The sequence below is a fragment of the Streptomyces brevispora genome (assembly GCF_007829885.1).
GTDB lineage: Bacteria > Actinomycetota > Actinomycetes > Streptomycetales > Streptomycetaceae > Streptomyces > Streptomyces brevispora.
Map to the genome: position 1 here is coordinate 908350 of NZ_VIWW01000001.1, position 114208 is coordinate 1022557.

At 71.3% G+C, this 114208-nt stretch carries 105 protein-coding genes, 3 pseudogenes and 1 riboswitch (2 of these 109 running past the window's edge); of the genes and pseudogenes, 38 read left to right on the forward strand and 70 right to left on the reverse strand.

What is annotated here, in order from left to right; translation table 11 throughout:
• From FHX80_RS04250 to FHX80_RS04260, 3 genes are all read left to right on the forward strand, one after another.
• Window positions 1-235, forward strand: partial view of a glycoside hydrolase family 35 protein gene (locus FHX80_RS04250; protein ID WP_145762904.1) — the end only. The gene continues 1580 nt to the left of window position 1, outside the view; 235 of the gene's 1815 nt are visible here — the last part of the coding sequence; its start codon lies off the left edge, out of view; it ends in the stop codon at window positions 233-235.
• Window positions 236-303: 68 nt separating this feature from the next.
• Window positions 304-1212: a hypothetical protein gene (locus tag FHX80_RS04255; RefSeq protein WP_145762906.1), complete on the forward strand. Its 909-nt coding sequence runs from the start codon at window positions 304-306 to the stop codon at window positions 1210-1212.
• A 51-nt stretch (window positions 1213-1263) separates the two neighbouring features.
• Window positions 1264-2244, forward strand: a complete 981-nt coding sequence (locus FHX80_RS04260) for an ankyrin repeat domain-containing protein (protein WP_244318129.1) — start codon at window positions 1264-1266, stop codon at window positions 2242-2244.
• Window positions 2245-2378: 134 nt separating this feature from the next.
• On the opposite strand, the gene FHX80_RS04265 is transcribed toward FHX80_RS04260, so the two are convergent.
• From FHX80_RS04265 to FHX80_RS04285, 5 genes are all read right to left on the reverse strand, one after another.
• Complete coding sequence (locus tag FHX80_RS04265) at window positions 2379-4001, reverse strand: DEAD/DEAH box helicase (RefSeq protein ID WP_145762908.1); 1623 nt, start codon at window positions 3999-4001, stop codon at window positions 2379-2381.
• Between the two features lie 241 nt (window positions 4002-4242).
• Complete coding sequence (locus FHX80_RS04270) at window positions 4243-4446, reverse strand: cold-shock protein (RefSeq protein ID WP_015607926.1); 204 nt, start codon at window positions 4444-4446, stop codon at window positions 4243-4245.
• 292 nt (window positions 4447-4738) lie between these two features.
• Window positions 4739-5350 (reverse strand): TetR/AcrR family transcriptional regulator, encoded by a 612-nt coding sequence (locus FHX80_RS04275; protein WP_145762912.1) that lies wholly within the window; start codon window positions 5348-5350, stop codon window positions 4739-4741.
• Window positions 5351-5418: 68 nt separating this feature from the next.
• Window positions 5419-5925: a pyridoxamine 5'-phosphate oxidase family protein gene (locus FHX80_RS04280; protein ID WP_145762915.1), complete on the reverse strand. Its 507-nt coding sequence runs from the start codon at window positions 5923-5925 to the stop codon at window positions 5419-5421.
• Window positions 5926-6067: 142 nt separating this feature from the next.
• Window positions 6068-6679 (reverse strand): HutD/Ves family protein, encoded by a 612-nt coding sequence (locus FHX80_RS04285; RefSeq protein ID WP_145762917.1) that lies wholly within the window; start codon window positions 6677-6679, stop codon window positions 6068-6070.
• A 135-nt stretch (window positions 6680-6814) separates the two neighbouring features.
• Between FHX80_RS04285 and FHX80_RS04290 the strand changes: the two genes are divergently transcribed.
• Window positions 6815-7738 (forward strand): rhomboid family intramembrane serine protease, encoded by a 924-nt coding sequence (locus FHX80_RS04290; RefSeq protein ID WP_145762919.1) that lies wholly within the window; start codon window positions 6815-6817, stop codon window positions 7736-7738.
• Window positions 7739-7857: 119 nt separating this feature from the next.
• Here FHX80_RS04290 and FHX80_RS04295 read toward each other — a convergent pair whose 3' ends face one another.
• From FHX80_RS04295 to FHX80_RS04305, 3 genes are all read right to left on the reverse strand, one after another.
• A complete protein-coding gene (locus FHX80_RS04295) occupies window positions 7858-9318 on the reverse strand; it encodes a glutamate synthase subunit beta (protein ID WP_145762921.1) in 1461 nt (486 codons plus the stop codon).
• Window positions 9311-13879, reverse strand: coding sequence for a glutamate synthase large subunit (gene gltB, locus FHX80_RS04300; protein WP_145762923.1), 4569 nt, complete (start codon window positions 13877-13879; stop codon window positions 9311-9313). The genes FHX80_RS04295 and gltB overlap by 8 nt, the downstream gene beginning before the upstream one ends.
• 435 nt (window positions 13880-14314) lie before the next feature.
• Window positions 14315-15049 carry a VIT1/CCC1 transporter family protein gene (locus FHX80_RS04305; RefSeq protein WP_145762925.1) on the reverse strand — a complete coding sequence of 245 codons (735 nt, stop codon included), beginning with the start codon at window positions 15047-15049 and terminating at the stop codon, window positions 14315-14317.
• Between the two features lie 264 nt (window positions 15050-15313).
• Here FHX80_RS04305 and FHX80_RS04310 point away from each other — a divergent pair.
• The 7 genes and pseudogenes from FHX80_RS04310 to FHX80_RS04345 form a co-directional block, all read left to right on the forward strand.
• Window positions 15314-16441: pseudogene (locus FHX80_RS04310) on the forward strand (ADP-ribosylglycohydrolase family protein); the annotation flags it as partial.
• 383 nt (window positions 16442-16824) lie between these two features.
• Window positions 16825-18135 carry an ADP-ribosylglycohydrolase family protein gene (locus tag FHX80_RS04320; protein WP_244318131.1) on the forward strand — a complete coding sequence of 437 codons (1311 nt, stop codon included), beginning with the start codon at window positions 16825-16827 and terminating at the stop codon, window positions 18133-18135.
• On the forward strand, window positions 18062-19264 hold the full coding sequence (locus FHX80_RS04325; protein WP_145762927.1) for an ADP-ribosylglycohydrolase family protein: 1203 nt from the start codon (window positions 18062-18064) through the stop codon (window positions 19262-19264). The genes FHX80_RS04320 and FHX80_RS04325 overlap by 74 nt, the downstream gene beginning before the upstream one ends.
• On the forward strand, window positions 19261-20643 hold the full coding sequence (locus FHX80_RS04330; protein WP_145762929.1) for an ADP-ribosylglycohydrolase family protein: 1383 nt from the start codon (window positions 19261-19263) through the stop codon (window positions 20641-20643). The genes FHX80_RS04325 and FHX80_RS04330 overlap by 4 nt, the downstream gene beginning before the upstream one ends.
• Window positions 20640-21524: a ribokinase gene (gene rbsK / locus FHX80_RS04335; protein WP_145762931.1), complete on the forward strand. Its 885-nt coding sequence runs from the start codon at window positions 20640-20642 to the stop codon at window positions 21522-21524. The genes FHX80_RS04330 and rbsK overlap by 4 nt, the downstream gene beginning before the upstream one ends.
• Window positions 21521-22720, forward strand: coding sequence for a CaiB/BaiF CoA transferase family protein (locus FHX80_RS04340; protein ID WP_145762933.1), 1200 nt, complete (start codon window positions 21521-21523; stop codon window positions 22718-22720). The genes rbsK and FHX80_RS04340 overlap by 4 nt, the downstream gene beginning before the upstream one ends.
• A complete protein-coding gene (locus FHX80_RS04345) occupies window positions 22717-23544 on the forward strand; it encodes an HpcH/HpaI aldolase/citrate lyase family protein (protein ID WP_145762934.1) in 828 nt (275 codons plus the stop codon). The genes FHX80_RS04340 and FHX80_RS04345 overlap by 4 nt, the downstream gene beginning before the upstream one ends.
• 163 nt (window positions 23545-23707) lie before the next feature.
• On the opposite strand, the gene lgt is transcribed toward FHX80_RS04345, so the two are convergent.
• The 11 genes from lgt to hisI all read right to left on the reverse strand — a co-directional run bounded on the left by lgt (window position 23708) and on the right by hisI (window position 32819).
• Window positions 23708-24760 (reverse strand): prolipoprotein diacylglyceryl transferase, encoded by a 1053-nt coding sequence (gene lgt / locus FHX80_RS04350; RefSeq protein WP_145762936.1) that lies wholly within the window; start codon window positions 24758-24760, stop codon window positions 23708-23710.
• A gap of 98 nt (window positions 24761-24858) precedes the next feature.
• Window positions 24859-25686, reverse strand: coding sequence for a DsbA family protein (locus tag FHX80_RS04355; RefSeq protein ID WP_145762938.1), 828 nt, complete (start codon window positions 25684-25686; stop codon window positions 24859-24861).
• 75 nt (window positions 25687-25761) lie between these two features.
• A complete protein-coding gene (trpA, locus tag FHX80_RS04360) occupies window positions 25762-26592 on the reverse strand; it encodes a tryptophan synthase subunit alpha (protein ID WP_145762940.1) in 831 nt (276 codons plus the stop codon).
• The gene (trpB, locus tag FHX80_RS04365) at window positions 26589-27827 is read right to left on the reverse strand and encodes a tryptophan synthase subunit beta (protein ID WP_145762941.1); all 1239 of its coding nucleotides are present in this window, start codon (window positions 27825-27827) and stop codon (window positions 26589-26591) included. Before trpB ends, trpA begins: the two co-directional genes overlap by 4 nt.
• 146 nt (window positions 27828-27973) lie before the next feature.
• Window positions 27974-28189, reverse strand: a complete 216-nt coding sequence (gene trpM / locus FHX80_RS35450; RefSeq protein ID WP_145762942.1) for a tryptophan biosynthesis modulator TrpM — start codon at window positions 28187-28189, stop codon at window positions 27974-27976.
• 8 nt (window positions 28190-28197) lie between these two features.
• On the reverse strand, window positions 28198-29007 hold the full coding sequence (trpC, locus tag FHX80_RS04375) for an indole-3-glycerol phosphate synthase TrpC (protein ID WP_145762944.1): 810 nt from the start codon (window positions 29005-29007) through the stop codon (window positions 28198-28200).
• A 115-nt stretch (window positions 29008-29122) separates the two neighbouring features.
• Window positions 29123-29734 (reverse strand): DUF2752 domain-containing protein, encoded by a 612-nt coding sequence (locus tag FHX80_RS36690; protein ID WP_244318133.1) that lies wholly within the window; start codon window positions 29732-29734, stop codon window positions 29123-29125.
• An 80-nt stretch (window positions 29735-29814) separates the two neighbouring features.
• Complete coding sequence (locus FHX80_RS04385; protein WP_145767068.1) at window positions 29815-30063, reverse strand: HGxxPAAW family protein; 249 nt, start codon at window positions 30061-30063, stop codon at window positions 29815-29817.
• 117 nt (window positions 30064-30180) lie between these two features.
• A complete protein-coding gene (locus tag FHX80_RS04390; protein WP_145762946.1) occupies window positions 30181-30840 on the reverse strand; it encodes a TIGR02234 family membrane protein in 660 nt (219 codons plus the stop codon).
• Between the two features lie 96 nt (window positions 30841-30936).
• Window positions 30937-32424 carry an anthranilate synthase component I gene (locus FHX80_RS04395; protein ID WP_145762948.1) on the reverse strand — a complete coding sequence of 496 codons (1488 nt, stop codon included), beginning with the start codon at window positions 32422-32424 and terminating at the stop codon, window positions 30937-30939.
• Window positions 32425-32435: 11 nt separating this feature from the next.
• Complete coding sequence (gene hisI / locus FHX80_RS04400; protein WP_145762950.1) at window positions 32436-32819, reverse strand: phosphoribosyl-AMP cyclohydrolase; 384 nt, start codon at window positions 32817-32819, stop codon at window positions 32436-32438.
• Between the two features lie 84 nt (window positions 32820-32903).
• Here hisI and FHX80_RS04405 point away from each other — a divergent pair, with 84 nt between their 5' ends.
• Window positions 32904-33536 carry a TIGR03085 family metal-binding protein gene (locus tag FHX80_RS04405; protein ID WP_145762952.1) on the forward strand — a complete coding sequence of 211 codons (633 nt, stop codon included), beginning with the start codon at window positions 32904-32906 and terminating at the stop codon, window positions 33534-33536.
• Window positions 33537-33555: 19 nt separating this feature from the next.
• On the opposite strand, the gene FHX80_RS04410 is transcribed toward FHX80_RS04405, so the two are convergent.
• The 10 genes from FHX80_RS04410 to hisD all read right to left on the reverse strand — a co-directional run bounded on the left by FHX80_RS04410 (window position 33556) and on the right by hisD (window position 41385).
• Entirely contained in the window at window positions 33556-34803 is a 1248-nt protein-coding gene (locus tag FHX80_RS04410; protein ID WP_145762954.1) for an MFS transporter, read from the reverse strand.
• 25 nt (window positions 34804-34828) lie between these two features.
• Window positions 34829-35416 (reverse strand): ArsR/SmtB family transcription factor, encoded by a 588-nt coding sequence (locus FHX80_RS04415; protein WP_145762956.1) that lies wholly within the window; start codon window positions 35414-35416, stop codon window positions 34829-34831.
• A gap of 134 nt (window positions 35417-35550) precedes the next feature.
• On the reverse strand, window positions 35551-36306 hold the full coding sequence (hisF, locus tag FHX80_RS04420) for an imidazole glycerol phosphate synthase subunit HisF (RefSeq protein ID WP_145762958.1): 756 nt from the start codon (window positions 36304-36306) through the stop codon (window positions 35551-35553).
• Entirely contained in the window at window positions 36303-36728 is a 426-nt protein-coding gene (locus FHX80_RS04425) for a RidA family protein (RefSeq protein WP_145762960.1), read from the reverse strand. The genes hisF and FHX80_RS04425 overlap by 4 nt, the downstream gene beginning before the upstream one ends.
• Window positions 36725-37450 carry a bifunctional 1-(5-phosphoribosyl)-5-((5-phosphoribosylamino)methylideneamino)imidazole-4-carboxamide isomerase/phosphoribosylanthranilate isomerase PriA gene (priA, locus tag FHX80_RS04430; protein ID WP_145762961.1) on the reverse strand — a complete coding sequence of 242 codons (726 nt, stop codon included), beginning with the start codon at window positions 37448-37450 and terminating at the stop codon, window positions 36725-36727. Before priA ends, FHX80_RS04425 begins: the two co-directional genes overlap by 4 nt.
• Window positions 37450-38091, reverse strand: coding sequence for an imidazole glycerol phosphate synthase subunit HisH (hisH, locus tag FHX80_RS04435; protein WP_145762963.1), 642 nt, complete (start codon window positions 38089-38091; stop codon window positions 37450-37452). The genes priA and hisH overlap by 1 nt, the downstream gene beginning before the upstream one ends.
• Before the next feature lie 9 nt (window positions 38092-38100).
• On the reverse strand, window positions 38101-38268 hold the full coding sequence (locus FHX80_RS34595; RefSeq protein ID WP_167523357.1) for a hypothetical protein: 168 nt from the start codon (window positions 38266-38268) through the stop codon (window positions 38101-38103).
• The gene (gene hisB / locus FHX80_RS04440; RefSeq protein WP_145762965.1) at window positions 38265-38867 is read right to left on the reverse strand and encodes an imidazoleglycerol-phosphate dehydratase HisB; all 603 of its coding nucleotides are present in this window, start codon (window positions 38865-38867) and stop codon (window positions 38265-38267) included. Before hisB ends, FHX80_RS34595 begins: the two co-directional genes overlap by 4 nt.
• Complete coding sequence (locus FHX80_RS04445) at window positions 38864-40033, reverse strand: histidinol-phosphate transaminase (protein ID WP_145767069.1); 1170 nt, start codon at window positions 40031-40033, stop codon at window positions 38864-38866. The genes hisB and FHX80_RS04445 overlap by 4 nt, the downstream gene beginning before the upstream one ends.
• A gap of 29 nt (window positions 40034-40062) precedes the next feature.
• Window positions 40063-41385 (reverse strand): histidinol dehydrogenase, encoded by a 1323-nt coding sequence (gene hisD / locus FHX80_RS04450; protein WP_145762967.1) that lies wholly within the window; start codon window positions 41383-41385, stop codon window positions 40063-40065.
• Between the two features lie 146 nt (window positions 41386-41531).
• Between hisD and FHX80_RS04455 the strand changes: the two genes are divergently transcribed.
• The 4 genes from FHX80_RS04455 to ybaK all read left to right on the forward strand — a co-directional run bounded on the left by FHX80_RS04455 (window position 41532) and on the right by ybaK (window position 45691).
• On the forward strand, window positions 41532-43133 hold the full coding sequence (locus FHX80_RS04455) for an oxidoreductase (RefSeq protein WP_145762969.1): 1602 nt from the start codon (window positions 41532-41534) through the stop codon (window positions 43131-43133).
• A gap of 245 nt (window positions 43134-43378) precedes the next feature.
• Window positions 43379-44416 (forward strand): hypothetical protein, encoded by a 1038-nt coding sequence (locus FHX80_RS04460; RefSeq protein WP_145762970.1) that lies wholly within the window; start codon window positions 43379-43381, stop codon window positions 44414-44416.
• A 5-nt stretch (window positions 44417-44421) separates the two neighbouring features.
• On the forward strand, window positions 44422-45165 hold the full coding sequence (locus FHX80_RS04465) for an LON peptidase substrate-binding domain-containing protein (protein WP_145762972.1): 744 nt from the start codon (window positions 44422-44424) through the stop codon (window positions 45163-45165).
• A 22-nt stretch (window positions 45166-45187) separates the two neighbouring features.
• Window positions 45188-45691, forward strand: a complete 504-nt coding sequence (gene ybaK / locus FHX80_RS04470; protein WP_145762975.1) for a Cys-tRNA(Pro) deacylase — start codon at window positions 45188-45190, stop codon at window positions 45689-45691.
• A 156-nt stretch (window positions 45692-45847) separates the two neighbouring features.
• Here the strand turns inward: ybaK and FHX80_RS04475 are convergent, their stop codons facing one another.
• From FHX80_RS04475 to FHX80_RS04490, 4 genes are all read right to left on the reverse strand, one after another.
• Window positions 45848-46654 carry an ABC transporter permease gene (locus tag FHX80_RS04475; RefSeq protein ID WP_145762977.1) on the reverse strand — a complete coding sequence of 269 codons (807 nt, stop codon included), beginning with the start codon at window positions 46652-46654 and terminating at the stop codon, window positions 45848-45850.
• 34 nt (window positions 46655-46688) lie between these two features.
• Window positions 46689-47549, reverse strand: a complete 861-nt coding sequence (locus FHX80_RS04480) for an ABC transporter permease (protein ID WP_145762978.1) — start codon at window positions 47547-47549, stop codon at window positions 46689-46691.
• Between the two features lie 85 nt (window positions 47550-47634).
• Window positions 47635-48609: an ABC transporter ATP-binding protein gene (locus FHX80_RS04485; protein WP_145767070.1), complete on the reverse strand. Its 975-nt coding sequence runs from the start codon at window positions 48607-48609 to the stop codon at window positions 47635-47637.
• A 154-nt stretch (window positions 48610-48763) separates the two neighbouring features.
• A complete protein-coding gene (locus FHX80_RS04490) occupies window positions 48764-50083 on the reverse strand; it encodes an NYN domain-containing protein (protein ID WP_145762980.1) in 1320 nt (439 codons plus the stop codon).
• A 278-nt stretch (window positions 50084-50361) separates the two neighbouring features.
• Here FHX80_RS04490 and FHX80_RS04495 point away from each other — a divergent pair, with 278 nt between their 5' ends.
• The gene (locus FHX80_RS04495; protein ID WP_145762982.1) at window positions 50362-50541 is read left to right on the forward strand and encodes a hypothetical protein; all 180 of its coding nucleotides are present in this window, start codon (window positions 50362-50364) and stop codon (window positions 50539-50541) included.
• 126 nt (window positions 50542-50667) lie between these two features.
• Here the strand turns inward: FHX80_RS04495 and dnaE are convergent, their stop codons facing one another.
• Window positions 50668-54204 (reverse strand): DNA polymerase III subunit alpha, encoded by a 3537-nt coding sequence (gene dnaE, locus FHX80_RS04500; protein ID WP_145762984.1) that lies wholly within the window; start codon window positions 54202-54204, stop codon window positions 50668-50670.
• 181 nt (window positions 54205-54385) lie between these two features.
• Here dnaE and FHX80_RS04505 point away from each other — a divergent pair, with 181 nt between their 5' ends.
• The 4 genes from FHX80_RS04505 to FHX80_RS04520 all read left to right on the forward strand — a co-directional run bounded on the left by FHX80_RS04505 (window position 54386) and on the right by FHX80_RS04520 (window position 58084).
• Window positions 54386-55711 carry a DUF2252 domain-containing protein gene (locus FHX80_RS04505; protein WP_145762987.1) on the forward strand — a complete coding sequence of 442 codons (1326 nt, stop codon included), beginning with the start codon at window positions 54386-54388 and terminating at the stop codon, window positions 55709-55711.
• A 190-nt stretch (window positions 55712-55901) separates the two neighbouring features.
• Window positions 55902-56336 (forward strand): hypothetical protein, encoded by a 435-nt coding sequence (locus FHX80_RS04510; RefSeq protein ID WP_145762988.1) that lies wholly within the window; start codon window positions 55902-55904, stop codon window positions 56334-56336.
• A gap of 156 nt (window positions 56337-56492) precedes the next feature.
• The gene (locus FHX80_RS04515; RefSeq protein WP_145762990.1) at window positions 56493-57215 is read left to right on the forward strand and encodes a hypothetical protein; all 723 of its coding nucleotides are present in this window, start codon (window positions 56493-56495) and stop codon (window positions 57213-57215) included.
• A gap of 47 nt (window positions 57216-57262) precedes the next feature.
• Window positions 57263-58084: a DsbA family protein gene (locus FHX80_RS04520; protein ID WP_145762992.1), complete on the forward strand. Its 822-nt coding sequence runs from the start codon at window positions 57263-57265 to the stop codon at window positions 58082-58084.
• A gap of 57 nt (window positions 58085-58141) precedes the next feature.
• Here FHX80_RS04520 and FHX80_RS04525 read toward each other — a convergent pair whose 3' ends face one another.
• Complete coding sequence (locus FHX80_RS04525; protein ID WP_145762994.1) at window positions 58142-58720, reverse strand: dienelactone hydrolase family protein; 579 nt, start codon at window positions 58718-58720, stop codon at window positions 58142-58144.
• A gap of 37 nt (window positions 58721-58757) precedes the next feature.
• Here FHX80_RS04525 and FHX80_RS04530 point away from each other — a divergent pair, with 37 nt between their 5' ends.
• A complete protein-coding gene (locus tag FHX80_RS04530; RefSeq protein ID WP_145767071.1) occupies window positions 58758-59879 on the forward strand; it encodes a mechanosensitive ion channel family protein in 1122 nt (373 codons plus the stop codon).
• A 24-nt stretch (window positions 59880-59903) separates the two neighbouring features.
• Here FHX80_RS04530 and FHX80_RS04535 read toward each other — a convergent pair whose 3' ends face one another.
• The 5 genes from FHX80_RS04535 to FHX80_RS04560 all read right to left on the reverse strand — a co-directional run bounded on the left by FHX80_RS04535 (window position 59904) and on the right by FHX80_RS04560 (window position 64956).
• A complete protein-coding gene (locus FHX80_RS04535; protein ID WP_145762996.1) occupies window positions 59904-61490 on the reverse strand; it encodes a Na+/H+ antiporter in 1587 nt (528 codons plus the stop codon).
• A 291-nt stretch (window positions 61491-61781) separates the two neighbouring features.
• Complete coding sequence (locus FHX80_RS04540; protein ID WP_145762998.1) at window positions 61782-62264, reverse strand: GNAT family N-acetyltransferase; 483 nt, start codon at window positions 62262-62264, stop codon at window positions 61782-61784.
• Window positions 62261-63202, reverse strand: a complete 942-nt coding sequence (locus FHX80_RS04545; RefSeq protein WP_145763000.1) for an RluA family pseudouridine synthase — start codon at window positions 63200-63202, stop codon at window positions 62261-62263. The genes FHX80_RS04540 and FHX80_RS04545 overlap by 4 nt, the downstream gene beginning before the upstream one ends.
• A gap of 191 nt (window positions 63203-63393) precedes the next feature.
• On the reverse strand, window positions 63394-64053 hold the full coding sequence (lspA, locus tag FHX80_RS04555; protein WP_145763002.1) for a signal peptidase II: 660 nt from the start codon (window positions 64051-64053) through the stop codon (window positions 63394-63396).
• A 57-nt stretch (window positions 64054-64110) separates the two neighbouring features.
• Entirely contained in the window at window positions 64111-64956 is an 846-nt protein-coding gene (locus FHX80_RS04560) for a TraR/DksA family transcriptional regulator (RefSeq protein WP_208764578.1), read from the reverse strand.
• Between the two features lie 546 nt (window positions 64957-65502).
• On the opposite strand from FHX80_RS04560, the gene ileS reads away from it, so the two are divergent.
• Window positions 65503-68649 (forward strand): isoleucine--tRNA ligase, encoded by a 3147-nt coding sequence (gene ileS, locus FHX80_RS04565; protein ID WP_145763004.1) that lies wholly within the window; start codon window positions 65503-65505, stop codon window positions 68647-68649.
• 184 nt (window positions 68650-68833) lie between these two features.
• Here the strand turns inward: ileS and FHX80_RS04570 are convergent, their stop codons facing one another.
• The 16 genes from FHX80_RS04570 to rsmH all read right to left on the reverse strand — a co-directional run bounded on the left by FHX80_RS04570 (window position 68834) and on the right by rsmH (window position 86862).
• The gene (locus FHX80_RS04570) at window positions 68834-69982 is read right to left on the reverse strand and encodes a DivIVA domain-containing protein (protein WP_145763006.1); all 1149 of its coding nucleotides are present in this window, start codon (window positions 69980-69982) and stop codon (window positions 68834-68836) included.
• 49 nt (window positions 69983-70031) lie between these two features.
• Window positions 70032-70316, reverse strand: coding sequence for a YggT family protein (locus FHX80_RS04575; protein ID WP_145763008.1), 285 nt, complete (start codon window positions 70314-70316; stop codon window positions 70032-70034).
• A 71-nt stretch (window positions 70317-70387) separates the two neighbouring features.
• A complete protein-coding gene (locus FHX80_RS04580) occupies window positions 70388-70993 on the reverse strand; it encodes a cell division protein SepF (protein WP_145763010.1) in 606 nt (201 codons plus the stop codon).
• Window positions 70994-71118: 125 nt separating this feature from the next.
• The gene (locus tag FHX80_RS04585) at window positions 71119-71838 is read right to left on the reverse strand and encodes a YggS family pyridoxal phosphate-dependent enzyme (protein ID WP_145763013.1); all 720 of its coding nucleotides are present in this window, start codon (window positions 71836-71838) and stop codon (window positions 71119-71121) included.
• 6 nt (window positions 71839-71844) lie between these two features.
• Window positions 71845-72603 (reverse strand): peptidoglycan editing factor PgeF, encoded by a 759-nt coding sequence (gene pgeF, locus FHX80_RS04590; RefSeq protein ID WP_208764579.1) that lies wholly within the window; start codon window positions 72601-72603, stop codon window positions 71845-71847.
• Complete coding sequence (gene ftsZ / locus FHX80_RS04595; protein ID WP_145763016.1) at window positions 72600-73814, reverse strand: cell division protein FtsZ; 1215 nt, start codon at window positions 73812-73814, stop codon at window positions 72600-72602. The genes pgeF and ftsZ overlap by 4 nt, the downstream gene beginning before the upstream one ends.
• A 276-nt stretch (window positions 73815-74090) precedes the next feature.
• Window positions 74091-74888, reverse strand: a complete 798-nt coding sequence (locus FHX80_RS04600) for a cell division protein FtsQ/DivIB (protein WP_145763017.1) — start codon at window positions 74886-74888, stop codon at window positions 74091-74093.
• Between the two features lie 49 nt (window positions 74889-74937).
• Entirely contained in the window at window positions 74938-76032 is a 1095-nt protein-coding gene (murG, locus tag FHX80_RS04605; RefSeq protein WP_123469986.1) for an undecaprenyldiphospho-muramoylpentapeptide beta-N-acetylglucosaminyltransferase, read from the reverse strand.
• A 6-nt stretch (window positions 76033-76038) separates the two neighbouring features.
• A complete protein-coding gene (ftsW, locus tag FHX80_RS04610; RefSeq protein WP_244318134.1) occupies window positions 76039-77481 on the reverse strand; it encodes a putative lipid II flippase FtsW in 1443 nt (480 codons plus the stop codon).
• Between the two features lie 114 nt (window positions 77482-77595).
• Window positions 77596-79038 (reverse strand): UDP-N-acetylmuramoyl-L-alanine--D-glutamate ligase, encoded by a 1443-nt coding sequence (gene murD, locus FHX80_RS04615; RefSeq protein WP_244318135.1) that lies wholly within the window; start codon window positions 79036-79038, stop codon window positions 77596-77598.
• Complete coding sequence (mraY, locus tag FHX80_RS04620) at window positions 79020-80090, reverse strand: phospho-N-acetylmuramoyl-pentapeptide-transferase (RefSeq protein ID WP_145763018.1); 1071 nt, start codon at window positions 80088-80090, stop codon at window positions 79020-79022. The genes murD and mraY overlap by 19 nt, the downstream gene beginning before the upstream one ends.
• Window positions 80087-81493, reverse strand: a complete 1407-nt coding sequence (locus FHX80_RS04625; protein WP_145763019.1) for a UDP-N-acetylmuramoyl-tripeptide--D-alanyl-D-alanine ligase — start codon at window positions 81491-81493, stop codon at window positions 80087-80089. Before FHX80_RS04625 ends, mraY begins: the two co-directional genes overlap by 4 nt.
• A 4-nt stretch (window positions 81494-81497) precedes the next feature.
• A complete protein-coding gene (locus FHX80_RS04630; RefSeq protein WP_145763020.1) occupies window positions 81498-83216 on the reverse strand; it encodes a UDP-N-acetylmuramoyl-L-alanyl-D-glutamate--2,6-diaminopimelate ligase in 1719 nt (572 codons plus the stop codon).
• A gap of 17 nt (window positions 83217-83233) precedes the next feature.
• Window positions 83234-85222 (reverse strand): peptidoglycan D,D-transpeptidase FtsI family protein, encoded by a 1989-nt coding sequence (locus tag FHX80_RS04635; protein WP_145763021.1) that lies wholly within the window; start codon window positions 85220-85222, stop codon window positions 83234-83236.
• Between the two features lie 4 nt (window positions 85223-85226).
• Window positions 85227-85793 (reverse strand): cell division protein FtsL, encoded by a 567-nt coding sequence (ftsL, locus tag FHX80_RS04640; protein WP_145767075.1) that lies wholly within the window; start codon window positions 85791-85793, stop codon window positions 85227-85229.
• 103 nt (window positions 85794-85896) lie between these two features.
• Window positions 85897-86862: a 16S rRNA (cytosine(1402)-N(4))-methyltransferase RsmH gene (gene rsmH, locus FHX80_RS04645; RefSeq protein ID WP_145763022.1), complete on the reverse strand. Its 966-nt coding sequence runs from the start codon at window positions 86860-86862 to the stop codon at window positions 85897-85899.
• 378 nt (window positions 86863-87240) lie between these two features.
• Here rsmH and FHX80_RS04650 point away from each other — a divergent pair, with 378 nt between their 5' ends.
• The 4 genes from FHX80_RS04650 to FHX80_RS04665 all read left to right on the forward strand — a co-directional run bounded on the left by FHX80_RS04650 (window position 87241) and on the right by FHX80_RS04665 (window position 92888).
• Window positions 87241-87804 carry a beta-class carbonic anhydrase gene (locus FHX80_RS04650; RefSeq protein ID WP_145763023.1) on the forward strand — a complete coding sequence of 188 codons (564 nt, stop codon included), beginning with the start codon at window positions 87241-87243 and terminating at the stop codon, window positions 87802-87804.
• Between the two features lie 242 nt (window positions 87805-88046).
• Window positions 88047-89096: an AAA family ATPase gene (locus tag FHX80_RS04655; RefSeq protein WP_145763024.1), complete on the forward strand. Its 1050-nt coding sequence runs from the start codon at window positions 88047-88049 to the stop codon at window positions 89094-89096.
• Window positions 89096-90469 carry a DUF58 domain-containing protein gene (locus FHX80_RS04660; protein ID WP_145763025.1) on the forward strand — a complete coding sequence of 458 codons (1374 nt, stop codon included), beginning with the start codon at window positions 89096-89098 and terminating at the stop codon, window positions 90467-90469. The genes FHX80_RS04655 and FHX80_RS04660 overlap by 1 nt, the downstream gene beginning before the upstream one ends.
• 10 nt (window positions 90470-90479) lie before the next feature.
• The gene (locus FHX80_RS04665; RefSeq protein WP_145763026.1) at window positions 90480-92888 is read left to right on the forward strand and encodes a transglutaminase TgpA family protein; all 2409 of its coding nucleotides are present in this window, start codon (window positions 90480-90482) and stop codon (window positions 92886-92888) included.
• Between the two features lie 229 nt (window positions 92889-93117).
• Here FHX80_RS04665 and FHX80_RS04670 read toward each other — a convergent pair whose 3' ends face one another.
• The 3 genes from FHX80_RS04670 to FHX80_RS04680 all read right to left on the reverse strand — a co-directional run bounded on the left by FHX80_RS04670 (window position 93118) and on the right by FHX80_RS04680 (window position 95191).
• The gene (locus FHX80_RS04670; RefSeq protein ID WP_145763027.1) at window positions 93118-93519 is read right to left on the reverse strand and encodes a DUF3040 domain-containing protein; all 402 of its coding nucleotides are present in this window, start codon (window positions 93517-93519) and stop codon (window positions 93118-93120) included.
• Window positions 93520-93804: 285 nt separating this feature from the next.
• Window positions 93805-94563: a methyltransferase gene (locus FHX80_RS04675; protein ID WP_145763028.1), complete on the reverse strand. Its 759-nt coding sequence runs from the start codon at window positions 94561-94563 to the stop codon at window positions 93805-93807.
• Between the two features lie 103 nt (window positions 94564-94666).
• Window positions 94667-95191, reverse strand: a complete 525-nt coding sequence (locus FHX80_RS04680; protein ID WP_145763029.1) for an SAV_6107 family HEPN domain-containing protein — start codon at window positions 95189-95191, stop codon at window positions 94667-94669.
• Window positions 95192-95358: 167 nt separating this feature from the next.
• Here FHX80_RS04680 and FHX80_RS04685 point away from each other — a divergent pair, with 167 nt between their 5' ends.
• The 5 genes from FHX80_RS04685 to FHX80_RS04705 all read left to right on the forward strand — a co-directional run bounded on the left by FHX80_RS04685 (window position 95359) and on the right by FHX80_RS04705 (window position 101393).
• Window positions 95359-96159: an ATP-binding cassette domain-containing protein gene (locus tag FHX80_RS04685; RefSeq protein WP_145763030.1), complete on the forward strand. Its 801-nt coding sequence runs from the start codon at window positions 95359-95361 to the stop codon at window positions 96157-96159.
• On the forward strand, window positions 96131-98218 hold the full coding sequence (locus FHX80_RS04690) for a YhgE/Pip family protein (RefSeq protein ID WP_145763031.1): 2088 nt from the start codon (window positions 96131-96133) through the stop codon (window positions 98216-98218). The genes FHX80_RS04685 and FHX80_RS04690 overlap by 29 nt, the downstream gene beginning before the upstream one ends.
• A 29-nt stretch (window positions 98219-98247) precedes the next feature.
• A complete protein-coding gene (locus FHX80_RS04695; protein WP_145763032.1) occupies window positions 98248-98859 on the forward strand; it encodes a TetR/AcrR family transcriptional regulator in 612 nt (203 codons plus the stop codon).
• 364 nt (window positions 98860-99223) lie between these two features.
• The gene (locus FHX80_RS04700) at window positions 99224-99841 is read left to right on the forward strand and encodes a DUF4126 domain-containing protein (protein WP_145763033.1); all 618 of its coding nucleotides are present in this window, start codon (window positions 99224-99226) and stop codon (window positions 99839-99841) included.
• A 31-nt stretch (window positions 99842-99872) separates the two neighbouring features.
• On the forward strand, window positions 99873-101393 hold the full coding sequence (locus FHX80_RS04705) for a phytoene desaturase family protein (RefSeq protein WP_167523358.1): 1521 nt from the start codon (window positions 99873-99875) through the stop codon (window positions 101391-101393).
• A gap of 42 nt (window positions 101394-101435) precedes the next feature.
• On the opposite strand, the gene FHX80_RS04710 is transcribed toward FHX80_RS04705, so the two are convergent.
• The 9 genes and pseudogenes from FHX80_RS04710 to FHX80_RS04735 form a co-directional block, all read right to left on the reverse strand.
• Window positions 101436-102392: a chromosomal replication initiator protein DnaA gene (locus FHX80_RS04710; RefSeq protein WP_145763034.1), complete on the reverse strand. Its 957-nt coding sequence runs from the start codon at window positions 102390-102392 to the stop codon at window positions 101436-101438.
• Between the two features lie 50 nt (window positions 102393-102442).
• Complete coding sequence (gene metF, locus FHX80_RS04715; RefSeq protein WP_145763035.1) at window positions 102443-103360, reverse strand: methylenetetrahydrofolate reductase [NAD(P)H]; 918 nt, start codon at window positions 103358-103360, stop codon at window positions 102443-102445.
• Between the two features lie 151 nt (window positions 103361-103511).
• Window positions 103512-104165: a thiamine phosphate synthase gene (gene thiE, locus FHX80_RS04720; protein ID WP_145763036.1), complete on the reverse strand. Its 654-nt coding sequence runs from the start codon at window positions 104163-104165 to the stop codon at window positions 103512-103514.
• A gap of 123 nt (window positions 104166-104288) precedes the next feature.
• Entirely contained in the window at window positions 104289-104654 is a 366-nt protein-coding gene (locus FHX80_RS04725; protein ID WP_145763037.1) for an Rv2175c family DNA-binding protein, read from the reverse strand.
• 42 nt (window positions 104655-104696) lie between these two features.
• Window positions 104697-105383, reverse strand: a complete 687-nt coding sequence (locus tag FHX80_RS36330) for a peptide-N4-asparagine amidase (RefSeq protein WP_280118768.1) — start codon at window positions 105381-105383, stop codon at window positions 104697-104699.
• Between the two features lie 64 nt (window positions 105384-105447).
• Window positions 105448-105567: pseudogene (locus FHX80_RS36335) on the reverse strand (hypothetical protein); the annotation flags it as partial.
• A gap of 136 nt (window positions 105568-105703) precedes the next feature.
• Window positions 105704-105763: pseudogene (locus FHX80_RS36340) on the reverse strand (hypothetical protein); the annotation flags it as partial.
• Window positions 105764-105772: 9 nt separating this feature from the next.
• The gene (locus FHX80_RS35460; RefSeq protein WP_244318136.1) at window positions 105773-106084 is read right to left on the reverse strand and encodes a hypothetical protein; all 312 of its coding nucleotides are present in this window, start codon (window positions 106082-106084) and stop codon (window positions 105773-105775) included.
• A gap of 118 nt (window positions 106085-106202) precedes the next feature.
• A complete protein-coding gene (locus tag FHX80_RS04735) occupies window positions 106203-107468 on the reverse strand; it encodes an NAD(P)/FAD-dependent oxidoreductase (RefSeq protein ID WP_145763038.1) in 1266 nt (421 codons plus the stop codon).
• 133 nt (window positions 107469-107601) lie between these two features.
• Window positions 107602-107714: riboswitch (TPP riboswitch) on the forward strand.
• Here FHX80_RS04735 and thiO point away from each other — a divergent pair.
• From thiO to FHX80_RS04760, 5 genes are all read left to right on the forward strand, one after another.
• Window positions 107712-108890, forward strand: coding sequence for a glycine oxidase ThiO (thiO, locus tag FHX80_RS04740; protein ID WP_145763039.1), 1179 nt, complete (start codon window positions 107712-107714; stop codon window positions 108888-108890). Its footprint overlaps the riboswitch before it by 3 nt.
• Window positions 108887-109105 carry a sulfur carrier protein ThiS gene (gene thiS, locus FHX80_RS04745; RefSeq protein WP_167523359.1) on the forward strand — a complete coding sequence of 73 codons (219 nt, stop codon included), beginning with the start codon at window positions 108887-108889 and terminating at the stop codon, window positions 109103-109105. Before thiO ends, thiS begins: the two co-directional genes overlap by 4 nt.
• A gap of 2 nt (window positions 109106-109107) precedes the next feature.
• A complete protein-coding gene (locus FHX80_RS04750) occupies window positions 109108-109902 on the forward strand; it encodes a thiazole synthase (protein ID WP_145763040.1) in 795 nt (264 codons plus the stop codon).
• Between the two features lie 122 nt (window positions 109903-110024).
• On the forward strand, window positions 110025-111932 hold the full coding sequence (gene pknB / locus FHX80_RS04755) for a Stk1 family PASTA domain-containing Ser/Thr kinase (protein WP_145763041.1): 1908 nt from the start codon (window positions 110025-110027) through the stop codon (window positions 111930-111932).
• A gap of 6 nt (window positions 111933-111938) precedes the next feature.
• A complete protein-coding gene (locus FHX80_RS04760) occupies window positions 111939-112796 on the forward strand; it encodes a deoxyribonuclease IV (RefSeq protein WP_145763042.1) in 858 nt (285 codons plus the stop codon).
• A gap of 42 nt (window positions 112797-112838) precedes the next feature.
• Here FHX80_RS04760 and FHX80_RS04765 read toward each other — a convergent pair whose 3' ends face one another.
• The gene (locus tag FHX80_RS04765) at window positions 112839-113471 is read right to left on the reverse strand and encodes a sulfite oxidase-like oxidoreductase (protein WP_145763043.1); all 633 of its coding nucleotides are present in this window, start codon (window positions 113469-113471) and stop codon (window positions 112839-112841) included.
• A 154-nt stretch (window positions 113472-113625) separates the two neighbouring features.
• On the opposite strand from FHX80_RS04765, the gene bfr reads away from it, so the two are divergent.
• Window positions 113626-114105 carry a bacterioferritin gene (gene bfr, locus FHX80_RS04770; RefSeq protein ID WP_145763044.1) on the forward strand — a complete coding sequence of 160 codons (480 nt, stop codon included), beginning with the start codon at window positions 113626-113628 and terminating at the stop codon, window positions 114103-114105.
• A gap of 36 nt (window positions 114106-114141) precedes the next feature.
• On the opposite strand, the gene FHX80_RS04775 is transcribed toward bfr, so the two are convergent.
• Window positions 114142-114208, reverse strand: partial view of a (2Fe-2S)-binding protein gene (locus FHX80_RS04775; RefSeq protein WP_145763045.1) — the final stretch only. 242 nt of this gene lie beyond the right edge of the window; only the last 67 of its 309 coding nucleotides appear in the window; its start codon lies off the right edge, out of view — the gene reads right to left on this strand; the stop codon is at window positions 114142-114144.

Sequence of the window (114208 nt, forward strand, 5' to 3'; positions counted from 1 at the left end):
TCTTGAACTGCCGGGCTGGACGCGTGGTTTCGTCTGGGTGAACGGGTTCTGCCTGGGGCGGTACTGGTCGGCGGGGCCGCAGCGGACCCTGTATGTGCCGGGTCCGGTGTTGCGGGACGGTGTGAACGAGGTGTGGGTGCTGGAGGTGGAGGGCGCGGGTGCGCCGTACGTGGGGCTGGGGCCGGGGCCGGCGTCGCGGGCCGCTGCCGGTGTCCCGGAGGTGGCGGGCGCCTGACGCCGGGCCGCTCGGTGCCGCCCCCGCTACAGTGGGCGGAGCCAAGTGGTAGGGACGGGAGTGAGGGTGTGAGTGACGGCCCCCATGGCAGTCCGGTGGTGCACGGCTTCCCGCACCTGGCCACCGTCCGGTCGGCGATCACGGCGCTGTACCGGCGGCTGTCGTACGACGGTGTCCACCGTTTCGCGCCGAGTCTTCTCCCCGCCGATGCCGCGTTCGCCGATTCGGACGATCTGCATCTCGGTGCGCAGCGCGTGGCGCGGGCGATGGTGCAGCATCTGCGTCTGCCGGACGCCCGGATGATCGTGGCGTTCCGTGCGATGGAGCATGCGGGAAGTGTCGAACTCGCGGCCGGTCCGGAGTACTTCATCGAGCTCAACGACCGTTTCCGCACCCATCGCAGGGATATCGGTGCCGCGCTGTCGCACGAGGTCATGCATGTGCTGCTGCACCGGCTGGGTCTCGAGTTCCCGGGGACCCGCGACAACGAGATCCTGACCGACACCGCGGCGGCGTATCTGGGGGCGGGCTGGCTGCTGCTGGACGCGTTCCGGGAGGACGCGACGTCCAGTCAGAAGCTCGGCTACCTCACGCCTGAGGAGTTCGGGTACGTGCTGGCCAAGCGGGCGCTCGCGTTCGATGAGGACCCCTCGCCGTGGTTCACCAGTCCGCAGGCGTGCACGGCGTACACGAAGGGCCGGGCGCAGGCCCTGCGCGACAACGTGCAGCCGCCGTTGACGGCCGCCGGCTGGGCGGGCCGTCGCCGGTACGCCAAGGACCGGCGGTACGCGCAGGACCATCCCGGTGCGGGCGCGGCGCCGGGTCCCGAGGCCTCGTACACGTTCGAGAGCACCGGGGACGGGCTCCGGGTCGCGTTCTCGTGCCCAACCTGCCTTCAGCGCAACGGGGTTCCGGTGCGGGGCCGGGTTCGGGCCCGGTGCGCGCTGTGCCGTACGGTGCTGGACTGCACGACTTGAGGTGGCGCCGCCCGCAACGGGCTGTGGTGCGAAACGTATTACAGTCGAAATGTGACGGAAGATCCGATGTCGGAGGCGGCGGGCGGGCTGAGCCTGTTCGATGCGTTGTACGAGGGCGATGATGCCGTCGTACGGCTGCTCCGGGCCGGTGTGCCCGCCGAGTCGTCCGACGAGAACGGTGCGAGCGCGCTCTACCTGGCGGCGGTCTCGGACCGGCCGGGTGTGGTGCGGGTGCTGCTCGCGGCGGGCGCGGATCCCGACCGGGCCTGCGGGCCCGAGTCGGGCGATCTGCCGATCTGCGGGGCGGCGTGCGGCGGTCACACCGAGGTGGTCGAGGCGCTGCTGGCTGCCGGGGCCCGGCCGGACCTGCCCGAGCAGTTCGGGTTCACGGCGCTGCGCTGGGCGGTGGGGCTGGGCCATGCGCAAACCGCGCGGACGCTGCTCGCCCATGGCGCGGACCCCTGTCTGCCGGGCCCCGAGGGCGAGTCGCCACTGGTCCTGGCCACCCGGCGGGGTTCGCTGGAGACGGTACGGGCGCTGCTGCGGCACGGTGCGGGAGCGCCGCGGGGGGCGCTGGAGGAGGCGCTCGCCGAGGCGCTGCGCGTGCTGGACGTGGACCTGGAGCAGGAGATGCGCGGCGGTCTGCGGGATGCCTACGGGGACACGGACGCGCACCAGGTCTCGGTGCGGCGTGACGTGGCCGACGGCGGGGAGACGCTGACGGTCGAACTGGTGCGGGACGGGGAGCCCTTCGCGGGACAGGACCGGCAGACGGGGCACGGCGCGATCGCCACGCTCCTGGAGACCGAGCTGGGGCTCCTGGCCCCGTTCGAGGAGTTGGCGCGGCGTGCGTTGCGGTCCGGGAGCCCGGAGCTGGACAACTGGCACGCGTCGGCGGAGGCGCTGCGCGAGCGCGGCGACGAGGAGACGCGGCAGGCGGCGGCCGCGTGGTGTGTGAGCGGTGACCCGTCGCGGCGGGCGTTCGGCGCGGACGTACTGGCGAGGCTGGGGGCACCCGTGCCGCGCCTTTGACCGGCCCCGGTCTGCGGTATCGGGCCCGTCCGGCGCACGGACAGGCCCGTCCGGCGTTCGGGAACGGGAGTGTCACCCGGGCGCACCCGGCTGACGCTCCGTCCTCGAACACCGGACGGGCCGAGAACGACCTGCTACGCCGCGCGACGACCACGCGCGGGCGCGCCGCCGCGGCCTGAACCGCCCGAGCCGCCGGAGCGACCCGCGCCGGCACCCCGGCCGGAGCCGCCCGCGCCCTGCGCACCGGTGCCTCCGGCGCCACCCGCACCGGCGCCGCGTCGGCCGCGCCCACGCGTGCCCGAGCGGAAGCCGCCACCGGCGCCCGCGCCGGACCCGGTGCCGCCGCCGGACCGCGTACGCGGCTTCGGCTGGGTCGGCTGCGGGACCTCGATCACGATGGCGACACCGGACGGCTCGCGCGCCCCGGTGATCCGGGTGAGCTCCTCGTCGCTGGACTTGATCCGGGTGGTGCGCGGCGCGATGCCCGCGTCCTGCATCAGCCGGGTCATCTCCCGCTTCTCCTCGGGCAGCACCAGTGTGACGACGCTGCCGGACTCCCCGGCGCGCGCCGTGCGCCCGCCGCGGTGGAGGTAGTCCTTGTGGTCGGTGGGCGGGTCGACGTTGACGACCAGGTCGAGGTCGTCGACGTGGATGCCGCGCGCCGCGACGTTCGTCGCGACGAGCGCGGTGACCTCGCCGTTCTTGAACTGGTCCAGGGTCCGGTTGCGCTGCGGCTGCGAGCGTCCGCCGTGCAGGGCGGCAGCCCGTACACCGCTGGCGAGCAGCCGCTTGGCGAAGCGGTCGGCGGCACGCTTGGTGTCGACGAACATGATCACCCGGCCGTCACGGGCGGCGATCTTCGTGGCGACGGCCTTCTTGTCGGTCTCGTCGAGCACGTGGAGCACGTGGTGCTCCATGGTGGTGACCGCACCGGCGGACGGGTCGACCGAGTGCACGACGGGGTCGGTCAGGAACATCTTGACCAGGCGGTCGATGTTCTTGTCCAGGGTCGCGGAGAAGAGCATCCGCTGTCCGTCCGGCTCGACCTGCTTGAGCAGGGCGACGACCTGCGGCATGAAGCCCATGTCGGCCATCTGGTCGGCCTCGTCGAGGACGGTGATGGCGACCTGGTCGAGGCGGCAGTCGCCGCGCTCGATGAGGTCCTTGAGCCGGCCCGGCGTGGCGACGAGCACCTCGGCGCCGCGGCGCAGGGTGCCGGACTGCTTGCTGATCGACATCCCGCCGACGACCGTGGCCATCCGCAGGTTGACGGACGTCGCGTACGGCGTCAGTGCGTCGGTGACCTGCTGGGCGAGCTCACGGGTGGGGACGAGGACGAGGACGAGCGGCGCCTTCGGCTCGGACCGGCGTCCGGCGGTGCGTGCCAGCAGCGCGAGGCCGAAGGCGAGGGTCTTGCCGGAGCCGGTGCGGCCGCGGCCGAGGATGTCCCGGCCGGCGAGCGAGTTCGGCAGGGTGGCGCCCTGGATCGGGAACGGGTCGGTGACGCCCTGCGCGGCAAGGGTTTTCAGCAGGGCGGCGGGCATGTCCAGCTCGGCGAACGCCTCGACGGCGGGCAGTGCGGGGGTCATGGTTTCGGGCAGGGCGAACTCACCCTGCGGCGGCGTGGCCCTGCGACGGGGCGACGCCTTGCCGGATCCCTTGCCGGAACCCTGTGCGGTTGCCTTTGCCTGGGCCGTACCACGCCCCCTCGACGGGCGGTTGTGGGCGGGACGGTCCTGACGTTCGGAGCGGGTCATACGGAATTGCCCTCCTGGGGATTCCTGGGAACTACGTGGGACTGCTGGGGACTTCCGGGGCCTGCGCAGAATGCGGACTGCCGCACGCGATGCGCGGGGCCCGGGGCACCCGGGGTGCTTCGTCGCACCCGGTGCGGGGCGCTCGAACGCGCCCGGAACTTTCGTACTTCCCAGGGACAGCACAAGCCGGGACCCGCACCTTCACGGTGCGGGCCCCGGCTGCGAGGTACGCGTCCGGCAATTAGGCCGGGACGATGTTCTCCGCCTGCGGGCCCTTCTGGCCCTGCGTGACGTCGAAGGAGACCTTCTGGCCCTCCTGGAGCTCACGGAAGCCCTGGGTGGCGATGTTGGAGTAGTGGGCGAAGACGTCAGCGCCGCCGCCGTCCTGCTCGATGAAGCCGAAGCCCTTTTCCGAGTTGAACCACTTCACGGTTCCAGTAGCCATGTCATTCTCCTAAAACAGGTGCAGTGCCGGAAATCCGCACTTTACGAATTCCAAGTCGCCGCATTGAGCCCCACCCGGAGAAAGCCGGAAAACAATAAAGCGCCTGAGGAAGCATTCCCGTCAGGCGCACATAAAGTTCATGGGTACCAAAACTGCAACCGGACTACCGTAGCACGATCTGCCGACCAGCGGTGGGGCGCGCCACGCCGCCGGCCGGCTGTTGCCCGAGTGAGCCCTTGGGGCACAAGGGTCGGAGCCGTTCAAAGATCGCCGGGTCGGACCCCGGGTCGCGTCAGCCGCGAAGGGCGATCCCGTCCAGGACCATCGAGAGGTACTGGCGGGCGATCTCCTCGGGGCTGTACCGGCCGCCCGGCCGGTACCAGGAGGCGGCGACCCAGACGGTGTCGCGGACGTACCGGTAGGTGAGGCGGATGTCGAGGTCGGCGCGGAAGACCCGGTCGGCGACGCCGCGCTCCAGGGTGCCGAGCCAGACCTTCTCGAACTTCTGCTGGGAGTCGACGAGGTACTGGAACCTCGGCCGGCCCGCCAGGTGCTGGGACTCCTTCTGGTAGATGGCGACGGCGGCACGGTGCCGGTCGATCTCCCGGAAGGACTCGGTGACGAGGGCCTCGATGGTCTCCTTGGGGCCGAGCCCGGCGCCGAGCACGGTGTCGTACCCCTCCCAGAGCTCGTTCAGGAAGGTGGAGAGGATCTCGTCGACCATCGATTCCTTGGAATCGAAGTGGTAGTAGAGGCTGCCCGCGAGCATTCCGGCCGCGTCCGCGATCCCGCGGACGGTCGTGGCGTTGTATCCCTGCGCGGCGAACACCTCGGCGGCGGTGGCGAGCAGCTCGCCGCGCCGCTCGGGGGAGGGTGACGCCTGTGGCTTCTTCTTGGTAGGCACCCGGCCATTCTCCGCCCGGCCGCCTCACCCGCCCGCCTGCGGGCCACCGGGACGCCCTGCCGGGGCCGTCAGGAGGTCTCGGTCAGGGAGCCGTCGTCGTTGCCCCTGCGGAAGGAGCGCAGCGGCCGGCCGGGGCGCCAGACGCGGATGACCAGGGTGTCGCCGCCCTCGATGCCGGTGTGCACCACCTCGGTCAGCTCCAACCGGAAGAGGTGGAAGGGTTCCGGCGGCTTCACCTCGTCGATGAAGTGGGCCAGCACCGCCGGGTCGGTCACCTCGACCGCCCGTCCGGAGATCCGGACGTCCCCGTCGGCCATCTCGGCGTCGGGGCCGGGGTTGGCCTGCACGGCGAATCGGGGGTCGCGGCGCAGGTCCAGTGCCTTGCGGGAGTTCGGCATCATGCCGAGGAAGGGCTCGCCCAGCCGGAACTCCACTTCGAGGCCGGTCACCCGGGGCGACCCGTCCTTGCGGAGGGTCGCCAGGACGTGGTGCTTGTACTGCTGGAAGCGGTGGCGCACGGTGTCGGCGAAGTCCGGCTCCGCGGTTCGGAAGTCTGCCCAGGAGTTCGATGTCATGGGTTCATCGAACTCCGTAATCCCGACATCTCCTGTCCGGTTTCCTCTGCGGATGACGCGGACCACCCGTTCGGATGCCGTCCGGCGCTGCCGGTGCTGTCCGGCGCCGTCCGCTGCTGCCCGGTGCTGCCCGGGGACGCCGCTACCGGCCGCCGGGTCCGTGGCCCGTGAACGTGATCAGTGCCGCGTATCCCTGTGTCCGCAGGACGCACGGCGTCCGGCGGCTGTGCAGCAACACCGCGTCGTAGCGGCCGAGTTCGGTGTCCGTTCCGTCGATGACGGCGCCGTCCTCCAGCGCCACGGCCAGCACCGCCCCGCGTTCGGGCGCCATCAGCCTCAGGGTGCCGCGTACGACCGCCACCTCGGCCCGCGTGCGGTCCCTGCGGTACATCACGTTGAGGTTGACGACCGGGCCCGCCAGCAGCCGGCCGTCCGTCTCCAGGTCGCCCAGGAAGTCGTGGGGCCAGTACGGCTCGTCGACGATGTGGTGCTCGCCGCTCACCATGAGGTCCATCCCGGCGCCCTCCACCACGGTCAGGGTGCGGTCGACGCCGGGGAACACGGAGAACGGCCCGTCCTCGGTCACGTCCGCCAGGCTGACCCGCCAGTCGAAGGCATCGGCCGCACCGCCGGTCGCTTCCCCCGTCGCCGTGCCGGGGGAAGCGACGATCTCGCGGGTCACTCCCCCGCCGTTCTTCCAGTGCGCCGGTACACGGCCGGCCGCGCGCAGGATCCGGAACGCCTCGGAGGTCATGCGGATTCTCCAGTCTCGACGGGTTGGGGACCCGAGCGTAAGCCCGGATGTTCCCTGCTCCGGGAGGTTCGCTATCTTGATCGCCGCCGCCCCCCACCGGCCGCTCTTGCCCGTCCACCGATGAAGGAGCCGGCCATGGAGGCCGCCGTCACCACGTGCTACCGCCATCCCTCGTACGAGACGTATGTGAGCTGCACCCGCTGCGAACGCTTCATCTGTCCCGACTGCATGCGCGAGGCCGCGGTCGGCCACCACTGTGTGGAGTGCGTGAAGGAGGGGCAACGGTCGGTCCGGCAGGCGCGGACGGTCTTCGGCGGGACGGTGGCCAGGAGTGCGGTGCCGCTCGTCACCTATGTGCTGATGGGCCTGAACATCCTGGTGTACCTGGCCGAGTTGGTGCGCCCGGGGATCGTCGACCGGTTCGGGATGACGGGTGCGGGACTGACCGGTCCGGACGGCAGCCAGTACGTCTACGTTCACGGCGGCTTCCCCGGCCTCGACGTGATCGGGGTGGTGGACGGTGAGTGGTACCGGCTGCTGACCGGTGCGTTCCTGCACCTGCCGCCCAGCGGGTCCTCGTTCGGCTCGGTGCCGTTCGGGGTGCTGCACATCGCCTTCAACATGTACGCACTGTGGAACCTCGGCCGGGTCGTCGAGGAACAGCTGGGACGGGCCCGCTACCTCGCGCTCTACCTGCTGTCCGCGCTGGGCGGTTCGGTGCTGGTGTACCTGATCGCGCCGCTGGACAACACGGTGGGCGCCTCGGGGGCGATCTTCGGGCTCGCGGCCGCGTTCTACGTCATCAGCCGGCGGCTGGGCCGGGACATGCAGGCGGTGAACAGGTTCCTGGCCGGGTTCCTGCTCTGGATGGTGATCTCGGCGGGATTCACCTCGTGGCAGGGGCATCTGGGCGGGCTGCTGACCGGTGCCATCGTGACGGTGGTGTACGCGTACGCCCCGGCGGAGCGCCGTACGACGGTCCAGGCCTCGGTGTGCGTGGTGGTGTTCGCCGTGCTGATGCTGCTGGTGGCCCTCAAGACGTCGGCGCTGCTGGGCTGAGCCGGCCGGGGACCTGCCCCGGGACGCGCCACGGCGCCTGCCGAATCGTCCGGTCGGGGACGGGCAGGCGCCGCGTTCAGTTCCGTACGCCGTTGTACGGGACGTCTGGTGTGCCGTGATCAGACCATCATGGAACGGTCCGTCGGGCGGATCGGGGACGGCAGTGCGCTGGCCCCGGTCAGGAAGCGGTCCACGCCGCGTGCCGCGGAGCGGCCCTCGGCGATGGCCCACACGATGAGGGACTGGCCGCGACCCGCGTCACCGGCGACGAAGACACCGCCGACGTTGGTAGCGTAGTCGTCGTCACGAGCGATGTTGCCGCGCGCGTCGAGGTCCAGGCCGAACTGCTGGACCAGACCGTTGGCCTGGTCCGTGCCGGTGAAGCCCATGGCGAGGGTGACCAGCTGTGCCGGGATCGTCCGCTCGGTGCCGGGCTTCTGTTCCAGCTTGCCGTCCGTGAACTCTACCTCGATGAGGTGGAGCGACTGGACGTTGCCCTCCTCGTCGCCCTCGAAGTGGGTGGTGGAGACGGAGTAGATCCGATCGCCGCCCTCCTCGTGCGCGGAGGTGACCTTGTAGAGCATCGGGAAGGTCGGCCAGGGCTGGTTGGCGTTCCGGTCCTCGCCGGGCCTGGGCATGATCTCCAGCTGGGTGACGGAGAGCGCGCCCTGCCGGTGGGCGGTGCCGACGCAGTCCGCGCCGGTGTCGCCGCCGCCGATGACGACGACGTGCTTGCCCTCGGCGGTGATCGGGGAGACCGTCAGGTCGCCCTCCTGCACCTTGTTGGCGAGCGGCAGGTACTCCATCGCGAAGTGCACGCCGTTCAGCTCGCGGCCCGGGACGGGCAGATCGCGGGAGACGGTGGCACCGGCGGCGATGACGACGGCGTCGTAGCGGCGGCGCAGCTTGGCGGCGTCGACGTCCTTGCCGACCTCCACCTCGGTGCGGAACTTGGTGCCCTCCGCGCGCATCTGCTCGATGCGGCGGTTGATGTGCGACTTCTCCATCTTGAACTCGGGGATGCCGTAGCGGAGGAGGCCCCCGATGCGGTCCGCGCGCTCGTAGACGGCGACGGTGTGGCCGGCCCGGGTCAGCTGCTGGGCGGCGGCGAGTCCGGCCGGGCCGGAGCCGATGACGGCCACGGTCTTGCCGGAGAGGCGCTCGGGCGGCTGCGGGGTGACGTCGCCGCGGTCCCACGCCTGGTCGATGATGGAGACTTCGACGTTCTTGATGGTGACGGCGGGCTGGTTGATGCCGAGTACACACGCCGACTCGCACGGGGCCGGGCAGAGCCGCCCGGTGAACTCCGGGAAGTTGTTCGTGGCGTGCAGGCGCTCGGACGCGGCCGTCCAGTCCTCGCGGTAGGCGTAGTCGTTCCACTCGGGGATGAGGTTTCCGAGCGGGCAGCCCTGGTGGCAGAACGGGATGCCGCAGTCCATGCAGCGGCCGGCCTGCTTGCTGATGATCGGGAGCAGCGAGCCGGGAACGTAGACCTCGTTCCAGTCCTTGACGCGCTCGTCCACGGGGCGGGTCTGGGCGACCTCGCGGCCGGTGGTCAGGAAGCCCTTGGGGTCAGCCATTGGTCGCCGCCTCCATCATCTTCTCGGTGGTCTCCTGCTCGGAGAGACCGGCGAGCTCAGCGGCGTCCTTGGCGGCGAGCACTGCCTTGTAGGTGGACGGGATGATCTTGCTGAAGCGGGAGACACCGCCGTCGGCGCTGTCCCACTCGGCCAGCAGCTTCTCGGCGACCGTGGATCCGGTCTCCTCCTGGTGGCGGCGCACGACGTCGTGCAGCCACTGCCTGTCGGTCTCGGAGAGTTCCTCGACCGCGCCGAGGTTCCCGACGTTGACGTGGTCGCGGTCGAGGTCGATGACGTAGGCGACGCCGCCCGACATACCGGCCGCGAAGTTGCGTCCGGTCTCGCCGAGGACGACGGCGTGTCCGCCGGTCATGTACTCGCAGCCGTGGTCGCCCACGCCTTCCGAGACGACGGTGGCGCCGGAGTTGCGGACGCAGAACCGCTCACCGGTGCGGCCGCGCAGGAACAGTTCGCCGCCGGTGGCGCCGTAGGCGATGGTGTTGCCCGCGATGGTGGAGTACTCGGCGAGGTGGTCGGCGCCGCGGTCCGGGCGGACGATGACGCGGCCGCCGGAGAGGCCCTTGCCGACGTAGTCGTTGGCGTCGCCCTCCAGGCGCAGCGTCACACCGCTGGGCAGGAAGGCGCCGAAGGACTGGCCGGCGGAGCCGGTGAAGGTGATGTCGATGGTGTCCTCGGGCAGGCCCGCACCGCCGAACTTCTTCGTGACCTCGTGGCCGAGCATGGTGCCGACGGTCCGGTTGATGTTGCGGATCGCGATCTGTGCGCGGACCGGCTGGGCGGCTTCGGCGCTGTCGGCCTTCAGGGCATCGCCGGCGAGCTTGATCAGCTCGTTGTCGAGGGCCTTGGCCAGGCCGTGGTCCTGCTCGGCGATCTGGTGACGGACGGCGCCGTCGGCCAGCTCGGGGACGTGGAACAGGGGCTTCAGGTCGAGGCCCTGGGCCTTCCAGTGCGTGATCGCACGGTCGGTGTCCAGGAGCTCGGCGTGGCCGACGGCCTCTTCGATCGTGCGGAAGCCGAGCTCGGCGAGGATCTCGCGGACTTCCTGGGCGATGAACTCGAAGAAGTTGACTACGTACTCGGCCTTGCCGGAGAAGCGGTCGCGCAGGACCGGGTTCTGGGTGGCGATGCCGACCGGGCAGGTGTCGAGGTGGCAGACGCGCATCATGACGCATCCGGAGACGACGAGCGGCGCGGTCGCGAAACCGAACTCCTCGGCGCCCAGCAGTGCGGCGATGACGACGTCGCGGCCGGTCTTGAGCTGGCCGTCGGTCTGCACGACGATGCGGTCGCGCAGGCCGTTGAGCAGCAGCGTCTGCTGGGTCTCGGCGAGTCCGAGCTCCCAGGGGCCGCCCGCGTGCTTCAGCGAGGTGAGCGGGGAGGCGCCCGTTCCGCCGTCGTGGCCGGAGATGAGGACGACGTCCGCGTGTGCCTTGGAGACACCGGCGGCGACCGTGCCGACGCCGACCTCGGACACCAGCTTCACGTGGATGCGGGCCGCCGGGTTGGCGTTCTTGAGGTCGTGGATCAGCTGAGCCAGGTCCTCGATGGAGTAGATGTCGTGGTGCGGCGGCGGGGAGATCAGGCCGACACCCGGGGTGGAGTGCCGGGTCTTGGCCACCCAGGGGTAGACCTTGTGGCCGGGCAGCTGGCCGCCCTCGCCGGGCTTGGCGCCCTGCGCCATCTTGATCTGGATGTCGTCCGCGTTGACCAGGTACTCGCTGGTCACACCGAAGCGGCCGGAGGCGACCTGCTTGATGGAGGAGCGGCGCGCCGGGTCGTACAGCCGGTCGGCGTCCTCGCCGCCCTCGCCGGTGTTGGACTTGCCGCCCAGCTGGTTCATGGCGATGGCGAGGGTCTCGTGCGCCTCGCGGGAGATCGAGCCGTACGACATGGCGCCGGTGGAGAAGCGCTTGACGAGGTCGGCGACGGACTCGACCTCGTCGATGTCGATCGCCTCGCGGTCCGACTTGAAGCCGAACAGGCCGCGGAGCGTCATCAGCCGCTCGGACTGCTCGTTCACCCGGTCGGTGTACTTCTTGAAGATGTCGTACCGGCGGTTGCGGGTGGCGTGCTGGAGGCGGAAGACCGTCTCCGGGTCGAAGAGGTGCGGTTCGCCCTCGCGGCGCCACTGGTACTCGCCGCCGATCTCCAGCGCGCGGTGCGAGGCGGAGATGCCGGAGGCGGGGTAGCCCTTGGCGTGCCGGGCGGCGACCTCCTTGGCGACGACGTCGAGTCCGGCGCCGCCGATCTTGGTGGCGGTGCCGTGGAAGTACTGGGCGACGAAGTCCTGGTCGAGGCCGACGGCCTCGAAGACCTGGGCGCCGCGGTAGGAGGCGACGGTGGAGATGCCCATCTTGGACATGACCTTCAGGACGCCCTTGCCCAGCGCGTGGATGAGGTTGCGGATGGCCTGTTCGGCGTCGATGCCCTCGATGAACGTGCCGGCCCGGACCAGGTCCTCGACGGACTCCATGGCCAGGTACGGGTTGACCGCGGCGGCGCCGAAGCCGATCAGCAGCGCGACGTGGTGGACCTCGCGGACGTCACCGGCCTCGACCAGCAGGCCCACCTGGGTGCGCTGCTTGGTGCGGATGAGGTGGTGGTGGACGGCCGAGGTGAGCAGCAGCGACGGGATCGGCGCGTGCTCGGCGTCGGAGTGCCGGTCGGACAGGACGACCAGTCGGGCACCGTCCTCGATGGCGGCGTCGACCTCGGTGCAGATCTCCTCGATCCGCGCGGCCAGTGCGTCGGCCCCGCCGCCGACCCGGTAGAGACCGGAGAGCGTGGCGGCCTTCATGCCCGGCATGTCGCCGTCGGCGTTGATGTGTATGAGCTTGGCCAGCTCGTCGTTGTCGATCACCGGGAACGGCAGTGTGACGCTGCGGCACGCGGCGGCGGTGGGCTCCAGCAGGTTGCCCGCCGGGCCGAGCGTGGAGCGCAGCGAGGTGACGAGCTCCTCGCGGATGGCGTCCAGTGGCGGGTTGGTGACCTGTGCGAACAGCTGGGTGAAGTAGTCGAAGAGGAGCCGGGGGCGGGCGGACAGTGCGGCGATCGGCGAGTCCGTGCCCATGGAGCCGAGCGGTTCGCCGGCGGTGCGGGCCATCGGGGCGAGGATGACGCGGAGCTCTTCCTCGGTGTAGCCGAAGGTCTGCTGGCGGCGGGTGACGGAGGCGTGCGTGTGCACGATGTGCTCCCGGTCGGGGAGGTCCTCCAGCTCGATCTCGCCGGTCTCCAGCCACTCCTGGTAGGGCTGCTCGGCGGCGAGGGACGCCTTGATCTCGTCGTCCTCGATGATGCGGTGCTCGGCGGTGTCGACGAGGAACATCTTGCCGGGCTGCAGGCGGCCCTTGCGGACGACCTTGGCGGGGTCGATGTCCAGGACGCCGACCTCGGAGGAGAGGACGACGAGTCCGTCGTCGGTGACCCAGTAGCGGCCGGGGCGCAGACCGTTGCGGTCGAGGACCGCGCCGACCTGGACGCCGTCGGTGAAGGTGACGCAGGCCGGGCCGTCCCAGGGCTCCATCAGCGTGGCGTGGTACTGGTAGAACGCGCGCCGGGCCGGGTCCATGGAGTCGTGGTTCTCCCACGCCTCCGGGACCATCATCAGCACCGAGTGGGGCAGCGAGCGGCCGCCGAGGTGGAGCAGCTCCAGGACCTCGTCGAAGGAGGCCGAGTCGGAGGCGTCCGGGGTGCAGACGGGGAAGATCCGGTCCAGCTGCTCCGTGCCGAAGAGGCTGGAGGCCAGCTGGGACTCGCGGGCCTTCATCCAGTTGCGGTTGCCCTTGACCGTGTTGATCTCGCCGTTGTGCGCGACGAAGCGGTACGGGTGGGCGAGCGGCCAGCTCGGGAAGGTGTTGGTGGAGAAGCGGGAGTGGACCAGCGCGACCGTGGTGGCGAACCGGCTGTCGGAGAGGTCCGGGAAGAACGGCTCCAGCTGCCCGGTGGTGAGCATCCCCTTGTAGACGACCGTGCGGGCGGAGAGCGACGGGAAGTAGACCCCGGTCTCACGCTCGGCGCGCTTGCGCAGTACGAAGGCCTTGCGGTCCAGGACGATCCCGGTGCTCTCGCCGTCCGCGACGAAGAGCTGACGGAACTCGGGCATGGTGGCGCGGGCGCCCTTGCCGAGGATGTCGGGGGTGACCGGGACGTCGCGCCAGCCGAGGACCTTCAGGCCCTCTTCGGCGGCGATCTTCTCGAGGCCGCGGACGGCTGCTGTGGAGTCGTCCGCGGGCAGGAACGCGATGCCGACGGCGTAGGCACCGGCCTCGGGGAGGTCGAAGGGGACCTCTGCGCGGAGGAAGGTGTCGGGTACCTGGAGCAGGATTCCGGCGCCGTCACCGGAGTCGGGCTCGGATCCGGTGGCGCCGCGGTGTTCGAGGTTGCGCAGTACGGTCAGCGCCTGCTCTACCAGCTCGTGACCGGCCACACCGGTCAGAGTGGCCACGAACCCGACGCCGCAGGCGTCGTGCTCGTTGCGGGGGTCGTACATCCCCTGCTGGGCGGGGCGACCGTCCATGGGCGACCAGGCGTCGGTGCGCATCGGCTCTCCCGTCGTCGTCGTGGCATATGAACAGCCGAGGGACGACTCTGGCCCTCTGCGAAATTTGGTGCAGATTCCATGATGGGACGCTTCTCAAGAAGCGGAAAGCTCGTTCCAACATACGGACACCGCGAGGGCGGTGGAGGGGGTCGCAGTCGGAGGATCGGCGCCCGGGAGACCGCAGAGAGCAGGCGTCGTTGCCTGCGGTGTCTACGCCTCATGCCCGGCGGGAGAGGAAATGAAACCGCCGGGTAACGACTACTTATGTGCAGCCCTGCATAGAGTCTCATTTTACGTCGCGTGAGCCCGTCCCGCCCAGTGGCGGGTGCCAGGACGTACGTCACACCGATGGCGCACACGTCACGGGCCTGATTCCGGACCGGGGACCGCGGTCCGGAATCAGGCCCGTAACGGGAGGTGGGGTCCCGGGGTGTGTCAGCCTCCGACGGCGACGCCGAACAGCATGCCCAGGCCGTAGGTGATCGCGGCGGCCGCGCCGCCGAGCAGCAGCTGGCGCAGTCCGCTGAACCACCAGCTGCGGGCCGTCACCCGGGCCACCACCGCACCGCAGCCGAAGAGGCCGATCAGGGCGAGCACCACGGCCGGCCACATCGCGCTCGCGCCGAGCAGATACGGCAGCAGGGGCAGCAGGGCGCCCAGCGCGAAGGCGCCGAACGAGGACACGGCCGCGACAAGCGGCGAGGGCAGATCACCCGGGTCGATGCCGAGCTCCTCGCGGGCGTGGATCTCCAGGGCCTGCTCCGGGTCGCGCGACAGCTGCCGGGCGACCTCGCGGGCGAGGCCGGGCTCGACACCGCGGGACTCGTAGAGTTCGGCGAGCTCCCGCTCCTCGTCCAGCGGGTGCTTGCGCAACTCCCGCCGCTCGACGTCGAGTTCGGCTTCCACCAGCTCACGCTGCGAGGCGACGGAGGTGTATTCGCCGGCCGCCATGGAGAAGGCGCCCGCGGCCAGACCGGCCAGTCCGGTGATCACCATCGTCCGGTGCGAGACCGCACCGCCCGCGACACCGGTCATCAGGGCGAGGTTCGAGACGAGACCGTCCATGGCACCGAACACCGCGGGCCGCAGCCAGCCACCGTTCACATCACGGTGGGTGTGGTTGTCCCGGTGCGCCTCGTGCAGTACGGCGTCGGTCTCGATGATGGACACAGCTCTCCTCTTCTCCAGCAGCGGGTCCAACCCGCTCCGCCCCCGCTCGACACCATCGAAAATACGCACGAAAAATGGCCCCCGCCAGCAAGGCAGGCCGTACTTACCACTGTCCGTGACCAGGTAGGTACGGCTTGCCTTGCTGTCCGAAGACCGTCATCCGAGTGGCCCTTTTGTTGTGATTGTCGGCCTCTGTCCTGGCTCCGCGTGGCACAGATCCCACAGGTACGAGAACTGGCTCGGTACGAGCGAAGGGTCGACGCGATGGAGCTGATCGCAGGAAATCCGGCAGCGCCGCGAACGAACGGCACGCGGGCGGCGGTCCGAGGGGCGCCGTCCCCGGGCGAAACGGCCCGGGGACGGCGCCCCTCGGCGCCGTCCCCGGGCGAAACGGCCCGGGGCGGTCCGGGTGACCGGGCCAGGGGTTCGTTGCTCGGCCTCGCGGTGGGCGACGCGCTGGGCGCCCCAGCGGAGAACATGCGGCCCTCCGAGATCCGCCGCCGGTGGGGGCGGATCGAGGGCTTCGTGAGCGACGACCCGGCGGGCACCGACGACACGGAGTACGCGATCTTCTCCGGGCTGCTGCTGGCCCGGCACGGTTCGGCGCTGACCGTCACCCATGTCGAACGGGCCTGGCGGCTGTGGATCGCCGACCTGGACGAGGGCCCGTTCCGCGGTGCCGGTTTCAGCGAGCGCGGCACGCTGGAGAACCTGCGCCGCGGTCTGGCCGCCCCGATCTCCGCCCAGCACCGGCATGCCTGGAGCGACGGTCTGGCGATGCGGGCGGCGCCGTTCGGCGTCTTCGCGGCGGGCCGGCCCGCCGAGGCGGCCCGGCTGGTCGCGGTGGACGGCCGGGTCAGCCATGAGGGCGAGGGCATCTACGGCGGCCAGGCGGTGGCGGCCGGGGTGGCGGCCGCGATGACGGGGGCCGGGGTCACCTCCGTGATCGCCGCCGCGCTCTCCGTCGTACCGATGGACTCCTGGACGGCGCGTTCGCTGCGCCGCGCGGTGACGGCCGCCCAGCGCACGTACCCCGACCGGCTCACGATGGAACGCGCGGTGCGCTCGGCCGTGGTCGTCGGCGGCTACCCGTGGACGGACCTGGCTCCCGAGGCGGTGGGCCTGGCCTTCGGGGCGTTCGCCGCGGCGCGCGGCGACTTCCGTACGGCGGTGCTGACCGCGGTCAACATGGGCCGCGACGCCGACACCACGGCCGCGGTGGCGGGCGCCCTGGCCGGGGCGCTGCACGGGGCCTCGGCCATCCCGCTCCCCTGGGCGCAGGCGATCGGCCCGGTCCGGGGCAGCTGTCTCCCGTCGATGCGCGGCTACCACGTCCTGGACATCGCGGAGCTGCTCACCCCGGCGGAGGCGGACGAACGGGGCGGGGAGGGGTACGGAGGCGAGCCGCCCGGCCCGGCCTGGCCCGGAGACGGGAAGCCGGAGCACGGCAGCGAACCGCCCGGCGCGCGTCCCGGAAGCGGGAAACCGGGGCTCGCGGGCGACCCGGACGGCCCGTGTGACCCATGCGCCCCGTGTGACCCGTGTGACCCATGCGGCCCGTGTGACCCATGCGCCCCGAACGGCCCAGACGGCCTGTGTGACCCATGCGGCCCTGGCGACCCGCTCGACCCGGACGGCCCGTGTGACCCATGCGCCCCGTGTGACCCATGCGGCCCGTGCGGCCCGTGCGACCCGTGCGACCCGCTTGGCCCGGTTTCCGGCGCCCCCGAGGACCTCGCATCGGTCCCCGTCGCGGGCCGAACGGCGGTGGGGTGATGACCACGGCGAGGGACACCTCATCCGCCGGGCACCCCGACGCGACGCGCGGGCGCGACGGCAGCACCCCGGCCGCACCGCCCCCCGGCCCGCCGGACACCGGGCGGCGGGCCCGGATCGAGGGGCTGCTGCTCGGGCTGGCCGCCGGGGACGCCGCGGGGTGGCCGGCCGCGCGGCACCGGGCGGCCCGGATGCCGGAGTGGACCCGGCGCCTCACCCGCGAGCTCGACACCTTCGCCGAGCAGAACGCGACCACCACACTGCCCGTCCCCATCGCCCTCAACCAGCCGCCCGAACCCCTGCGGCTCGGCCCGTCCGACGACGCCGAATGGGCGGCGTTCGCCGCCGGGACGGTGCTCACCTCCGCGTCGGGTCCGCTGCACGGCCTCTCCCCCGGCCGCCGGATGCGGGCCGCGGTGGACGTCGCATGGAACGCGCTGGCCGCCGAGGTCGCCGCGGCCGCCGCGCGGGCACCCGAGGTCGAGTCGGCGGTCCTGCCGCTGCGGGCCCGGATCTCGGTCCGGGCAGGGCTCGGCAATCTGGCCGCCGGGCTGCGCCCGCCCGCCACCGGGCACGACAACCCGCACTACTTCGACGACGCCGCGTGCGTACGGGCCGCCGTGCTCGCCGTCGTCCACCCCGGGGACCCCGCCGCGGCGGCCGACCTCGCCGAGTTCGACGCGCGCTACACCCAGGACGGCGACGGGGTGCACGGTGCGCGGGCGATGGCCGCCGCGATCGCCGAGGCGCTCGGCGGGGCGGACGTGGACACGGCGGTGAACGCCGCTCTGGCGCAGCTCCCCGAAGGCACCGAGATCGCCCGCAACGCCGCCCACGCGGTCAGGATCGCCCGCGACTTCGCCGGCGAGACGGCCGGTGCCTTCGCCCTCGTACCGGTGCTGGAGCATCAGATCGTCGACCACGTCTACAGCTACGGGATCGCCGCGGCCGAGACCGTCCCGGTCGCCCTCGCCCTGGCCACCGCGGCCCGCGGCCAGATCGCGCAGGCCGTACCGTCCGCGGCCTGCCTGTCCCGGGTCGCCGATTCGGCGCCCGCCCTGGCCGGTGCGCTGACGGGTGCGCTCGGTGGCATCGCCACCGTGCCCGACGGCTGGCGCGAGGCCTGCCGGACCCTGGCGGGGTGCGCGCTGCCCCGTTTCGCGGGCACGGATCTGATGGAACTCGCCGGGCTGCTGGCAGACACGGAACCAGCACCCCCGGGTGGACAATTCGGACATGACATCCACCGCGCCCACAGCGCCCACGAGATCCGCACCGCCCATGACACCGACGGCGCTCACGCTCGATGAACGGATCACGGGCGCGCTCGTCGGCGCCGCCGTCGGCGACGCGCTCGGCGGTCCGGTCGAGGGCCGGCCCCCCGAGCAGATCGTGGCACGCCACGGCGGGCGGATCACCGGTGTCGTCGGCCCCTGGGACGGCGACGACTGGCGTACCGCCCGCCCCATCGCCCCGTACCACAAGGGCGACGGGCACGTCACCGACGACACCTTGATGACCCATGCGCTGGTCCGGGTGTACGGGAAGGTACGCGGTCATCTCGACGCGTACTCCGTCGCCGACCACCTCGTACCGGAGCTGATCTCGAACCCCCGCTGGATTCCGGAGCTGGAGGCCGAGGCACTGCCGCTCCAACGGATCTTCCTGGCCGAGAAGTGGATCGTCGCCCGGCTGCACTACGGCCATGTCGACCCGCGCGAGGCGGGCTCGGGGAACATCGTCAACTGCGGGGCGGCGATGTACATGGCGCCGGTCGGCCTGGTGAACGCGGCCCATCCGCGGGCCGCTTACGCCGAGGCGCTGGACATCGCGGGCGCCCACCAGTCGTCGTACGGAAGGGAGGCGGCCGGAGTCTTCGCGGCCGCCGTCGCCGCGGCCTGCGCGCCGGGGGCGACGCCCGCATCGGTCGTCGCGACCTGCCTGTCGCTCGCCAAGGACGGCACCCGGGCCGCCATCGAGGCGGTGTGCGAAACGGCCGCGCGGTACCGGGACTTCGAGTCCGCCCTGGCCCCGCTGCGCGAGGCCGTCGCCCCCTTCGACACCGTCGGCCCCGACTACCGCGCCCCCTCGCTCGGCGCCCGCCGCCCCTCCCGGCTGCATGCCATCGAGGAACTCCCTATCGCGCTCGGCATGCTGCTCGTCGCCGACGGGGACTACCGGCGCACGGTCCTCGGCTCGGTCAACTACGGGCGGGACTGCGACTCGATCGCCACCATGAGCGGCGCCGTCGCGGGCGCGCTCCACGGCGAACGGGCGATCCCCGCCGACTGGGTGAGCACGGTCGCCGCGGCCAGCCGCCTCGATCTGCACGCCCCGGCACGGGCCCTGACGGAGGTGGCGCGCGAGGTGTTCGCACACGACACGGCCCGCCGCCGCGCCCACGAGGCCGCCTTCGCCGCGCTGACGGGCACGCCGTGAACACGACGGTGCGGGCCACCTGGGTACAGCCGGAGGACCTGGTCGGGCACGAGCTGCGGCAGGCCGCCGAGGACGGGAGGGACGCCCGGGACATCGAGCGCCGGTGGTACGAGGCCGGCGGATCGCCCGCCCCGGACCGCGCGGGCGCCTCCGAGCACCCCGCATCGCCCGGGCTGCGCGCGGTCGCCGAGCATCTGCTGGACGAACTCGCCCTGCTGGAATCGCCGTTGGCCGAAGACGAGCCGACCGGCCTCGATGCGATCCGGGCCGCCTGTCCGCAGTGGCCGGGCCCCCGCGCGGACCTGACCGCCGTGGGCCACGACCGGCTGCACGCGGCCTGGCTGGGGCGCGCCGTCGGCTGTCTGCTCGGCAAGCCGGTCGAGAAGCTGCCGCTGGAGGGCATCCGGGCCCTGGCCCGCGCCACCGGGAACTGGCCGCTCTCCACCTGGTTCACCGCCAAGGGGCTGCCCCCGGGCCTGTCGGCCACCTACCCCTGGAACCGGCGCTCCGCGGCCACCTCGCTCGCCGAGAACATCGACGGGATGCCGGAGGACGATGATCTCAACTATCCGCTGTTGACGGTGGTGCTGCTCCAGCGCTACGGCCGGTCCTTCAGCACCGCCGATGTCGGCAGGCTCTGGCTGGAGGAGCTTCCGGCGGGCCGGACGTTCACCGCCGAACGGGTCGCGTACCGCAATCTGCTCGACGGATTCGAGCCGCCGGACACCGCCCTGTACCGCAACCCGTTCCGGGAGTGGATCGGGGCCCTGATCCGGGCCGATGTGCACGGCTGGACACACCCCGGCGACCCGGCCGCTGCGGCGGAACAGGCCCACCGGGACGCGGTCCTCACGCACAGCGGGAACGGGGTGTACGGCGCGATGTTCACCGCGGCGGCGCTCGCCGAGGCGGCCGGCGGCGAGGCCGACGTCCACGGCTGTCTGGCCACCGGGCTCAGGGTCGTACCTCCGCGCTCACGGTTCGCGCAGGCCGTACGGGACGGTGTCGCGGCGGCCCGCGACGAGTCCTGCTTCGATACGGTCGTCGACCGGCTCCACGACGGGTACGGCGGGTATCACTGGGTGCATGTGCTGCCCAACGCGGCTCTGCTCGCCGCCGCTCTCACCCACGCCGACGGAGACTTCACCGGCTCCGTCTGCCGTGCGGTGTCCGGCGGCTGGGACACCGACTCGAACGGGGCGACCGCCGGTTCGCTCGCCGGTCTGCTGGCCGGGCGGCCCGAGGCGCTGCCCGACCGTTGGACCACCCCGCTGAAGAACCGTCTCGCCACGTCCGTCCCCGGTTTCGACTCGGTCGGCTTCGACACCCTCGCCGACCTGACCCACCGGCTCACCCATCAGGAGGCACTCCGCCCATGACCGGTATCGCGGTGCTCGGCAGCACCAATATGGATCTTGTGGCCTACGTCGACCGGGCCCCGGAGCGCGGACAGACCGTCACCGGACGCGAGTTCCGCACCGTCCCCGGCGGCAAGGGGGCCAACCAGGCCGTCGCCGCCGCCCGCGCCGGGGGCGACGTCGTGATGATCGGCGCGGTCGGCAACGACGAGTACGGCCACCGGCTGCGGGAGAACCTGGAGCACTCGGGCGTCGACACGGACCTGCTGCACACCGCCGAGGGGCCCAGCGGTACCGCGCACATCGTGGTCGACGCCAAGGGCTCCAACGCGATCGTGGTCATCCCCGGCGCGAACGGCGTCGTCACCGCGCTCGGTCCGGGCGAGATCGCCGCCATCGCCGCCGCCGATCTGCTGCTGCTCCAGCTGGAGCTGCCGCTGTCCGCCGTGATCGAGGCGGCGCGGGCCGGTCATGCCCAGGGCGTACGGGTGCTGCTCACCCCGTCGCCCGTGCAGCAGCTGTCCGACGAGCTTCTCGACTGCGTCGACCTGCTGATCCCCAATGAGCACGAGGCGGCCGAGCTGTCCGGGCACACCGAACCGCATGCGGCGGCGGAGGTCCTGCTCAGCCATGTGCCCGCGGTCGTCATCACCCTCGGCTCGAAGGGGTGCCTGTACGCGGCCCGGGGCAGCACGGCCGTCCACTTCCCCGCCCCCGCCGTCACCGCCGTCGACACCACCGGCGCCGGGGACACCTTCGTCGGGGCGCTCGCGGTGGCGATCGGCGAGGGCCGGCCGGTACCGCAGGCCGTCGCCTGGGCGTCGGCGGCCGCCGCGCTCTGCGTTCAGAAGCCCGGCGCCTCGACCTCCATGCCGTACCGCAGCGAAATCGACGCCGCGTGACCGGGCCGGCGGCCGCGCCCCTGACCGGGCTCCGGGTCATCGATCTCGCCACGCTCTTCGCGGGCCCCCTGTGCGCCACCATGCTCGGCGACTACGGCGCCGAGGTGATCAAGGTCGAGCATCCGCAGAAGCCCGATCCGTCCCGGGGGCACGGTCCCACCAAGGACGGCATCGGCCTGTGGTGGAAACTGCTCGGCCGCAACAAGCGCACCATGACCCTCGACCTGTCCGGGCCCGGCGGCCGCGACATCCTGCTGCGGCTCGCCGCCGACACCGATGTGATCATCGAGAACTTCCGGCCGGGCACGCTGGAGCGGTGGGGGCTGGGCTGGGAGGAGCTGCGCGCCGTCAACCCGCGGCTGGTACTGGCCCGGGTCACGGGCTTCGGCCAGTTCGGCCCGTACGCGCACCGGCCCGGCTTCGGCACGCTCGCGGAGGCGATGAGCGGATTCGCCGCGATCACCGGGGAGCCGGACGGACCGCCGACGCTGCCCCCGTTCGGGCTCGCCGACTCGATCGCGGCGATCGCCACGGCGTTCGCGGTGATGACCGCACTGGCCGGGCGGGAGCGCACCGGTGAGGGGCAGGTCGTCGACCTGGCGATCATCGAACCGATCCTGACGGTGCTCGGCCCGCAGCCGCTCTGGTACGACCAGCTCGGTTACGTCCAGCCGCGCACCGGCAACCGTTCCCGCAACAACGCCCCGCGCAACACCTACCGCACCTCGGACGGGCAGTGGGTGGCCGTCTCCACCTCCGCGCAGTCCGTCGCCGAGCGTGTGATGCGCCTGGTGGGGCGGGCGGAGCTGATCGACGAGCCGTGGTTCGGCTCCGGCACCACCCGCGCCGACCACTGCGAGGTACTCGACGAGGCGGTCGGCAACTGGATCGCCCGGCACACCCGGGACGACGCGATCTCCGCGTTCGAGAAGGCGGAGGCGGCCATCGCACCCATCCATGACATCCGCGACGTGATGGACGACCCGCAATACCGGGCGCTGGGCTCCATCACCGAGGTCGACGACCCCGAGCTGGGCTCGCTGCGGATGCAGAACGTCCTGTTCCGGCTCTCCGGGACCCCGGGGGCGATCCGCTGGGCGGGCCGGCCGCACGGGGCGGACACCGAGGAGATCCTCACCGGGCTCGGCCTGAGCGGCCCGGAGATCTCGGCGCTGCGGGCGGAGCGGGTCCTGTGACCGCGCTGACCCCCCTCACCTGGCTGTACGCCCCCGGGGACCGGCCGGACGTGGTGCGCAAGGCGTGCGAGTCGGGGGCGGACGTGGTGATCGTGGATCTGGAGGACGCGGTGGCCCCGGACCGCAAGGAGTACGCGCGGGCGGCCACCGCGGAGCTCCTCTCCGGGCCCGCGGACGCCGGCGCGGTGCCGGTCCATGTCCGGGTCCACGCCGAGGCCGATGTCCTGGCCCTGGCCGGGCTGCCGGGCCTCGCCGAGCTACGGCTGCCGAAGATCACGCATGCGGCCTCCGTCCATCACATCGCGGCGCTGGCCCCCGGGGTCGCGCTCTGTCCGCTGCTGGAGTCGGCGCTCGGCATCGAGCACGCGTACTCGGTGGCCGCCGCCCACCCACAGGTTCGCTCCATCGCCCTGGGTGAGGCGGATCTCCGGGCCGATCTGGGAGTGCGGGACGACACGGGGCTCGACTGGTCACGCAGCCGGACGGTGGTCGCGGCCCGGGCGGCCGGGCTGGCCCCGCCCGCCCAGTCGGTGTTCCCGGACGTCCGGGACCTGGGCGGCCTGTGGGCGTCCTGCGTCCATGGGCGGGGGCTGGGGTTTCTCGGCCGGGCGGCGATCCACCCCCGGCAGCTTCCGGTGATCGAGCGGGCGTTCCGGCCGACGCCGCAGGAGATCGAGGCGGCGCAGGAGATCGTCGAGGCGGCCCGGAAGGAGGCGGGTGCGCTGGCCCTGCCGGACGGCCGCTTCGTGGACGCGGCGGTGGTGGCCTCGGCCCGCCGCACGCTCGCGCTGGCCGGGCGGACGGTGGTGGCCGGCCGGCGCTGACGGGGCCGCGCTCGCGGGCGGCGGCTTTGTCCTCGATCGCCGGCCGAATCGAGCCGTCCGGCGATCGCGGACGCCCCGGCGACGGTGGTCGCGGTGCGCATCGATGAGCGAGGGGCCGCCGAATGGTTCGGCGGCCCCTCGCTCATCGTTGTGTGTGCCGGTGTCAGCCCTTGGCCGTCTCCGCCGCGCCGCTCGTCTTCGACCCCTGCGCATCGGACTCGACCCCGGCGTCACCGGAATCGTCACTGGCCACCGCGTCATTGGCCTTCGCATCACCGGGCTTCGCGTCACCGGTATCCGCGTCACCGGTATCCGCCTCGCCTGGCTTCGTCTCGCCGGACTCCGCCTCGCCGGACTCCGCGTCCTCGACGCCTCCGGCGTCCGCCGCGTCCGCCGCGTCCACCGCGTCCGGCTCGACGATCTCCTCGCGCCCCGGCCGTACCCTCGCCGAGATCACGATGTAGACCACCGCCAGCACGAACACGATCAGCGCGGTCCACACGTTCAGGCGCAGGCCCAGGATGTGGTGGGCCTCGTCGACGCGCATGTACTCGATCCACGCCCGACCGGCGCAGTAGGACGCGACGTACAGCGCGAACGCCCGCCCGTGCCCGAGCTTGAACCGGCGGTCCGCCCAGACCACGAGGACCGCCACGCCGATGCACCACAGCGACTCGTACAGGAACGTCGGATGGTAGGTGCCCGCCACCCGGTTGGGGCCCTCGCTGATCTTCAGCGCCCACGGGACGTCGGTCGCCCGGCCGTACAGCTCCTGGTTGAACCAGTTGCCCCAGCGGCCGCAGGCCTGGGCCACGGCGATGCCGGGGGCGAGCGCGTCGGCCCAGGCGGGCAGCGGGATACCGCGGCGGCGGCAGCCGATCCAGGCACCGACCGCGCCGAGCGCGATCGCACCCCAGATGCCGAGGCCGCCCTGCCAGATCTTGAAGGCGTCGACCCAGTTCTCACCGTCGCTGAAGTACAGCTGGTAGTCGGTGATGACGTGGTAGAGCCTGCCGCCGACAAGGCCGAAGGGCACGGCCCAGACGGCGATGTCGGCAACAGTGCCGGCTCTGCCCCCTCGGGCGACCCAGCGCTTGTTGCCGAACCAGACGGCGACGAAGACACCGATGATGATGCAGAACGCGTAGCCGCGAAGCGGGATCGGTCCGAGATCGATCACACCGGTCGACGGGCTGGGAATGTAGGCAAGGTCCATGACAGGGTCGACGCTACCTTGCCGGGCGGGAGGTACGGCAACCCGCCCGACAACGTCTGGGTAACGAGCCGGTCATCGATTCCCCAGGATTGCGCCGTTCAGGACCCCGTCGGTGCGGGGGTGGCCGTGCCCGGATGCTTGCCCTTGTTGGCCTCGGTGACCCACTTCTTCAGGTTGGCCACGGTGATGGGTTCGTTCCCCTTCTTGGGGAAGATCGACTCACCGTTGAGCAGCGCCGTCGGCGTGCCCTGGAAGCCGCCGTTCTGAAACGCGGTGTTCGACTTCTGGACCCAGCTGTCGTGCGTGCCGTCGTCGACACAGCTGCGGAAGGTGGGTGTGTCGAGCCCGTCGACCTTCTTGGACAGGTCGATCAGCTTGCTGTTGTCGCCGAAGGCGTCATCGGACTCCTGCGGCTGGTTGCGGTACAGGACGTCGTGGTACGCGGGGAACTTGCCCGCGTCCTGGGCGCAGGCCGCCGCGTTGGCGGCCTTGCGGGAGCCGCTGCCGCCGAGGTTGCCGTCGATCAGCGTGGCCAGGTGGTATTCGACCTTGAGCTGCCCGCTCTGCTCCAACCCATGGATCGTGTCCCGGAACGCGTTCTCGAACTGGGCGCAGACCGGGCAGCGGAAGTCCTCCCAGATCGTGAGCGTGGACGGGGCGTCGGCCGGTCCCACCTGGATGGCCAGGCTGTCCTTGCCGGTCGCGCCCGACGGCGCGACGACGGGACCCGATGCCTTGTCCTTGCTGCTCTTGCCGCCGCTGTTCGCGGCGATCACGCCGACGACGGCGGCCAGCGCCAGGACACCCACCACGGCGGTGGAGACGATCAGCGTGCGGCGGCGGCGCTCTCGCGCCTTCGTCTGCTCACGCTGCTGGATCAGCCGGTCTCGCGCGGCCCTTTTTCCCTCTTGGTTCTTCTCGCTCACACCGCAGCAACGAACCGGGGAGGCACTCTCGTGCCTCCCCGGCCCCAGGTCCACCCGTTCGGGTTACGCCCGGTGTCAGCGCTTTCGAACACCTTCGGCCAGATCGGCCGCCAGTGAGCGGACGGCCGCCAGGCCGGCCGCCTCGTCGGGAGCGTCCAGCATCCGCTTGACGAAGGCGGAGCCGACGATGACCCCGTCGGCGAAACCGGCCACCTCGGTGGCCTGCTCCGCGTTGGACACGCCGAGGCCGACGCAGACCGGGAGCCCGGTGGTGGCGCGGGTGCGCCTCACCAGTTCCTGGGCCTGTTCGCCGACCGAGACACGGGTGCCGGTGACTCCCATCAGCGAAGCGGCGTAGACGAAGCCGGAACCGGCCGCCGTGATGGTGGCGAGGCGCTCGTCCTTGCTGCTGGGCGCGACGACGAAGACGGTCGCGAGACCGTGCTTGCCGGCGTGCTCGCGCCACAGCGCGGACTCCTGGACCGGCAGGTCGGGCAGGATGCACCCGGCGCCGCCCGCCTCGGCGAGTTCGGCGGTGAAGCGCTCGACGCCGTACCGGTCGATCGGGTTCCAGTACGTCATGACCAGGATCGGGATGCCGGTCGCCTCGTACGCCTCACGGACCGTGCGCATCACGTCGGCGATCTTCACGCCGCCGCGCAGGGCGATGTCGTCGGCGGTCTGGATGACCGGGCCGTCGAGCACCGGGTCGCTGTGCGGCAGACCCACCTCGACGACGTCGGCGCCTCCGGCGGCCACCGCCTTGATGGCCGCGATGCCGCCGTCGACCGTCGGGAAGCCGGCGGGCAGGTAGGCGATCAGCGCCGCCCGGTCCTCCGACTTCGCCTTGGCCAGCGTCGCACTCAGCAGTGCCGTGTTCCCGGCGTGCCCGGTCTGCCCGCTCACTTGGCCTCCTCCGCGTCGTACAGCCCGAAGTAACGCGCCGCCGTGTCCATGTCCTTGTCCCCGCGGCCGGACAGGTTGACCAGGATCAGGCCGTCCTTGCCGAGTTCCTTGCCGACCTCCAGGGCGCCGGCCAGCGCGTGTGCGCTCTCGATGGCCGGGATGATCCCCTCGGTGCGGGAGAGCAGCAGCAGCGACTGCATGGCCGCGTCGTCGGTGACCGCGCGGTACTCGCCGCGGCCGATGTCCTTCAGGTACGCGTGCTCCGGGCCGATGCCCGGGTAGTCCAGACCGGCCGAGATCGAGTACGGCTCGGTGATCTGGCCCTCCTCGTCCTGGAGGACGTAGCTGCGCGAGCCGTGCAGGATGCCGGGCTCGCCCGCGGTCAGGGTCGCCGCGTGCTCCCCGGTCTCCACACCGTGTCCGGCGGGCTCGCAGCCGATGAGGCGGACGCCCGCATCCGGGATGAAGGCGTGGAAGAGGCCGATGGCGTTGGAGCCGCCGCCGACGCAGGCGACCGCGGCGTCCGGCAGCCGGCCGGTCCGCTCCAGGATCTGCCGCCGTGCCTCCACGCCGATGACGCGGTGGAAGTCGCGGACCATGGCGGGGAAGGGGTGCGGGCCCGCGACCGTGCCGAAGAGGTAGTGCGTGCGGTCCACGTTGGCGACCCAGTCGCGGAACGCCTCGTTGATGGCGTCCTTGAGCGTGCGGGAGCCGGACTTCACGGAGATGACCTCGGCGCCGAGCATGCGCATCCGCGCCACGTTCAGCGCCTGCCGCTCGGTGTCGATCTCACCCATGTAGATGGTGCATTCGAGGCCGAAGAGGGCGCAGGCGGTCGCGGTGGCGACGCCGTGCTGGCCGGCCCCGGTCTCCGCGATGACCCGGGTCTTGCCCATGCGCTTGGTGAGCAGCGCCTGGCCCAGCACATTGTTGATCTTGTGCGAACCGGTGTGGTTGAGGTCCTCGCGCTTGAGGAAGACCCGGGCGCCGCCGGCGTGCTCGGCGAAGCGCGGCACCTCGGTCAGGGCGCTGGGCCGGCCGGTGTAGTTGACCATGAGCTCGTTGAGCTCGGCGGCGAAGGCCGGGTCGGCCTTCGCCTTGTCGTACTCGACGGCGACCTCGTCCACGGCGGCGACGAGCGCCTCCGGGATGAACTTGCCGCCGTACGCGCCGAAGTAGCCCTCGGCGCTGGGGATCAGACCCTCGGGGTCCGGAATGAAGAAGTCAGATGACATCCGACGTGTGCTCCTCGACAGGCATGGGGTGGATGCGTGGATTCACCGTATTGCGCCGTGAGCGGAGCGCCACCGCAGCCGTGGCCGGGCGGTTCGGTCGTGCGGTTCCGCCGGGTGCGGCGGTGGGTGCGACGGCCGGGGCTCGCTTACTGCGCGGGCCCCGTGCGCCATCGCATGCCGTTGACCTGGCCGGGCTCGTCACCGATCACGTACCGCACACGCCGGCCGTGCACGCGGCGCGCGGGGGCGCGGCAGCCGCGGGGGCGGCAGCCACGCGCCAGCGGCGCGTGCGGGTCCCGGCCGGTGGCCCCGGCGGGGCGCGGGCCCGGCCGGACACGGGACACGGAACGGTCGGCGGACATGGGTGCGGTCAGCTCCGTCCGTGCCGGAGCGCCGGGTGGGCGCCCGCGGCGACCAGGTCGGCGACGGCGGCCCGCGGGTCGCGGCCGGTGACCAGGGACTCGCCGACCAGCACGGCGTCCGCGCCGGCGTTGGCGTAGGCGATGAGGTCGTGCGGGCCGCGGACGCCGGACTCGGCGACCTTGACGATGTGGTCGGGGATCTCGGGGGCGACGCGCTCGAAGGTGGAGCGGTCGACCTTGAGGTCCTTCAGGTTGCGGGCGTTGACGCCGATGATCCGCGCGCCGGCGTCCACCGCACGCTCCGCCTCCTCCTCGTCGTGCGCCTCGACCAGCGGCGTCAGGCCGATGGACTCGGCGCGCTCGATCAGGGAGACGAGGGCCTCCTGGTCGAGGGCGGCGACGATCAGCAGTGCGAGGTCGGCGCCGTAGGCCCGTGCCTCCCACAGCTGGTACGAGGTGACGATGAAGTCCTTGCGCAGGATCGGGATGTCGACCTTGGCGCGGACGGCCTCCAGGTCGGCCAGCGAACCGCCGAAGCGGCGCTCCTCGGTGAGGACCGAGATGACGGACGCGCCGCCCGCCTCGTAGTCCGCGGCGAGTGCGGCCGGGTCGGCGATGGCGGCGAGGGCCCCCTTGGAGGGGCTGGAGCGCTTTACCTCGCAGATGACGGTGACGCCCTCGCCGCGCAGGGCGGCGACTCCGTCCTTCGCCTGGGGGGCGCGCGCCGCGCGTTCCTTCAGCTCATCGAGGCTGACGCGCGCCTGCCGCTCTGCGAGGTCGGCGCGTACGCCGTTGATGATCTCGTCGAGCACACTCACGCGAGCGGCCCCCTTCCGGGACGGTGACAAGGGAACAGGATCAGCCATGTCGATGGTATCCGCAGGAGGCCGATGGGCTCGCATCCGGCCGACAGATGTCCCACTACCTGGGCATTCACGGCGCCAGCGCCGATCCGAACGGCAGGTTCCGGACGATGGTGAAAATCATGAGGACGGCTCCGATCCCCCACCAGTGGATGGGCTTCAGCACGATCCGGGTGGGCTTCCCGGCGGCCGCGCGGACCATCCAGAGAACCCAGAGCACGGCGAAGATCCCGTAGCCGATGACGGCGAGGGCGTTGGAGCCGAACGCCGCCGCGATGTCGCCGTGGGCGACGGCGTGGGCGCTGCGCAGCCCCCCGCAGCCGGGGCAGTAGATGCCCGTGAAGCGGAGCAGCGGGCAGACCGGGTAGTGGCCGGGCTCGTTGGGGTCGACGGAGCCGACGAAGGCGAAGGCGCCGAGGATGCCGGCCATGACACCGGCCGGTGCGGCGATCCGCCGCAGCCGCGAGGCGGGGACGGGTGCCGGTGGGAAGACCGGCGGGAACGGGCCCCGGTGCCCGGCGGGCGGACCGGGTGCGGGCAGCCGCCCGCCGGGCGCGCCCTGCGGGCCGGACGGCTGAGGGCCGTCGTGAGCGGGCCGGGGGCCGGGGGCCGGGGCGGTGCCGGGCGCGGGCGGGGGGCCCGGCGTCGGCGGGGCGGCGGCTGGTGATGGCGAAGCGTCCACCCGGTGATTGTCCCCGCTGATGCGGAAAGGCGCAGCCCGGTCCGGGCTGCGCCTCGCATGTGTACGTCCTGCGGACGGGGTCAGGAGGTCTGCGCCTGCCCGGCGCGGGCCCTGGCCTGGGCCAGCTCCGCCGACTCCTTCGGCATGCCGAGGCCGACGGCCTTCATCGCGAGGCCGACGATCCCACCGATGACGGTGACGGCGATACCGGCCCAGAAGCCGAGCGGGTTCGCCGCGACCGTGAAGACGCCTGCGATGCAGAAGCCGATGAAGGAGATGATGACACCGGTCCAGGCGGCCGGGGTGTGTCCGTGGCTGCTGCCCGCCATGAGTTGCTCCTCGTTGGTGTTGCGCTGTTGGTATCGCTCGGTGCCGCTGTGAGTGCCGCTGCGCTGTGAGCTCACCTCCATTGTCCCGTACGTGCGGGTAGGACGTGAGCTGGGGGGTCATGCCTCGCGCGTCGGGTCCTCACCGCGGTCGAGGGCCTTCCACAGGTCCTCGGGCCGGTCGGGGTCGAGGGCCTTGCGGGGCGCCTTGCGGGGGCGCGGGGTGCCGTCGCGCTCGTACCGCCCGGACATCGTGGGCCAGCGCCTGCCGTAGCGCAGGGCGAGCAGCCCGGCGAGCAGGATCAGCAGACCGCCGGCCGCGGTCACGTAGGGCCAGGCGGTGTGGCTGAGGGCACCGATGGTGGCGGAGCTGTCGCCGGTGGTCTGCGCGGCCTTCGCGTCGAGTGCGGCGCTGTCGGAGGCGCCGAGGAAGGCGCTCAGCGCGGCGCCGAGCCCGCTGAGGGCCAGCAGTCCCGCGACGACGATCCGGCCGCCGCTGCGGACGGCGAAGACGGCGACGAGGGCGGCCAGGCCGACGATGGCGAGGGCGGCCGGAAGACCGGTGACGTCCTGTCCGTCGGCGTTCAGCGGCAGGGTGCCGCCGCCGACCGCGGCCCGGCCCTCGGCCCAGGTCTGCCCGGAGGCGAGCAGGACGACGGTGGCGCCGGCTGCCCCGAGGAGCAGGCCGACGGCCAGGCTTCGGCGGCTTCCGGCACTGTCGGGCGCGAGGACGGCTACGGCACGGGGCTGGGGTACGGGGACAGCGCTCACGGACTCCACTATCCCCTACCGCCCCGGGCCGGGCGGCACACGGGGGGTGTGAGATGGAGCCCTCGCGACGCGGCCCCCGGGCGCACCGGCCGGCCTCGGAGCGTCTCAGGCGCCGCGGAGGCGGTTGGCCGTATGGACGGCGCGCAGCACCGCCGCGGCCTTGTTGCGGCACTCGGTGTCCTCGGCGACCGGGTCGGAGTCGGCGACGATGCCCGCCCCGGCCTGGATGTATGCCGTTCCGTCGCGCAGCAGGGCGGTGCGGATGGCGATGGCGGTGTCGGAGTCCCCGGCGAAGTCGAGGTAGCCGACGCAGCCGCCGTACAGGCCGCGGCGGGTGGGTTCGAGCTCCTCGATGATCTGCATGGCGCGCGGCTTCGGGGCGCCGGAGAGGGTGCCCGCCGGGAAGCAGGCGGTGAGGACGTCGAAGGCGGTGTGGCCCTCGGCGACGCGGCCCGTGACGGTGGACACGATGTGCATCACGTGCGAGTACCGCTCGACCGACATGAAGTCGACGACCTCGACGCTGCCGGGTTCGCAGACCCGTCCCAGGTCGTTGCGGCCGAGGTCGACGAGCATCAGGTGCTCGGCGCGTTCCTTCGGGTCGGCGAGGAGTTCCTCGGCGAGCGCCTGGTCCTCCTGCGGGGTGGCGCCGCGGTGCCGGGTCCCGGCGATCGGGTGGACCATCGCGCGGCCGTCCTCGACCTTGACGAGCGCCTCGGGGCTGGAGCCCGCGACGTCGAAGCCGTCGAACCGGAAGAGGTACATGTACGGCGAGGGGTTGGTGGCGCGCAGGACCCGGTAGACGTCCAGCGCGCTTGCCGTGCACGGGGTTTCGAAGCGCTGGGAGGGGACGACCTGGAAGGCCTCGCCGGCCCTGATGCGTTCCTTCACGTCCTCGACGGCGTCCTGGTACGCCTTGCCGCCCCACAGCGCGGTGTACGGCGGGAGCTCGGAGGGCGGCAGGACGGCCGGGGCGTTCTCGACGGGGCGGCGCAGGTCCTGCTCCATGGCGTCGAGCCGGTTCACGGCGTCGGCGTACGCCTCGTCGACGCCGGTGGCCAGGTCGTTGTGGTTGATCGCGTTGGCGATCAGCAGGACGCTGCCGGCCCAGTGGTCGAGGACGGCGAGGTCGGAGGTGAGCAGCATGGTCAGCTCGGGGAGCTGCAGGTCGTCGCCGCCGCTCTCACCGATCTTCTCCAGGCGGCGCACGATGTCGTAGCCGAGGTAGCCGACCATGCCGCCGGTGAAGGGCGGAAGTCCGGATTCCGGGCCGTGCGGGGTGTGCAGGGTCTCGATGGTGGCGCGCAGGGCCTGGAGCGGGTCGCCGTCGACGGGGACGCCGACCGGCGGGGTGCCGGCCCAGTGGGCCTGGCCGTCCCGGGTGGTGAGTGTGGCGGCGCTGCGTACCCCGATGAAGGAGTAGCGCGACCAGGTGCGGCCGTTCTCCGCGGATTCGAGGAGGAAGGTGCCGGTGCGTTCGCCCGCGAGTTTGCGGTAGAGCCCGACCGGGGTGTCGCCGTCCGCGAGGAGCCGGCGGGTGACGGGGATGACGCGCCGGTCGACGGCCAGTTTGCGGAAGGTGTCGAGATCCATGGCGGCAGACCCTACTGTCCGAGCGGGAGGACGTCGGCGTCGAAACAGGTGCGGTCGCCGGTGTGGCAGGCGGCACCCGTCTGGTCGACCCGGACGAGGACGGTGTCGGCGTCACAGTCGAGGGCGACCGACTTGACCTGCTGGATGTGACCGGAGGTGTCGCCCTTGACCCAGTACTCCTGGCGGCTGCGCGACCAGTAGGTGCAGCGGCCGGTGGTCAGGGTGCGGTGCAGGGCCTCGTCGTCCATCCAGCCGAGCATCAGCACCTCGCCGGTGTCGTACTGCTGGGCGATGGCCGGGACCAGTCCGTCGGCGCCGCGCTTGAGGCGGGCGGCGATGGCGGGGTCGAGGCCGCTGGCGGGCGGTGGGGTGCCGGGCGTGGGCGTGCTGCTCATGTGCCCATTGTGCCGTGGCCGCGGAGGCCGTCCGGGCGGGCGTCCACTGGGCGGACGCTGGACACCGGTCGTACGCTGGCGGACATGTCGACCCATGCGAAGCGCGAACGACTTCTGCTCGCCGACCTGTTGGAGGCGGCGGGCCCGGAGGCCCCGACCCTCTGCCAAGGCTGGACGGCCCGGGACCTGGCGGCCCATGTGGTGGTGCGGGAGCGCAGGCCCGACGCGGCGGCCGGGCTGGTGATCGGCCCCCTGAAGAGCCGGGGCGAGCGGATCACGAACGAATTCTCCTCGAAGCCGTACGAGGAGCTGATCCAGCTCATCCGTACGGGACCGCCGCGCATGTCCCCGTTCGGCCTGAAACAGGTGGACGAGGCCGCCAACACCGTCGAGTTCTACGTCCATACGGAGGATGTGCGCCGGGCCCAGCCCGACTGGTCGGCGCGGGAGCTGGACCCGGTCTTCGCCGACGTCCTGTGGTCGCGCATGGAGAGGGCGGCGCGGGTGCTGGGGCGGAAGGCCCCGGTGGGGCTGGTGCTGCGCCGCCCCGACGGGCAGACCGTGGTCGCGCACAAGGGCACCCCGGTGGTGACGGTGACCGGTGAGCCGGGTGAACTGCTGCTGTTCGCGTTCGGGCGGCAGGACGCGGCGCGGGTGGAGCTGGACGGTGACCAGGATGCGATCTCCCGGGTGACGACGGCGAAGCTCGGCATGTAGGTCCGGGGCGGGCCGCTGCTCAGCGCGGGAGTTCCGCGCGGCGCAGCGCGGAGAGCAGCAGGCCCGCCACCGCCCCGGCCGCGCACAGCGAGGCGCTGGCGACGAAGACCGGGCCGGTGCCCCAGAGGGCGACGGCCGCGCCGGTGGCGGGGTAGCTGAGTGGTGCGAGGGCGTGGGTGAACAGGGTCGAGACCGAGGTGACCCGGCCCAGGTAGGCGGGGTCGGTGGCGGTCTGGACGAGTGCTCCGCACAGGGCGCCGCCGAGTCCGGCGAAGAGCCCGACGAGGAGCGCGACGCCTGCGGCGAGCGGTACGGAAGGCGCGTGTGCCATGGCCGCGATGGCAACCGCGCCGACCAGCACGGTGAGACACATGACGAGGCCGGCCCTGGGGACCCGGCCGCGCACGGCGAGCACCAGGGCGGACGCGCCCGCGCCGGTGCCGAAGGCGGCGACGATCCAGCCCATCCCGGAGGCGCCCCAGCCGCGTTCCTCGCTGAGCAGGATCAGGCCGAGGTTGAGCGGTCCCACGAAGCCGAGTTCGCTGACGGCGATGACGAGCATCAACGGGCCCAGCAGCGGGTGGTGGCGGATGTGGCGCAGCCCGTCGACGAGTTCGCGCCAGGCGGTGCCGGCGGGTTCGGCCGCCTGCTCAGGTGCGGGCAGCGGGCGCATCCGCACGGCGAGCAGCAGCGGCAGCGAGACGGCGAAGAGCACACCGGCCGCGGCGAAGGCGAGGACCGGGCCGCCGACGGCGACGGCGACGCCGCCGAGCGGGGCGCCGACGACATTGGCGGTCCGGGTGGCGAGGCCGCGCATCCCCTGGACGCGGGCGAGCTGGCCGGCCGCGGTGATCCGGGGCGGCAGGGCGCCGACGGCGGGCAGGAAGAGTGCGTCGGCCGCGCCGAAGACCAGGGCGACCGCGATCAGCATCCACACGGTGGGCGAGGTGAGGAGCAGCGCCCCGGCCAGGCCGAGGATGACGAGGCAGCGGGCCGTGTCGCTCACGACCACGACGCGGCGCGGCCCGAACCGGTCGGCGAGCACTCCCCCGCCGAGCAGCAGCAGGGCCCTGGGTATGGAGCCCGCGGCCAGCACGAGTCCGGTCTGGGAGGCGCTTCCGGTGCGGGCGGCGGCCCAGGCGAGGGCCATGTAGTAGACGCTGTCGCCGATCGTGGACGCGGTGTAGGCGCCGAGCCAGCGTAAGACGTTCCTGTCGCGGTGGGCGGGGCGCTCCGGAGCCTTTTCGGGCGTGAGCGTGACGGTCACGGGGGCGTCCTCTCGGGTGGCCTGGTCAGGTGCGGAACGGGAATGCGTACAGGTGCATCGCGACGTTCTCGCGGCCTTCCGTGTCGCCGGCCTCGTCCCGGGCACGGCCCTGCTCCTCGTACCGGTCGACGATCTCGTGCACCTCGCGGCTGAGCGCGGCGAGCTCCTCTGCGGTCAGCCTGGCCAGGTACTCGGAGCTGGAGGAGGCTTTGCGCCACTCCGGGGACCAGCTCTGGTAGGTGTCGAGGAAGCGGCAGTACAGCTCGTTGCGCTGGTCGAAGGAGAGCCGGCCGACGGCGGTGTGGGTGGCGACCTTCTCGGGCGCGTCGTTGAAGTCCTCGTCGTGGAAGTTCAGCCCCTTCGAGGAGGTCTGCCACCAGCGCTCGCGGCCGTCCTTGCCCTGCCCCTCGGTCTCCTCGATCAGGCCGTGGTCGGCGAGCTTGCGCAGGTGGTAGCTGACGAGCGAGACCGCTTCGTCGACCTGCTCGGCGAGCTGGGAGGCGGTGGCCTGCCGGGCGATGTAGAGCGCCCGGTAGAGCTTCATCCGCAAGGGGTGCCCGAACGCCTTGAGCGTGCCGAGGTCGGACACCCGGCGTGATTCGTTGCTTGCCATGCCCTTCACGGTAGACAGGAAAGAAATCTTGCGCAATATCTGTTGCGCAATAAAAGTTGCACGATCCGAGCTCGTCATGGTTGCGGACATGGCGACGTCACCGACCGTTCGCGGCCGGTGACGTCTGCCCGTGCTCAGCGGACCGGGTGTCCGGCTTCCCGGAGGGCGCCCTTGACCTCGGAGATCCGCAGATCGCCGAAGTGGAAGACGGACGCGGCGAGGACCGCGTCGGCTCCCGCGCCGACGGCCGGTGCGAAGTCCGCGAGCCGGCCCGCACCGCCGGAGGCGATGACGGGGACGGTCACGTGCCGCCGGACGGCCGCGATCATCTCGGTGTCGTAGCCGTCCTTCGTGCCGTCGGCGTCCATCGAGTTGAGCAGGATCTCGCCCGCGCCGAGCTCGGCGGCCCGGTGGGCCCATTCGACGGCGTCGATGCCGGTGCCCTTGCGGCCGCCGTGCGTGGTGACCTCGAAGGTGCCGGCGGGGGTGCGCCGGGCGTCCACGGAGAGCACCAGGACCTGGCGGCCGAAGCGCTCGGCGATCTCCCGGATCAGCTCCGGCCTGGCGATGGCCGCGGTGTTGACGCCGACCTTGTCCGCACCGGCCCGCAGCAGCTTGTCGACGTCCTCGGTGGTGCGGACGCCGCCGCCGACGGTGAGCGGGATGAACACCTGCTCGGCGGTGCGGCGCACCACGTCGTACGTCGTCTCGCGGTTGCCGCTGGACGCGGTGATGTCGAGGAAGGTCAGCTCGTCGGCGCCCTCGGCGTCGTACAGCTTCGCCATCTCGACGGGGTCACCGGCGTCGCGCAGGTTCTGGAAGTTGACGCCCTTGACGACGCGGCCGTTGTCCACGTCGAGGCAGGGGATGACACGTACGGCAAGGGTCATCGCGCACCTGCCCGGTAAGCCTCGATCTCGATCTCCACGACCAGGCTCGGGTCGACGAGACCGGACACGATGACCATGGTGGCGGCCGGGCGGACGTCGTCGAACAGCTCCTTGTGGGCGCGGCCGACCTCGTCCACGTCCCGGGCGTGCGTGAGGTACATCCGGGTCCGGACGACGTCCTCGCGGCCCAGGCCCACCTGCTCGAGCGCGGCGAAGGCGACCTCGAAGGAGGTGACGGCCTGCTCGTAGGGGCCGCCGGCGGAGATCTCCCCGCCCGCCACCGAGGTGCACCCGGCCACCAGCACCAGGCCGCCCGGGAGCTCGACCGCGCGGGAGTAGCCGAACTTCTCCTCCCACGAGGCACCGGAGGAGATCCGGTTGACCGCGTTGGCGGAGGTGACGGCGTTGGCGGAGCCGGTCATACGGAGACCGCCTCCAGCGCCTCTTCGAGGGTGAACGCCTTCGCGTACAGCGCCTTGCCGACGATCGCGCCCTCGACGCCCGCCGGGACGAGCGAGGAGATGGCCCGCAGGTCGTCGAGCGAGGAGACGCCGCCGGAGGCGACGACGGGCTTGTCGGTGGCGGCGCAGACGTTCTTCAGGAGTTCCAGGTTGGGGCCCTGGAGCGTGCCGTCCTTGGCGATGTCGGTGACCACGTAGCGGGCGCAGCCCTCGGAGTCGAGGCGGGCGAGCGTCTCGTAGAGGTCGCCGCCGTCGCGGGTCCAGCCACGGCCGCGCAGCGTGGTGCCGCGCACGTCGAGGCCGACCGCGATCTGGTCGCCGTGCTCGGCGATGACCTTGGCGACCCACTCGGGGGTCTCCAGGGCGGCGGTGCCCAGGTTGACGCGGCGGCAGCCGGTGGCGAGGGCGGCGGCGAGCGAGGCGTCGTCGCGGATGCCGCCGGACAGCTCGACCTTGATGTCCATGGCGCCGGCCACTTCGGCGATGAGCGCGCGGTTGTCGCCGGTGCCGAAGGCGGCGTCCAGGTCGACCAGGTGCAGCCACTCGGCACCGGCGCGCTGCCAGGCGAGTGCGGCCTCCAGCGGGGAGCCGTAGGAGGTCTCGGAGCCGGACTCGCCGTGCACCAGGCGGACCGCCTGGCCGTCGCGGACGTCTACGGCGGGGAGCAGTTCAAGCTTCGGCATTACAGCGTCTCGATCCAGTTGGTCAGCAGCTGGGCGCCGGCGTCGCCGGACTTCTCGGGGTGGAACTGGGTGGCCCACAGCGCGCCGTTCTCCACGGCGGCCACGAACCGTTCGCCGTGCGTGGCCCAGGTGACCCTGGGGGCACGGATCTTGGCGTTGGTGACTTCGAGGGACCAGTCGTGCGCCGCGTACGAGTGCACGAAGTAGTACCGGGCCTCGGGGTCGAGTCCGGCGAACAACCGGGAGTCCTCGGGGGCCTCGACGGTGTTCCATCCCATGTGCGGGACGACGTCGGCCTTGAGCGGGCCGACGGTGCCCGGCCACTCGTCGAGTCCCGCGGTCTCCACGCCGTGCTCGATGCCGCGCTCGAAGAGGATCTGCATACCGACGCAGATGCCCATGACGGGGCGCCCGCCGGAGAGCCTGCGCCCGATGATCCATTCGCCGCGGGCCTTCTTCAGGCCCTCCATGCAGGCGGAGAACGCGCCGACGCCGGGCACCAGCAGCCCGTCGGCGTTCATCGCCGTGTCGAAGTCGCGGGTGATCTCGACATCGGCGCCGACCCGGGCGAGGGCTCGCTCGGCGGAGCGGATGTTGCCGAAGCCGTAGTCGAAGACGACGACCTTCTTCTTGGTGTCCACGCCCGGCCCCTAGTCCCAGAGTCCCTGGATCCGCATGACGCCTGCGACCAGGCACATCACGGATCCGATTCCGAGCAGCACGATGACGCCCTTGGGCATCCCCTGCTTCGAGAAGGAGTAGACCCCGCCGGCCAGGAAGAGGCCGACCAGGATCAGGACGGTGTTGAGGCCGGTCACAGCGCGCCCTTCGTGGAGGGGATGATGCCGGCCGCACGCCGGTCGTGCTCGCTGGCGTAGCGCAGGGCGCGGGCGAGCGCCTTGAACTGGCACTCCACGATGTGGTGGGCGTTGCGCCCGTACGGGACGTGGACGTGCAGGGCGATCTGCGCCTGGGCGACGAAGGACTCCAGGATGTGCCGGGTCATCGTCGTGTCGTACTCGCCGATCATCGGCGCCATGCTCTCGGGCTCGGTGTGCACCAGGTACGGGCGGCCGGAGAGGTCGACGGTGACCTGGGCGAGCGACTCGTCCAGCGGGACGGTGCAGTTGCCGAAGCGGTAGATGCCGACCTTGTCGCCGAGGGCCTGCTTGAAGGCGGCGCCGAGCGCGAGGGCGGTGTCCTCGATGGTGTGGTGCGAATCGATGTGCAGGTCGCCGTCGGTCTTGACCGTGAGGTCGAAGAGTCCGTGGCGGCCGAGCTGGTCGAGCATGTGGTCGAAGAAGCCGACCCCGGTCGCGACATCGACCTTGCCGGTGCCGTCGAGGTTGATCTCGACGAGCACGGAGGTTTCCTTGGTGGTCCGCTCCACTCTTCCTACGCGGGCCTCGCGAGTCATGCGTCGTGCTCCTTCTTGGCGATCTCATTTACAAGCGTGCGTACCGCATCGAGGAACGCGTCGTTCTCTGCCGGGGTCCCTGCGGAGACCCGCAGCCATCCCGGTACGCCGTTGTCCCGGACCAGGACGCCCCGGTCGAGGATGTGCTGCCAGGCCGTGTGGCTGTCGGCGAAGCGGCCGAACTGGACGAAGTTGGCGTCCGAGTCGGTGACGTCGAAACCGAGAGCGCGCAGCTCGGAGACGATCCGGTCGCGTTCGCTCTTGAGCTGCGCGACGTACCCGAGGAGCGTATCGGTGTGCTCCAGGGCGGCGAGCGCGGTGGCCTGGGTGACGGAGGACAGGTGGTACGGCAGCCGCACCAGCTGGACCGCGTCCACGACGGCGGGGTCCGCCGCGAGGTAGCCGAGCCGCAGTCCGGCGGCGCCGAACGCCTTCGACATGGTGCGCGAGAGCACCAGGTGGGGGCGGGCCTCGATCAGCGGGAGCAGGGAGGCGTGGTGGCTGAACTCGCCGTACGCCTCGTCGACCACGACCATCGAGGGCCGGGCGGCCTGCGCGGCCTCGTACAGCGCGAGGACGGTCTCGGCGTCCACGGCGGTGCCGGTGGGGTTGTTGGGCGAGGTGATGAAGACGACATCGGGGCGTTCCCGCGCGATGACCGCACGGGCCGCCTCCACGTCGATGGTGAAGTCATCGTTGCGCGGCCCGGAGATCCAGCCCGTTCCGGTGCCGCGGGCGATGAGGGCGTGCATCGAGTACGAGGGCTCGAAGCCGATCGCGGTACGGCCGGGGCCGCCGAAGGTCTGCAGCAGCTGCTGGAGCACCTCGTTGGAACCGTTGGCGGCCCAGACGTTGGCGCGGGTGACCTGGTGCCCGGCGGTGCGGGTGAGGTAGCGGGCGAGCTCGGTGCGGAGCTCGACGGCGTCCCGGTCGGGGTAGCGGTTGAGGTCACGGGCGGCCTCGCGGACCCGTTCGGCGATCCGGTCGACCAGTGCCTCGGGGAGCGGGTAGGGGTTCTCGTTGGTGTTCAGCCGGACCGGTACGTCGAGCTGGGGCGCCCCGTACGGGGACTGGCCGCGCAGTTCGTCCCGGATGGGGAGGTCGTCCCAGGGACGGCTGGTGGTGCCGCTGTGCGTACCGCCGGCGTTCGTGGTCCTGCCGTTCAGGGTGCTGTCGTTCGTGGTGCTGTCGTTCGTCACTGCTGCGGAACCTTCCAGCCGAACCGGGCCTTGAGCGCGGCGCCGTGGGCGGGGAGGTCCTCCGCCTCGGCGAGGGTCACGACGTGGTGGGTGACCTCGGCGAGGGCGTCGCGGGAGTAGTCGACGATGTGGATGCCGCGCAGGAAGGACTGCACGGACAGACCCGAGGAGTGGCAGGCGCAGCCGCCGGTGGGCAGTACGTGGTTGGAGCCGGCGCAGTAGTCGCCGAGCGAGACCGGGGACCAGGGGCCGACGAAGATCGCGCCGGCATTGCGGACCCGGCCGGCGACTGCGGCCGCGTCGGCGGTCTGGATCTCCAGGTGCTCGGCGGCGTACGCGTCGACGACCTTGAGGCCGTCCTCCAGGTCGTTGACCAGGACGATCGCGGACTGGCGGCCGGCCAGCGCGGGCTCGATCCGGTCGGTGACGTGCTTGGTCGCGGCGACCTGTGGCTTCAGCTCGGCCTCGGTGGCGGCGGCGAGCTCCGCGGAGTCGGTCACCAGCACCGCGGCGGCCATCGGGTCGTGCTCGGCCTGGCTGATCAGGTCGGCGGCGACGTGCACCGGGTCGGCGGTGGAGTCGGCGAGGATCGCGATCTCGGTGGGCCCGGCCTCGGCGTCGATGCCGATGCGGCCCTTGAGGAGGCGCTTGGCGGCGGCGACGTAGATGTTGCCGGGGCCGGTGACGAGGTTGACCGGCAGGCATTCGGCCGTTCCGTACGCGAACATCGCGACGGCCTGGGCGCCGCCGGCCGCGTACACCTCGTCGACGCCGAGCAGGGCGCAGGCCGCCAGGATCGTCGGGTGGGGCAGTCCGCCGAACTCCTTCTGCGGCGGGGAGCTGACGGCGATGCCCTCGACTCCCGCCTCCTGGGCAGGGACGACGTTCATCACGACGGAGGACGGGTAGACGGAGCGCCCGCCCGGCACGTACAGCCCGACGCGTTCGACCGGCACCCACTTCTCGGTGACGGTGCCGCCGGGGACGACCTGGGTGGTGCGGGTGGTGCGGCGCTGCTCGCGGTGGACGAGGCGGGCGCGGCGGATCGACTCCTCCAGGGCGGCGCGCACGGCGGGGTCGAGCTGCTCCAGCGCCGAGGTGACGGCCTTGGCCGGAACCCGGATCGAGTCGATCCGCACCCCGTCGAATTTCGCCCCCCAGTCGATCACTGCCGCCGAACCACGATGGCGTACGTCCTCGCAGATGGGCCGCACCGTCTCCAGGGCGGCTTCCACGTCGAACTCGGCACGGGGCAGCAGGTCGCGCAGGGCGCCGCCCTCGGGGAGGGCATTGCCGCGCAGATCGATTCGAGAGATCACACCGCAATTCTCTCAGACCGCCTCCGGCGCCCGGACGCCCGTATCACTGGCTGATACATGCCGTTGGTGTCACGGCTGACTATTAGCGTTCATATCGTCACTCTGAGGGAATAACGGGATCAGGGCTCCGAGTGAAAGGGGCATCGGTGACCGAACCGCACGACGGGGATTTTCCGGACGGCCTCAGCGCAGCCGAGCTGGGCATGTGGCAGTCCTTCAGGAACGGGACCACCTACGATCTGCGCGCCCGTGACGCGATGCTCAACGATCCGTTCGCCCCGCTCGCCTGGGGTCTGGAGCGCAGTGTGGACGCCCGGGTCGTCGCCCGGCTGCTGCTGAGCGGTCCGCGGGCCAGGCCCGGCCGGGTGGCCGCGCTGAAGCTCCGGGGCGTACGGATCACCGGAAAGCTGGATCTCGCGGGCGGGCGGGTGGATCCGTACGTGGAACTGACCGGCTGCCGCTTCGAGCAGGAGGTGGTGCTGCCCGAGTGCCACTTCACGACGTTGCGGATGATCGGGTGCGCGATCCCGCGGCTGGAGGCCGCCCGGCTGCGCACCGAGGGCGATCTGCATCTGCCTCGCTGCCGGGTCGAGCGGGGCATCCGCCTCACGGACGCCCAGATCGGCACGGATCTGCTGATCAACCAGATCGACATCGGCCCCGACCGGCAGGGGCGGGCGTTCATCGGCGACGGGCTCACCGTCGCCCAGGACCTGCAGGCCGAGATGATCGAGACACTGGGCGAGCTGAGTCTGCGCGGGACGAAGGTCGGCGGTTCGCTGAGCCTGCGCGGCAGCCGGCTCCGGGCCACGCAGGGGCTCCGCGCGCTGAACGCCCCGCAGCTGAGCGTGGAGCGGACGCTGTACATGAGCGAGGCGTGGGTCAGCGTGGACACCGGGAACCAGGGCAACACTCCCCCGTACGGCATCGTCTCGTCCCCGACACCGGCCCATGGCACCCGTGCGCAGGTCTTCCGGTGCCGGGGCGGGGTACGGCTGGACGACGGGCGGTTCGGTGACGCGGTCGATCTGCACAAGGCCGTCTTCGTCCTCATCGGCCACGAGGAGCTGTCGCTGCGCCGGATCGTCACCCCCGAGCTGAGGTTCAACCCGGAACGCCCGGCCCAGGGCCGGGTGGTGCTGAACGGGGCGAGGATCGTCACGCTGATCGACGTGTCGTCCAGCTGGCCGGGTCCGGGCGGCCTGGCGATGGGCGGATTCGTGTACGAGAACCTCGTCCCGTACGGGCACTTCCCGCTCTCCCGGCGCCTGGAGTGGGTGGCGGCGGCGACCCCCGAGTACGTGCCGGAGCCGTACGAACGACTGGCCACCGTGCTCCGCAACAGCGGCGAGGACGCGGATGCCCGCGAGGTGCTGCTCGCCAAGCAGCGAAGGCGCCGCGAGACGCTGCCGCCCGCCGCGAAGCTCTGGGGCTACCTCCAGGACTGGACGGTGGCGTACGGCTACCGGCCGGGGCGGGCCGCGGTGTGGATGGCGGTGCTGTGGGCGGCGGGAGCGGTGGCGTTCTCGCAGTACCAGCCGACGGCGATCAAGGTGAGCGAGCATCCGGAGTGGAACCCCGCGCTGTACGCGCTGGATCTGCTGGTGCCGGTGATCAACCTCGGCCAGGACGGCTACTGGCTGCTGAAGGGCGGCTGGCAGTGGGTGGCGGCCGCGCTGATCCTGCTGGGTTGGATACTGGCCACCACCGTCGCGGCCGGAGCCTCACGGCTGCTGCGCCGCAGCTGACCGCGAAGCGCGCTCCACGGCAGCGGACCACCCGCCCTCCGCCGCTCCGCGAACGGGCGGATCGGCGCCCGAACACGCCTCCTGCGCTCCGGGCACACCACCCGACCACTACCCCCGGAACGACAGGAACAGGCCAGATTCCTCGATTTCCTTTACTCTTTCTTGACCGTCTGCAGGACAACCCGTTCACTCGGCACCAAAGCTTCACAGCACCCCTCTGGCGCCGCCCCGACCAGCGCTTTTCAATGGTCTGCACCATGCCTTTCCTCCGTGCCCTGATCCGTACCGCGCGCATGATCCGGCACGCCCCGGAGCTGTCCACCGGGTTGCCCGCGGACCATGCGGTGATGCTCGACGCCCCCGACGAGCGGCTCTCGCCCGCGCTGGTCGCCGCCGCGCTCGGGGAGTACGAGCCGGCCGCGAAGCTGCTGGCCACCACCCGGGACGCGGCCGAGTGGGAGAGCCGGGACCGCTATCTGAACCGACTCGTCGCCTTCGCCCGGAGCCGGGACGGCTGGCTGGGCGGCTGGCTGGCCGTCACCCCGCACGACCCCGACGCACTGCTCGTCAAGGCCCAGCTCGCGCTGTCGCGCGCCTGGGACTCGCCCGCCCGCGCGGAGCAGCTGCGCGAGGTGGGACCGATGATCACGGCCGCGGCGGAGTGCGATCCGCGCGATCCGGTGCCCTGGCGCCTCGCGCTCGACCACGCCCGCGGCACCCGTGCCACGCACACCACGTTCGAGACGCTGTGGGAGCAGGCCCTCCGGCGTTCCACGCACCACTACGGCTGCCATGTCGCCGCCCTGCAGTACCTCTCCGCGGCCTGGTACGGCTCGCACCGCGAGTGCTTCGACTTCGCCGAGCGGGCCGCCGAGGACTCGCTGCCCAGCTCCCTGGTGCAGGCGCTGCCGCTGCGGGCGGCCTTCGCCGTCCTTGCCGAGGGACCGGCCGCGCGGACCACCTCGGTGCAGGAGGAACGCATCGACCGGGCGGCGGATCTCGCGATCTCGCTCTCCGAGTCCTTCGAACCCGGCGACCCGTGGCCGGCCGAGGTCCGCAATCTCCTCGCGTACGTACTGGTCGCACGGCGCCGCTGGGGCGAGGCACTGGAACAGTTCCGACAGATCGGACCCCATGCGGCCTCGTTCCCGTGGTCCTCGGTGTCCGAGGATCCGCTCGGCCGGTACCTCGACGCACGCGACAGCGCCCGGCTCAAGGTGGCGTCTGTGACGCCCTTGCGACACCGGGCCGACCGGGGACGGACCCGCGGCCATTACGCTTGACCGTTGTGACCACCGCTCGCCTGCCTCTGTTCCCGCTGAACGCGGTGCTGTTCCCCGGCCTCGTGCTGCCGCTGAACGTCTTCGAGGAGCGTTATCGCGCCATGATGCGCGAACTGCTGAAGACCGACGAGGACGAACCGCGCCGCTTCGCCGTGGTCGCCGTCCGCGGCGGCCGTGAGACCGCCCCGACGGCCGCCGGAATGCCGGACACGGTGCGCGTTCCCGTCGAGCGCGGCCCGGCGGACGGTTTCGGCCCCGACCCCGTCCAGACGTTCCACCGGGTGGGCTGTATCGCCGACGCGGCGAAGATCCGGGAGCGGTCGGACGGCAGCTTCGAGGTCCTCGCGACCGGCACCACCCGGGTCCGGCTGCTTTCGGTGGACGCGAGCGGTCCCTATCTGACGGCCGAGCTCGAAGAGCTCGAGGAGGATCCGGGCGAGGACGCGGGCGCGCTCGCCGAGGGCGTCCTGCGGGCCTTCCGCAGCTACCAGAAGCGGCTGGCGGGCGCGAGTGAGCGGTCCCTCACCACGGGCGCGGACCTGCCCGACGACCCGTCCGTCGTCTCGTACCTGGTCGCGGCCGCGGCCGTGCTGGACGTCCCCGCCAAGCAGCGGCTGCTCCAGGCCCCGGACACCGCGACCCGGCTCCGCGAGGAGCTGACGCTGCTGCGTTCCGAGACCGCCGTCATCCGGCATCTGCCGTCGCTGCCCGCGGTGGAGCTGACCCGCGCCCCGACCCACCCCAACTGAGCGACCGGAGGGCCACTCCCCCGTGGCGAAGAAGCCGAAGAAGCAGCACCAGTCCGGCGGCACCCCGGCAACGGTCGCGCTGACCGCGGCCGGCACGGTCTTCACGGTGCACGCCTACGAGCACGACCCGGCGTCGGCCTCCTACGGCGAGGAGGCGGCCGAGGCCCTGGGCGTCTCACCCGACCGGGTGTTCAAGACCCTGGTGGCCGACGTGGACGGCCGGCTGACCGTCGCGGTCGTCCCCGTCGCCGGCTCCCTGGACCTGAAGGCCCTCGCCTCGGCGGTCGGCGGCAAGCGGGCCGCCATGGCGGACCCGGCGGCCGCGGAACGGACCACGGGCTACGTCCGGGGCGGCATCTCGCCCCTGGGCCAGCGCAAGCGGCTGCCCACGGTGCTGGACGCGTCGGCGCGGGCGCACGGGACGATCTGTGTCTCGGCGGGCCGCCGCGGCCTGGAGGTCGAGCTGTCCCCCACGGATCTGGCGTCCCTGACGGGGGCGGTGTTCGCGGAGATCGGCCGCGGCTGAGGAGTACGGCCGGGAGCCGAAGCGGGGCGGCCCGGTCCGTCCTCGGCCCCCTGTGAGCCCGTCAAGCGTTTGAGGTTCGAGGTCCGGGGCAGAGCCCCGGTTTCGGGAAGCGGCGGTGAGGGGACAGCCCCGCGCAGCGGCCCAGCATCCGCCCCGCTACGACCCCGAAGGCGGAGCAGGAGGCTCGGGCGAGGGCGACGACCCCGGCGCGGCCCCGGACGACGGCCCGGCCCAGCCCGACGGCGCGGCTCCGGGCGACGGTGCGGCCCAGCCCGACGGCGCGGCCCCGGGCGACGGCGCGGGTCCGTAGACCGGCGCACCCCCAGGCGCGTGGTAGACCCCCCACTCCGGCTCCGGATCCTGTGGCCCGAACATCGCCGTCAACCCCAGATGCACGGCCATCGCCGCCAGCGACCACGCCAGCAACGCCACCTTCGCGTGCAGCTCCAGCGGCGCGTCGAAGATCACGCCCTTGCCCACCTCGCGTGCGTGGGCGACCACGTCGCTGGTCGGTCCCAGCCGGGTGCCCAGCTGCCACCCGAGCACCGACCCGAGCACTCCGCCCACCGCGAGCCCCATCACGAGGGCGACTCCGCCCCGTCGGTGGAACCAGAAGGCCAGCGCCGCGGAGACCGCGCCGAACGCCAGCGCGAGCAGTGCGAACGTGCCGTCGGCCCCGATCGCTTCCTCGCCCTCGCTGTCACTCAGGAAGACGGCCGTGTTGTCGGAGATCAGCGGCACCCGGGGTGCCAGCGACAGCCACAGCAGCCCGAGCCCGAATCCGGCGACCGTCACGACGGCGGCGACCACGGCGGCCCGGCGCAGATCCGTACGGCGATCCCCCTCCTGCGGCGACTCCGGCAGGGTCCCGAGATGGGAGCCACCGGGACCGCCCCCGTCCGGCGGCGTCTGCCACGGGTCGTGGGGCGAGGGCTGGTGCGGCGGCGTCAGAGGTGCTGTCACCGTGCCATCGTGCCAGGCGTCCCTGTGCCGCGCCTCACCGGACCGCTGCCCTGCGGTACGCCCAGGTCGCCACGGCCAGCGAGAGCACACCCACGACGGCGCAGACGGCGAGGTCGAGGGCGACGACCGCCCAGTCGGGGTGGACGTCGAAGGAGCGGGAGAGCGCCTCGACCCCGTAGGTGGAGGGCAGCAGGTCGCGCGCCCAGCCGATCGGCTCCGGCAGCCGGTCCCCGGGAAGCACGCCCAGCAGCAGAGCCGCGGACATGCCCAGCTGGCCCAGCAGTGTGGCCAGCTCCTGCCGGGGCGCGAGCAGTCCGAGCGCGGCGCCGAGTCCGGAGAGGGCCGCGCCGGAGAGCGGGATGACGGCGACGAGCACCCACAGGTGGGTCATCGGCAGCCCGAAGAGCACGCTGCCCGCCACGGCCGTGACGATCGTGCCGGGCACGGTGAAGGAGGCGTACGCCCCGGCCGCTCCGAGCACCACGGCGGCGGGCGGCACCGGCAGGGTCGCGTAGTGGTCGAGCCCCCCGTTGGCGCGCAGTTGCCCGAAGTACTGGGCCAGCAGGTTCAGCGCGACGAAGGCGACGACCAGGACGCTGGAACCGGCCACGACGGCCCGCGCCTCGGAGCCGCCGTCCACGACCCCGCGCATCAGGACCATGATTCCGACGGACTGGAAGGTGGCCACGAAGAGCAGCGGGATGCGGGCGACCCTGGCCCGGGAGAGCTGGGCCCGGTAGACCGCCGCGAGCGAGGGGAACAGCCGGGCCCGCGGCGCGAGCACCGCGGGCCCCGTGCTCCGGCCGTCGGCGGAAGCGTCCGGGCCGGACCTGCCGGACGTCTCGGTGCGTGCCGACTGCCCGGACACCGCCTCCGCGGGAACGATGCTCGTCACCTGGTGCTGCTCCTGTTCGGTCCCTGCCCGGCCGTGCGCCCGCACCGGTCCGCTCCGGCCGCGCCACTCGTCGCACGCATCGCGGTCATGACTTCACCAGCCCCTTGGTCGCGCCCCCGCCGAGCGCCAGATAGACATCCTCCAGGCTGGGCGTCGCCAGGGTGAAGTCGTCGAGCGCGGCGAAGGCCGCGCCACCGGTCACCGCGGCGACCGCCGCACGCGCCTCGTCGGGCCCGAGCCGCAGCACCCAGCGGCGTCCGGACTCCTGCGCGGACGCCCGCAGCGCCGCGACCTCGGGCACGTCCAGCGGTGCCCGCTCGCGCCACACCAGTTCCACCCTGACGTCGCCCGCGACCTGCTCCTTGAGTCCGGCCGGGGTGTCGCAGGCGATGACCTTTCCGCGGTCGATGACGGCGACCCGGTCGAGGACGGTCTCGGCCTCGATGACGTTGTGGGTGACCAGCAGCACCGTCGCGCCGCGCTCGGCCCGCCGCCGGTCCACGGCGGCCCAGACGGCGCGCCGGGCAACGGGGTCCATGCCGGTCGTCGGCTCGTCGAGGATGAGCACCGGACGCTCCCCGACCAGCGCGGCCGCGACACAGGCGAGCCGCCGCTGCCCGCCGGAGAGTTTCTTCAGGGGTCGTCCGGCGATCTCGCCGAGGCCGAGTTCGTCGAGTACCGCGTCGCGCTCGGCGCGGGCGTCCCGTACCGGCAGGCCACGCAGCCGCCCGGTGGTCTCGGCGGCGAGCGCCACCGTCAGCTCGTCGAGTGCGGTCGATTCCTGGCCGAGGTAGCCGATCAGCCGGGAGGCCCGCTCGGGGTGGCGCACGAGGTCGTGGCCGAGCATGTCGACGCTGCCGGAGTCGGGCCGCATCAGCCCGGTGAGCTGTCGTACGAGGGTGGACTTGCCGGCGCCGTTGGGGCCGAGCAGCCCGAAGATCTCGCCGCGCCGGACGTCCAGGCTGATGCCGTCGGTGGCCCGTACCTCGGGGGTGGCGGGTGTGCCGCGCCGGCCCCGGGCCGCGGGGTAGGTCTTGACCAGATCACGCACCGCGCACACGGTGCCGTTCGCCGTCTGCGCCTGTGCTGTGCCCGTACTCACGAGGTACGAGAGTACGGGGTCCGGGCACCCCCACTACGCCCGGGGCCGCACCGACCGGACAGCAACGCGCCAAACAGCGGCCGGGTCGGGCGCCCCCGGCCACGATGCGGCCTCAGTCCCCGGCCGGCGCCGTTCTCTCCTCCTGACCCACCGGCTGAGCGTGCTTCTCGGGCAGCGGCGGGGCGTGCTCCGCGGCTGCCCGTACATCGATCTCGCGCCAGAATCCCGCCCGGATCGCGTACCGGTCGTGCTCGTCGATCTGGTCGTCCTTGTGCGCGAGCAGCCCGAACCGGGCCGCGTACCGCAACAGCTCGCCGTCGATGCGGTGCGGGACGCGGGGGTACATGGTGGACAGCTTCTGCAGGTGGACGGTCTCCGGCAGCCGTTCCATCCATCGCCGGGCGAAGACCTGCCCCACCTCGAACGGGTCGCCGCCGACCGTGGTGATGTCCTCCTCCCGGTCCGCCCAGCGCTGCTCGGCGCTGGTGAGATGGGCCAGCGTCGGGAGGGACGCGGTATCCGGGGGCTCGCCGACGGGGCCGCCGCGCTCCACCCAGCCCCGGTCCGAGGACCAGCGCAGGGTGGCGCCGGCGGGCGGCGGCTGGGTGGCGGGCTGGACCGGCGGGGTGCCGGGGCCGCGCAGGGTGCCCGCGAGGTCCTTCGGGGTGGGGACGCCCCGGCCCGCGTGGTTGTTCGGGGTGGGGGCGGCGCTCTCGTCGGGCGCCGTGGACGCGTCGTCGCGGGCGGCTTCGGCCTGGGCCCGGGAGCCCCGCTCGGCGGAGGCCGCGAGGGCCGCCTCGGGCAGCGGTGCGGAGAGGATCGCGGCGATCTCGGAATTCCGCGCGGCGGGCGGCGGCGCACACGGGCCGCCGGTCTCCTTCGCCCGTACCGCACGGGTGATCCAGGCCCGGTCCAGCACGCGCCGTTCGTCGGCCTCGGCGACGAGGTCCTCGGACTGGTTGTAGTCGCCGTCGGCGGCCTGGACCGCCCAGAGGTGGACGGCGACGCCGTGCTCCTTGGCGGACATCAGTCCGGGCAGCAGATCACCGTCGCCGGTCACCAGGACCACATCGGAGCAGGCCCGGTTCCGCGCGAGCTCGGTGAGCTCGGCGTGCATCGCCGCGTCGACACCCTTCTGCGCCCAACGCCCGTCACTGCGGGTGAGGGCCCCCAGGCGCACCGTCACCCGCGACATGACGCGCAGTCTGCGGTGCTCGGGCTGCGGTACCCGGTCGGGGGCGCCGTCGAACCAGTAGATCCGCAGCAGCGGCTGTTCCGTGTCGGCCTCCGCCCGCTCCCGGAGCCCCTGGATCAGAGCCGCGTGGTCGACGGTGATGCGGGAGCGGGCGGGCTCTCCTGCAAGCAGGCTCGCGGCTGCGCCCAGCAAGTAGCCGGCGTCCACCAGGACGACGCATCGGTCCACGCGTTCCACCCTCTTCCAGGAATTCGGGATCGGGTTCAGCGGGTCCGGTCATCGGAGCGCGGCGTCGCACCGTCCGATGACCGGACCCGCTTACTCAGGGTTTCCTTCGAGTCTGCCCGACCGCGCGGGGGTTGACGGCCGGAACTCGATCATCGGCGTGGCGGATCCGGAAAACGGCGCATCATACCCCCTAGCTACGCACGGTAATGATCCAACATGCGCACTTTATCCAATTATGTGAATCTGACAGCGGTCCTGGCCCCGAGAGTCCCCATAGGAGGAACACCATGGCCAAGAACAAGAACCGCAAGCAGGGCAGCCAGCAGGAGCGCGCCACCGAGTCGGAGCGCGGTGCGCAGGAGGCGCGTTCGACGGCTTTCGAGTCGCAGAACCAGCCTCAGGCCCAGTCCCAGGGCAGCCCTGGCGATGTTGCGCGTAAGCATCAGCGGCGCTTCGGCCACAACTGACCGGACTTCTCCGGTACGGCCACAGGCCGGTAGCCGAGAGGGGCGCACCCGCTTCCGCGGGGCGCCCCTCTCGTGCGTGCGGATGTCGGGCCTCGGCGGCTGTCGGTGCCCTGGCCGGAGAGCCTCTCAGCCGGCCAGGCAGGACGGGCCGAGCAGCACCTTCAGATCGCCGAAGAGCGCCGGGTCGGGCTTCACCCGGTGCCGGTCGAGCCGGAGCACCGTGGTCTTGCGGGGGCCCTGGAGCCTGATCCTCACCTCGGTGTCGCCGCGGTGGCTGTTGAGCACCTCGCCGAGCCGGCTGACCATGGGCGGGGTGATCTTGACGGTGGGGATGGTCAGAACCACGGGGGCGTTGGTGCCGGCCGACGAGATGTCGGGGACCTGCATCTCCATCGCGACGAGCCGCGGCACGTCCTCCCGCTTGTCGAGGCGCCCCTTGACGAAGACGACGGTGTCCTCGACGAGCTGGGTGGAGACCAGCTGGTAGGTGGCGGGGAAGAACATGCACTCGATGGAGCCGGCCAGATCCTCGACGGTGGCGATGGCCCAGGCGTTGCCCTGCTTGGTCATCTTGCGCTGGAGGCCGGAGATGATGCCTCCGATGGTGACGATCGCGCCGTCGCTGTGCTCGCCGCCGGTGAGCTGGGAGATCGCGGCGTCGGACTTGTCGCTCAGCACGTGCTCGATGCCGAAGAGCGGGTGGTCGGAGACGTACAGCCCGAGCATTTCGCGCTCCTGGGCAAGCAGATAGGCCTTCTCCCATTCGATGTCGGAGAACTCCACGTCGAGCCCGAAGCTCGGCTCGCCGCTGTCCTCCTCACCGCCGCCGAAGAGGTCGAACTGTCCCTCGGCCTCCTTGCGCTTGACCTGCACCACGTTGTCGATCATGGGTTCGTGGTGGGCGACGAGCCCCTTGCGGGTGTGGCCCATCTCGTCGAACGCGCCGGCCTTGATCAGGGACTCCACGGTCCGCTTGTTGCAGACGACCGCCTCGACCTTCTCCAGGAAGTCGGGGAAGCTGCTGTACTTCCCCTTCGTCTTGCGGCACCGGATGATCGAGTCGACGACGTTCTGACCGACGTTGCGGATGGCCGTCAGCCCGAAGAGGATGACGTCGTCACCCTGTGCGGCGAAGTTCGACTCGGACTCGTTGACGTTCGGCGGGAGCACCTTGATGCCCATGCGGCGGCACTCGTTGAGGTAGACCGCCGACTTGTCCTTGTCGTCCTTGACCGAGGTCAGCAGCGCCGCCATGTACTCGGCGGGATAGTTGGCCTTCAGATATCCGGTCCAGTAGGTGACCAGGCCGTACGCGGAGGAGTGCGCCTTGTTGAAGGCGTATCCCGCGAACGGGACCAGTACGTCCCAGAGCGCCTTGATCGCGGCGTCGGAGAAGCCGTTCTTCTTGGCACCCGCCTCGAACAGGACGAAGTTCTTCGCCAGCTCGTCGGCCTTCTTCTTGCCCATGACACGGCGCAGGATGTCGGCCTCGCCGAGCGAGTACCCGGCGACGATCTGGGCGGCCTTCTGGACCTGCTCCTGGTAGACGATCAGGCCGTAGGTGAGGCCGAGGACCTCCTTGAGCGGCTCCTCCAGCTCCGGGTGGATCGGAGTGATCTCCTGGCGGGCGTTCTTGCGCTCGGCGTAGTTCGTGTGCGAGTTCATGCCCATCGGGCCCGGCCGGTACAGGGCCGAGACGGCGGAAATGTCCTCGAAGTTGTCGGGCTGCATCTGACGCAGCAGCGAACGCATCGGCCCGCCGTCGAACTGGAACACCCCGAGCGTGTCACCGCGGCAGAGCAGTTCGTACGTCTTGGGGTCGTCCAGCGGGAGCGCCAGCATCTCCAGGTCGATGTTCTTGTTGGACTTCACCATCTTGATGGCGTCGTCCATGATCGTCAGGTTGCGCAGCCCCAGGAAGTCCATCTTGAGCAGGCCGAGTGACTCGCACTGCGGGTAGTCCCACTGGGTGATGGTGACGCCGTCGGAGTGCCGCACCCACACCGGGGCGTGGTCGACGATCGGCTCGCTGGACATGATGACGCCCGCGGCGTGCACGCCCATCTGCCGGACCAGGCCCTCGACGCCCTTCGCGGTGTCGATGACCTTCTGGACGTCCGGCTCGTTCTCGTACATCCCCCGGATCTCGCCCGCCTCGCTGTAGCGCGGGTGCTTGGGGTCGGTGATGCCGTTGAGGTCGATGCCCTTGCCGAGGACGTCGGCGGGCATGGCCTTGGTGAGCCGGTCGCCCATCGCGTACGGGTAGCCGAGGACGCGGGCGGAGTCCTTGATCGCGTTCTTGGCCTTGATCTTGCCGTACGTGCCGATCATGGCGACCTTGTCGGCGCCGTACTTCTCCGTCACGTACCTGATCACCTCGACGCGCCTGCGCTCGTCGAAGTCGATGTCGACGTCGGGCATGGAGACGCGCTCGGGGTTGAGGAAGCGCTCGAAGATCAGTCCGTGCTCGATCGGGTCGAGGTCGGTGATGCCCATCGCGTACGACACGATCGACCCGGCGGCGGAGCCACGGCCGGGGCCGACCGCGATGCCGTTGTTCTTCGCCCACATGATGAAGTCCGCGACGACCAGGAAGTACCCCGGGAACCCCATCTGGATGATGATGTCCATCTCGTACTCGACCTGCTTCTGCCGGTCGTCGGGCACACCGTTCGGGAAGCGGCGGTTCATCCCGGCCCGGACCTCTTCCTGGAACCAGGTGATCTCCGTGAAGCCGTCCGGGATGTCGAACTTCGGCATCAGGTCGCGCTTCTCGAACATCCCGGTGGTGTCGATCTGCTGCGCGACCAGCAGGGTGTTGGCACAGCCCTGCTGCCAGGCGTCCGAGGAGTCGACGGCGTACATCTCGTCCGCGGTCTTCAGGTAGTAGCCGGTGCCGTCGAAGCGGAAGCGGTCCGGGTCGGAGAGGTTCTTGCCGGTCTGGATGCACAGCAGCGCGTCATGGGCGGTCGCCTCATGGGCGTAGGTGTAGTGCGAGTCGTTGGTGACGAGCGGCGGGATGTCCAGCTTCCGGCCGATTTCGAGGAGCCCGTCACGGACCCGGCGCTCGATCTCGATGCCGTGGTCCATCAGCTCCAGGAAGTACTTGCCCTCGCCGAAGATGTCCTTGTAGTCGGAGGCCGCCCGCACCGCCTCGTCGAACTGCCCGAGGCGCAGCCGCGTCTGCACCTCGCCCGAGGGGCACCCGGTGGAGGCGATCAGGCCCTCGGACCACTTGGAGATCGTCTCCCGGTCCATCCGCGGCCACTTCTGGAGCCAGCCCTCGGCGTAGGCGTCCGAGGACAGCTTGAAGAGGTTGTGCAGCCCCTTCGCGTTCGACGCCCAGATCGTCTTGTGGGTGTAACCACCCGAGCCGGAGACATCGTCGCGCTTCTGGTGCGGCTGACCCCACTGGATCTTCCGCTTGTGCTTGCGCGACTCCGGAGCGACGTACGCCTCGATCCCGATGATCGGTGTCACATTCGCCTTGACCGCCGAATGGAAGAAGTCGTACGCCCCGTGCAGGTTGCCGTGGTCGGTCATCGCGATATGGGACATGCCCATCTCGTTGCACGCCTCGAACATGTCCTTGAGCCGCGCGGCACCGTCCAGCAGGGAGTACTGGGTGTGGACGTGAAGGTGCGTGAAAGGCGGCTTGGTCACGGCGCTGTGCCTCCGGGAAAACTGGGGATGACGGCTTGGGGGGACAGCGTGGAAGTCTACGTCTCCGAGGTGACAACCGGCGGGCACTCCGGGATACGGTCGCGCGTTGGAAGAGCCGGGGCGCCCGTCCCATTTGCCGCGTACGTCGTCACGCACGCCAGGTACCAGGAGGCACCCAGAGATGTCGGAAACGCAGACCGGCGCAGCGCAGCGCGGGGAGCAGATCCTTGAGATCTTCGACACGGCGTTCGGTGAGCTGCTGGCCGCCGATCCGGCTGCCTTCCGGGTCAAGTTCCGCAAGATGGCGGGCTCGGCCTTCGCCTTCTACCGGGGCACTGCGTGCCTGTTCTACGGCGACCTGGAGCGGGAGCGGCACGGCGGCCCGTATCTCGACGAGCGCACCGGCCGGGTGTGGATCCACGGCGATCTGCACGCGGAGAATTTCGGCACGTACATGGATGCCAACGGCCGGCTGATCTTCAACGTCAACGACTTCGACGAGGCGTACGTGGGCCCCTTCACGTGGGACCTCAAGCGGTTCGCCGCCTCGGTCGCGCTGATCGGTTACGCGAAGGCGCTGGGCGACGACCAGATCACCGAGCTCGTCCAGGTCTACGCGGCGGCCTACCGCGAGCGGATCCACGCGCTGGCGACGGGCGCGAAGAACGACGAGCTGCCGCCGTTCACCCTGGACACCGCCGAGGGCCCGCTGCTCGGGGCGCTGCGCGCCGCCCGGTCGCTGACCCGGGTCTCGTTGCTGGACTCGATGACGGAGATCCGTGACTTCGAGCGCCGCTTCGCCGACGGCGGCGGTGCGATCGACCTGGACGCGGCGACGCGCTACAAGGTCCTCGCGGCGTTCGACGGATATCTGGAGACGCTGCCGGAGTCGAGTCTGACCCGGCCCGACTCCTACCGGGTCAAGGACGTCGTCGGCCGGCGCGGGATCGGTATCGGATCGGCCGGGCTGCCCTCGTACAACATCCTTCTGGAGGGCAACAGCGACGCCCTGGAGAACGATGTGGTGATCTACCTCAAGCAGGCGCAGACCCCCGCGGTCTCCCGGCACATCACGGACGCCGCCGTACGGGAGTACTTCCAGCACGAGGGGCACCGCACGGTGATCTCGCAGCGCGCCCTCCAGGCGCACGCCGACCCGTGGCTTGGCTGGACCGAGCTGGACGGGGCCGGGCAGCTGGTCGCCGAGGTGTCGCCGTACGCGGTCGATCTGGACTGGTCCGACATCGACGAGCCCGACGAGATCGCGGCGGTCGTCGCCGACCTCGGCCGGGCGACGGCGACGATGCACTCCGCGGCGGACGACGAGAGCGGCCACTCGCTGGTGCCGTTCTCCACCGAGCGGGCGATCGACGCGGCGATCGCGGCGGACGAGGAGGGCTTCGGGGACCTGCTGGTGGACTTTGCCCACAGCTACGGCGCCAGGGCGCGCGCGGACCACCAGATCTTCGTGGACCTCTTCCGCAACGGCCGGATCCCGGGGCTGTAGCAGGGCATCGGAGACCGCGACGAGCGCAAGGGGGCGGAGGTGTTTGCGGGCCCTTTGGTTGGGGCGATTTCCCGCCATGCGCAAGCCGTGAGCGGAATCCACAGCTCCGCAAAAAGTCGCTTTGCACCCGCGGCGTCCCTGGGTAGTGTCACCGTGAGTTGATCATGGCTAACTATCTAGGGGGATATCCATGAACCGCCGCATCACGCTGACCCTTGCCGCCTGTACAGCGGCAGGTGGGTCGCTGCTCGCCGCTCCCGCCCAGGCGGCCGGGCCCGACACGTCCGCACAGGCCGTGCACGCCGCACCGACCGCCGTGGTCGCCTCCAGCGACCGGGTCAAGTGCACCAGCCTGAGCAACGGGCAGCTCTGCATCTCTCTCAACACGGGCCCCTCCCGCATCGAGGTCTTCTACACCAAGAGCGGTGGCTCGACCATCAAGGCGAACCTCGGGTTCCGTTCCTCCAGCACGTCCTACAGCGCGCTGAAGACCATCAGCACCGGTGAGCGGGCCGCTGCGACCTGGAACATGAGCTACCCCTGCGGCAAGAAGTACGTGGGGCTGATCAAGGTCCAGGGCCAGGGCACCTTCGAGACCCCCGCCGCCACCCCGCCCTGCGGATAGCGGAGAGCCGTCCCGGACGCGGCAGGGCCGCGAGGTGATCCGGGACGTCTGACGGCCCCGCCGACCGTCGCCCTTACGGGACGGGCGGCGGGGCCCTCTTGTGGACCCGTACCCTTTATGGGCCGTTCACAGGCTCGCATGCGACACTCCTGGACGATGGACATATCCGGTACGCAGCTCAGGGTCGTTCGCGCGGCGCTCTTCACGGCGCTCGTCGTGACGCTGTCCGTCGCGTCCCATGTACTGCTCTCCCGGATTCCGCTGCCGCTGACCGTCGTCGCGCTGCTGGCCGTTGTGATCTTCGCCGTGGCGTACGCCCTGACCGGGCGGGAGCGCGGTTTCCGGGCCATCGCCGGGTTGCTGGTTCCGCTGGAGCTGGCCGCCGACACCGTCTTCACCACCGGCCAACACGTCTGTTACGGCGCGGCCGGCGGCCCGATCGCGGGGCCGCTGCGGTTGGTCGGAGTCGACGTGTTGTGCGGCGGCGGTGGCATCGGCACGGGTGCGGCACCGGCCGGTCACCTCGGCGATCCGCTCACCTCGGTGACCGGCGCCGGGAAGTCGGCAGCCGCGCTGCTGGCCTCTCCCGGCCCTGCGGCGCCCTGGCTGCTGCTCGCCGCCCACGTGTCGGTCGGGCTGCTCGCCGCGGCCTGGCTCCGGCGCGGCGAGTCCGCCCTGGTCGCCCTGCTGGGTGCGGCCGCCGTCCTGGCGTTCCGGCCGCTGCTGATCGCGGTGGCCGTGACCGGAGCGGCCCGCCGCTCCGTGGGCCACAAGATCCGCGCTGCGGGCCACGGCCCGCACCTGCTCGTTCACGCCCGGCTCCTCGTGCACTCCGTGGGACGGAGGGGACCGCCGCGCTCGGCTCACGCCATCGCCTGAGCACGTATGTCCCTCACACCGCACCATCACCCACGGAGAATCCCAGCATGAGCAAGCGCAACAGTCAGGCCAACAAGTCCGCTGCCCGCGAGCGGCTGCGCGTGGAGCGCGAGCGCCAGGCCAAGAAGGACCGGGCCCGCCGGCAGGTCGTCGTCGGCGTCTCGGTCGTCGCCGTCCTCGCCATCGCCGCAGGCATCGGCTACGGCGTGATGAAGCTGAACGAGCCCGACCGCTGGGACGAGGCCGGTGACGCCAAGAACGTCACCGCCCCGAAGAACACCTCGGGCAAGGACGGCACGACCGTCGTCATCGGCAAGTCGACGGCCAAGAAGACCCTGGAGCTGTACGAGGACTCCCGCTGCCCGATCTGCGCCACGTTCGAGCAGACGGTCGGCGAGACGGTCCACAAGGACATCGACGCCGGCAAGTACAAGGTCAAGTACATCGGTGCCACGTTCCTCGACGGCGCGAAGTCGGCCAACGGCGAGGGCTCGAAGAACGCGCTGAGCGCGCTGGGAGCGGCACTCGACGTGAGCCCCGAGGCCTTCCTCGACTACAAGTACGCGCTCTACTCCGCGAAGTACCACCCGGAGGAGACCGACGACAAGTTCAAGGACGACTCCTACCTGTTCAAGATCGCCGACACGGTGGACGCGCTGAAGGGCAACGCCGCCTTCCAGAAGAACGTCAAGGACGGCACGTACGACGCCTGGGCGATGAAGATGTCCGCCGCCTTCGACAAGAGCGGTGTCAAGGGCACTCCGACCCTGAAGATGGACGGCAAGGCGCTGACCGGCTCGGACGGGAAGAACGCCCCGATGTCGGTGGCGGACTTCAACAACGCGATCACGGCGGCGCTGAAGGGCTGATCCGCCCCACACGTCCGACGAGGGGCCCCGCGCACGTGCGCGGGGCCCCTCGCACGCTCACAGCGTGGCGAGGAAGCCGATCGCGACCTTCCAGGCCAGCTCCGCCGCGGCCTGGTCGAAGTCGGGCAGTTCCGCGTCGGTGAACAGATGGCCCGCGCCGGGGTAGCGGTAGATCTCGACATCGGCACCGGTCCGCTGCATCTGCAGGTACCAGGAGTTCAGCCAGTCCTGCGTCTCGAACGGGTCCGGGTCGGCGACGTGCAGCTGTACGGGCAGCTCGTCCACCGAGGCGTTCTCGGCGATGTCCGACGTGCCGTGGAAGAGCAGCAGCCCGCGGGCCTTCGCGTCGCCGAGCGCCAGCGTCTGGGCGACGGACGCGCCGAGCGAGAAGCCCGCGTAGACCAGCCCGGAGTCGGAGTAGGGCGCAGCGGCCAGCACGGCCCGCTTCAGCAGCTCCTCCTTGCCCGTCTCCTCCCTGAAGGCCTGTGCTTCCTCCACGGATTCGAAGGTGTGCCCCGCGAAGAGATCGGGCACCCGCACCTCGTGACCGGCTGCACGAAGCCGGTCGGCGGCCGCGTGCACCGCGGGGCGCAGACCGTACGTCGAGTGGAAAAGCATGATGTTCATGAGGCCCATGGTGCCAGTTACCGTCGAGAGCCTGGAGAGCGACAGGATGGAGAACCTCCTGCGTCCGCTGATCATCCTCGGCGGTTCGGCAGTGATCACACTGCTGGCCGGCTGGCTGTTGGACCTGCTGCTCAGACGGGCCGCCGGGCGGCATCACGAAACCCCGTTGTGGGGTCTGCTGCGGCGCTGCGGGATACCGTTCCAGCTCACGCTGTGCACGGCACTGCTGCGGGCCAGCTACGCGCATACCCGGCTCGACCTGATCAGGGACCACCGCACGGGCATCGGACAGACCCTGACGCTGGTGCTGATCGGCGCCTCGGCCTGGCTGGTGCTGCGGATCGCCATCGCGGTGGTCGACTCGGTGTACGCGCGCTACGCGGCGAACACCCGGGACCCGGCACGGGTGCGGCGGGTGCGGACGCAGGTGACGCTGATCCAACGGGTGGTCACCGCGATCGTGACGACGGTCGCCGTCGCCGCGATGCTGCTGACCTTCCCGGCCATGCGGGCGGTGGGCACCTCGATGCTGGCCTCCGCCGGCGTCCTCGGCATCGTCGCGGGCGTCGCCGCCCAGTCCACGCTCGGCAACCTCTTCGCGGGCCTGCAGATCGCCTTCGGCGACATGGTGCGGATCGGTGACACGGTGGTGGTGAACAGCGAGTGGGGCACGATCGAGGAGATCACACTGACCTTCCTCACGGTACGGACCTGGGACGAGCGGCGGATCACGATGCCGGTCTCGTACTTCACGAGCCAGCCCTTCGAGAACTGGTCGCGCGGCGGGGCCCAGATGACCGGTTCGGTCTTCTTCCACCTGGACCACTCGGCGCCGGTCGCCGCGATGCGCGACCAGCTGCGGGACGTCCTGGGCGAATGCGCGGCGTGGGACGGGCGGAACTGGTCGCTGGCCGTCACGGACACCACGCCCTCCACCGTCGTGGTGCGTGCGGTGGTGACGGCGAAGGACGCGGACGACATCTGGACGGTGCGCTGCGCGGTCCGGGAGCAGTTGATCGGCTGGCTGCGCGACCACCACCCGTACGCTCTGCCGCGCATCACGACGGCGCCCGCCGAGCTGCCGCCCGAGGACGAGTGGCAGCTCATCCACCACCCGCGCGGGAAGCCTGCGGACCGGGACAGGGCGCCGCGCACCGGCCGCGGCTGACCGGCTGCCCGTCCCGGGAACGGGTCAGCGCAGACTGCGTACGTCCAGCTGCCGCAGCACCCGGTCGACGACCTCGGGGTCCGTGCCGGTCTCGCTGCGCGCGGAGAGCACCGCGTGGCGGGCGGCCGACAGCATCTCGCGCTGGATGCGGCTGACCGCCTTGAACCGCTCGGCGCGCTTCGCGTACGACTCGCGCCGCTCGTCGTCGACCATGTCGGGGCTGATCCGCGCCCCCACGTCGTAGGCCAGCCGCAGGAGGCGCTCCGCGACGTCCTCGGGGAACTCCTCGACCTCCTGGATCTCCTTGAGCCGCTGCCGGGCCGCCTTCGCGGCCCGGATCGCGAGGTCCCGCTCCAGCGCGTCCTCGGCGTCGGTGTCCGCCCGGACCCGCAGCCTGCGCACCAGCCACGGCAGGGTCAGGCCCTGGAAGACCAGCGTGACCATGATCACGACGAAGGCGATGAAGACGATCTCGTCGCGGCCCGGGAACGGCTTTCCGTCGTCCGTTCTCAGCGGGATCGCGAGTGCCAGCGCGACCGACGCCACCCCGCGCATCCCGGCCCACCACATGACGATGGTCTCCCGCCAGCCGGTGGGGATCTCCTCGCTGACGTCACGGCGGGTGTGCAGCCGCTTGGCCAGCCAGGTCGCGGGCAGCAGATAGAGCAGCCGGACGCCGACGACGACCACGACGACGGCCAGTGCCCAGCCGGTCATCTTCAGTCCGCGTCCGTCGGCCGTCCCGAAGACGTTGTGCAGTTCGAGGCCGATCAGCCCGAAGGCGACACCGGTGACGAGGGTGTCGACGATCTCCCAGAAGGTACGGCCGGTGAGCCGGCCCAGGACGTCGTCGGCGTCGGCGGTGTGCTCGGCGAGGAAGATCGCCGTGGTGAGGACGGCGAGGACGCCCGAGCCCATCAGCTCCTCGGCGAGCACATAGCTGACGAACGGCACCAGCAGGGTGAGCCCGACCTGGAGCGTGGCATCGCCGAGCAGGCCCATGAGTTTGATGGTGAGCCAGCCGAGCGCGACGCCCACCGCCACGGCGACGACGGCGGAGAGGATCAGCAGTCCGAACGCCTCCGGCAGCGAGAAGGTACCGCTCACCGCGGCCGCGATCGCCACGTGGTAGAGCACGATCGCGGTCACGTCGTTGAACAGCCCCTCGCCCTCCAGGATGGAGACGAGCCTGCGGGGCAGCCCGACCGAGCCCGCGACGGCGGTCGCCGCGATCGGGTCGGGTGGTGCGACGAGCGCGCCGAGTGCGACGGCGGCGGCGATGGGCAGCCCGGGAACTATCGCGTGGGCCACCGCGGCCACGGCCGCCGTCGTCAGGAAGACCAGCGCCACGGCCAGCAGGAAGATCGGTCGTCGATTGGCGGTGAACTGCCGCCAGGAGGTGCGCTGCACGGAGGCGTAGAGCAGCGGAGGAAGCAGCGCGGGAAGGATGATGTCGGGCGGGATGTCCACGTTCGGCACGAAGCTGAGGAAGGCCATCCCGGCCCCCGCAAGGGTCATCAGCACCGGCGCGGGAAGCCCCAGCCGCTCCCCCAGCGGAACGGTGACCACTGCTCCGAGCAACAGCAGGAGCAACAAGGCCATCTGGTCCACGGGGTGCCTTCCGGAGCGCGGCGAGCCGGCCTCGATGATCGGCCGATCCGGAGTCAAAGCCTGCCACGCTGACGCACGACCCCCGCGCCCGGCTCTCTTCCACCACGCTCTCGGGACAGGCGGCATGCGGCATTCAGGGGACCCTGCTGCAGAGCTTCTGCCTCGTCCGGCCCCACGAGCTCGCCGCTTCGACCACGGCCGGTCCCGGAGACCGATCCGCCCCGAAGACCGACCGGACGCTGAGACCGGCCGGACCCGGGTAGCGATCCGGCCGGACCCGCCGGACAGGCTCTATACGTCCAGCGCGCGGCGCATCGCCCGGTGCGGGATGCCCGCGTCCGGGAACTCGGGGCCGTAGGCGACATACCCGAGCCGCTCGTAGAAGCCGAGCGCGTGCGTCTGGGCGTGCAGGTCGACGGCGGCGAGGCCGAGGTCACGGCCCGCGTCCTCGATGGCCCGCACCAGCGCCGCGCCGACGCCGAGGCCTCGGGCCTGCCTGGTCACCGCGAGCCGGCCCAGCGAGCCGACCGTGAGGTCGCCGCCGGTCTTCGCGAGCGCGCCGGGACCGTGCAGCAGCCGCCCGGTGCCGAGCGCCGTGCCGTCCACCGCGACGGCGATGACATGCACCGCGTCCGCGTCGTAGGCGTCGTACTCGATCTCCTCGGGCACGTTCTGCTCACCGACGAAGACGTCCTTGCGGACCTGGAAGCAGGCGGCGCGGTCCTGCTCCCCGGCGGCGGTGCGGGTGGTGTACGAGGGAGGTGTGCCGGTCATTCGCTCTCCGCCGCGATCCGGTCCAGTGCCTGCTGGAGGTCGTCCGGGTAGGTGCTGGAGAACTCCACCCAGCGGCCGTCGGAGGGGTGCTCGAAGCCGAGCCGGACGGCGTGCAGCCACTGCCGGGTCAGGCCCAGCCGCTTGGCCATCGTCGGGTCGGCGCCATAGGTCAGGTCGCCGACACAGGGGTGGCGGTGGGCCGACATGTGCACCCGGATCTGATGCGTACGGCCGGTCTCCAGCTTGATGTCCAGGAGGCTGGCGGCGCGGTACGCCTCGATCAGGTCGTAGTGCGTGACGGAGGGCTTGCCCTCGGCGACGACCGCCCACTTGTAGTCGTGGGTGGGGTGGCGGCCGATGGGGGCGTCGATGGTGCCGCTCATCGGGTCCGGGTGGCCCTGGACCAGCGCGTGGTACTTCTTCTCGACGATCCGGTCGCGGAACTGGGCCTTCAGCAGCGTGTAGGCCCGCTCGGACTTGGCGACGACCATCAGCCCCGAGGTGCCGACGTCGAGCCGGTGCACGATGCCCTGGCGCTCGGCGGCGCCCGAGGTGGAGATCCGGTACCCGGCGGCGGCGAGGCCGCCGATGACGGTGGTGCCGGTCCAGCCGGGGCTCGGGTGCGCGGCGACGCCGACCGGCTTCATGATCACGACGATGTCGTCGTCGTCATGGACGATCTCCATGCCCTCGACGGGCTCGGCGACGATCTGCACCGGTGCCGGAGCCTGCGGCATCTCCACTTCCAGCCAGGCGCCGCCCTGTACCCGTTCGGACTTCCCGACCACCGAACCGTCCACCTGTACCTTCCCGGCGGCGGCCAGCTCTGCGGCCTTGGTGCGGGAGAAGCCGAACATGCGGGAAATGGCGGCGTCGACACGCTCGCCTTCCAGGCCATCGGGTACGGGCAGGGTTCGGATCTCGGGATGCGTGCTCACCTGTCGAGTATGCCTTGCGTGGCCCAGGACCTGCGCCGCGGATCAGGGTCGGACGGGCCGCAGCGGCCGGTGCGGTGCGTCACCGGGCGCCGGAGCGTCCTCGTCGCGGAGCGGTGCGGACGCTTCGGCGACGCCGCGAGATGCCGTACCGGGAGCGGTGACCCCGGCCATCGGCACAGGTCCCGCAGTCGCTAGTCCTTGTGCACGGTGCCGTCGGGATCCAGGCCCTTGAAGGAGAGGATCACGATCAGGATGCCGCCGCAGACGATCGCGGAGTCGGCCAGGTTGAAGACGGCGAAGTGGGCGGGGGCGATGAAGTCCACCACCGCGCCCTCGAAGACGCCCGGCGCGCGGAAGATGCGGTCGGTGAGGTTGCCCAGCGCACCGCCGAGCAGCAGCCCGAGCGCGATGGCCCACGGCAGGCTGTAGAGCTTGCGCGCGAGCCGTGCGATCACCACGATGACGGTCGCCGCGATGATCGTGAAGATGATCGTGAAGGCCTCGCCGATACCGAACGCGGCGCCCGCGTTGCGGATCGCGTCGAGCCTGAGCCAGCTACCGAAGATCTCGATCGGTTCCTGGTGCTCCAGCTTCGCCACCACGAGCATCTTGCTGCCCAGGTCGAGCAGGTACGCGAGGACGGCGACGCAGAAGAGCAGGATGATCCGCCGCCGGCGCGTGGCCGCCGAACGGTCGACCACCGCCTCGCCGTCCCCGTCCTCGGCCGCGGTGGTGTCCGCCGCCTGCCCGTCCGGGGTCAGGGCCCCGTCGTTCCGCTCCGGCTCGGCGCCTTCGCTTCCCTCAGCCTCGGGGATGTCCGGCGTACCGATGATGCTCTCCGCCTCTGCCACGTGAGTCCCTCAACCTAGTTCCCGACTGAGGACGAGGGTACGACACACAGGTGGGGATCAGCCGCGTCGCTCCTGCTTCTGTTTGTCCTCGACGCAGAGGGTGGCCCGGGGGAAGGCCTGCATCCGTGCCTTGCCGATCGGATTGCCGCAGATCTCGCAGAGTCCGTACGTCCCGGCGTCGAGGCGGGCCAGCGCCCGCTCGGTCTGCTCCAGCATCTCCTGGGCGTTGGCGGCGAGCGACATCTCGTGTTCGCGGGTGATGTTCTTGGTGCCGGTGTCCGCCTCGTCGTCACCCGCCCCGTCGCCGGAGTCCCGCATCAGCCCGGCCAGCGCCGCGCCCGAGGCCTCCAGCTCACGGCGCAGCCGCGTGATCTCGCCGGTCAGATCGGACCGGGCGGCCGAGACCTCCTCGGGCGTCCAGGGGTCCTCTCCCGGCCGTACGGCCAGCTCCCCCGGCGTGGTCGCGGCTGCGCGGGCCGGGGGCACGGGTGCCGCACTCCGGCCGGCCGTCCGGGTCCTCGCCGCGCTCTTCTTGGCTACCACCGTGTGGGCTCCCGTCTGCTCGGCGGCCTCGGCCGCCCCCGTGGCCGCCGAGGCGGCCTTCTTCGAAGCCTTCTTGGCCGTGGACTTCCCGGCCGCGCTCTTCTTCGCCTTCGCCGGGGTCTTCCCGGCCGCCGCCTTCTCGGTCACGGCCTGCTTGGCAACCTTCCTGGCAGCCTTCTCCGTGGGCTTTCCGGCCGCGGTGGCCTCCGTGACGGCCGGCCCGTGCGCGTCCTGAGGCACGGGGCTCGTACCCGTGTCCGAGACATCACCCCGGTCTGCCTCTCCTGTCGTCTCCTCGGCCGCCGCGCCCGTGGATCTCGCTGACGCCGTCTTCTCTGCGGCGGTCTTCTTCGCCACCATGGCCGCGGCCCCTTCACGCATTGTGATCTTGCTCGCGAGTCGTGCTGGGACGATAAGTCGACCCCAGCCCCGCGGCAACGGGGCACGCCGCCGAACAGCCCCTCCCCGTGTCCGGATCACCGCGCGTCTGAATCCGTTGTGCCCAGCTCCCCGCCCGGTAATCCGCCCCCGGTCCACCGCCCGGCCGCGCCGGGAGTCCGTACGCCGTGTCTGGCCATTCGGGTCACGCCGGGGCCCGCCGTCAAACCGGTCGGCCCCCGCGCCCCGGGCCCCGTACACTGACGGCAGCGAGAGGCGTGGATGGGACGAGTAGCGTCGTACGCAGCCAGGAGCGACCCGGGGACGGTGGGAGCCCGGGGGCGAGCGCGTCGTGAAGATCACCCGGAGCCGTCGGAGGAACGCCGCGAGGCAAGTAGAACCGGCATCGCACCCTAATGAGGGGGCCACGGGCACACACCCGGGGCCAAGGAGGGTGGTACCGCGGGAGTCCAACCGGCTCTCGTCCCTCCGACGGAAGTGGAATACGTCCGCCGGAGGAAGCCGCACATGACATCGCCGCAGTACCGCCAGGTACCCGCCCAGGTCGACCTGCCCGCACTGGAGCACGCAGTGCTCGACTTCTGGCGCGAGAGCAAGGTCTTCGCCAAGAGCCTGGAGCAGTCCGAGGGCCGCCCCGAATGGGTCTTCTACGAGGGTCCGCCGACCGCCAACGGCATGCCCGGCGCCCACCACATCGAGGCCCGCGTCTTCAAGGACGTCTTCCCGCGCTTCCGCACCATGCAGGGCTACCACGTCGGCCGCAAGGCCGGCTGGGACTGTCACGGTCTGCCGGTCGAGCTCGCGGTCGAGAAGGAGCTGGGCTTCAACGGCAAGAAGGACATCGAGGCGTACGGCATCGCCGAGTTCAACGCCAGGTGCCGGGAGTCCGTGACCCGGCACACCGACGCCTTCACCGACCTCACGACCCGGATGGGCTACTGGGTCGACCTCGACGACGCGTACCGCACGATGGACCCCGAGTACGTCGAATCGGTGTGGTGGTCGCTGAAGGAGATCTTCAACAAGGACCTGCTGGTCCAGGACCACCGGGTCGCCCCCTGGTGCCCTCGCTGCGGCACCGGCCTCTCGGACCACGAGTTGGCCCAGGGGTACGAGACGGTCGTCGACCCGTCGGTCTTCGTGCGCTTCCCGCTCACCTCCGGCCCGCTGGCCGGCGAGGCCGCGCTCCTGGTCTGGACGACGACCCCCTGGACCCTGGTCTCCAACACCGCCGTCGCCGCGCACCCCGACGTCGAGTACGTCGTCGCGACGAACGGCGAGGAGAAGCTCGTCGTGGCCCGGCCGCTCGTCGAGAAGGCGCTGGGCGAGGGCTGGGAGCTCACGGGCCGGTCGTTCACCGGCCGCGAGATGGAGCGCTGGACGTACGAGCGCCCGTTCGCCCTGGTGGACTTCCCCGCGCCCGCCCACTACGTCGTCAACGCCGAGTACGTGACGACCGAGGACGGTACGGGTCTGGTCCACCAGTCCCCTGCCTTCGGCGCCGACGACCTCCTGGTCTGCAAGGCGTACGGCCTGCCGGTGGTGAACCCGGTCCGCCCCGACGGCACCTTCGAGGAGGACGTACCGCTGGTCGGCGGCGTCTTCTTCAAGAAGGCCGACGAGGCACTCACCGAGGACCTCAACGACCGCGGCCTGCTCTTCCGGCACGTCCCGTACGAGCACAGCTACCCGCACTGCTGGCGCTGCCACACCGCGCTGCTCTACTACGCCCAGCCGTCCTGGTACATCCGCACCACAGCCGTCAAGGACCGTCTCCTGGAGGAGAACCAGAAGACCAACTGGTTCCCCGAATCGGTCAAGAACGGCCGGTACGGCGACTGGCTGAACAACAACATCGACTGGGCGCTGTCACGTAACCGCTACTGGGGCACCCCGCTGCCGATCTGGCGCTGCGAGGACGACCACCTCACCTGTGTCGGCTCGCGCGCCGAGCTGAGCGAGCTGACCGGCACCGACCTGTCCGGCCTCGACCCGCACCGGCCGTTCATCGACGAGATCACGTTCACCTGCTCGCACGAGAGCTGCCAACTGGAGGCGTACCGCGTCCCCGAGGTCATCGACGCCTGGTACGACTCGGGCTCGATGCCGTTCGCGCAGTGGGGCTACCCGCACAAGAACAAGGAGATCTTCGAGAGCCGCTACCCGGCACAGTTCATCTCGGAGGCCATCGACCAGACGCGCGGGTGGTTCTACACGCTGATGGCGATCGGCACCCTGGTCTTCGACAAGTCGAGTTACGAGAACGTCGTCTGCCTGGGCCACATCCTCGCCGAGGACGGCCGCAAGATGTCCAAGCACCTGGGCAACACCCTCGAACCGATCCCGCTGATGGACCAGCACGGCGCCGACGCGGTCCGCTGGTTCATGGCGGCCGGCGGCTCCCCGTGGGCGGCACGGCGCGTCGGTCACGGCACGATCCAGGAGGTCGTCCGCAAGACGCTCCTCACCTACTGGAACACGGTCGCCTTCCAGGCGCTGTACGCCCGTACGTCGAACTGGGCACCGTCCGGGGCCGACCCGGCCCCGGCGGACCGCACCGTCCTGGACCGCTGGCTGCTCAGCGAGCTGAACGCACTGGTGGACCAGGTCACCCAGGCGCTGGAGGGGTACGACACCCAGCGCGCCGGCAAGGTGCTGTCCGCGTTCGTCGACGACCTGTCCAACTGGTACGTACGCCGCTCCCGCCGCCGCTTCTGGCAGGGCGACAAGGCGGCGCTGAGCACCCTGCACGAGGTGATCGAAACGGTCACCCGGCTGCTGGCCCCGCTGACGCCGTTCATCACCGAGCGGGTCTGGCAGGACCTGATCGTGCCGGTCGCTCCGGACGCACCGGAATCGGTCCACCTGTCCACCTGGCCGAAGGCGGACCTGACGGCGATCGATCCCGCCCTCTCCACGCAGATGGCGCTGGTCCGCCGGCTGGTCGAGCTGGGCCGGGCCACGCGCGCCGAGTCGGGCGTCAAGACCCGTCAGCCGCTGTCCCGGGCGCTGGTCGCCGCCTCGGGCTTCGAGAGCCTCTCCCCCGAGCTGCAGGCCCAGATCACCGAGGAGCTGAACGTCTCCTCGGTGGCCTCGCTGTCCGAGGTCGGCGGTTCGCTGGTCGACACGACGGCGAAGGCGAACTTCCGGGCGCTGGGCAAGCGGTTCGGCAAGGGCGTCCAGGCGGTCGCCAAGGCCGTCGCGAACGCCGACGCCGCCGCGCTGTCGCTGGCCCTGCGCGAGGGCACCGCGTCGGTCGAGGTCGACGGGGAGCAGGTGAGCCTGGCCCCCGACGAGGTCATCATCACGGAGACCCCGCGCGAGGGCTGGTCGGTCGCCTCCGACTCGGGCGCGACGGTCGCCCTGGACCTGGAGATCACCCCGGAGCTGCGGCGCGCGGGCCTGGCCCGTGACGCGATCCGTCTCATCCAGGAGGCCCGCAAGAACAGCGGCCTGGACGTGGCCGACCGCATCGCCGTCCGCTGGATCTCCACGTCGCCCGCGACGGCCGAGGCCCTGACCGAGCACGCGTCCCTGATCGCGGACGAGGTTCTGGCCCTGGACTACGCACAGGGCGAGGCGGACACGGCGTACGGCGAGCCGTTCGAGGACGAGGGCCTGTCCCTGACGTTCCGCCTCCGCAGGACGAGCTGACCCCCAGCGACTGGGCCCGGCCGGACCGCTCCGGCCGGGCCCTTCGTCATTCCGCCGCCCGACCGGGCCAGGCGGGGCCGGTCCGTGTGGGACCCCGCCCACGGCAAAGGGCCGGGCCCCGGGGAAACCCCGGGGCCCGGCCCTCAGCCTGCCGACGGCTACGCGCTCATCGCGCGGAAGCCGCTCAGTTGTCGTCCTCGTCGATCAGGAACCCGCGCATCGGCGAAGGCGCCTGCTGCTGCATCGGCTGCGGCGCCTGCGGCCGCACCGGCGCCATCGGCTGGGTCATCGCCGGCGACATCTGCTGCTGGCCGCCGTACGAGGGCCCGCCGCCCATGGACGGGTTGCCGCCCATCTGCTGGTTGCCGTGACCGCCGTGGTTGCCGCCCATGGTGTGACCCATGACACCCGCACCGGCCGGAGCCAGCGAGGGCGACGGCGGCAGCGAAGCGGTCGCCGGGACCCGCGGCGGAGCCAGCGAGTCGTCCGCCTGGGTCTCCAGCTGACGCAGCTGGCTCTCCAGGTAGGACTTCAGACGGGTCCGGTACTCGCGCTCGAAGCCACGCAGGTCCTCGACCTTGCGCTCCAGCGTCGCGCGGGCCGACTCCAGGGAGCCCATCGCCACGCGGTGCTTCTCCTGCGCGTCCCGCTCCAGCGCGTCCGCCTTGGCACGCGCGTCGCGCTCCAGGCCCTCGGCACGGCTGCGCGCCTCGCCGACGATCTTGTTGGCCTCGGAACGGGCCTCCGCGATCGCCTGGTCGGCGGTCTGCTGCGCCAGGGAGAGGACACGGGCGGCACTGTCGCCGCCGGGGCCCTGCTGCTGCATCTGCGGCTGCTGCTGCTGCTGCATCTGCTGCATCTGCTGCTGCTGGGGGTTGTGACCACCCATGGGGCCGCCCATCGGGCCACCCATGGGACCGCCCTGCATCGGGCCGGGGCCGTGCGGGCCCTGCGGACCGGGGCCGTGCGGACCCTGGGGCCCGTGACCGCTGGGACCGGCGGGCAGCTGCGGAGCACCACCGGGCAGCTGGGGGGGACCCATCTGCGGGGGCTGCTGCTGCTGGACCGGCGGACCAGATATGGCGGCGGGCACCGGTGCGCCGGGCCGGTCCTGCGGCTCCGGCTTGCGCATACCTTGCTGCTGCTGGTTCTGCGCGGCGGCACGCGTGGCGGCGGCCAGCTTGGCGCGCAGGTCCTCGTTCTCACGGAGCAAGCGGGTCAGCTCCGATTCGACCTCGTCGAGGAAGGCATCAACCTCGTCCTCGTCATAGCCTTCTCGGAGGCGGACCGTCGTGAACTGCTTGTTCCGCACGTCCTCGGGGGTCAGCGGCATCTCTTCTTCACCTCTACGTAGTCGTCGGCAGTCGGCAAGACCGTATCGCTCACAACCTGATCACGACGCTGATCAGGATCGAAACGATGATCATCAGAACGAAGAAGGACAGGTCGAGCGCCACGCCCCCGAGACGCAGCGGCGGAATGAACCGCCGCAGGAGCTTGAGCGGTGGATCGGTGATCGTGTAAGTAGCCTCAAGAACGATCACCATCGGCTTGCCCGGCTGCCATGAACGTGCGAACTGGAAGACGTAGTCCATGACAAGCCGGAAGATCAGCACGATGAGGAAACACATCAACGCGATGTAGACAACACTCTGAGCGACGCCCATCCTCGCGTTTCCCTCTCCCCTGGCTCTCGTAGCTCCGGCCTCTCGGCCGGGTTGTTCCCGGTGTCGTGTTCTCAGCTCTGGTTGAAGAATCCGCCCTCTGCAATGCGGGCCTTGTCCTCCGCCGTGACATCGACGTTAGCAGGCGACAACAGGAACACCTTCTGCGTCACTCGCTCAATGCTGCCATGGAGACCGAAGACGAGTCCCGCGGCAAAGTCGACAAGTCGCTTAGCGTCCGTATCGTCCATCTCCGTGAGATTCATGATCACCGGAGTGCCCTCACGGAAGTGTTCCCCGATGGTACGGGCCTCGTTGTAGGTCCTGGGGTGCAGTGTGGTGATGCGGTAGGGCTCCCGCTCGGACACAACCTTGGGCATGATCACCGGTGCGTTCTTCTCCAAGTTCGAGCGTTCAGGTGTGATGGATGCCACGGGGGCGATCCGGGCGGGTCGTTCGCGCTCCGCCGGGATCTGGACCGGCTCCCGCTGCGCCGGAGGCTGCACCGCTCGCACCGGTTCGTCCCGCTCCACCTGATGCGCGGGCTGGTGCCGGCGCCGGTCCCGCTCGGGTTCCGGCTCGGGTTCGAATTCGTCGTCGGGGTCGAACCCCGGACCGTCGTACCCATCGTCCTCCACGAGGCCGAGGTAGACCGCCATCTTGCGCATCGCGCCGGCCATGCTCTGAGTCCTCCGCTCTGTGGTGGATCGGCATCTGTCACCAAGTGCCCGCGATCCACTGTGGCCTACCCGCCATGGGCGGTAATGACCATATTTTCTGCTGTGGTCCGACTTGCTTGGCGACGTTACCCGAGCCCGGGTCGGACTCCGAGTACCGCAGTACCGACGCGCACATGTGTCGCCCCGGCCGCAACCGCGTCCTCAAGGTCCGCACTCATCCCTGCGGAGACCATGTTCGCAGCCGGATGGTTCCCGCGCAGCCGGGATGAGATTTCCATCAGCCGGTCGAACGCGGCCCGTTGCCTTCCGGCGAACGGTCCGGCGAGCGGCGCGACGGTCATCAGACCGGCCAGCCGCAGCCCGGGGGCGGATTCGACCGCGGCGGCCAACTCCTCGACCCCGTCCGGGGCTACGCCGCCCCGCTCCCCCCGCTCACCGCTCTCCGCGTCGAGCGCGACCTGGATGAGACATCCGAGTTCACGCCCGTCACGGCCGGCCGCCGCGGAGAGCGCGTTCACCAGCTTGACACGGTCCACCGACTGCACGAAATCGGCATAACTCGCCACAGAACGAACCTTATTCGTCTGCAGTTGACCGACAAAATGCCATCTGAGGGACAGATCCGCACATGCGGCAGCCTTGGGAGCCGCGTCCTGGTCACGATTCTCCGCGACCTGACGCACGCCGAGTTCGTGCAGGATCCGCACATCACTCGCGGGGTAGGTCTTGGTGACCACGACGAGGGTCACTTCTTCGCGCTCGCGACCGGCGGCGGCGCAGGCGGAAGCGATGCGTTCCTCCACCTGTGCCAGATTCGCGGCGAGTTCAGCCTTACGGTCCGTCATGCCCTATCAGTCCAACCAGACATATCCGGCGAGCCGCCCGGTGGTGCGGTCGCGTCGGTACGAGAAGTGATCGCCCGATTCGAGGGTGCAGAAGGGCGACTTGTGCCGGTCGGTGACTCCGAGGGCATCGAGCTGGGCGTGGACTCCGGCGGTGACGTCCACGGCCGGGGTCCCCCAACTGGTCTCGGACCAGGAGGCGGGGACGCTCGCGGCGACCTCGTCCCGCATCGCGGCCGGGACCTCGTAGCACCGACCGCAGACGGCGGGCCCGGTGCGGGCGATGATCCGCGAGGTGTCCGCGCCGAGCCGGACCATGGCCCCGACCACGGCGGGCACGATTCCGGCGACCAGACCGGGACGGCCCGCATGTGCTGCTGCGACGACTCCGGCGACCGGGTCGGCGAGCAGTACGGGGGTGCAGTCCGCGGTGAGGACGGCGAGCGGGAGTCCGCGCCGGGTGGTCACCACCGCGTCCACGGCGGGAACCTCGGGGACGTCGCCCCAAGGTCCGTCGACCACGGCGACGTCCCGGCCGTGGACCTGATTCATCCAGACGACCTGCGCCGGATCGAGTCCACGACCGCGGGCGGCGCGCTCGCGGTTGGCGAGAACGGCGGCGGGGTCGTCACCGACCGCGCCGCCGAGGTTGAGCTCCGCATACGGGGCGGCGCTCACCCCGCCCCACCTGTCGGTGAAGGAGAAGTGGGCGCCGCCCCCCGAAGAAACGGAATTTTTTGAGCTCACTGGGTGGTGCGGACCTATCACTTCAAGAAGTCCGGAACATCCAGCTCTTCGGCCTGGGAGTCATGGTAGGGACGGGCCGGCGGGACGTGCGGCGGAGAGACCGGCGGAAGGTGGCTCTCGTTGGCCACCGGTACCGGCTCGGTCTGGACCGGGGACTCCTCGCGCGGGGGCACGGAGCCCAGTCCGCTCGTGTGGCGCACGGGCTCGGCGGCCCGGACCGGCGGAGCCGACTCCTCACGCTTACCGGAGTTGGCGCCCAGGACGTTCTCGCGACGGGTCGGCGGCTGTCCGCCGTCGAAGCCCGCGGCGATCACGGTGACCCGCACCTCGTCGCCCAGTGCGTCATCGATGACCGCACCGAAGATGATGTTCGCCTCGGGGTGCGCCGCCTCGCTCACCAGCTGGGCGGCCTCGTTGATCTCGAAGAGACCGAGGTCGCTGCCGCCGGAGATGGAGAGCAGGACACCGCGGGCGCCGTCGATGGACGCCTCCAGGAGCGGCGAGGAGATCGCCATCTCCGCGGCGGCCACCGCGCGGTCGTCGCCGCGGGCCGAGCCGATGCCCATGAGTGCCGATCCGGCCTCGGACATGACCGACTTGACGTCGGCGAAGTCGAGATTGATCAGACCCGGGGTGGTGATGAGGTCGGTGATGCCCTGGACACCCGAGAGCAGCACCTGGTCGGCCGACTTGAAGGCGTCGAGCACGCTGACCTGGCGGTCCGAGATGGACAGCAGTCGGTCGTTGGGAATGACGATGAGGGTGTCGACCTCTTCGCGGAGTTCGGCGATGCCGTCCTCCGCCTGGTTCGCGCGACGCCTGCCCTCGAAGGTGAACGGGCGGGTGACCACGCCGATCGTCAGGGCGCCCAGCGAGCGAGCGATATTGGCGACGACAGGTGCGCCACCGGTGCCGGTGCCGCCGCCTTCGCCTGCGGTGACGAAGACCATGTCGGCCCCCTTGAGGACCTCCTCGATCTCTTCACGGTGGTCCTCTGCCGCCTTGCGACCGACGGCCGGGTTCGCCCCGGCGCCGAGGCCACGGGTGAGTTCACGGCCGACGTCGAGCTTGACGTCGGCGTCGCTCATCAACAGGGCTTGCGCATCAGTGTTGATCGCGATGAACTCGACGCCCTTGAGACCGACCTCGATCATTCGGTTGATGGCATTGACACCACCGCCGCCGACACCGATGACCTTGATGACTGCGAGGTAGTTCTGCGGTGCTGCCACGTCGAAGGCCTCTCGCCTCGAGTTACGTGTCGTCGCTTGGCGGTAGTCCCGCCGCGACGACGGATGCCGATTGGGACGGTCCGAACGCCGACCCGAACCCTAACGTTGAAGTTTAGGGTTACCAGTGTGTCCGCTTCATGGACTCTTCCGAACAGGACACTAAGTCGACAAGTGGCGCACGTTCAACGAACACGCCGAACCTCCCGTTTTTCTTTTCACCCTATGTGATCACCCGTAGCGCTGACCAACCAGGGTGCTGGCCAGGCCGAATGTGCGTCAACTGTCCGACACCGCAGGAGCGGTGGGTGCACTGACGTCGAAGTGTCCCGCTTTGGGAGCGGCTTTCATCAGGGCGGCGAGAACTTTCGCCTTCACCGCACCTTCTTCACCACTCCCCCAGATCACCTCACGACCCCGGGTGAGTTCCAGAGAAACCGAATCGTACGAGGCGACCCGCACGACCTTGGCGTCCCTGGCGACATCTTCCGGAAGGTCGCCGGCGACCCGGACCGCCTCCCGCACCAGTCGGTCACTGCCGAAGCGGCGCAGGCTCGCCGACCGATCGGATGTCAGTCGCAGCAGAGGCACATGCCCGGGCGCCTTGTTCACCGTGGCGAAACGCACACCCTTGGCGTCCACTTCAATGAACTTTGCGCCCTTTTTCACCAACAGGACCGGCTTTCGTTCGGTCACCTTAAGTCCGATGTCGTGCGGCCATGACCGTACGACATCCACCGAGTCGATACGAGGCAACTTCTGGCGCAACCTGTCCGCGATGGCGTCCGTGTCGACGGAGACCAGCGGAGCGCCCGTCGGCACCGCCGCGGCGGCCTCCACCTCGGCGGGTGACAGTACGTCGACACCGGTGATCCGGACCTGTTCGGCCCGGAGCCAGGAGGAGCCGTAGAGCGCCCAGACGACGCCGGAGCCGAGCACCAGCACGGCCGCGGCGATCACGATCAACAGCCTCCGCCGGGGCATCCGGCGCCCGCCCGCCGCGCCCGGGCGCGGCGGGCGGTCCGGGGTGTCCTCCCGCTGCCCTGTGCCGCGCTGGGCGGTCGTCGGTCCGGCCACGCTCGCTCCTTATGCGGGTCCGGGGGCGCCGCCCCCGGACCCGGCCGCCTCACGCGCCTCGGCGTGCGGCAATCGCCTCGTACACCATGCCGACCAGCAGGTCGTCGGCGTCCCTGCGGCCGAACTCGGCGGCAGCGCGGGACATTTCATACAATCTGTGCGGATCCGCCAGTACCGGAAGCACGTTGCCCTGGACCCACTCGGGAGTCAGCGCCGCGTCGTCCACCAGCAGACCGCCGCCGGCGTTGACCACCGGCTGGGCGTTGAGCCGCTGTTCGCCGTTGCCGATCGGCAACGGGACGTAGGCGGCGGGGAGCCCGACGGCGGTGAGTTCGGCGACGGTCATCGCGCCCGCGCGGCAGAGCATCATGTCGGCCGCGGCGTACGCGAGGTCCATCCGGTCCACGTACGGTACCGGGATATAGGGCGGCATCCCGGGCATGTTGTCCACGCGCGGCATTTCGTTCTTCGGGCCGACCACGTGCAGGATCTGGATACCGGAGCGCTGCATCAGCGGGGCGACCCGCTGGACCACCTCGTTGAGGTGCCGGGCACCCTGCGAGCCGCCGGAGACCAGCAGCGTCGGCAGGTTGGGGTCGAGCCCGAAGGCCGCACGCGCCTCCGGGCGGACCCGGGCCCGGTCCAGGGTGGCGATGGTCCGGCGCAGCGGGATGCCGATGTAGCGGGCACCGCGCAGCTTGCTGTCGGGGGTGGAGACGGCGACCCCGTGCGCGTAGCGCGAACCGATCTTGTTGGCCAGGCCCGGCCGGGCGTTGGCCTCGTGCACCACGATCGGCACCCCGGCGCGTTTGGCGGCGAGGTAGCCGGGCAGCGCCACGTAGCCGCCGAACCCGACCACGCAGTCCGCCTTGGTGCGTTCCAGGATCTGCTCGGCGGCCTTGATGGTGCCGCGCAGCCTTCCCGGGACGGTGATGAGTTCGGGGGTGGGCTTGCGCGGCAGCGGTACGGCCGGGATCAGGGCGAGTTCGTACCCCCGCTCGGGTACGAGTCTTGTCTCGAGTCCGCGCTCCGTGCCGAGAGCGGTGATTCCCACGCTCGGGTCCTGCCTGCGCAGGGCGTCCGCGAGGGCGAGCGCGGGCTCGATGTGGCCGGCGGTCCCCCCACCGGCGAGTACGACATGCACCGAAATTCACCGCTCTCCGGACGGACGCTTCTTGATGCGCCGTCTCATCGTCTTCCATCTCACCCCGGGCCTCCGCATGGCCAGGGCCGCCCTCGCGGCGGGATCCTCTCGCGCGAACGCGATCAGCAGCCCGACAGCGAACATGGTCGGCAGCAGGGCCGACCCTCCGTAGGAGAACAGCGGGAGCGGGACACCGGCGATCGGAAGGAGACCGAGCACCGCACCGATATTGATCACGGCCTGAGCCGTGATCCAGGTGGTCACACCTCCCGCGGCATACCTCACGAAGGGGTCCTCCGTGCGTCCGGCCACGCGGATACCCGCATAGCCTAGAGCCGCGAAGAGGGCGAGTACCGACAGCGTCCCCGCCAACCCCAGTTCCTCCCCTGTGATGGCGAAGATGAAGTCGGTGTGGGGTTCGGGGAGTTGACCCCATTTTTCCACACTCGCGCCGAGCCCGGATCCGAACCAGCCGCCGGACGCCAGAGCGTAGATACCGTGTACGGCCTGCCAGCACGAGCCGCCCGGTCCGGGTTCGCTGGCTCCCATGCAGTCGAGCCTGGCCATCCGGTTCGGACTGGTCTTGATCAGCACGAAGCCGATCAGGCCGGCGGTGGCGAGCACTCCGGCGAACAGCCGGGTGGGAGCCCCGGCCAGCCAGAGCAGCCCGAACAGGATCGCCGTGAGAATGATCGCAGTGCCCATGTCACCGCCGAGCATGATCAGGCCGAGCAGCATGAAGGCGACGGGGACGAGCGGTACGAGCATGTGCTTCCACTGGGCCAGCAGCCGCTTGTCCTGTTTACGGGCGAGCAGGTCGGCCCCCCACAGGACGAGGGCGAGCTTGCCGAACTCACTGGGCTGGAGCTGGAAGGGGCCGCCCAGGTAGAGCCAGTTCCGGTTGCCGTTGACCGACATCCCTATCCCCGGCACCTGGACCAGCACCATCAGGAAGACGGCACCCAGCAGCAGCGGGTAGGACAGCGCCCGGTGCAGCTTGGCCGGCATCCGGGCGGCGATCGCCATCAGCCCGGCCCCGATGACGGCGGCCAGGAACTGCTTGCGGAAGAAGTAGGTGCCCGGCTTGTCGAGCTCCAACGCCTTGATCATCGAGGCGGAGTAGACCATCACGAGCCCGAGCACGGTGATGAGCAGCCCGGCACCCAGAATCAGGTAGTACGCGGTCAGCGGGCGGTCCCAGGCCCGGCGTGCCTGCTCGTAGAGCCTCCGCACACCGCCACCGCGAGGGGTGCGGGGACTGCCCGCGGTCCTGGAGCGGGCCGTGGAGGGCCGCCGGGAGCCGGCTGCGGACCGGACTCGCAGGGCGAGCCCGTCCGGCAGCGGGGCGCCCCCGGCGGCGAGGAGGGGTGGCTGGAGCGCCCGGCTGACCGCCGTGGTCGCCCGTGAGCGGTCCCTGCGGCGTGCGGCAGAGCTCTCTTCGGCCGGCATGGTCCTGTCCCCTCCACTGCTCGTGCCCGGGGCTTCGTGCCGAGGGCCCGCGCCCGCGGCACAGCCGTACGCACCCGGTTGCTCCGGGACGGTACGGCGTGGAGGCCGGGTCCGTCAGGCGCTCTCGGCGGCGAGTGCGCGGACGGCGTCCGCGAAGGCCTCGCCCCGCTTGTTGTAATTGACGAACATGTCCATCGAGGCGCAGGCCGGGGCCATCAGTACGGTGTCTCCCGGCCGGGCGAGCCGTGCCGCCTCGCGGACCGCCTCGGACATCGCCCCAGTGTCGGTCCGGTCGAGGTCGACCACCGGGACCTCGGGCGCGTGTCGCGCGAGGGCTTCACGGATCAGGGCGCGGTCCGCGCCCATCAGTACGACGCCCCGCAGCCGCTTCGCGCACCCGGTCACCAGCTCGTCGAAGGTGGCGCCCTTGGCCAGGCCCCCGGCGATCCAGACGATCGGGTCGTAGGACGCCAGGGAGGCCTCGGCGGCATGGGTGTTGGTGGCCTTGGAGTCGTCGACGTACGTGACCCCGCCGACCTCCGCGACGTGTTCGATGCGGTGCGGGTCCGAGCGGAAGGCCCGGAGCCCGTCGCGCACGGCGGCCGGCTCGACGCCGAAGGCACGGGCCAGCGCCGCGGCTGCCAGCGCGTTGGCGATGTTGTGCGGGGCGGGCGGGTTCACGTCCGCGACCTCGGCGAGCTCCTGGGCCTGCTTCTGGCGGTTCGTCACGAAGGCTCGGTCGACGAGGATGCCGTCGACGACCCCGAGCTGCGAGGGCCCCGGGGTGCCGAGAGTGAAGCCGATCGCCCGGCAGCCCTCCTCGACGTCCGCCTGGCGCACCAGGTCCTCGGTGGCCCCGTCCGCGACGTTGTAGACGCAGGCGACGGTGTTGCCCTCGTAGATCCGGCCCTTGTCGGCGACGTACGCCTCCATGGAGCCGTGCCAGTCGAGGTGGTCGGGTGCCAGGTTGAGGACGGCCGCGGAGTGGGCGCGCAGTGAGGCCGACCAGTGCAGTTGGTAGCTGGAGAGCTCCACGGCCAGGACGTCGTACGTCTCGTCGCCGAGGACGGCGTCCAGCAGGGAGACTCCGATGTTGCCGACGGCGGCGGTGCGCAGCCCGGCCGCCTCCAGGATCGAGGCGAGCATCCGTACGGTCGTGGTCTTGCCGTTGGTGCCGGTGACCGCGAGCCAGGGTGCCGGTTCCCGGCCGTCATGACCCCGCAGCCGCCAGGCGAGTTCGACGTCGCCCCAGACCGGGACACCCGCCTCGGCGGCCGCGGTGAACAGCGGCTTGTCGGGCTTCCAGCCCGGGGTGGTGACGATGAGCTCGGTGGACTCGGGCAGGGTGGCCCCGTCGCCGAGGCGCACGGTGATGCCCTGCGCCTCCAGCTCCGCGGCCTGGGTGCGGGAGCGCTCGTCGTCCCCGTCGTTGACGACGGTGACGACGGCGCCGAGTCCGTGCAGTACCCGGGCCGCAGGGATCCCGGAGACCCCGAGTCCGGCGACCGTGACGTGCTTGCCCTGCCAGTCCACGTTGCTCACTTCTTGGCTGCCCATCCTGCGTAGAAGAGGCCGAGACCGACGATCACGCACATGCCCTGGATGATCCAGAAGCGGACCACGACAAGGACTTCGGACCACCCCTTGAGTTCGAAGTGGTGCTGGAGCGGTGCCATCCGGAACACCCGCTTGCGGGTCATCTTGAACGAGCCGACCTGGATGACGACGGACATCGTGATCATCACGAAGAGACCGCCGAGCACCGCCATCAGGAACTCGGTGCGGGAGCAGATCGCCAGACCGGCGAGCGCGCCGCCGAGGGCCAGCGAGCCGGTGTCACCCATGAAGATCTTGGCGGGCGAGGTGTTCCACCACAGGAAGCCGAAGCAGGAGCCCATCAGGGCCGAGGCCACGACCGCCAGGTCGAGTGGATCCCGTACCACGAAGCAGGCGCTCGGGTTGGTGAGGGTGGCGGCGTTGGCGCAGGACTCCTGGAACTGCCAGAGCCCGATGAAGGTGTACGCGCCGAAGACCATCACCGACGCACCGGTGGCGAGGCCGTCCAGACCGTCCGTCAGGTTCACGCCGTTGGACATGGCGAGAATCATGAAGAGCGCCCAGACCACGAACAGCACCGGGCCGATCGACCAGCCGAAGTCCTCGACGAACGAGAGCTTGGTGGAGGCGGGGGTGTTGCCGCGGGCGTCGGCGAACTGGAGCGAGAGCACCGCGAAGGCGATGCCGACGATCAGCTGACCGGCCATCTTCGCCTTGGCGCGCAGGCCCAGCGAACGCTGCTTGACGATCTTGATGTAGTCGTCGAGGAAACCGACGACTCCCATGCCGGTCATCAGGAAGAGGACCAGCACACCGGAGAAGCGCATGTCCTCGCCGGTGATCACCTTCGCCAGGATGTACGCGATGATCGTCGCCAGGATGAAGGCGATGCCGCCCATGGTGGGCGTGCCCTTCTTCGATCCGTGGGTGCGCGGGCCGTCGTCCCGGATGAACTGCCCGTATCCCTTGCGGGCCAGCAGTTTGATCAGCAGCGGGGTACCGACCAGGGTCAGGAAGAGCCCGATGGCCCCCGCGAAGAGGATCTGCCTCATCGGCCGGCGACCTCGCCCTCGGTCGCGTTATCCAGCAGTGCCATGACAACCTGCTCCAGGCCGACCGACCGGGACGCCTTCACCAGCACGACGTCTCCCGGGCGCAGTTCACTGCGCAACAGGTCGACGGCAGCCTGTGCGTCGGACACATGCACCGACTCCTCACCCCACGAACCCTCGTTGTATGCGCCCAGTTGCAGCCAGGAGGCTTCTCTGCCCCCGACCGCGACGAGCTTGCTGACGTTGAGCCGGACGGCAAGCCGTCCGACCGCGTCGTGCTCGGTGAGCGAGGCGTCGCCGAGCTCGGCCATCTGGCCGAGCACTGCCCACGTACGACGCCCCTTCCCCATGGCGGCCAGCGCGCGCAGCGCGGCTCTCATGGATTCGGGGTTGGCGTTGTAGGCGTCATTGACGAACGTCACGCCGTCCGGACGCTCGGTGACCTCCATGCGCCAGCGGGAGAGGGTGCCCGCCTCGGAGAGCGCCTCGGCGATCTCGTCTGCGGACAGGCCCAACTCATGGGCGACGGCGGCCGCGGCGAGCGCGTTCGACACGTGATGCTCACCGTACAGGCGCATGGTCACATCGCTGCACCCGGTGGGTGTGTGGAGGCGGAACGCGGGGCGGCCGTCGGCGGTGAGCCGTACGTTCTCTCCCCGTACGTCCGCATCCGCGGCTTCACCGAAGAGCAGGACGCGGGCCTTGGTGCGGGACGTCATGGCGCGAACGAGCGGATCGTCGGCGTTGAGTACGGCGAGGCCGTCCTCGGGGAGGGACTCGACCATCTCGCCCTTGGCCTTGGCGATCTGCTCGCGACCGCCGAACTCGCCGATGTGGGCGGTGCCGACGTTGAGGACGAGGCCGATCCGGGGCGGGACCAGGCCGGTGAGGTAACAGATGTCGCCGATGTAGCGGGCACCCATTTCGAGGACCAGGTGCCGGGTCTCCTCGGTGGCGCGCAGCGCGGTGAGCGGCAGGCCGATCTCGTTGTTGAGGTTGCCCGCCGGGTAGACGGTGGGCCCCTTGCGCTCCAGGAGTTGGGCGATCAGGTCCTTGGTGGAGGTCTTGCCGGCGGATCCGGTGAGGGCGACCACGGTGGTGCCGAGGCGCCCGACGACGGTGCGGGCCAGCGCGCCGAGCGCCGCCACCACGTCGTCGACGACGATCGCGGGAACGCCGACGGGACGGGCGGCCAGGACGACCGCGGCGCCCGCCTCGACGGCGCGCTGCGCGTAGTCGTGGCCGTCGACCCGTTCGCCGGTGAAGGCGACGAAGAGGCTGCCTTGCTTCACCTCCCGGGAGTCGATGACGACTGGCCCGCTGACGATTGCTGCCGGATCCGGTATGTCGTACGACTGCCCGCCGACGATTTCGGCGATCTCGGCGAGGGAAAGGGCGATCACTTGGTCATCCCTGACTGTTGTTCTCGTGGGTGGCGGCACGGTGGGCGGAGCTCTCGTGTGCCAGGGACCGCGCGATGGCCTCGCGCAGGACCACCCGGTCATCGAAGGGGCGCACCACTCCGTGGATGTCCTGGCCCTGCTCGTGGCCCTTGCCTGCGATGAGTACGGTGTCGCCGGGTCCGGCACGGCCGACCGCGGCGGCGATGGCGGCGGCCCGGTCGGCGTCGACCAGGACGTCACCGCGTTCGTGCACGGGCACTTCGGCGGCGCCGGCGAGCATGGCCGCGAGGATGCCCAGGGGGTCCTCGGAGCGGGGGTTGTCGGAGGTCAGTACGGCGGTGTCGGAGAGCCGGGCCGCGGCGGCGCCCATCGGGCCGCGCTTGGTGACGTCACGGTCGCCGCCGCAGCCGAGAACGATGTGCAGTTTGCCCTCGGTGACCTTCTGGAGGGAGCGGAGCACCGATTCGACGGCGTCGGTCTTGTGCGCGTAGTCGACGAGTGCCAGATACGGCTGTCCGGCGTCGACCCGCTCCAGCCGGCCGGGCACCCCGGGCACGACGGCGACGCCGTCGGCCGCGGTCTGCGGGTCGATGCCCGCGACCGCGAGGGTGACGATCGCGGCCAGGGTGTTGGCGACGTTGAACGGTCCGGGCAGCGGGGCCCTGGCGGTGGCCCGTTCGTCCTCGGGGCCGACGACGGTGAAGGTGGAGCCGAGCTGGCCGACCTCGACGTCCTCGGCCCGCCAGTCGGCGTCAGGGTGGCCCTCGGCGGAGAAGGTGGTGACCGGGACGGATGCCTCGGTGATCAGCCTGCGGCCGTACTCGTCGTCGAAGTTGACGACGCCCTGCCTGCTGCGCTGCGGGGTGAACAGCCGCGCCTTGGCCTGGAAGTAGTCCTCCATGCCGGAGTGGAACTCCATGTGCTCGGGGCTGAGGTTGTTGAAGACCGCGACGTCGAAGACGCAGCCGTCGACCCGGCCCAGCACCAGGGCGTGGCTGGAGACCTCCATGGTCACCGCGTCGACGCCGCGTTCGCGCATGACGGCGAACAGGGCCTGCAGGTCGGTGGCCTCGGGGGTGGTCCGTTCGGACTTGATGCGCTCGTCGCCGATTCGCATCTCCACGGTGCCGATCAGGCCGGTGCTGCGTCCGGCGCCGCGGAAGCCGCCCTCGATGAGGTAGGCGGTGGTGGTCTTGCCGGAGGTTCCGGTGATGCCGATCTGCAGCAGGTCGGTGCCTGGGTGTCCGTAGATCTCGGCGGCGAGTTCGCCCATCCGGCCGCGCGGGTCCTCGGTGACCAGTACCGGAAGTCCGGTGGCGGCGGCGCGTTCGGCACCGGACGGGTCGGTGAGGATGGCGGCCGCGCCGAGGCCGGCCGCCTGGGCGGTGAAGTCGGCGCCGTGGAGTCGGGCACCGGGCAGGGCGGCGTACAGGTCTCCGGGGCGTACGGCCCGGGAGTCATGGGTGATGCCGGTGACTTCGCCGGTGCCCGGCGGTTCGACTCCCAGCCGGGCTGCCAGTTCACCGATGGAGGTCGGCCGGAGCCGATCCGGGCGGGGCGCTCCCGGGTAGTTCACAGGGGCGTCCTTCTGGGTGGTTCGGAACTGTTCAGCGTGGGGCACGGCGGTGAGCGTACCGGGAGCACCCGGCCTCTCGCGAAGCGAGGGGGCGGGGTCGCGGTGGTTCCCGTTCCGGTTCCCGGAATCAGGGGTGATGGTTGTCACTGATGGTCTCCCCGAGTTCACTCGCCGGGTTTGAAGGACACCGGCAGCCTGGCCGGCTCGCTGCCGGACGGCGCGGTCTGAAGCGTCTTCAGTGCGAATTCCATGACCTGCTTGTAGATGGGTCCGCAGATCTGGCCGCCGAAATAGCCGCCCCTGGTGGGGTTCTGGATCGCACAGTAGACGGTGATCTGGGGGTTGTCGGCGGGGGCGAAGCCTGCGAAGGACGCGGTGTAGCCGTGGTAGCCGCCGCGTACCGGATCGACCCGGTTGGCCGTACCGGTCTTGCCCGCGACCCGGTAGCCGGGGATCTTGGCCTTCGTTCCGGTGCCCTCCTCGTCACCGACCACCGACTCCAGCATGCTCGCGAGTGTCCTGGCTGTCTTCTCGCTGACCACCCGGGACTGCTCGGGTGCGTCCACGGCGGTGAAGCGGCCGTCGGCTCCCCTGGTGCCGCGGACGAGGGTCGGTTCGATCCGGACGCCGCCGTTGGCGATCGTGGAGTAGATCGAGGCGGCCTGCACGGCGTTGAGCGAGAGCCCCTGGCCGAACGGGATCGTGTACTGCTGCGAGGTCGACCAGTCCTGCGGCTTGGCGAGGATGCCGGGGGTCTCACCCGGGTAGCCGAGTCCGGTCGGTGAGCCGATGCCGAACTTGCGCAGGTAGGAGTAGAGGGTCTTGTTGGCCTGGGCCTGGGTCTTCCCGAGCTGCCCGGTGGCCAGGATGGTGCCGATGTTGCTGGACTTGGCGAGTACGCCGTTGAGCGTCAGGTACCAGGTGGGGTGGTCGATGTCGTCCTTGAAGAGCCGGTCGCCGCGGTGCAGCCGGTTGGGGACTGTGACGTGGGTGCCGGGGGTGGCGACGCCCTCCTCCAGCACTGCGGCCATGGACATGACCTTGCTGGTGGAGCCGGGCTCGTACGCGTCCTGGAGCGCGGCGTTGCCCAGCGACGCGGCGTCGGCCTGCGAGAGGTCGTTGGGGTCGAAGCCGGGGGCGTTGGCCATGGCGAGCACCTCGCCGGTCCGGGTGTTCTGCACGATCACGTAGCCGCGGTCGGCCTTGGACTTCTTCACCTGGTCGGAGATGGCCTTCTGGGCCGCCCACTGGATGTCGCGGTCGATGGTCAGTTCGATGTCGGAGCCCGCGACGGCCGGGACCTCCTTGGTGCCTGCCGTGGGCACCCGGCGGCCGCCGGACTGGGCGTACTTGATCGTGCCGTCCTCGCCCGCGAGCTCCTTGTCCAGCTGCGATTCCAGGCCGCCCGCGCCCTTGCCCTCGGCGTTGACGTAACCCAGTATCCCGGCGGCGAGCCCGCCGTTGGGATAGACCCGCTTGGTGGTCGACTCCTGGAAGACACCGGCCAGCACATTGGCTCCGGGGCCGCCGGCCGCCTTGTCCTTGCGGGCCTTCTCGGCGAAGACCGACTTGAGGTCCTTGATCTGCTTCCAGACCTGCGGGGTCTGCCGGCGGGCCAGCACCGCGTACCGGCTCTTGGGCTTCGCCAGCTTCTTCGTCAACTCGGCGGCGTCGGTGCCGAGGATGGGCGCGAGCAGGGCAGCCGCCTGCTGGGGGGCGTCCGGGGCCTTGCTGTCGGCCGGTGTGAACATCTTGGGGTCGGCGGTGATGTCGTACGCGTCGACGCTGGTGGCCAGCGCGATGCCGCTGCGGTCGGTGATCTCGCCGCGCTCGGCGGCGACGGTGTAGCTGAGGTAGCGGTTCATGTCGGCCTTGGCGGCGTACGCGCTGGCATCGACGGCCTGGACCTGGAGGAGCCTGACGACGAACGCGATCATGACGAGGGTCAGGGCGAGGCTGACCATCCGCAGCCGCGGGCGCGGGCTGCCGAGCCGCAGCGGACGGCCGGAGCGGCTGCGTGGCGCCCGCCCGCGCGGAGCGGCGGACGAGGACCGCCGTCGTGCGTCGGGGCGGGGACGGCCGGAGCGGGCCGCCGCGTTACGGGGGCGTGCCGGGCCGGGGACCCGGCGGCGCGGTGGTTCCTTGGAGGGCACTGCGTCACCTGCCGGGGCTCGTGGAGGGCTGGTCTGCCGGGGTACGGGGGCTCGCCGAGCCGCCCGGCCCGGCCGCGGGGGTGCCGGACCCTGCCGCGGGCGTACTCGGCCCGGCCGCGGGGGCGCCGGCCGCGCTGCCCGCAGGGGTGGGGCCGGGCGGACCGGAGGCGGGTGCCGGGCTCGCGGCGGGCTGCGGCGGTGCGGCGGGCTGCGGCGGCGGCACGGTGGTCTTCTGCGGCGACGCGGTGGCCGGCTCGGCTGCGGCGGCCGAGGGCACGCCCCGGACCGTGCCGTCGGGGCCCAGGAAGACGGGGCTGCCGCCGGGGACCATGCCCAGTTCCCGGGCCCGCCGGGCCAGGGCGTCGGGCTCGGCGGAACTGTCGACGTCGTGCTGGAGCGCCTGTTGCTCGTCGGTGAGGTCGGTGGTCCGCTTCTTCAGCTCGCTCAGCCGGAACGATCCTTCGTTGAGCGCGGAGTTCAGCAGGAGCAGGGTGATCAGGCCGCCGCCCAGGAGCAGGACGACCAGCAGCACGAAGGGGGTCCGGGCCGCCTTGCTCGGCCCGGCCGGCATCAGCCGGGTGAGCCGTGCGGCACGCCCTTTCAACTGCCCGGCCGCTTTGCTCACCGCGCCGCCCCGTCCCTCGCCGCTGTGCGGGCGCCGGGGCTCCGGGGGCTCATCGCTCCTCCGCCCGGATCCGCTGGGCACCGCGCAGCCTGGCGGGGGCGGCGCGCCGGTTCTCGGCGACCTCCTCCTCGGTGGGCAGCTCCGCGCCGCGCGTCAGCAGTTTCAGCCGGGGCTGGTAGCGCTCGGGGACGACCGGGAGCCCGGCCGGAGCGGTGTTGGCGGCGCCGGCCGCCAACACCTGCTTGACCAGCCGGTCCTCCAGCGAGTGGTACGAGAGGACGGCGATGCGCCCGCCGACGTCGAGGCTCCGCACGGCGGCCGGGATCGCCCGTTCCAGCACGGAGAGCTCGCCGTTCACCTCGATGCGCAGTGCCTGGAAGGTGCGTTTGGCGGGGTTGCCGCCGGTGCGCTTGGCGGCCTGCGGCAGCGAGTCACGGATCAGCTCGACGAGCCTGGCGCTGTTGCTGAAGGGTTCCTTCTCGCGTTCGCGGACGACGGCGGAGACGATCCGCTTGGCCTGCTTCTCCTCGCCGTACGCCCGCAGGATCCGGACCAGTTCGCCCGGCGGGTAGGTGTTGAGCACCTCGGCCGCACCGATGCCGGTCGTCTGGTCCATGCGCATGTCGAGCGGGGCGTCCTGGGCGTACGCGAACCCTCGGTCGGCCTCGTCCAGTTGCATGGAGGAGACGCCGAGGTCGAACAGGATTCCCTGGACCTTGGGCACGCCGAGCCGGGCGAGCACCTCGGGCAGTTCGTCGTACACGGCGTGCACCAGTGTGGCGCGGTCGCCGTAGGGGGCGAGCCGCTCGCCCGAGAGACGCAGCGCCTCCCTGTCCCGGTCCAGCGCGATCAGCCGGGCGGTGGGGAAGGCGGAGAGCAGTGCCTCGCTGTGTCCGCCGAGGCCCAGCGTGCAGTCGACGACCACGGGCGGCTGCGGTCCCGGTGCCTCGAGAGCCGGGGCCAACAGGTCCAGGCACCGCTGGAGCATCACCGGGACGTGTCGGGTCTGGCTCATGCGCCCTCTCAGGCTCAGGTCCCGGGTGGCTGCACGTACGGCCTGGTCCCCGCCCGCTCGCGAAGGGGAGGTCCGCCGGCGCCGGGGAAGTGGCGTCAGCCGACCGGCGAGCGGGAGAGGGCCGGGCCGTACGGACGCCGCGCACACGGGGAAATTCGGAATGTGCAGGGTGTCGGTAACTTCCCGTCACTTTAGTCCACCCTGCCATTCGATCGATTCCCGATCAATCAACCCGGCAGCGCGTCGGCCCTCCCTTTTGTTCACCCGGTCGGGTGACCGAGTGTGAGGCTTGTGGGTTACCTCACAACAAATGCCGTTGACGTTCTTTGTCCGCTTCCACGCCACGCCGGAGCGGCCGGCGCGACTAACGTCTTGTCCATGTCGACTTCCGCGCATTCCCCCGCCGAGCCTTCCGCCCCCGTCGCCGGCCAGGCCCGCACCGGTGGCACGGTCACCGACCACCTCGTCAAGGCGAACGTCCACTACGCGGCCGAGTTCAGCGATCCCGGCATGGACGCGAAGCCGGTGCTGCGCGTCGCCGTGGTCGCCTGCATGGACGCCCGGCTCGACCTGCACAAGGCGCTCGGTCTGGCGCTCGGCGACTGCCACACCATCCGCAACGCGGGCGGCGTGGTCACCGACGACGTGATCCGCTCGCTGACCATCAGCCAGCGGGCCCTCGGCACCCGCAGCGTGATACTGATCCACCACACGAACTGCGGCATGGAGTCGATCACCGAGGAGTTCCGTCAGGAGCTGGAGGCGGAGGTCGGCCAGCGCCCCGTCTGGGCCGTGGAGGCCTACAGTGACGCGGACCAGGACGTGCGGCAGTCGATGCAGCGTGTCCGCACCTCGCCGTTCCTGCTGCACAACGATGATGTGCGCGGCTTCGTCTTCGATGTGACCAGCGGTCTGCTGCGCGAGATCCTTCCGACTTCCTGACCTCCGGGAAGAGCCCATCGGGCGTCGAAAAACCCTCTCAACCCGGCATATCGCCCCGAGTTGTCCACAGGCGAGTGACACGAAGCGGTAACCGCAACAAGAATGCGGGTGTGGCACCCCGCCGGACGTCGTCCGGCGAGGTGTCCGTATTTCGGGGAGGGCCGGGCCGCACAAGGGCACCGGCCCGTGACTGGGGAATCCCGTGCTCCTGGTGAGCGTGGGGCAGGGCCGAGGAGGGCCGGGTGACGACCTATGACGATCGAGCGAGCCTCACAGATCTGACCACCACAGCGGAGCGGGTGCGCAGGTCGGTGGAGAGTGTGATCGAGGGCAAGCCTGAGGTCGTACGGCTTTCGCTGACCGTGCTGCTCGCGGAGGGACATCTGCTGATCGAGGATGTTCCCGGCGTCGGCAAGACCATGCTGGCCAAGGCGCTGGCACGGTCCGTCGACTGCTCGGTGCGACGCATTCAGTTCACACCGGACCTGCTGCCCTCGGACATCACCGGGGTGTCCATCTTCGACCAGCAGCGTCGCGAGTTCGAGTTCAAACCGGGCGCGATCTTCGCCCAGATCGTGATCGGCGACGAGATCAACCGCGCCTCGCCCAAGACCCAGTCCGCGCTGCTGGAGTCGATGGAGGAGCGCCAGGTCACGATCGACGGGCACAGCTATGAGCTGCCCGACCCGTTCATGGTCGTGGCCACCCAGAACCCGGTGGAGATGGAGGGCACGTATCCGCTGCCCGAGGCCCAGCGCGACCGGTTCATGGCCAGGGTGTCGATCGGCTATCCCAGCCCCGAGGCCGAGCTCCAGATGCTCGATGTGCACGGCGGCGTCTCGCCCCTCGACGATCTGCAGCCGGTGGCGCACGCACACGACATCGTGAAGCTGATCGAAGCGGTACGGACGGTCCATGTCGCCGACGCCGTCCGCCGGTACGCGGTGCAGCTCGTCGGGGCCACCCGCGGCCATCCCGATCTCAGACTCGGCGCCTCGCCGCGCGCCACCCTGCATCTCCTGCGTGCGGCGAAGGCCTCCGCGGCACTGAGCGGCCGGGACTACTGCCTGCCCGACGACGTGCAGGCGCTGGCGGTCGCGGTGCTCGCACACCGTCTGCTGCCGACCGCACAGGCCCAGCTGAACCGCCGTACCGCCGAGCAGGTCGTGCTGGAGATCCTCCAGCAGACACCGGTGCCGACCGCGGCGGGCGGCGCGTCCGTCCCGGTGCCGCAGCATCAGCCGGGCGCCTCGTACGGCAGTCGGCAGCAGCCCGGCGTACGGCGGCTCTGATGACCGCCGGGGGGCCCAGCGCGATGGACGACAGCGATGACAAGGGTGGTCTGCGGGCCGCGCTGAGCGGGCTGACCACGCGCGGAAGGTCCTTCCTCGCGGCCGGCATCGCCGCCGCGGTCTGCGCCTATGTGCTGGGCCAGGCGGACCTGCTGCGCGTCGGGCTGCTGCTCGCCGTGCTGCCGCTGGTCTGTGTGACGGTGCTCTTCCGGACCCGCTACCGGGTCGCGGGCACCCGGCGGCTCTCGCCGTCCCGGGTGCCCGCGGGCACCGAGGCGCGGGTCCATCTGCGGATGGACAACATCTCCCGGCTGCCCACCGGTCTGCTGATGCTCCAGGACCGGGTGCCGTACGTGCTCGGGCCGCGGCCCCGCTTCGTCCTGGACCGGGTGGAGCCGGGCGGCCGGCGCGATGTGTCCTACCGGGTGCGGTCCGATCTGCGGGGGCGCTATCCGCTCGGTCCGCTGCAACTGCGGCTGAGCGATCCGTTCGGGATGTGCGAGCTGACGCGCTCGTTCAGCGATTACGACACGCTCGTCGTCATCCCGCGCACCGAGCCGCTGCCGCCGGTACGGCTGGCGGGCGAGTCCTCCGGGTACGGCGAGGGGCGGCAGCGGTCGCTGGCGCTGGCCGGCGAGGACGACGTGATTCCGCGCGGCTACCGGCACGGCGACGATCTGCGCCGGGTCCACTGGCGCTCCACCGCGCGCTACGGCGAGCTGATGGTGCGCCGCGAGGAGCAGCCGCAGCGGGCCAGATGCACGGTGATGCTGGACACCAGGCAGATCGCGTATCAGGGGACGGGGCCCGACTCGGCGTTCGAGTGGGCCGTTTCGGGGGCCGCCTCCGCGCTGGTGCACATGCTGGAACGGGGCTTCGCGGTCCGGCTGCTGACGGACGAGGGCGACGCGCTGCCGGACGGCCACGCCGGCTCCGGCCAGGACTCCGCGGCCGCGGCCGGGCTGATGATGGACACCCTTGCCGTCGTCGACCACTCCGACGGGGGCGGGCTCTCCCGTGCGTACGACGTGCTGCGCGGCGGCAACGAGGGCCTGCTGATCGCCTTCCTCGGCGACCTGGACGAGGAGCAGGCGGCGGTGGCTGCCCGGATGCGGCAGCGCAGTGGCGGCGCCGTCGCGTTCGTGCTGGACAGCGCCGCCTGGGTGCACGGTGAATCGCCCGCCACCGAGGCGGCGTCCGAGCAGCGGCTGCGGCTGCTGCGCGAGTCGGGCTGGACGGCGGTCGCGGTCAAGCCGGGAGCGGATCTCGCCCGGCTGTGGCAGCAGGCGAGCCATCTGGGTTCGCTGACGCAGTCCGCCGCCGTGGGCGGCACAACGGGCGGTACGACAGGTTTCTCCAGTGGTTGGTCATGAGGGGACGGTCATGAGCGGTCGTGGTCGGCTGGCGCTGTGCGCCTTTGCGGCGACGCTGATGGCGGCATGTTCGATGCTGCCGCTGGTCGACCCGGCCAGCTGGATGCTGTGGGCCGCGTTCCTGCTTGCCGTCCAGTACGGCGTGGGTGTGCTCGGCCGCCGGGTGCCGCTGCCGCGGCTGCTGACCGTCGCCGCGCAGGTGCTGGTCATGCTGGTGCTGCTGACCGTGGCGTTCGCCCGGGAGCAGGCGGTGGCCGGGTTCCTGCCGGGCCCCCAGGCCGTGCGGCAACTCGCTGATCTGCTGTCGGCGGGTGCCGATGACGTCGGCCGGTACGCGATTCCGGCGCCGGCCACGCCGGGCATCCGGCTGATGCTGGTGGGCGGTGTGCTGCTGGTCGGGCTGGCGGTGGACGCGCTGGCGGTGACCTTCCGCAGTGCCGCGCCGGCCGGACTGCCCCTGCTGGCTCTGTACTCCGTCGCGGCCGGGCTGTCGGACGGCGGCACGGACTGGCTGTGGTTCCTCCTCGCCGCCTGCGGCTATCTGCTTCTGCTGCTGGCCGAAGGGCGCGACCGGCTCTCCCAGTGGGGGCGGGTCTTCGCCGGCGCTGCCAGGTCCAGGGGTGGTCCGGCCGGTGGCGACCTCTCGGGCGGCGGGGCGCTCGCCCCGGTGCGCACGGGGCGCCGAATCGGCGCGCTGGCCCTGGGAATCGCGCTGGTCGTACCCGCGGCGCTGCCCGCTCTCGACAGCGGCCTGCTGGCCGGCACGGGGGGCGGCAACGGCAGAGGAGGCGGTGGCGGCACCATCTCCGCGGTGAACCCGCTGGTCTCCTTGCAGAACAACCTCAACCAGCCGGAGAACCGGCAGGTGATGTCGTATCGCACCAACTCGAACAGTCCGCAGGACTTCTATCTGCGGATCCTGGCGCTGGACCAGTTCAACGGAAACGAATGGCGGGCCTCGACCCGTCGGCTGAAGGACGTACCGAAGCGGCTCCCGAGTCCTGGGGGTCTGTCCCCGGAGGTCGCCGTCACGGAGATCAGCTCCAACATCTCCGCGTCCGGTTCGTACCGGCAGACCTACCTTCCCCTCCCCTATCCGGCGACCGAGGTCAGGATCGGTGGGCACTGGCGGTACGAATCCGAGGGACGCACCCTCGTCGGTGACGACGGGGAGACGACCCGGGGTGCGCAGTACCAGGTCTCCAGCCTGTCCGTGCAGCCGACGTCGGACCAGCTCGCCGACGCGGGCCCGGCCCCGGCCGCCCTTCAGCGCGAGTACACCCAGGTGCCCGGCTCACTGCCGAAGGTGGTCAGGGAGACGGCCGACGAGGTGACGAGGGGCGCCGGCAACGCCTACGAGCAGGCGGTGAAGCTGCAGGACTACTTCGCCTCGGAGGGCGGGTTCACCTACGACACCTCGGTGAACTCCGGCACCGGCAGCGCGGCGATCGGCCGCTTCCTGAAGGACAAGCGGGGCTTCTGCGTCCACTTCTCCTTCACGATGGCCGCGATGGCCCGGACGCTCGGGATACCGGCCAGGGTCGCCGTGGGCTTCACCCCCGGTACCGCGCAGTCGGACGGTTCGCTGTCGGTCGGGCTGCGCGATGCGCACGCCTGGCCGGAACTGTATTTCGAGGGCGTCGGCTGGACCCGCTTCGAGCCGACGCCCTCGCGCGGCACCGCGCCGTCGTACACCGTGCCGGACGCTCCTTCCGGTGACGCGGCCGATCCGGCCCGCCCGGAGTCGGGCGCGTCGGCCGCGACGCCGGTCGTGCCGTCCGCCTCGGACAGCTGCCCGCCGCAGATGCGCAAGCAGGGCGAGTGCGGCAGCACGGTGGCCCCCGGAGCGGTGGGACCGACGGACTCGGGGACGCCGACGGGCGCAGTGCTCGGCGTGGCCCTGCTGGTGGTGCTCGTACTGCTGCTGCCGTTGCTGCCGATGCTCTGGCGGATCCGGGCACGGACCCGGAGGCTGAGCTTCTCCGCCGGGCGTACGCCTGGCGATGCCACCGCCAGGACGCTGGCGGCCTGGCGGGAGATCACCGACACGGCGTGGGATCACGGCATCGCCCCGGACGAGTCCCTGACCCCGCGCAAGGCCGCGGCCCGGATCGTGCGGCTGGGACAGCTCGACACCGACGGGGCCGCGGCCGTGCACCGGGTGGCGGGCGCGGTGGAGCAAGTGCTCTACGCGCCGGAGCCACGGCCCGCTGCAGGGCTTTCGGAGGACGTGCGGGCGGCACGGACCGCGCTGGGGGCCTCCGTCGGCCGGTTCGCCCGGTTCCGCGCGGTCGTGGCGCCGCGATCGGCCGTACGGGTGGTGTGGGCGGCCTCGGAACGCCGGGCAGCCCTGACCGCCCGGTGGAGCATGCCCCAACGCCCCACGTGGCTGCGCCGCCCGTCCCGCCAGGAGGGCTGATACCCACGCCCGGCGGGTCCGGCCCCTTCCCCGGGGCCGGATCCGGCGGGTCTCCGCGCCTGGTACGGTTCCCGGCGCGCCCGGCGGTCGAGGGCACGCGGTCCGCCCGGTGCGGTCCCGTCGCGGGCGCACGTGTGAGGAAGCACATGTGAGGAAAAACGTGCGGGCACAGCGGTGAGGGGCGGCCGCAGAAGTGCGGCCGCCCCTCACCCGTAAGTGTCCGAAGCTCTTACTGGCCCTGCTCATCGCGGCGACGCTGCCACCGCTGCTCAATCCGGTTCATCACGGTCCGGCGCTGTTTGGGCTGTCGACGCTCGCCCCCGCCTCCGGCCCCGGCTGCCTGTTGCTGCTCACCGGGCTTGGGCGCTTTGCGCCAACCCGTGACCGCGAGCACCGCGCAGCCCAGCATGACGAGGAACCCCACCACGCTGATCCAGATCTGCTGGGCGACCATTCCGGCCATGAGGAGCGCGATACCCACCAGGAAGCCAGCAACTGCCTGGTAGACCCGTCGCCGGGTGTACGTACGCAGCCCGCTTCCCTCGAGCGCTGTCGCGAACTTGGGATCTTCGGCGTACAGCGCTCGCTCCATTTGCTCGAGCATTCGCTGCTCGTGCTCCGAGAGCGGCACGGAGTCCTCCTCGTCGTCGGCCGCGGGGGGCGGCCGGTATGCGGCCCTTCCAGGATAGGCAGGGAATCGTCCCCGTGAAACCCGCCCTCTTCTGCCAATCAGCCAGTCCGGGCCGCCACGACGGCTCAGCTGCTGAGGCGTTGATTCCCCAACCTCCGATCCGTCATGCCGGATGGTGTCCCCCGATCATACGGGGCCGATGCTCTGATCGGGTCTGCTGGGCCGTACTCCGTCTGCGGCTGCGTCGCTGATCAGCCGCGCTAGCAGCGTGATCCGGCCGGTGCCTCAGGCATGCTTGGTGCCCAGAACGTGCAGCTGGGTCGCCACCGAATGGAAAGCCGGCAGTTCGGCGGCCGCCGTCTCCAGCTTGAGCAGCGCTTCCATCGCACCGGGCTCGGTGTCCACCAGGACACCGGGTACGAGATCCGCGAAGACGCGTACGCCGTGGACCGCACCGACCTCGGCACCGGCCGCCGAGACCAGCTCGGTGAGCTGGTCCGCCGTGTACCGCCGGGGCATCGGGTCGCCGTCGCCCCAGCGGCCCGCCGGGTCGCTGAGCGCCTGCTTGGCCTCGGTGAAGTGACCGGCGAGCGCCCGGGCCAGGACCGCGCCGCCCAGCCCGGCGGCGAGCAGGCTGAGGGCACCGGCCGGGCGGAGCGCGTCGACCGCGTTCCGTACGCCCGCGGCGGGGTCGTCCACGTACTCGAGGACGCCGTGACAGAGCGCCGCGTCGTAGCCACCGCGCTCGACCACGTCGAACAGGCCGAGGATGTCGCCCTGGACACCGCGGACACGGTCGGCGACCCCGGCCTCGGCGGCGCGGCGCTCCAGCGCGAACAGCGCGTTGGGGCTGGGGTCGACGACGGTGACCCGGTGGCCGAGGCGTGCCACCGGTACGGCGAAGTTGCCCGTACCGCCGCCTGTGTCCAGTACGTCCAGGGCGTCCCTGCCGGTCGCCTTGACCTGACGGTCGAGGGCGTCCTTGAGGACCTCCCAGACCACGGCGGTACGTAGGGAGGCGCGGGGGCGCAGCGGGTCCGACACGGCAGTTGACTCCTCGGCACGGTGCCGCCGCTGACGGCGGAGCGTGAACAGTGCAGGTGATAGGTCCTGTCCACCCTATTGCCTCGCGCCGCCCGCACCGCCATCACTCGTCGGGCCGCTCCCTGCGGGCCTGCGGGAGCACCGGCTGGAGGACCAGCAGCCGCTCCACCAGGCGCAGGAACATCGCCGCGTCCCGGAGCAGGTCGTCCGCGTCGCGCCGGCCCGCCGCACCGGGTATGCCCGCTTCCGCGCGGGCCCGCCGGCCGGCGCCCGAGGCGAACAGGGCGCTCCACTCGGTCAGCTCAGGGGCGATTTCCGGGAGGACCTCCCAGGCGCTGCGGATCCTCTCCCGGCGCCGACGGGAGGTCTCGGGGCGCCCCCGGACGGCGAGAACAGCGGCGGCGGCGCGCAGCGCGGCGAGGTGGGCGGTGGCGTACCGCTCGTTGGGCACATCGAGAACAGCTGCCTCTTCGAGGCCGGCGTGGGCCTGGGCGAGGAGATCGAGAGCGGCGGGTGGCGCCGTGGCGCGCCGGAGAACGGGGTGGACATCGTGCGCCGGACCGGTCGGTGAGGGGGCAGGGCCGTCTGCGCGGCGTCGCGGAGCGGCTGCTGCGGACGAGTGGGCCATGACAGAACCTCCTGTCTCGTAACGGCTTCGTGGCCGTCTGTATCCATCGTGACGGCCACCACTGACAATCGGCGTCGGTTACGCCCTGACCTGGCGTTTTGCTTCGATCGCGAGTTCGGGCTACCTTCTTGTACTGACCAGTCAGTACAAACGAACGGAGAGGGTCTGTGGACAGCCCGCACGGGGCAGCCGTCGCCGCCGAGAACCTCGGGCTCAAAGGGCCCCGCGGCTGGGCCTTCCGCGGTGTGACCTTCAGCGCCGGGCCCGGCTCCCTGATCGCGATCGAGGGCCCGTCCGGCTCCGGCCGCACCTGCCTGCTGCTCGCTCTCACCGGCCGGATGCGCCCCACCGAGGGCCACGCCGAGACCGGCGGCCTGCGCCTGCCGCGCCGGGCCGCCGCCGTACGACGCATCGCCGCACTGGGGCCGGTGCCCACGGTCAGCGAGCTCGACCCGGCCTTCACGGTCGCCGAGCACCTGCGCGAACGCGCCCTGCTCCAGCGCCGCTACGACGGCTCCCTGCGCGCCCTGCTGCGTCCGCGCCGTGAGCGCGTCGCCACGGCCCGGGCCCGGATCGACGCGGCGCTGGACGCCGTCGGACTCGACCCCGCCACCCTGCCCAAGGCCGAGCGGACGTCCGTACGGGATCTGGAGCGGCTGGAGGCGTTGCGGCTCGCCCTCGCGCTCGCGCTGATCGGCCGGCCGGGGCTGATCGCGGTGGACGACGCCGATCTCAAACTCTCCGACGCCGAACGCGCCGAGGCGTGGGGGCTGCTGCGCTCCCTCGCCGCCGGCGGAACGACCGTGCTGGCCGTGTGCAGCCAGGCCCCCGAGGACGCGGTCACCGTACGCACGGACACCACCGGGGCCGCACACCCCTCCACCACCACCACCGACGCCGCTGAGCCGGCGGACCCCACGGACGACGAAGGGACGGCCGATGCGTTCGCCGAGACTGGCCACTCTTGAGCTGAGGCGCTTCGGCAGGGGGCGGCTGCCGCGCGCGGCACTGGCCGCGCTCCTGCTGCTGCCGCTGCTCTACGGCGCCCTGTACCTGTGGTCGTTCTGGGACCCCTACGGCCGCCTGGACCGCATCCCGGTCGCCCTGGTCAACGACGACAAGGGCGCCACCGCCGAGGGAAAGCGCATCGCGGCCGGGGACGAGATCACCGGCAAGCTGCTCGACTCCAAGGTCTTCGAGTGGCACGAGGTGAGTGCCGCCGAGGCGGACAAGGGCGTCGAGGACGGTACGTACTACCTCTCGCTGACCATGCCGTCGGACCTCAGCAAGCGCATCGCCTCCAGTGGGGGCGACTCCCCCGAGACCGGCGCACTCCAGGTGCGCACCAACGACGCCAACAACTACATCGTCGGCCAGATCTCCCGGACGGTCTTCTCCGAGGTCCGCACCGCCGCCTCGGCCAACGCCTCACGCGGCTTCCTCGACCGGATCTTCATCAACTTCTCCGACCTCCACGACGCGACGGCGAAGGCGGCCAAGGGCGCCGACGATCTCAAGGGCGGGATCAGCAAGGCGAAGAAGGGCTCGAAGGACCTCGCGGACGGACTGAAGGACGCGAAGGCCGGCAGCAGCGAACTGGCCGGCGGCATCGTCAGGCTGGACACCGGCGCGAGCAGCCTGGAGACCGGCTCACGCCAGGTCGCGGACGGCACCCAACTGCTCGCCGACAAGGTCAACGGGGTGGCGGCCGATGTCCGCCCGTTCCTGAAGGACAACGGGAAGTCGGTCGGCGACACGGCGCGGCTGGTCGCCGATTCGTCGCAGACCGTACGGGACAACCTCGACGCGCTCGTGAAGGCGGCGCCCGCCGCCGCCACCGCCGCGCACACGGCATCCGACGATCTCGCCGACGTCCACCGCACCCGCTGCGAGGAACAGCCGCTCCCCGACGCCACCGTGTGCGGGCCGCTGAAGCGTGCCGTGACGGCGGCGGCCGATGTCGCGGCCGTGGCCGACGATGTGAACGCCCTGGTCAAGAACCAGCACGGGGACCTCACCGAGCTGCGCGGCCGGCTGACCACGCTGCAGGGGCAGGCCGACGCCCTCGCCGCGCGCTCACCGCATCTGGGCGAGGACCTGGACGGCGCGGTCAAGAAGATCAACGCGCTCAACTCCGGCGCCCACGAGGTCGCCAAGGGCGCCGTCCGGCTGCACACCGGCCTGTCCACGGCCAAGTCGGGTTCGGCCGAGCTGAACACCGGGGTCGGCGACCTCAAGAAGGGCGCGACGAGCCTGGACAGCGGAATGATCCGGCTCGGCGACGGTTCGGCCACGCTCGCCGAGGACCTCAACGACGGTGTCGGCAAGATCCCCGACTACGACAAGGAGGACCGCGACGCGCGTACGGGAGTCATGTCCGACCCGGTGAAACTGGCCTCCCAGTCGCTGCACGCCGCCCCCAACTACGGCACCGGCTTCGCCCCCTACTTCATCCCGCTCTCCCTCTGGGTCGGCGCGATGGTGGCGTACATGCTGATCCAGCCGCTCAACCGGCGCGCACTGGCCGCCGGGGCCCCGGCCTGGCGGATCGCCCTCGCGGGCTGGCTGCCGGTGGCCGCGATCGGGCTGCTCCAGGTGGCCGCGCTGATGTCCGTACTGCACTGGGGACTCGGCCTGCAGATGGTCCGGGCCGCCGGGACGATCGGCTTCCTGGCGCTGGTGACGTGCTGCTTCGCCGCGATCGTGCAGTGGCTGAACGCCCGCTTCGGTGCGGCGGGACGCATCCTCGTACTCGCGGTGCTGATGCTCCAGCTGACCTCGGCCGGCGGTACGTACCCCGTGCAGACCAGTCCGGGCTTCTTCAACGCGATCCATCCCTACCTGCCGATGAGTTACGTCGTCGAGGGGCTGCGCCGGCTGATCACGGGCGGCGGGCTCGGCCCGGTCTGGCAGGGCTGCGCGGTGCTGCTGGCCTTCACCGCGGGGGCGCTCGCTTTGACCGCAGTCTCCGCGCGCCGCAAGCAGATGTGGACGCTGGACCGGCTGCACCCGGAGCTGAGCCTGTGAGTGCTCCCGGACCTGTGAGAATCATGAGCATGGAAAGCAGTGGCACCACGCGCCGCCAGGCCACCCGGCAGAAGCTCTACGAGGCTGCCGTGACCCTCATCGCCGAGAAGGGCTTCTCGGCCACCACCGTGGACGAGATCGCCGAACGCGCCGGGGTCGCCAAGGGCACGGTCTACTACAACTTCAAGAGCAAGACCGAACTCTTCGAGGAGCTGCTGCGCCACGGCGTCGGGCTGCTCACCGCCTCGCTGCGCTCCGCGGCCGAGGAGACCGACGAGCGCGGTGGCACCCGGGTCGAGGCGCTGGACGCCATGATCCGGGCCGGTCTGGCCTTCATCGACCGCTATCCCGCCTTCACCCAGCTGTACGTGGCCGAACTGTGGCGCACGAACCGGGCTTGGCAGGCAACCCTGCTGGTGGTGCGCCAGGAGGCCGTCGCCGTGGTCGAGGGAGTGCTCAGGGAGGGGGTCGCGGGAGGCGAGCTCAGCGAGGAGATCGACATCCCGCTGACGGCGGCCGCGCTGGTCGGCATGGTGCTGGTGGCGGCGCTGGACTGGCAGGCGTTCCAGCCCGAGCGGTCGATCGACGACGTGCACTCGGCGCTGTCCCTGCTGCTGCACGGGCGGGTCAGCGGGCGCTGACCCGGGCTCCGCCCGGCGGCCCGGACGCACGAAAACGCCGGTCAGCTGGGGCTCGATCCCCCCGAGCCCCACCTGACCGGCGATATCCGTGCTGCCGGAGAACCGTCCCCCGTGACCCCCGTGTTCCCCCGTGGTCCCCGGGCCCTCCGTCGCGCACCCCCGTTCCGGACGGGGTGCCGCGCCTGCTCCGCCGCCCCGTGCCGGCGGTACCGGCGCAGCGCCCCTTCCGTGGTCCCTACTCTGCCGTCCGCGCAGGTCGCGGCCCATCCGCGTACCTACTCATCTCGCCCCCTGGGTACGGATACTCAGACCTGCGCACCCAAGCCCTCCCGGGCCGGTACGCCATCTGGTTACGATCACGTCCGTGTCCGTACTCCCTCTGGTATTCACAAGCGGCTGGGCGAGCGGGATCAACGCCTATGCGGTGGTCCTCCTGCTCGGCATCTTCGGCGCGACCGGCGTGACCGACGAGGTGCCGGCCTCCCTCCAGCGCACCGATGTGCTCGTCGTGGCCGGTGTGCTCTTCCTGTGCGAGGTGGTGGCCGACAAGATCCCTTACGTGGACTCGGTCTGGGACACGGCGCACACCTTCATCAGGCCGCTCGCCGGGGCGGTCGTCGCGGCGCTGCTGGCGGGCGGGGACGGTTCGCTGTCGGAGATCGCGGCCGGGGCCATCGGTGGTTCCAGCGCGCTGATGAGCCATCTGGTGAAGGCGGGCACCAGGATGGCGGTCAACACCTCCCCCGAGCCGTTCAGCAACATCGCCATGAGCACGGTCGAGGACCTGGGCGTGGCCGGGGTGGTCACGTTCGCCCTGTTCCATCCGGTGATCGCGGCCGGAATCGCCGGGACGCTGCTGCTGCTCGGCCTGGTGATACTGGCGTTCCTCGCCTCCCGTATCCGCCGGTTCCTGCGTCGCAGAGCGCAGCGGCGGGAGGAGAAGCGGCTGACCGCCCCCGTTTCCCAGTGGCCTGACGGCTGAGCTGTCAGTGGCGGCCGTTAAGGTCGCTGCCATGGCACGTATTGCGGTGATCGGCGCCGGGATGGGCGCGATGTCGGCGGCGGCCCGGCTGGCCGTGGCAGGCCACCGGGTGACGGTGTACGAGCGGTCGGAGACCTTCGGCGGCTCGGTCGGCCGCCATGTCCGGGACGGCTTCGTGTTCGACACCGGGCCCTCCCTGCTGCATCTGCCCGCGGTCTACCGCGACTTGTTCGTGAAGACGGGCAAGGAGCCGCTGGAGCGGTGCGTCACCCTGACCCAGGTCGATCCGGCGAGCCGCCATGTCTTCGCGGACGGCACCGCGGTGTCGCTGCCGAACGCCTCGCGGGCCGGGACCGTCGCGGCGCTGGACGGCGCGCTCGGCGAGGGTGCGGGTGCGAGTTGGGGTGCGTTCCTGGACCGGGCCAGGGATGCCTGGGACCGTTCCAGGCGGCCGTTGCTGGAGGAGCCGTTGCGCCCCGACTGGCAGGTGCTGACGCGCGATCCGTACCCGGCGCCGGTACGACGGCGGCTGCTGCGCCCCGCGTTGCGGGCCGGCACGGTGGCGGAGGTCGGTTCCTGGGAGCTGGCGGACCCCCGGCTGGCCGCCGTCCTCGACGGGTACGCGCTGTCCTACGGCCTGGATCCGCTGCACGCCCCGGCGAGCGCGGCCCTGCTGCCGTACATGGAGGAGACGTTCGGCAGTTGGTACGTCTCCGGCGGCATGCGGGCGCTGGCGCAGGCGGTGTACGAGCGGTGCCTGGCGCGGAAGGTGGAGTTCGTCTTCGGCGCCGAGGTGGCCCGGGTGGTGGAGAAGGACGGCCGGGCGGCGGGCGTCGCGCTGGCCGACGGGACGGTCGCGGAGGCCGCCCATGTGGTGCTGGGGGCGCGGCCGCACCCCCTTGGGCTGATGCCTGGCCAGGAGTTCTGGCAGGACGGTGATGTGACGGTGCAGCCGCGACCGGGCGGCGGCGGGGCAGCGGGCCGGTTCCTGGTCCTGCTGTCACTGCGCGGCGCCCGGCCCGCGGATGCCGTGCACCGGACACTGGTGCATCCGGCGGACGGAGCGGCCGAGCGCGAGGCGGTGTTCGGGGGCCGGCTCGCCGCGCACCCCACGGTGACGGTGCTGCGCCCCGATGACCCCTCGACGCGTCCTGACGAGGCCCACGAGGCCGTGACGCTGATGGCGACGGTCGCTCCGCACGGTCCGGTGGACTGGACGGACGCGGAGTTGCGGGCGCGGTACGCGGACACCCTGATCGGCGCCGCGGGTGCGGCGGTGCCCGGCCTCCGGGACCGGCTGCTCCACGCGGAGGTGCGGACGCCCGCGGAGACCGCGGCGGAGACCGGCGCGGAGGGGGGCTCGGTTCCCCCGCCCACGCTGGCCGGGGCCGGGGGCGGGTATCTGCACCCGGGGAACCGCACCCGGGTGCCCGGGCTGCTGCTGGCGGGCGGCTGGTCGCATCCGGGCGGCGGGCTGGCGCACGCGGGGATGTCGGGAACGCTGGTCGCGGGCCTCATCGTCGAGGGGGACGGGTTCCGCGGCTCCCAGTGAGGGGCCGTTCCGCCAGGTTTCCGTACGCGCCGGCCGGCGGCCTCAGTAGCGGTACTGGTCGTTGTGGCCGGTGTCGTAGCCGTTCGGATACGGGGCGGGCTGTGCGGTCTGCTCCGGGGGCATCGGGGGGTACTGCTCGCCCTCGCGCTGCTGCGGCACCCAGACGCCGCCCGGCGGGGTCTCGGGGGCGTACTGCTGGGACTGGGCGTACGGGTCGGCGTACTGCTGCCGGCCGCCGTTGCTGTCGTGGTTGCCGTAGCTGTCGTACGTGCCGTACTGCGGGGCGCCCGCGGTCGTTCCGGTGCCGATGTACGGGTCGGAGTAGGCGGCGTACTGCTGGTGGTCCGTGCCGTAGTCGTACTGCCCGGCTCCCGCGTAGCCGTCCTGGCCCGCGTACGTCCCCTGACCGGCGTAGCCATCCTGGCCGCCGTACGCGTCCTGGCCCTGCGCCGGGTACGCGGAGTAGTCGGTGTAGGGGTCGTACGCGGCGTACTGCGGCTCGCCCTGGGACGGTTGGGGCTCCTGGTGCTCCTGGTGCTGCTCGTGCTGCGGCCGGGGGTCGGTGTAGACGCCGTACTGTCCGGTGTCGTCGGGCAGCGGCTCCGGCTCGTAGACGGCCGCGTGATTCTGCGGGGCGTGGGACGGCTCCGGCGGTGCGCCGTGGTCGTACTCCATCTCCAGGTCCGATACCTGGAGTTGGGGCTCTCGGTCACCGCTGCCGCGGCGGCGACGGCTCTCACCGGGGCTGCCCCCTATGGCCCAGCCGGTCGAGAAGCCGCGCCGGAACGAGAGCGTGACGTACGTCTGGCCGGTCGCGAAGGCGATCGCGCCGATCGTGATGACGAACACGGACGGCATCAGGACGCCGATGACCACACCGACGAAGCCGGTGAAGGCGAGCAGTCGCCAGCGCAGCCGCGCCTTGTACTGGAGCAGCACCTCGCCGAGCAGCCACAGCGCAACGATGCCGAACGCGATGTAGAGGACCGTCCAGCCCATGCCCGCCCCCTTCTACGGCCACCGCCCCGGATCGCGGCGGGTACGGCCGGTCACGACTGCTTGTGCAGTCCGAGATTCTCGTAGATTTCGAGCGTCGCCGTCGAGTTGTTCAACGTGATGAAGTGCAGTCCGGGCACACCCTCGGAAAGCAGCTTCGCGCAGAACTGCGTTGCGAAGTCGATGCCAATGGAGCGTACAGCGGCGGGATCGTCCTTGGCGGCGAGGATGCGTTCTTTCAGGGCTGGGGGCAGGGCCGCGTTGCTGAGCTGGGGGAATCGCTCCAATTGGCGGACGCTCGTGAGGGGCATCACCTCGGGGATGATCGGGGTTTCGCAACCCGCAGCGACCGCCCGGTCACGCATGCGCAGATAGTCCTCGGGGTCGAAGAACATCTGCGTGATCGCATAGTCCGCACCGGCGCGGCACTTGTCCACGAAATGCCGGATGTCGGTGTCCCAGTCGGCCGAGCGCGGATGCATCTCGGGAAATGCCGCGACGCCGACACAGAAATCGCCGGATTCCTTGATCAGCCGGACGAGGTCGGCCGCGTACCGCACACCCTGCGGGTGCTCGATCCACGGGCCCATCGGATCGCCCGGCGGGTCCCCGCGCACGGCGAGGATGTTCCGGATTCCGGCGTCCGCGTACTGACCGACCATGTTGCGCAGCTCGGCGATGGAGTGGTTGACCGCCGTGAGGTGCGCGACCGGGGTGAGGGTGGATTCGGCGGCGATGTCCTGGGTCGCCTTCACCGTCCCGGCCCGGGTGGAACCACCGGCTCCGTAGGTCACGGAGACGAAGCTCGGCCCGACCGCCTCGACCCGGCGCAGCGCGTTCCAGAGGTTCCGCTCGCCCTTCTCGGTCTTGGGCGCCCAGAACTCGAACGAGTACAAGGTCTCGCCGGTCGCGAGCATCTCACGCACGGTGCGTGCGCGATCTGTCCTGGTGGAGGGAGTGCCAAGGGCCATAACTGCAGGTTAACCAGGGCGTGGCGGCCGCCCAACCGAACCGGCGGGATATGCCCGAATTGACCGGTACTTGTCCACGCTTCGGACACGGATGTCCCAAACACGCCGCTCGGGCAGTTGCGCGCCGCCCCCGCGGGTGCGTCCCGCCGAATCAGGCGTCGGCGCGGTCGCGGATCCTTCCGGCCAGCTCGGCGGCGGCGGCAGCGGGATCCGACGCCTCGGTGAGTGCCCGTACGACGACGACCCGGCGCGCTCCGGCGTCCAGCACCTCGTCGAGGTTGCCGGCGTCGATCCCGCCGATGGCGAACCACGGGCGCGCGGGGGCGAGCGAGGCGGTGTACCGGACGAGGTCCAGGCCGGGTGCGTGCCGGCCGGGCTTGGTCGGGGTGGGCCAGCAGGGGCCGGTGCAGAAGTAGTCCACGTCCGGCTCGGCGACGGCGGCGTCGACCTCGGCCTCGGCGTGCGTGGAGCGGCCGATGACCACGTCCCGGCCGATGATCGCGCGGGCGGCGGGCACCGGCAGGTCGCCCTGGCCCAGGTGCAGCACGTCGGAGCCGATGGCATGGGCGACGTCGGCCCGGTCGTTGACCGCGAGGAGCTTGCCGTGGCGCTCGCAGGCGGCGGCGAGGACCGCCAGGTGTTCGAGCTCCTCGGCCGCCTCCATCCCCTTGTCGCGGAGCTGGACGATGTCCACCCCGCCGGAGAGGACCGCGTCGAGGAACTCGGGAAGGTCCCCCTGGCGCCTGCGTGCGTCCGTGCACAGGTAGAGCCGGGCATCGGACAGCAGCGCGCGAGGCGTGGACATGGCGCGGTTCCCCCCGGGGAAAGCGATGACGTTCGGCAGATGGTCGTTCGGCAGGTGGTGCGGAGGGGATGCGGGCCGCACCGTGCGGCCCGCATCCCCGTGTACTGCGTGTACGGCTGTCGGTCAGACGGCGAGCGCCTGGGCGCGGCGCTTCACCTCCGTGCCACGATTCTCACTCAGAGCCTGCGCGGGCGTGCCCGGCAGGGTCGGGTCGGGAGTGAAGAGCCATTCCAGCATCTCTCCGTCGGAGTAGCCGTCGTCCCTCAGGAGCGTCAGGGTCCCCGAAAGGCCCTTGACCACCTTGTTGCCGTCGATGAAGGCGGCAGGCACCTGGAGCGCCCGGTTCTCACCACGTCGTACGGCGATGAGCTGGCCCTCCTTGACCAGCTGCCGCACACGCGTCACCTCGACATCGAGCATTTCGGCGATGTCGGGAAGGTGAAGCCAGGCAGGGACGAGAGCATCGATCTTTGCGTCAATCTCGGTCACAGGACAAGCCTGCCATCCCGGACTGACAGCCGATACCCGGACTCAGCCCTTCAGGGCCTCGCGGGCCACGTCAAGGACGCGGCAGTGGTGCTGCAGGTCGGCCGTGACCCAGCCGTGGGCGGTCGTCAGGGAGCGCGCACAGCAGGCCCCGGTGGCCGTGGTGCCGTGGTACTTCTCGGCGACGGTGGTGGTGACCCGGCCCCTGGAGGTCTCGACGTATCCCGAGATCTTCCAGGAGCGGCCGGTCGGCACGGGGACGTCCGTGGAGCCGTTCCTGCCCGGGGTCTGGACGGTCTTCACGACCGGGGTGTGACTGAGGGTGTTGGTGGTCACCCTGCCGCTCGTACGGGCCTTGTGCGCGTCCGTGCCGAGGAAGAGCGAGCCGTCGACGGTCCAGCTGTCGGCCGCGCCGTACGGGGTGATGCCGATGGCGTGCGGCTTGCCGTCGGCCGGCAGACCCGCGAAGGGGGTGAGGTCGATGTCGTACGCCTCGGCCCTGAACTGGTCGATGGCCGGGATCGGGCGCCACAGCGTCGGCACGATGCCGCCGGAGTACACGACGGGGTACGGCTGGGCGAGGCCCGCGGGCCGCCCGTCCACCGTGACCTGCACCTCGCGGTAGGGGCCGCCGCCGCAGAGGTGGTCCGGGGCGGTCTCCGCCAGCTCGCTGGCGGAGACCGCGTCGAACCACTGCTCGTCGCAGCCGCCGCCGCGGGCGTAGACCTCCAGGCGCGTGGGTCAGATTGCGCGGGAAGGTGACGTCGGTGCGGGTGGAGTCGCCCTTGCCGACGCTCATCCAGGGGTCGCTGCCGGAGTTGGTGTCACCGAGGGGGACGACGCGGTCGGCCGTGGTGGCGGCCGGGTGACGCCTGTCGGCCTGGTAGTACGTGACCGTCAGCTTGATCCTGTACACACCGGTGTACGTCTCGTTGACAACGTTGCCCAGTTCGAGCTGGAGCTTTGCGGGTCCTTGAGGAGCGGCGCGAAGTCGCTGATGTCACGACGTGCCAGCTGATGCCGTCGTCGTCGGGCTCGGCGGTGCTGGTGCGGAAGACCTCCGCGCCACCGACGAAGACCGCGGCGAGGCGGTCGTACTGACGCCCCTTCACACTGCCCGATCAGTCGAGGACGACCTTGTTCCACGGACCCTTGCACTTCGCGGGCGGGGTGAGAGTGGTGGTGTACGGCGGTCCGCCGCGGGTGTGGCCGAAGTCGTGGTCGACGGCCGTCACCGGGCAGTGCTTGGTGTCCGGGCGGGAGACCGGCGGCAGCGCGTCGATCGGGTCCTGGTAGTCGACGGCCGGGTCGGAACCCGGCTTGGGGGCGGTGACCGCGTGGGCCGGCGCCGCGAGTGCGCCGCCGACGAGGGCGACCGACGCCGGGGCCATGGAGATTCCGCGCAGCGCGCGGGCCCATCTGTGCCGAAACATGCGCATCCTTCGAAGAGTCCGGAAAATGACCACTCAAGAAGACGCGCAGTGCACCAATCTCCTCCGCCCCCCAAGGGGGTGTCCACATACCGGACGTCAAAGTCCGCTGTCCGTACGCCTACTGACGAACCGCCGACTTCAGCGGTACGGACGCGTCACCGGCCCGTTCCGGATCGAGCGGCGTTCCCGTCTCGATGAGTTTGCGCCCCTGGATCAGGTCGCGCGGCCGGCCGACGGCGAGTACCGCGACCAGGGCGTCGTCCCGCAGCCAGCACACCGACCAGGCGGCACCGGTCGGATCGCCGCGCCACAGCAGGGTGTCCGCGCCGCCGTGGTGGCCCGCGTACTGCACGAACCGGCCGAACTGCTCGGACCAGAAATAGGGCACGGGGTCGTAGGCGGGCGGCTCCGCCCCGTCCCCGCCGGCCGCGCCGATGATGTGGGCGGCCGCGGTACGGGGTCCCTGCAGGGCGTTGTCCCAGTGATGGACCAGCAGGCGTGCCCCGTAGCGCGCGGAGGGGAACGAGGCGCAGTCGCCGACGGCGTACACATCGGGCAGCGAGGTGCGCAGCGCCGCGTCGGCGGTCACCGATCCGTCGGGCCCGAGCGCGACGCCGGAGCCGGCCAGCCAGCCGGTGGCGGGCCGTGCGCCGATCCCGACGACGACCGCGTCGGCCGGGAGCGTGCGGCCGTCCGTCAGGACCACGCCGCCGGGCTCGATGCGCGCCACCCGGGCCCCGGTGAGGAGGTCGGCGCCGCTCTCCGCGTACCAGGCGGCCATCGGGGCCGCGACCTCGGCGGGCAGTGCGCCCGCGAGGGGCCGTTCGGCGGCCTCGACGACGGTGACCGCGCAGCCCGCGGACCGGGCCGCGGTGGCGAACTCGGCGCCGATCCAGCCCGCGCCGACGACCACCACGGTGTGCCGCGCGTCCAGGACGGGCCGCAGCCGCGCCGCGTCGTCGAGGGTGCGCAGCAGATGGACACCCGGTACGCCCTCGGAGCCGGGCAGCACGACGGGTTCGGCGCCGGTGGCGATGACCAGGGCGTCGTAGGGAACGGGTCCCGCGGCGGTGTCCAGTTCATGGTCCCCGGCGCGTACGCCGGTGACTTCGCAGCCCAGCCGCAAGGCGATGCCCAGCGCCTCGAAGTCGATGTCGAAGGCGGATTCCTCGGCCTTGCCGAGCAACACCGCCTTGGACAGCGGGGGTCGGTCGTACGGCTGATGCGGTTCGGCGCCGATCAGTGTGACGGCGCCGGTGAAGCCCTGTTCCCGCAGGGCCACCGCGGTCTGCACACCCGCCATGCCCGCGCCGACGACGACCACCCGGCGCCCCGCCCGCTCCGACGGCCGCCCTGCCTGCTCTGCCCGCTGCTGCTCGCTCACTCGTCCACCTTAATCAACTGACACACCGTCAGAAAAGAGGTTCCTTCACCGTGGCCGTACCCACCGCCCTCCGGTGCCTCCCCTGCGCGGCTCTCTTTTCCGGGTCCGGAGGGCGGGGTCTAGGGTGGCTCACGTACACACTCGCGGGAGCCCGGACGTACCGGGCTGAGAGGGAGGCTGGACGGCCTCCGACCGTACGAACCTGATCCGGGTCATGCCGGCGAAGGGAGGGGCTGGACGCCCATGCGCATCCACCGGACGAACGGGTCCGACGTCCTCGTCATCGGGGGCGGCATCATCGGCCTGGTGACCGCCTGGCGGGCGGCGCAGCGCGGTCTGAGCACCGCGGTCGTCGATCCCGAACCGGGCGGCGGGGCCGCGCGGGTCGCGGCCGGCATGCTGGCCGCCGTCACCGAACTGCACTACGGCGAGGAGATGCTGCTGGGTCTCAACGTCGCCTCCGCCGCGCGCTATCCGGCGTTCGCGGCCGAGCTGGAGGCGGCGAGCGGACAGGACATCGGCTTCCGCGCCTGCGGCACGCTGGCCGTCGCGCTGGATACCGACGACCGCGCCCATCTGCGGGAACTGCACGAGCTGCAGCGCCGGTCGGGGCTGGAGTCGGAATGGCTCACCGGCCGTGAGTGCCGGCGCCTGGAGCCGATGCTCGCACCGGGCGTACGCGGAGGGCTGCGGGTCGACGGCGACCACCAGGTCGACCCGCGACGGCTGGCCGCCGCGCTGCTGACGGCGTGCGAGCGCGCCGGGGTCGTCTTCCACCGTCACCGGGCCGAGCGGCTCTCGGTCGTGCGCGACCGTGCCGCCGGGGCCGTACTGGCCGACGGTTCGGAGCCGGCGGCGGATCAGGTCGTGCTCGCCGCGGGCAGCCTCAGCGGCAGGCTCGCGGGGGTGCCGGACCACGTCCTGCCGCCCGTCCGCCCGGTCAAGGGCCAGGTGCTGCGGCTGACCGTGCCCACCGCGTACGCCCCCTTCCTCAGCCGCACCGTGCGGGCGGTGGTCCGGGGCAGCCATGTCTACCTCGTGCCGCGCGAGAACGGGGAGCTGGTGATCGGCGCCACCAGCGAGGAGATGGGCTGGGACACCACCGTCACGGCGGGCGGTGTGTACGAGCTGCTCCGCGACGCCCACGAGCTGGTCCCCGGCATCACCGAGCTGCCGCTCACCGAGACCCTGGCCGGTCTGCGCCCCGCCTCCCCCGACAACGCCCCGCTGCTCGGCCGCACCGCACTGTCCGGCCTCCATCTCGCCACCGGCCACCACCGCAACGGGGTGCTGCTCGCCCCCGTCACCGGTGACGTGATGGCGCAGCTGCTGACCGGCGGCGGGCTGCCCGAGGTGGCCCGCCCCTTCTCCCCCGGCCGTTTCCCGCCCGCCGCCCCCGTACGTCAGGAGCAGCCCGCATGACCGCGCCCACCTCTCTGTCCGTGTCCGTGAACGGCGAGGCCGTCGCCGTCGCCGCGGGCACCACCCTGGACGCCCTCGTCGCGACCCTGACCAAGGCGCGCTCGGGTGTCGCGGCCGCGCTGAACGAGGCCGTCGTGCCGCGCGGCCGGTGGTCCGCGGCGGTGCTCGCCGACGGCGACCGGGTCGAGGTCCTGACCGCGGTACAGGGAGGCTGACCGTGTCCGACGACCTCCTCACCCTCGGGGACACCGTCCTCGGCTCCCGGCTGATCATGGGGACGGGCGGGGCGCCCAGCCTCGATGTGCTGGAACGCTCGCTGATCGCCTCCGGCACCGAGCTGACCACCGTCGCGATGCGCCGCCTCGACCCGACCGTGCAGGGCTCCGTGCTCTCCGTGCTGGAGCGGCTCTCCATCCGCGTCCTGCCGAACACCGCGGGCTGCTTCACGGCGGGCGAGGCCGTGCTCACCGCCCGGCTGGCCCGCGAGGCGCTCGGCACCGACTGGGTCAAGCTGGAGGTGGTGGCCGACGAGCGGACCCTGCTGCCCGACCCGATCGAGCTGCTGGACGCCGCGGAGACCCTGGTGGACGACGGTTTCACCGTCCTGCCGTACACCAATGACGATCCGGTGCTGGCCCGCCGGCTCCAGGACGTGGGATGCGCGGCGGTCATGCCGCTCGGCTCCCCCATCGGCTCGGGTCTGGGCATCCGCAATCCGCACAACTTCCAGCTGATCGTCGAGCAGGCTCGGGTGCCGGTGATCCTGGACGCGGGCGCCGGGACGGCGTCGGACGCGGCGCTCGCCATGGAGCTCGGGTGTGCGGCTGTGATGCTCGCCTCAGCGGTGACCCGGGCCCAGGAACCCGAGCTGATGGCCGCCGCGATGCGGCATGCGGTGGAGGGCGGGCGGCTGGCGTACCGCGCGGGGCGGATCCCGCGCCGCCACTTCGCCGAGGCATCGTCGCCGGTGGCGGGCCGGGCGGCGCTGGATCCGGAACGCCCGGCCTTCTGAGGGCGGCCCCCGGAACGCGGGCAGCGGCGGGTCGCATGTCCCTGTCACAGCTCGGCTGCGGTACGGCCCCGGGATCGCCCCGGCCCGTCGGTCGTGTCCGCCCCGACTCGTAGACTCACTGCGTGGACACGACCCTCCAGGACCCTCTCGTCGGGCAGCTGCTCGACGGCCGCTACCGCATCGATGCCCGCATCGCGGTGGGCGGCATGGCCACGGTCTACCGGGCCATGGACACCCGGCTCGACCGGGTACTCGCCCTCAAGGTGATGCATCCGGCGCTCGCGACCGACGCCTCGTTCGTCGAGCGCTTCATCCGTGAGGCCAAGTCGGTGGCGGGGCTCGCACACCCCAATGTGGTCGCGGTCTTCGACCAGGGGGCCCAGGGGGGTTACGTCTACCTGGCGATGGAGTACGTCGCGGGCTGCACGCTGCGCGATGTGCTGCGCGAGCGCGGCGCACTTCAGCCGCGGGCCGCGCTGGACATCCTGGAGCCGGTACTGGCCGCGCTCGGTGCCGCGCACCGGGCGGGCTTCGTGCACCGGGACATGAAGCCGGAGAACGTGCTCATAGGCGACGACGGCAGGGTCAAGGTCGCCGACTTCGGCCTGGTACGGGCCGTGGGCACGGTCACCGACACCACGGGGTCCGTCCTGGGCACCGTCTCCTATCTCGCCCCCGAGCAGATCGAGCGCGGCACCGCGGACACCCGCGCCGATGTGTACGCGTGCGGTGTGGTCCTGTACGAGATGCTCACCGGCACCAAGCCGCACGCCGGCGACTCCCCCGCGCAGGTCATCTACCAGCATCTGAACGAGGACGTCCCGGCCCCCTCGGCCGTCGTCCCGGGGCTCGCGCCCGAGCTCGACGAGCTGGTCGTGAGCGCCACCGCCCGTGACCCCGAGGTCCGGCCGTTCGACGCGGTGGCACTGCTCGCCGAATCCCTCCGGGCCCGCTCCGGCCTCACCGACGCCCAGCTGGACTCCATACCGCCGCAGGCCCGTGCCGAGGCGCGCGACGCCGCCGAGGACCGCACGAGCGTGATCCCGCGGGTGCTGCCGCCCGGACAGGGCACCGCACACCACACCAGCCGACTCGAGATACCCCCGCCGCCGCCGGCCCGCCGGACCGGGCTCCGCGGCGGGCCGCAGCGCGGCATCGTCGCCGCGGTCGTCGCCGTGCTGCTGGTCCTGGGGATCGGCGGCGGCGTCTGGTACATCAACTCCGGACAGTTCACCCGTGTCCCCGCGCTGCTCGGGCAGAGCGAGAAAACGGCCAAGGGGCGGCTCTCGGACGCCGATCTCGAACTGAAGGGCGTCGAGCGCGCCTACAGCGACACCGTCGACCGCGGCAAGGTGGTCCGCAGCGACCCGAAGTCCGGCGCCCGGATCCGGGGCAACGGCTCGGTGACACTCGTCGTCTCGCGCGGACCCGAGATCGTGAAGGTGCCCGATGTCGAGGGCATCGAGCTGGCCGATGCCAAGCGGGAACTGACGAAGGCGGGCCTGGCGCCCGGCATGACCACCAAGGAGTTCAGCGAGGACGTGGCGGCCGGTGACGTGATCCGCACGGACCCCGAGGCGGGCGCCGAGCGCCGCGCGGACGCCGCGGTCGCGATCGTGGTCTCCAAGGGCAGCCCGGTCGACGTCCCCGACGTCATCGGCCTCTCCATCGAGGACGCCACCGACGCGCTGGACGAGGCGGGGCTGAAGGCCAAGGTGCTGCCGGACCGGGTGAACTCCCCCGAGGTCCCGGGCGACATCGCGCATCAGTCACCGGCCGAGGGCCAGGAGGCCGCCGAGGGCGACACCATCACGCTGACGGTCTCCAAGGGCCCGCAGATGATCGACGTCCCGGACGTCACCGGCAAGAACGTCGACGACGCCCGGAGCGAGCTGGAGGACGCGGGCTTCGAGGTCAAGGTCGACCGCCCGTTCCTCTCCTTCAGCGACACGGTCGCGCGCCAGTCCGTCGACGGCGGCGACCGGGCCCCCGAGGGCAGCACCATCACCATCAGGACCAAGGGGCTCTAGATTCGTATGCGCAACCCTGTCGGCGGTCATGTACCGGTGGCCGGCGGCCTCGCCAAGGTCGGCCTCCCGTACGCCCGGGAGATGGGCGCGGAGGCCGTCCAGGTCTTCGTCGCCAATCCACGCGGCTGGGCGACCCCGGCCGGGAATCCGGCGCAGGACGAGCAGTTCCGCGCCGAGTGCGCCGACGGGTCCGTACCGGCGTACGTCCACGCCCCGTATCTGATCAACTTCGGCTCGCACACCGCGGCGACCGTCGAGAGGTCCGTGGACTCGCTGCGCCACTCGCTGCGCCGGGCCCGCGAGATCGGCGCCCTGGGCGTGGTGGTGCACACCGGTTCGGCGACCAACGGCCGGCCCCGCGAGGAGGCGCTGGCCCAGGTGCGCACGCACATGCGGCCGCTGCTGGACGAGCTGACGCACGACGACGACCCGTTCCTGCTGCTGGAGTCGACCGCCGGCCAGGGGTTCTCGATCTGCTCACGGACCTGGGACTTCGGCCCGTACTTCGACGCACTCGACGCCCACCCGAAGCTCGGCATCTGCCTCGACACCTGCCATGTCTTCGCGGCGGGACACGATCTGGCCGGTCCCGACGGGATGAAGGAGACGCTGGATCTGCTGGTGGAGACGGTCGGCGAGGGCCGGCTGAAGCTGATCCACGCCAATGACTCCAAGGACGTGGCCGGAGCCCACAAGGACCGGCACGAGAACATCGGTGCGGGCCACATCGGCGAGGAGCCGTTCCGGGAGCTGTTCTCCCATCCGGCCACCGAGGGCGTGCCGCTGATCATCGAGACACCGGGCGGCAAGGAGGGCCACGCGGCTGACGTGGCCCGGCTGAAGGAGCTGCGCGGCCGGAGCTGACACGATTCCGTCCACGCGTGCGGAATACCCCATGGGGGTGGGTCAGAGCTCGGGGCCGTCCCCGGGCTCCTCCTGGTAGGAGTAGCGCTGTTCCTTCCACGGATCACCGATGTTGTGATAGCCGCGCTCCTCCCAGAAGCCGCGGCGATCGGCGGTCATGTACTCGATGCCCCGGACCCACTTGGGCCCTTTCCAGGCGTACAGGTGCGGAACCACGAGCCGGAGCGGGAAGCCGTGCTCGGCGGTGAGCAGTTCACCGTCCTTGTGGGTGGCGAACAGGGAACGCCCGGAGGTGAAGTCGTCGAGCCTGAGGTTCGAACTGAATCCGTACTCGGCCCAGACCATCACATGCGTGACATGGGGTGCGGGCGGCGCGAGTGCCACGACATCACGGACGAGAACCCCGCCCCACTCGGCGCCGAGCATGCTGAATTTCGTCACGCAGTGCAGATCGGCGACGACCGAGGAGAACGGCAGCGCCGAGAATTCCTGATGGTTCCAGCAATGCTTGTCACCGTCGGCCGTGGCCCCGAAAACCCGGAATTCCCAGCGGTCGGGCTTGAACTTCGGCACCGGCCCGTAATGGGTGACCGGCCAGCCGCGCTGCAGTCGCTGGCCCGGCGGAAGCTCGGACTGCTCTGATGCGCGGTGTTCCCGGCTTTCCGGCTGACCCATGCCTCCATGGTGACAGACAGGCAGGGGTGGTCATGACCAGCACAGGGACGTTTCGGGCAAGTGCTACTAAGCGTGTACTTACTGGACGGTCATCGGGTGCGATGCGAAGATGCGGCCAACTTGCCCAGTTCACCGGTTGGAAGGAGCCTCTGCGATGCAGGGCGACCCCGAGGTCCTCGAGTTCCTGAACGAACAGCTGACCGCCGAATTGACTGCCATCAATCAGTATTTCCTGCATGCGAAGATGCAGGACAACTTCGGCTGGACGAAGCTCGCGAAGTACACGCGCTCCGAGTCGTTCGACGAGATGAAGCACGCCGAGATCCTGACCGACCGGATTCTCTTCCTCGACGGACTGCCGAACTACCAACGACTGTTCCACGTACGCGTGGGCCAGACGGTCACCGAGATGTTCCAGGCGGACCGCCAGGTCGAGGTGGAGGCGATCGACCGCCTCAAGCGCGGCATCGACCTGATGCGCGGCAAGGGAGACATCACGTCCGCGAACATCTTCGAGTCGATCCTGGAGGACGAGGAACACCACATCGACTATCTCGACACCCAGCTGGAACTGGTGGAGAAGCTCGGCGAGCCGCTGTACATCGCGCAGCAGATCGAGCAGCCGGAGAGCTGACCGGCACAGGGCACCCGGGCAGTTGCCCGGCCGGGCTCAGGCGGCTTCGGTGAGAGCGGCCGCCGGTGCGAGAGCGGGGCCGGCACCGGGGGCGATACCCGGT

Coding starts and splice junctions, on each gene's coding strand:
- FHX80_RS04265 (WP_145762908.1), bottom strand. CDS start 4,001: ATGACCCGCTCCGAACGTCAGGACCGTCCCGCCCACAACCGCCCGTCG.
- FHX80_RS04270 (WP_015607926.1), bottom strand. CDS start 4,446: ATGGCTACTGGAACCGTGAAGTGGTTCAACTCGGAAAAGGGCTTCGGC.
- FHX80_RS04280 (WP_145762915.1), bottom strand. CDS start 5,925: ATGACATCGAACTCCTGGGCAGACTTCCGAACCGCGGAGCCGGACTTC.
- FHX80_RS04285 (WP_145762917.1), bottom strand. CDS start 6,679: ATGACCTCCGAGGCGTTCCGGATCCTGCGCGCGGCCGGCCGTGTACCG.
- FHX80_RS04290 (WP_145762919.1), top strand. CDS start 6,815: ATGGAGGCCGCCGTCACCACGTGCTACCGCCATCCCTCGTACGAGACG.
- FHX80_RS04295 (WP_145762921.1), bottom strand. CDS start 9,318: ATGGCTGACCCCAAGGGCTTCCTGACCACCGGCCGCGAGGTCGCCCAG.
- gltB (WP_145762923.1), bottom strand. CDS start 13,879: ATGCGCACCGACGCCTGGTCGCCCATGGACGGTCGCCCCGCCCAGCAG.
- FHX80_RS04320 (WP_244318131.1), top strand. CDS start 16,825: ATGACCACGGCGAGGGACACCTCATCCGCCGGGCACCCCGACGCGACG.
- FHX80_RS04325 (WP_145762927.1), top strand. CDS start 18,062: ATGACATCCACCGCGCCCACAGCGCCCACGAGATCCGCACCGCCCATG.
- rbsK (WP_145762931.1), top strand. CDS start 20,640: ATGACCGGTATCGCGGTGCTCGGCAGCACCAATATGGATCTTGTGGCC.
- lgt (WP_145762936.1), bottom strand. CDS start 24,760: ATGGACCTTGCCTACATTCCCAGCCCGTCGACCGGTGTGATCGATCTC.
- trpB (WP_145762941.1), bottom strand. CDS start 27,827: ATGTCATCTGACTTCTTCATTCCGGACCCCGAGGGTCTGATCCCCAGC.
- trpM (WP_145762942.1), bottom strand. CDS start 28,189: ATGTCCGCCGACCGTTCCGTGTCCCGTGTCCGGCCGGGCCCGCGCCCC.
- FHX80_RS04385 (WP_145767068.1), bottom strand. CDS start 30,063: ATGGCGGGCAGCAGCCACGGACACACCCCGGCCGCCTGGACCGGTGTC.
- FHX80_RS04395 (WP_145762948.1), bottom strand. CDS start 32,424: ATGGATCTCGACACCTTCCGCAAACTGGCCGTCGACCGGCGCGTCATC.
- hisI (WP_145762950.1), bottom strand. CDS start 32,819: ATGAGCAGCACGCCCACGCCCGGCACCCCACCGCCCGCCAGCGGCCTC.
- FHX80_RS04405 (WP_145762952.1), top strand. CDS start 32,904: ATGTCGACCCATGCGAAGCGCGAACGACTTCTGCTCGCCGACCTGTTG.
- FHX80_RS04415 (WP_145762956.1), bottom strand. CDS start 35,416: ATGGCAAGCAACGAATCACGCCGGGTGTCCGACCTCGGCACGCTCAAG.
- hisF (WP_145762958.1), bottom strand. CDS start 36,306: ATGACCCTTGCCGTACGTGTCATCCCCTGCCTCGACGTGGACAACGGC.
- FHX80_RS04425 (WP_145762960.1), bottom strand. CDS start 36,728: ATGACCGGCTCCGCCAACGCCGTCACCTCCGCCAACGCGGTCAACCGG.
- priA (WP_145762961.1), bottom strand. CDS start 37,450: ATGCCGAAGCTTGAACTGCTCCCCGCCGTAGACGTCCGCGACGGCCAG.
- hisB (WP_145762965.1), bottom strand. CDS start 38,867: ATGACTCGCGAGGCCCGCGTAGGAAGAGTGGAGCGGACCACCAAGGAA.
- FHX80_RS04460 (WP_145762970.1), top strand. CDS start 43,379: ATGGTCTGCACCATGCCTTTCCTCCGTGCCCTGATCCGTACCGCGCGC.
- FHX80_RS04495 (WP_145762982.1), top strand. CDS start 50,362: ATGGCCAAGAACAAGAACCGCAAGCAGGGCAGCCAGCAGGAGCGCGCC.
- FHX80_RS04505 (WP_145762987.1), top strand. CDS start 54,386: ATGTCGGAAACGCAGACCGGCGCAGCGCAGCGCGGGGAGCAGATCCTT.
- FHX80_RS04510 (WP_145762988.1), top strand. CDS start 55,902: ATGAACCGCCGCATCACGCTGACCCTTGCCGCCTGTACAGCGGCAGGT.
- FHX80_RS04515 (WP_145762990.1), top strand. CDS start 56,493: ATGGACATATCCGGTACGCAGCTCAGGGTCGTTCGCGCGGCGCTCTTC.
- FHX80_RS04520 (WP_145762992.1), top strand. CDS start 57,263: ATGAGCAAGCGCAACAGTCAGGCCAACAAGTCCGCTGCCCGCGAGCGG.
- FHX80_RS04525 (WP_145762994.1), bottom strand. CDS start 58,720: ATGGGCCTCATGAACATCATGCTTTTCCACTCGACGTACGGTCTGCGC.
- FHX80_RS04530 (WP_145767071.1), top strand. CDS start 58,758: ATGGAGAACCTCCTGCGTCCGCTGATCATCCTCGGCGGTTCGGCAGTG.
- FHX80_RS04540 (WP_145762998.1), bottom strand. CDS start 62,264: ATGACCGGCACACCTCCCTCGTACACCACCCGCACCGCCGCCGGGGAG.
- FHX80_RS04560 (WP_208764578.1), bottom strand. CDS start 64,956: ATGGTGGCGAAGAAGACCGCCGCAGAGAAGACGGCGTCAGCGAGATCC.
- ileS (WP_145763004.1), top strand. CDS start 65,503: ATGACATCGCCGCAGTACCGCCAGGTACCCGCCCAGGTCGACCTGCCC.
- FHX80_RS04570 (WP_145763006.1), bottom strand. CDS start 69,982: ATGCCGCTGACCCCCGAGGACGTGCGGAACAAGCAGTTCACGACGGTC.
- FHX80_RS04575 (WP_145763008.1), bottom strand. CDS start 70,316: ATGGGCGTCGCTCAGAGTGTTGTCTACATCGCGTTGATGTGTTTCCTC.
- FHX80_RS04580 (WP_145763010.1), bottom strand. CDS start 70,993: ATGGCCGGCGCGATGCGCAAGATGGCGGTCTACCTCGGCCTCGTGGAG.
- FHX80_RS04585 (WP_145763013.1), bottom strand. CDS start 71,838: ATGACGGACCGTAAGGCTGAACTCGCCGCGAATCTGGCACAGGTGGAG.
- ftsW (WP_244318134.1), bottom strand. CDS start 77,481: ATGCCGGCCGAAGAGAGCTCTGCCGCACGCCGCAGGGACCGCTCACGG.
- murD (WP_244318135.1), bottom strand. CDS start 79,038: ATGGGCAGCCAAGAAGTGAGCAACGTGGACTGGCAGGGCAAGCACGTC.
- mraY (WP_145763018.1), bottom strand. CDS start 80,090: ATGAGGCAGATCCTCTTCGCGGGGGCCATCGGGCTCTTCCTGACCCTG.
- ftsL (WP_145767075.1), bottom strand. CDS start 85,793: ATGCCGGCCGGGCCGAGCAAGGCGGCCCGGACCCCCTTCGTGCTGCTG.
- rsmH (WP_145763022.1), bottom strand. CDS start 86,862: ATGAGCCAGACCCGACACGTCCCGGTGATGCTCCAGCGGTGCCTGGAC.
- FHX80_RS04650 (WP_145763023.1), top strand. CDS start 87,241: ATGTCGACTTCCGCGCATTCCCCCGCCGAGCCTTCCGCCCCCGTCGCC.
- FHX80_RS04660 (WP_145763025.1), top strand. CDS start 89,096: ATGACCGCCGGGGGGCCCAGCGCGATGGACGACAGCGATGACAAGGGT.
- FHX80_RS04665 (WP_145763026.1), top strand. CDS start 90,480: ATGAGCGGTCGTGGTCGGCTGGCGCTGTGCGCCTTTGCGGCGACGCTG.
- FHX80_RS04680 (WP_145763029.1), bottom strand. CDS start 95,191: ATGGCCCACTCGTCCGCAGCAGCCGCTCCGCGACGCCGCGCAGACGGC.
- FHX80_RS04690 (WP_145763031.1), top strand. CDS start 96,131: ATGCGTTCGCCGAGACTGGCCACTCTTGAGCTGAGGCGCTTCGGCAGG.
- FHX80_RS04695 (WP_145763032.1), top strand. CDS start 98,248: ATGGAAAGCAGTGGCACCACGCGCCGCCAGGCCACCCGGCAGAAGCTC.
- FHX80_RS04705 (WP_167523358.1), top strand. CDS start 99,873: ATGGCACGTATTGCGGTGATCGGCGCCGGGATGGGCGCGATGTCGGCG.
- FHX80_RS04710 (WP_145763034.1), bottom strand. CDS start 102,392: ATGGGCTGGACGGTCCTCTACATCGCGTTCGGCATCGTTGCGCTGTGG.
- metF (WP_145763035.1), bottom strand. CDS start 103,360: ATGGCCCTTGGCACTCCCTCCACCAGGACAGATCGCGCACGCACCGTG.
- thiE (WP_145763036.1), bottom strand. CDS start 104,165: ATGTCCACGCCTCGCGCGCTGCTGTCCGATGCCCGGCTCTACCTGTGC.
- FHX80_RS35460 (WP_244318136.1), bottom strand. CDS start 106,084: ATGTTTCGGCACAGATGGGCCCGCGCGCTGCGCGGAATCTCCATGGCC.
- thiO (WP_145763039.1), top strand. CDS start 107,712: ATGCGCATCCACCGGACGAACGGGTCCGACGTCCTCGTCATCGGGGGC.
- thiS (WP_167523359.1), top strand. CDS start 108,887: ATGACCGCGCCCACCTCTCTGTCCGTGTCCGTGAACGGCGAGGCCGTC.
- FHX80_RS04760 (WP_145763042.1), top strand. CDS start 111,939: ATGCGCAACCCTGTCGGCGGTCATGTACCGGTGGCCGGCGGCCTCGCC.
- FHX80_RS04765 (WP_145763043.1), bottom strand. CDS start 113,471: ATGGGTCAGCCGGAAAGCCGGGAACACCGCGCATCAGAGCAGTCCGAG.
- bfr (WP_145763044.1), top strand. CDS start 113,626: ATGCAGGGCGACCCCGAGGTCCTCGAGTTCCTGAACGAACAGCTGACC.